General features: G+C 52.7%; 118 protein-coding genes and 1 tRNA gene (1 of these 119 running past the window's edge). 69 read left to right on the top strand and 50 right to left on the bottom strand.

Annotated elements, in window-relative coordinates; all coding sequences use genetic code 11:
• Window positions 1-714: the 5' portion of a metal-dependent transcriptional regulator gene (locus CVV30_00600; protein ID PKL69907.1), read on the bottom strand. It extends 6 nt beyond the left edge of the window; the window shows 714 of its 720 coding nt (coding positions 1-714); the start codon lies at window positions 712-714; the stop codon falls past the left edge of the window.
• A gap of 692 nt (window positions 715-1406) precedes the next feature.
• Between CVV30_00600 and CVV30_00595 the strand changes: the two genes are divergently transcribed.
• Complete coding sequence (locus tag CVV30_00595) at window positions 1407-1706, top strand: hypothetical protein (GenBank protein PKL70916.1); 300 nt, start codon at window positions 1407-1409, stop codon at window positions 1704-1706.
• A 217-nt stretch (window positions 1707-1923) separates the two neighbouring features.
• On the opposite strand, the gene CVV30_00590 is transcribed toward CVV30_00595, so the two are convergent.
• The 3 genes from CVV30_00590 to CVV30_00580 form a co-directional block, all read right to left on the bottom strand.
• Entirely contained in the window at window positions 1924-2259 is a 336-nt protein-coding gene (locus CVV30_00590) for a hypothetical protein (GenBank protein ID PKL69906.1), read from the bottom strand.
• A gap of 180 nt (window positions 2260-2439) precedes the next feature.
• Entirely contained in the window at window positions 2440-2757 is a 318-nt protein-coding gene (locus CVV30_00585) for a hypothetical protein (protein ID PKL69905.1), read from the bottom strand.
• Between the two features lie 113 nt (window positions 2758-2870).
• Window positions 2871-4118: a glutamate dehydrogenase gene (locus CVV30_00580; protein ID PKL69904.1), complete on the bottom strand. Its 1248-nt coding sequence runs from the start codon at window positions 4116-4118 to the stop codon at window positions 2871-2873.
• 172 nt (window positions 4119-4290) lie between these two features.
• Between CVV30_00580 and CVV30_00575 the strand changes: the two genes are divergently transcribed.
• Entirely contained in the window at window positions 4291-5730 is a 1440-nt protein-coding gene (locus CVV30_00575; GenBank protein PKL69903.1) for a dihydrolipoyl dehydrogenase, read from the top strand.
• 62 nt (window positions 5731-5792) lie between these two features.
• On the opposite strand, the gene CVV30_00570 is transcribed toward CVV30_00575, so the two are convergent.
• The 4 genes from CVV30_00570 to CVV30_00555 form a co-directional block, all read right to left on the bottom strand.
• Window positions 5793-6572: a hypothetical protein gene (locus tag CVV30_00570; protein PKL69902.1), complete on the bottom strand. Its 780-nt coding sequence runs from the start codon at window positions 6570-6572 to the stop codon at window positions 5793-5795.
• 3 nt (window positions 6573-6575) lie between these two features.
• Window positions 6576-7169 carry a hypothetical protein gene (locus tag CVV30_00565; GenBank protein PKL69901.1) on the bottom strand — a complete coding sequence of 198 codons (594 nt, stop codon included), beginning with the start codon at window positions 7167-7169 and terminating at the stop codon, window positions 6576-6578.
• A gap of 98 nt (window positions 7170-7267) precedes the next feature.
• Complete coding sequence (locus CVV30_00560; protein ID PKL69900.1) at window positions 7268-8071, bottom strand: hypothetical protein; 804 nt, start codon at window positions 8069-8071, stop codon at window positions 7268-7270.
• Between the two features lie 228 nt (window positions 8072-8299).
• Window positions 8300-8815 (bottom strand): hypothetical protein, encoded by a 516-nt coding sequence (locus CVV30_00555; protein PKL69899.1) that lies wholly within the window; start codon window positions 8813-8815, stop codon window positions 8300-8302.
• A gap of 96 nt (window positions 8816-8911) precedes the next feature.
• Between CVV30_00555 and CVV30_00550 the strand changes: the two genes are divergently transcribed.
• Together CVV30_00550 and CVV30_00545 are read left to right on the top strand one after the other, a co-directional pair.
• Window positions 8912-9133 (top strand): hypothetical protein, encoded by a 222-nt coding sequence (locus CVV30_00550; GenBank protein ID PKL69898.1) that lies wholly within the window; start codon window positions 8912-8914, stop codon window positions 9131-9133.
• Entirely contained in the window at window positions 9090-9923 is an 834-nt protein-coding gene (locus CVV30_00545; protein PKL69897.1) for a flavodoxin, read from the top strand. The genes CVV30_00550 and CVV30_00545 overlap by 44 nt, the downstream gene beginning before the upstream one ends.
• A 432-nt stretch (window positions 9924-10355) precedes the next feature.
• Here CVV30_00545 and CVV30_00540 read toward each other — a convergent pair whose 3' ends face one another.
• On the bottom strand, window positions 10356-10613 hold the full coding sequence (locus CVV30_00540) for a hypothetical protein (GenBank protein PKL70915.1): 258 nt from the start codon (window positions 10611-10613) through the stop codon (window positions 10356-10358).
• A 286-nt stretch (window positions 10614-10899) separates the two neighbouring features.
• Here CVV30_00540 and CVV30_00535 point away from each other — a divergent pair, with 286 nt between their 5' ends.
• Window positions 10900-11649 (top strand): ArsR family transcriptional regulator, encoded by a 750-nt coding sequence (locus tag CVV30_00535; protein ID PKL69896.1) that lies wholly within the window; start codon window positions 10900-10902, stop codon window positions 11647-11649.
• A gap of 108 nt (window positions 11650-11757) precedes the next feature.
• On the opposite strand, the gene CVV30_00530 is transcribed toward CVV30_00535, so the two are convergent.
• The 4 genes from CVV30_00530 to CVV30_00515 are packed head-to-tail and all read right to left on the bottom strand — an operon-like array spanning window position 11758 to window position 14321.
• On the bottom strand, window positions 11758-11994 hold the full coding sequence (locus CVV30_00530; protein ID PKL69895.1) for a hypothetical protein: 237 nt from the start codon (window positions 11992-11994) through the stop codon (window positions 11758-11760).
• Between the two features lie 3 nt (window positions 11995-11997).
• On the bottom strand, window positions 11998-12276 hold the full coding sequence (locus CVV30_00525) for an aldolase (GenBank protein PKL69894.1): 279 nt from the start codon (window positions 12274-12276) through the stop codon (window positions 11998-12000).
• A 4-nt stretch (window positions 12277-12280) separates the two neighbouring features.
• The gene (locus CVV30_00520) at window positions 12281-12646 is read right to left on the bottom strand and encodes a cupin domain-containing protein (protein PKL69893.1); all 366 of its coding nucleotides are present in this window, start codon (window positions 12644-12646) and stop codon (window positions 12281-12283) included.
• Between the two features lie 58 nt (window positions 12647-12704).
• Window positions 12705-14321, bottom strand: a complete 1617-nt coding sequence (locus CVV30_00515; GenBank protein PKL69892.1) for a hydroxylamine reductase — start codon at window positions 14319-14321, stop codon at window positions 12705-12707.
• A gap of 85 nt (window positions 14322-14406) precedes the next feature.
• On the opposite strand from CVV30_00515, the gene CVV30_00510 reads away from it, so the two are divergent.
• From CVV30_00510 to CVV30_00490, 5 genes are all read left to right on the top strand, one after another.
• On the top strand, window positions 14407-14766 hold the full coding sequence (locus CVV30_00510) for a transcriptional regulator (protein PKL69891.1): 360 nt from the start codon (window positions 14407-14409) through the stop codon (window positions 14764-14766).
• Between the two features lie 32 nt (window positions 14767-14798).
• The gene (locus CVV30_00505; GenBank protein ID PKL69890.1) at window positions 14799-15137 is read left to right on the top strand and encodes a cupin domain-containing protein; all 339 of its coding nucleotides are present in this window, start codon (window positions 14799-14801) and stop codon (window positions 15135-15137) included.
• A gap of 227 nt (window positions 15138-15364) precedes the next feature.
• Entirely contained in the window at window positions 15365-16075 is a 711-nt protein-coding gene (locus CVV30_00500; GenBank protein ID PKL69889.1) for a hypothetical protein, read from the top strand.
• Window positions 16076-16275: 200 nt separating this feature from the next.
• Entirely contained in the window at window positions 16276-18084 is a 1809-nt protein-coding gene (locus tag CVV30_00495) for a potassium transporter Kup (protein ID PKL69888.1), read from the top strand.
• Window positions 18085-18869: 785 nt separating this feature from the next.
• Entirely contained in the window at window positions 18870-19082 is a 213-nt protein-coding gene (locus tag CVV30_00490) for a type II toxin-antitoxin system RelE/ParE family toxin (GenBank protein ID PKL69887.1), read from the top strand.
• Window positions 19083-19581: 499 nt separating this feature from the next.
• Here CVV30_00490 and CVV30_00485 read toward each other — a convergent pair whose 3' ends face one another.
• The gene (locus CVV30_00485; protein ID PKL69886.1) at window positions 19582-20070 is read right to left on the bottom strand and encodes a DUF2124 domain-containing protein; all 489 of its coding nucleotides are present in this window, start codon (window positions 20068-20070) and stop codon (window positions 19582-19584) included.
• Window positions 20071-20451: 381 nt separating this feature from the next.
• Here CVV30_00485 and CVV30_00480 point away from each other — a divergent pair, with 381 nt between their 5' ends.
• Window positions 20452-21780: a type I glutamate--ammonia ligase gene (locus CVV30_00480; GenBank protein PKL69885.1), complete on the top strand. Its 1329-nt coding sequence runs from the start codon at window positions 20452-20454 to the stop codon at window positions 21778-21780.
• A gap of 72 nt (window positions 21781-21852) precedes the next feature.
• Window positions 21853-22092: a hypothetical protein gene (locus tag CVV30_00475; GenBank protein PKL69884.1), complete on the top strand. Its 240-nt coding sequence runs from the start codon at window positions 21853-21855 to the stop codon at window positions 22090-22092.
• Window positions 22093-22151: 59 nt separating this feature from the next.
• Here CVV30_00475 and CVV30_00470 read toward each other — a convergent pair whose 3' ends face one another.
• The 9 genes from CVV30_00470 to CVV30_00430 all read right to left on the bottom strand — a co-directional run bounded on the left by CVV30_00470 (window position 22152) and on the right by CVV30_00430 (window position 35812).
• Window positions 22152-25052 (bottom strand): type III restriction endonuclease subunit R, encoded by a 2901-nt coding sequence (locus CVV30_00470; GenBank protein PKL69883.1) that lies wholly within the window; start codon window positions 25050-25052, stop codon window positions 22152-22154.
• Between the two features lie 3 nt (window positions 25053-25055).
• A complete protein-coding gene (locus CVV30_00465) occupies window positions 25056-26192 on the bottom strand; it encodes a DUF1016 domain-containing protein (protein PKL69882.1) in 1137 nt (378 codons plus the stop codon).
• Window positions 26193-26205: 13 nt separating this feature from the next.
• Complete coding sequence (locus CVV30_00460) at window positions 26206-28122, bottom strand: site-specific DNA-methyltransferase (protein PKL69881.1); 1917 nt, start codon at window positions 28120-28122, stop codon at window positions 26206-26208.
• A 224-nt stretch (window positions 28123-28346) separates the two neighbouring features.
• A complete protein-coding gene (locus tag CVV30_00455) occupies window positions 28347-29999 on the bottom strand; it encodes a thermosome subunit (GenBank protein PKL69880.1) in 1653 nt (550 codons plus the stop codon).
• Window positions 30000-30482: 483 nt separating this feature from the next.
• Window positions 30483-31955: an Asp-tRNA(Asn)/Glu-tRNA(Gln) amidotransferase GatCAB subunit B gene (locus tag CVV30_00450; protein ID PKL69879.1), complete on the bottom strand. Its 1473-nt coding sequence runs from the start codon at window positions 31953-31955 to the stop codon at window positions 30483-30485.
• Window positions 31956-33257, bottom strand: coding sequence for an Asp-tRNA(Asn)/Glu-tRNA(Gln) amidotransferase GatCAB subunit A (gene gatA / locus CVV30_00445; GenBank protein ID PKL69878.1), 1302 nt, complete (start codon window positions 33255-33257; stop codon window positions 31956-31958).
• Window positions 33257-33526, bottom strand: a complete 270-nt coding sequence (locus tag CVV30_00440; protein PKL69877.1) for an Asp-tRNA(Asn)/Glu-tRNA(Gln) amidotransferase subunit GatC — start codon at window positions 33524-33526, stop codon at window positions 33257-33259. Before CVV30_00440 ends, gatA begins: the two co-directional genes overlap by 1 nt.
• 146 nt (window positions 33527-33672) lie before the next feature.
• Window positions 33673-34944 (bottom strand): peptide chain release factor 1, encoded by a 1272-nt coding sequence (gene prf1 / locus CVV30_00435; protein ID PKL69876.1) that lies wholly within the window; start codon window positions 34942-34944, stop codon window positions 33673-33675.
• 442 nt (window positions 34945-35386) lie between these two features.
• Entirely contained in the window at window positions 35387-35812 is a 426-nt protein-coding gene (locus tag CVV30_00430) for a universal stress protein (GenBank protein ID PKL69875.1), read from the bottom strand.
• A gap of 352 nt (window positions 35813-36164) precedes the next feature.
• On the opposite strand from CVV30_00430, the gene CVV30_00425 reads away from it, so the two are divergent.
• Window positions 36165-37601 (top strand): sodium-independent anion transporter, encoded by a 1437-nt coding sequence (locus tag CVV30_00425; protein ID PKL69874.1) that lies wholly within the window; start codon window positions 36165-36167, stop codon window positions 37599-37601.
• A gap of 580 nt (window positions 37602-38181) precedes the next feature.
• Window positions 38182-39519, top strand: coding sequence for a ribonuclease J (locus tag CVV30_00420; protein ID PKL70914.1), 1338 nt, complete (start codon window positions 38182-38184; stop codon window positions 39517-39519).
• 571 nt (window positions 39520-40090) lie between these two features.
• Here the strand turns inward: CVV30_00420 and CVV30_00415 are convergent.
• Window positions 40091-40276 (bottom strand): hypothetical protein, encoded by a 186-nt coding sequence (locus CVV30_00415; protein PKL69873.1) that lies wholly within the window; start codon window positions 40274-40276, stop codon window positions 40091-40093.
• Between the two features lie 135 nt (window positions 40277-40411).
• Between CVV30_00415 and CVV30_00410 the strand changes: the two genes are divergently transcribed.
• The 9 genes from CVV30_00410 to CVV30_00370 all read left to right on the top strand — a co-directional run bounded on the left by CVV30_00410 (window position 40412) and on the right by CVV30_00370 (window position 46556).
• Window positions 40412-40666, top strand: coding sequence for a hypothetical protein (locus CVV30_00410; GenBank protein ID PKL69872.1), 255 nt, complete (start codon window positions 40412-40414; stop codon window positions 40664-40666).
• A gap of 341 nt (window positions 40667-41007) precedes the next feature.
• Window positions 41008-41472: a hypothetical protein gene (locus tag CVV30_00405; GenBank protein ID PKL69871.1), complete on the top strand. Its 465-nt coding sequence runs from the start codon at window positions 41008-41010 to the stop codon at window positions 41470-41472.
• Window positions 41469-41834, top strand: a complete 366-nt coding sequence (locus CVV30_00400) for a hypothetical protein (protein PKL69870.1) — start codon at window positions 41469-41471, stop codon at window positions 41832-41834. The genes CVV30_00405 and CVV30_00400 overlap by 4 nt, the downstream gene beginning before the upstream one ends.
• Before the next feature lie 105 nt (window positions 41835-41939).
• Window positions 41940-42527 (top strand): hypothetical protein, encoded by a 588-nt coding sequence (locus tag CVV30_00395; protein PKL69869.1) that lies wholly within the window; start codon window positions 41940-41942, stop codon window positions 42525-42527.
• 697 nt (window positions 42528-43224) lie between these two features.
• On the top strand, window positions 43225-43728 hold the full coding sequence (locus tag CVV30_00390) for a hypothetical protein (protein PKL69868.1): 504 nt from the start codon (window positions 43225-43227) through the stop codon (window positions 43726-43728).
• 242 nt (window positions 43729-43970) lie between these two features.
• A complete protein-coding gene (locus CVV30_00385) occupies window positions 43971-44468 on the top strand; it encodes a hypothetical protein (GenBank protein ID PKL69867.1) in 498 nt (165 codons plus the stop codon).
• Window positions 44461-45018, top strand: coding sequence for a hypothetical protein (locus CVV30_00380; GenBank protein PKL69866.1), 558 nt, complete (start codon window positions 44461-44463; stop codon window positions 45016-45018). Before CVV30_00385 ends, CVV30_00380 begins: the two co-directional genes overlap by 8 nt.
• 117 nt (window positions 45019-45135) lie before the next feature.
• Window positions 45136-46251, top strand: a complete 1116-nt coding sequence (locus CVV30_00375; protein ID PKL69865.1) for a hypothetical protein — start codon at window positions 45136-45138, stop codon at window positions 46249-46251.
• 14 nt (window positions 46252-46265) lie between these two features.
• Window positions 46266-46556: a hypothetical protein gene (locus tag CVV30_00370; GenBank protein ID PKL69864.1), complete on the top strand. Its 291-nt coding sequence runs from the start codon at window positions 46266-46268 to the stop codon at window positions 46554-46556.
• A 1-nt stretch (window position 46557) separates the two neighbouring features.
• Here CVV30_00370 and CVV30_00365 read toward each other — a convergent pair whose 3' ends face one another.
• The 6 genes from CVV30_00365 to CVV30_00340 form a co-directional block, all read right to left on the bottom strand.
• Window positions 46558-46938: a hypothetical protein gene (locus CVV30_00365; GenBank protein ID PKL69863.1), complete on the bottom strand. Its 381-nt coding sequence runs from the start codon at window positions 46936-46938 to the stop codon at window positions 46558-46560.
• Between the two features lie 521 nt (window positions 46939-47459).
• Window positions 47460-48101, bottom strand: a complete 642-nt coding sequence (locus tag CVV30_00360) for an SAM-dependent methyltransferase (GenBank protein ID PKL70913.1) — start codon at window positions 48099-48101, stop codon at window positions 47460-47462.
• Between the two features lie 31 nt (window positions 48102-48132).
• Window positions 48133-49224, bottom strand: coding sequence for an iron ABC transporter substrate-binding protein (locus CVV30_00355; protein ID PKL69862.1), 1092 nt, complete (start codon window positions 49222-49224; stop codon window positions 48133-48135).
• A gap of 217 nt (window positions 49225-49441) precedes the next feature.
• On the bottom strand, window positions 49442-50299 hold the full coding sequence (locus tag CVV30_00350) for an iron ABC transporter ATP-binding protein (GenBank protein PKL69861.1): 858 nt from the start codon (window positions 50297-50299) through the stop codon (window positions 49442-49444).
• Entirely contained in the window at window positions 50290-51393 is a 1104-nt protein-coding gene (locus tag CVV30_00345; protein ID PKL69860.1) for an ABC transporter permease, read from the bottom strand. Before CVV30_00345 ends, CVV30_00350 begins: the two co-directional genes overlap by 10 nt.
• A gap of 118 nt (window positions 51394-51511) precedes the next feature.
• On the bottom strand, window positions 51512-51904 hold the full coding sequence (locus CVV30_00340) for a hypothetical protein (GenBank protein PKL69859.1): 393 nt from the start codon (window positions 51902-51904) through the stop codon (window positions 51512-51514).
• 161 nt (window positions 51905-52065) lie between these two features.
• On the opposite strand from CVV30_00340, the gene CVV30_00335 reads away from it, so the two are divergent.
• Genes CVV30_00335 through CVV30_00325 form a run of 3 tightly spaced genes read left to right on the top strand, consistent with a single transcriptional unit; the run spans window position 52066 to window position 53823 of the window.
• Window positions 52066-52953, top strand: a complete 888-nt coding sequence (locus CVV30_00335; GenBank protein ID PKL69858.1) for a methyltransferase type 12 — start codon at window positions 52066-52068, stop codon at window positions 52951-52953.
• A gap of 11 nt (window positions 52954-52964) precedes the next feature.
• Window positions 52965-53525 carry a formylmethanofuran dehydrogenase gene (locus CVV30_00330; protein PKL69857.1) on the top strand — a complete coding sequence of 187 codons (561 nt, stop codon included), beginning with the start codon at window positions 52965-52967 and terminating at the stop codon, window positions 53523-53525.
• Between the two features lie 13 nt (window positions 53526-53538).
• Window positions 53539-53823, top strand: coding sequence for a hypothetical protein (locus tag CVV30_00325; GenBank protein PKL70912.1), 285 nt, complete (start codon window positions 53539-53541; stop codon window positions 53821-53823).
• Window positions 53824-53857: 34 nt separating this feature from the next.
• Here CVV30_00325 and CVV30_00320 read toward each other — a convergent pair whose 3' ends face one another.
• Complete coding sequence (locus CVV30_00320; protein PKL69856.1) at window positions 53858-54076, bottom strand: transporter; 219 nt, start codon at window positions 54074-54076, stop codon at window positions 53858-53860.
• A gap of 175 nt (window positions 54077-54251) precedes the next feature.
• Here CVV30_00320 and modA (CVV30_00315) point away from each other — a divergent pair, with 175 nt between their 5' ends.
• Genes modA (CVV30_00315) through CVV30_00300 form a run of 4 tightly spaced genes read left to right on the top strand, consistent with a single transcriptional unit; the run spans window position 54252 to window position 57490 of the window.
• Window positions 54252-55094, top strand: a complete 843-nt coding sequence (gene modA, locus CVV30_00315) for a molybdate ABC transporter substrate-binding protein (GenBank protein PKL70911.1) — start codon at window positions 54252-54254, stop codon at window positions 55092-55094.
• Between the two features lie 25 nt (window positions 55095-55119).
• The gene (gene tsaA, locus CVV30_00310; GenBank protein PKL69855.1) at window positions 55120-55623 is read left to right on the top strand and encodes a tRNA (N6-threonylcarbamoyladenosine(37)-N6)-methyltransferase TrmO; all 504 of its coding nucleotides are present in this window, start codon (window positions 55120-55122) and stop codon (window positions 55621-55623) included.
• A gap of 17 nt (window positions 55624-55640) precedes the next feature.
• Window positions 55641-56414 (top strand): molybdate ABC transporter permease subunit, encoded by a 774-nt coding sequence (gene modB / locus CVV30_00305; GenBank protein PKL69854.1) that lies wholly within the window; start codon window positions 55641-55643, stop codon window positions 56412-56414.
• 14 nt (window positions 56415-56428) lie between these two features.
• On the top strand, window positions 56429-57490 hold the full coding sequence (locus CVV30_00300) for an ABC transporter (GenBank protein PKL69853.1): 1062 nt from the start codon (window positions 56429-56431) through the stop codon (window positions 57488-57490).
• A gap of 405 nt (window positions 57491-57895) precedes the next feature.
• Here CVV30_00300 and tsaA (CVV30_00295) read toward each other — a convergent pair whose 3' ends face one another.
• On the bottom strand, window positions 57896-58405 hold the full coding sequence (gene tsaA, locus CVV30_00295; protein PKL69852.1) for a tRNA (N6-threonylcarbamoyladenosine(37)-N6)-methyltransferase TrmO: 510 nt from the start codon (window positions 58403-58405) through the stop codon (window positions 57896-57898).
• A gap of 72 nt (window positions 58406-58477) precedes the next feature.
• Complete coding sequence (locus tag CVV30_00290; protein ID PKL69851.1) at window positions 58478-59299, bottom strand: hypothetical protein; 822 nt, start codon at window positions 59297-59299, stop codon at window positions 58478-58480.
• A gap of 245 nt (window positions 59300-59544) precedes the next feature.
• Here CVV30_00290 and CVV30_00285 point away from each other — a divergent pair, with 245 nt between their 5' ends.
• From CVV30_00285 to CVV30_00270, 4 genes are all read left to right on the top strand, one after another.
• Entirely contained in the window at window positions 59545-59751 is a 207-nt protein-coding gene (locus tag CVV30_00285; protein PKL69850.1) for a hypothetical protein, read from the top strand.
• A 63-nt stretch (window positions 59752-59814) separates the two neighbouring features.
• Window positions 59815-60780 (top strand): molybdate ABC transporter substrate-binding protein, encoded by a 966-nt coding sequence (modA, locus tag CVV30_00280; GenBank protein ID PKL69849.1) that lies wholly within the window; start codon window positions 59815-59817, stop codon window positions 60778-60780.
• A gap of 62 nt (window positions 60781-60842) precedes the next feature.
• Window positions 60843-61661, top strand: a complete 819-nt coding sequence (gene modB, locus CVV30_00275; protein PKL69848.1) for a molybdate ABC transporter permease subunit — start codon at window positions 60843-60845, stop codon at window positions 61659-61661.
• Entirely contained in the window at window positions 61654-62349 is a 696-nt protein-coding gene (locus CVV30_00270) for an ABC transporter (GenBank protein ID PKL69847.1), read from the top strand. The genes modB (CVV30_00275) and CVV30_00270 overlap by 8 nt, the downstream gene beginning before the upstream one ends.
• A gap of 36 nt (window positions 62350-62385) precedes the next feature.
• Here the strand turns inward: CVV30_00270 and CVV30_00265 are convergent, their stop codons facing one another.
• Together CVV30_00265 and CVV30_00260 are read right to left on the bottom strand one after the other, a co-directional pair.
• Window positions 62386-63633: a sulfur oxidase gene (locus CVV30_00265; protein PKL69846.1), complete on the bottom strand. Its 1248-nt coding sequence runs from the start codon at window positions 63631-63633 to the stop codon at window positions 62386-62388.
• 33 nt (window positions 63634-63666) lie between these two features.
• Window positions 63667-63894 (bottom strand): sulfurtransferase TusA family protein, encoded by a 228-nt coding sequence (locus tag CVV30_00260; protein ID PKL70910.1) that lies wholly within the window; start codon window positions 63892-63894, stop codon window positions 63667-63669.
• Window positions 63895-64283: 389 nt separating this feature from the next.
• Between CVV30_00260 and CVV30_00255 the strand changes: the two genes are divergently transcribed.
• From CVV30_00255 to CVV30_00215, 9 genes are all read left to right on the top strand, one after another.
• Complete coding sequence (locus CVV30_00255) at window positions 64284-65492, top strand: molybdopterin molybdenumtransferase MoeA (GenBank protein ID PKL69845.1); 1209 nt, start codon at window positions 64284-64286, stop codon at window positions 65490-65492.
• Window positions 65486-67339, top strand: a complete 1854-nt coding sequence (locus tag CVV30_00250) for a molybdopterin biosynthesis protein (protein ID PKL69844.1) — start codon at window positions 65486-65488, stop codon at window positions 67337-67339. The genes CVV30_00255 and CVV30_00250 overlap by 7 nt, the downstream gene beginning before the upstream one ends.
• A gap of 398 nt (window positions 67340-67737) precedes the next feature.
• Window positions 67738-68001 carry a ferredoxin gene (locus tag CVV30_00245; GenBank protein PKL69843.1) on the top strand — a complete coding sequence of 88 codons (264 nt, stop codon included), beginning with the start codon at window positions 67738-67740 and terminating at the stop codon, window positions 67999-68001.
• Between the two features lie 13 nt (window positions 68002-68014).
• Window positions 68015-68422 carry a molybdopterin dinucleotide-binding protein gene (locus CVV30_00240; GenBank protein ID PKL69842.1) on the top strand — a complete coding sequence of 136 codons (408 nt, stop codon included), beginning with the start codon at window positions 68015-68017 and terminating at the stop codon, window positions 68420-68422.
• Window positions 68419-69735 (top strand): formylmethanofuran dehydrogenase subunit B, encoded by a 1317-nt coding sequence (locus CVV30_00235; protein ID PKL69841.1) that lies wholly within the window; start codon window positions 68419-68421, stop codon window positions 69733-69735. The genes CVV30_00240 and CVV30_00235 overlap by 4 nt, the downstream gene beginning before the upstream one ends.
• Before the next feature lie 2 nt (window positions 69736-69737).
• Window positions 69738-71450, top strand: a complete 1713-nt coding sequence (locus CVV30_00230) for a formylmethanofuran dehydrogenase subunit A (protein ID PKL69840.1) — start codon at window positions 69738-69740, stop codon at window positions 71448-71450.
• 11 nt (window positions 71451-71461) lie between these two features.
• On the top strand, window positions 71462-72262 hold the full coding sequence (locus tag CVV30_00225; protein PKL69839.1) for a formylmethanofuran dehydrogenase subunit C: 801 nt from the start codon (window positions 71462-71464) through the stop codon (window positions 72260-72262).
• Between the two features lie 346 nt (window positions 72263-72608).
• Complete coding sequence (locus CVV30_00220) at window positions 72609-74669, top strand: formate dehydrogenase subunit alpha (protein ID PKL69838.1); 2061 nt, start codon at window positions 72609-72611, stop codon at window positions 74667-74669.
• A 2-nt stretch (window positions 74670-74671) separates the two neighbouring features.
• Entirely contained in the window at window positions 74672-75922 is a 1251-nt protein-coding gene (locus CVV30_00215; protein PKL69837.1) for a formate dehydrogenase, read from the top strand.
• 250 nt (window positions 75923-76172) lie between these two features.
• On the opposite strand, the gene CVV30_00210 is transcribed toward CVV30_00215, so the two are convergent.
• Complete coding sequence (locus tag CVV30_00210; protein PKL69836.1) at window positions 76173-76355, bottom strand: hypothetical protein; 183 nt, start codon at window positions 76353-76355, stop codon at window positions 76173-76175.
• Between the two features lie 655 nt (window positions 76356-77010).
• Here CVV30_00210 and CVV30_00205 point away from each other — a divergent pair.
• The 6 genes from CVV30_00205 (at window position 77011) to CVV30_00180 (ending at window position 81882) form a co-directional block, all read left to right on the top strand.
• Window positions 77011-77739: an ABC transporter permease gene (locus CVV30_00205; GenBank protein ID PKL69835.1), complete on the top strand. Its 729-nt coding sequence runs from the start codon at window positions 77011-77013 to the stop codon at window positions 77737-77739.
• Window positions 77736-78818: an ABC transporter ATP-binding protein gene (locus CVV30_00200; protein PKL69834.1), complete on the top strand. Its 1083-nt coding sequence runs from the start codon at window positions 77736-77738 to the stop codon at window positions 78816-78818. Before CVV30_00205 ends, CVV30_00200 begins: the two co-directional genes overlap by 4 nt.
• A gap of 54 nt (window positions 78819-78872) precedes the next feature.
• Window positions 78873-79061 (top strand): hypothetical protein, encoded by a 189-nt coding sequence (locus CVV30_00195; protein PKL69833.1) that lies wholly within the window; start codon window positions 78873-78875, stop codon window positions 79059-79061.
• Window positions 79062-79074: 13 nt separating this feature from the next.
• The gene (locus CVV30_00190) at window positions 79075-79266 is read left to right on the top strand and encodes a hypothetical protein (GenBank protein PKL69832.1); all 192 of its coding nucleotides are present in this window, start codon (window positions 79075-79077) and stop codon (window positions 79264-79266) included.
• A gap of 82 nt (window positions 79267-79348) precedes the next feature.
• Complete coding sequence (locus CVV30_00185; protein PKL69831.1) at window positions 79349-80137, top strand: MBL fold metallo-hydrolase; 789 nt, start codon at window positions 79349-79351, stop codon at window positions 80135-80137.
• A gap of 53 nt (window positions 80138-80190) precedes the next feature.
• Entirely contained in the window at window positions 80191-81882 is a 1692-nt protein-coding gene (locus CVV30_00180; GenBank protein PKL69830.1) for a DNA ligase, read from the top strand.
• On the opposite strand, the gene CVV30_00175 is transcribed toward CVV30_00180, so the two are convergent.
• The 5 genes from CVV30_00175 to CVV30_00155 form a co-directional block, all read right to left on the bottom strand.
• Window positions 81879-83015 (bottom strand): hypothetical protein, encoded by a 1137-nt coding sequence (locus CVV30_00175; protein ID PKL70909.1) that lies wholly within the window; start codon window positions 83013-83015, stop codon window positions 81879-81881. The two genes, CVV30_00180 and CVV30_00175, sit on opposite strands and share 4 nt — an antisense overlap.
• 67 nt (window positions 83016-83082) lie before the next feature.
• Window positions 83083-83352, bottom strand: a complete 270-nt coding sequence (locus CVV30_00170) for a hypothetical protein (GenBank protein PKL69829.1) — start codon at window positions 83350-83352, stop codon at window positions 83083-83085.
• Window positions 83353-83365: 13 nt separating this feature from the next.
• Window positions 83366-84496 carry a glycosyl transferase family 28 gene (locus tag CVV30_00165; protein PKL69828.1) on the bottom strand — a complete coding sequence of 377 codons (1131 nt, stop codon included), beginning with the start codon at window positions 84494-84496 and terminating at the stop codon, window positions 83366-83368.
• Between the two features lie 56 nt (window positions 84497-84552).
• Window positions 84553-84765, bottom strand: a complete 213-nt coding sequence (locus tag CVV30_00160) for a PspC domain-containing protein (GenBank protein ID PKL69827.1) — start codon at window positions 84763-84765, stop codon at window positions 84553-84555.
• A 219-nt stretch (window positions 84766-84984) separates the two neighbouring features.
• A tRNA-Val gene (locus CVV30_00155) sits at window positions 84985-85058 on the bottom strand.
• A gap of 134 nt (window positions 85059-85192) precedes the next feature.
• Here CVV30_00155 and CVV30_00150 point away from each other — a divergent pair.
• Together CVV30_00150 and CVV30_00145 are read left to right on the top strand one after the other, a co-directional pair.
• Complete coding sequence (locus CVV30_00150; GenBank protein PKL69826.1) at window positions 85193-85501, top strand: DUF4389 domain-containing protein; 309 nt, start codon at window positions 85193-85195, stop codon at window positions 85499-85501.
• Between the two features lie 230 nt (window positions 85502-85731).
• The gene (locus CVV30_00145; GenBank protein PKL70908.1) at window positions 85732-85953 is read left to right on the top strand and encodes a hypothetical protein; all 222 of its coding nucleotides are present in this window, start codon (window positions 85732-85734) and stop codon (window positions 85951-85953) included.
• 33 nt (window positions 85954-85986) lie between these two features.
• Here the strand turns inward: CVV30_00145 and CVV30_00140 are convergent, their stop codons facing one another.
• Window positions 85987-86616, bottom strand: coding sequence for a flagellin (locus CVV30_00140; protein PKL69825.1), 630 nt, complete (start codon window positions 86614-86616; stop codon window positions 85987-85989).
• A 428-nt stretch (window positions 86617-87044) separates the two neighbouring features.
• On the opposite strand from CVV30_00140, the gene CVV30_00135 reads away from it, so the two are divergent.
• From CVV30_00135 to CVV30_00125, 3 genes are all read left to right on the top strand, one after another.
• Window positions 87045-88037, top strand: coding sequence for a hypothetical protein (locus tag CVV30_00135; protein ID PKL69824.1), 993 nt, complete (start codon window positions 87045-87047; stop codon window positions 88035-88037).
• A gap of 1088 nt (window positions 88038-89125) precedes the next feature.
• Entirely contained in the window at window positions 89126-89383 is a 258-nt protein-coding gene (locus CVV30_00130; GenBank protein ID PKL69823.1) for a hypothetical protein, read from the top strand.
• Between the two features lie 4 nt (window positions 89384-89387).
• Window positions 89388-90299, top strand: coding sequence for a serine protease (locus CVV30_00125; GenBank protein ID PKL69822.1), 912 nt, complete (start codon window positions 89388-89390; stop codon window positions 90297-90299).
• A gap of 58 nt (window positions 90300-90357) precedes the next feature.
• Here CVV30_00125 and CVV30_00120 read toward each other — a convergent pair whose 3' ends face one another.
• Window positions 90358-91962, bottom strand: coding sequence for a phosphoglycerate dehydrogenase (locus tag CVV30_00120; GenBank protein ID PKL69821.1), 1605 nt, complete (start codon window positions 91960-91962; stop codon window positions 90358-90360).
• A gap of 358 nt (window positions 91963-92320) precedes the next feature.
• Between CVV30_00120 and CVV30_00115 the strand changes: the two genes are divergently transcribed.
• Genes CVV30_00115 through CVV30_00085 form a run of 7 tightly spaced genes read left to right on the top strand, consistent with a single transcriptional unit; the run spans window position 92321 to window position 99209 of the window.
• On the top strand, window positions 92321-94612 hold the full coding sequence (locus CVV30_00115) for a phosphoenolpyruvate synthase (protein PKL70907.1): 2292 nt from the start codon (window positions 92321-92323) through the stop codon (window positions 94610-94612).
• Window positions 94602-95708: a tyrosine decarboxylase MfnA gene (locus tag CVV30_00110; protein ID PKL69820.1), complete on the top strand. Its 1107-nt coding sequence runs from the start codon at window positions 94602-94604 to the stop codon at window positions 95706-95708. The genes CVV30_00115 and CVV30_00110 overlap by 11 nt, the downstream gene beginning before the upstream one ends.
• On the top strand, window positions 95701-96249 hold the full coding sequence (locus tag CVV30_00105; protein PKL69819.1) for an adenine phosphoribosyltransferase: 549 nt from the start codon (window positions 95701-95703) through the stop codon (window positions 96247-96249). Before CVV30_00110 ends, CVV30_00105 begins: the two co-directional genes overlap by 8 nt.
• Window positions 96233-97174, top strand: coding sequence for a diphthamide biosynthesis enzyme Dph2 (gene dph2 / locus CVV30_00100; GenBank protein ID PKL69818.1), 942 nt, complete (start codon window positions 96233-96235; stop codon window positions 97172-97174). Before CVV30_00105 ends, dph2 begins: the two co-directional genes overlap by 17 nt.
• Window positions 97171-97785 (top strand): methyltransferase, encoded by a 615-nt coding sequence (locus CVV30_00095; GenBank protein ID PKL69817.1) that lies wholly within the window; start codon window positions 97171-97173, stop codon window positions 97783-97785. Before dph2 ends, CVV30_00095 begins: the two co-directional genes overlap by 4 nt.
• A 50-nt stretch (window positions 97786-97835) precedes the next feature.
• On the top strand, window positions 97836-98975 hold the full coding sequence (locus tag CVV30_00090; protein ID PKL69816.1) for an MFS transporter: 1140 nt from the start codon (window positions 97836-97838) through the stop codon (window positions 98973-98975).
• Window positions 98976-99029: 54 nt separating this feature from the next.
• Window positions 99030-99209, top strand: coding sequence for a hypothetical protein (locus CVV30_00085; GenBank protein ID PKL69815.1), 180 nt, complete (start codon window positions 99030-99032; stop codon window positions 99207-99209).
• 50 nt (window positions 99210-99259) lie between these two features.
• Here the strand turns inward: CVV30_00085 and CVV30_00080 are convergent, their stop codons facing one another.
• From CVV30_00080 to CVV30_00055, 6 genes are all read right to left on the bottom strand, one after another.
• Window positions 99260-100003 carry a macrocin-O-methyltransferase gene (locus tag CVV30_00080; GenBank protein PKL69814.1) on the bottom strand — a complete coding sequence of 248 codons (744 nt, stop codon included), beginning with the start codon at window positions 100001-100003 and terminating at the stop codon, window positions 99260-99262.
• A 162-nt stretch (window positions 100004-100165) separates the two neighbouring features.
• Window positions 100166-100594 (bottom strand): hypothetical protein, encoded by a 429-nt coding sequence (locus CVV30_00075; GenBank protein PKL69813.1) that lies wholly within the window; start codon window positions 100592-100594, stop codon window positions 100166-100168.
• Between the two features lie 125 nt (window positions 100595-100719).
• A complete protein-coding gene (locus tag CVV30_00070; protein PKL69812.1) occupies window positions 100720-100923 on the bottom strand; it encodes a hypothetical protein in 204 nt (67 codons plus the stop codon).
• 65 nt (window positions 100924-100988) lie between these two features.
• Window positions 100989-101834 (bottom strand): hypothetical protein, encoded by an 846-nt coding sequence (locus CVV30_00065; protein ID PKL69811.1) that lies wholly within the window; start codon window positions 101832-101834, stop codon window positions 100989-100991.
• Window positions 101835-101922: 88 nt separating this feature from the next.
• On the bottom strand, window positions 101923-102552 hold the full coding sequence (locus tag CVV30_00060) for a hypothetical protein (GenBank protein PKL69810.1): 630 nt from the start codon (window positions 102550-102552) through the stop codon (window positions 101923-101925).
• Window positions 102553-102612: 60 nt separating this feature from the next.
• A complete protein-coding gene (locus CVV30_00055) occupies window positions 102613-103506 on the bottom strand; it encodes an alpha/beta hydrolase (protein ID PKL69809.1) in 894 nt (297 codons plus the stop codon).
• A 103-nt stretch (window positions 103507-103609) separates the two neighbouring features.
• Between CVV30_00055 and CVV30_00050 the strand changes: the two genes are divergently transcribed.
• The gene (locus CVV30_00050) at window positions 103610-104182 is read left to right on the top strand and encodes a flavoredoxin (GenBank protein PKL69808.1); all 573 of its coding nucleotides are present in this window, start codon (window positions 103610-103612) and stop codon (window positions 104180-104182) included.
• 49 nt (window positions 104183-104231) lie between these two features.
• On the opposite strand, the gene CVV30_00045 is transcribed toward CVV30_00050, so the two are convergent.
• Complete coding sequence (locus CVV30_00045) at window positions 104232-105203, bottom strand: hypothetical protein (GenBank protein ID PKL69807.1); 972 nt, start codon at window positions 105201-105203, stop codon at window positions 104232-104234.
• A gap of 248 nt (window positions 105204-105451) precedes the next feature.
• Between CVV30_00045 and CVV30_00040 the strand changes: the two genes are divergently transcribed.
• The 7 genes from CVV30_00040 to CVV30_00010 all read left to right on the top strand — a co-directional run bounded on the left by CVV30_00040 (window position 105452) and on the right by CVV30_00010 (window position 115086).
• Entirely contained in the window at window positions 105452-106591 is a 1140-nt protein-coding gene (locus CVV30_00040) for a hypothetical protein (GenBank protein PKL69806.1), read from the top strand.
• Window positions 106588-110619, top strand: a complete 4032-nt coding sequence (locus tag CVV30_00035; GenBank protein ID PKL69805.1) for a hypothetical protein — start codon at window positions 106588-106590, stop codon at window positions 110617-110619. Before CVV30_00040 ends, CVV30_00035 begins: the two co-directional genes overlap by 4 nt.
• Before the next feature lie 39 nt (window positions 110620-110658).
• Window positions 110659-111024: a response regulator gene (locus CVV30_00030; GenBank protein ID PKL69804.1), complete on the top strand. Its 366-nt coding sequence runs from the start codon at window positions 110659-110661 to the stop codon at window positions 111022-111024.
• Window positions 111025-111139: 115 nt separating this feature from the next.
• Window positions 111140-112249, top strand: coding sequence for a hypothetical protein (locus CVV30_00025; GenBank protein ID PKL69803.1), 1110 nt, complete (start codon window positions 111140-111142; stop codon window positions 112247-112249).
• Window positions 112250-112381: 132 nt separating this feature from the next.
• On the top strand, window positions 112382-112831 hold the full coding sequence (locus CVV30_00020; protein ID PKL69802.1) for a hypothetical protein: 450 nt from the start codon (window positions 112382-112384) through the stop codon (window positions 112829-112831).
• Complete coding sequence (locus CVV30_00015) at window positions 112828-113946, top strand: hypothetical protein (protein PKL69801.1); 1119 nt, start codon at window positions 112828-112830, stop codon at window positions 113944-113946. The genes CVV30_00020 and CVV30_00015 overlap by 4 nt, the downstream gene beginning before the upstream one ends.
• Before the next feature lie 99 nt (window positions 113947-114045).
• Window positions 114046-115086 (top strand): hypothetical protein, encoded by a 1041-nt coding sequence (locus CVV30_00010; protein PKL69800.1) that lies wholly within the window; start codon window positions 114046-114048, stop codon window positions 115084-115086.
• Window positions 115087-115343 lie beyond the last annotated feature (257 nt).

The raw sequence follows: 115343 nt of genomic DNA, 5'->3' as shown, positions 1-115343 counted from the left end.
TTCGCCTGCATCGGGTAATTCTATGAAGATATTTCCGGCAATTGCATGATCGACAGCAAGTTTCGTCCTTCTCACCGAGATCTCCACGGGTCCGTCCATGGGTGTCTTTTTCAGGATGGCAACCCGGGTCCCCAGGGTAAGTCCGAGGTCGGAGAGACGCTGGACAACTTTGCAGTCACCACGGATGAATGCGATCCGGCCTTCCTGATCAGGATTGAGATCGGTGATCGGAATGATCTTTTTATTCCGGCTTGCAATGATAGCATCGGTTTTTCCTGCACCGTCGCACTCAGCACAGCTCCCCACACATTTGTTGCAGGGACTGATCGGGCTGCCATGCGGGCAGTGAGACGGTGCGTCCAGCATCCGGCAGAGCCCGTTCTCCGTTTCCTCGGAGATGGTATGTTCCATCCTGCACGCCTCATCGTGGACTTTTTCCCGGTTAAGGTGGAGAACATTGGTTAAAAAAACTTCAAGGAGCCGGTGTTTCCGTTTGATCGTATCTGCGATCTTTTTTCCCTCTTCTGTCAGTGTTGCTCCCTTATAAGGCTCGTATGAGACCAGTCCCTTGTCCGAAAGACTGCGGAGCACTTCGGTTACGCTCGCCGGGGCAACTTTGAGACATTTTGCTATTGCGGTGGTTTTTGCCGAACCATCCCGCGATTCAAGATCGTAGATTGTTTCGAGGTATTCCTCGATTTGCTCCTGTGCCATTGTAATGAGTATTTAGGTTGCCCTAAATATTAAATGTTTAGGTTGACCTAAACCGCATAGCGTTGCTACCCGGGAGTCCGATCCCTGCCTCCATTCAGGGGTTGAACCAAAACAAGCCCCATACGGGCTCCGTTTCCTAAAACCTGTTCTGGAAAACCCCGTAAAAGCGCCGGATTCCGGGCCCGTTGAAAATAAGCCCGATATTCGATCCGATTGCCAAAATACGAGCGGAAACTCCCTCACCTAAAGGCCGCCAAGGGGCTTTAAACCGAGGCTGTTTTCGCTGCTTAATTTACTCCATCCGGGCTAACTGGATGCAATCAGAATATGCATAGGATGGATATTTTTTTCCGGGGAGGCGATAGAAAAGAGGGGTTTCGTTTTAAAAAGGGAGAGATTTACAGTCCTGCCCGGTCAACAATGACATCGGCAACAGCCTTTGCACTCTTGAACGGGAAGTCCGACGCCTTGAGCAGTTTTCCTGCCTCGCCGGCCGTCATCTTAATGTCCCCGACTTGGCAGAGTCTGATACAGGCCCCTGCTTTATCCGTGCAAACCTCACGTTATTCTGGTTCATTTTTTATCATTCAATGACGTTGTATAATCCATACCTATATATACCTTTGACTCAAGGTTCAGGATGGTGAAATCAAATGAGCCTTTTTGGAAAACACGATGCAATGCCTGAAGACATGTACGTCAAGATGCAGAAACAGATGATGGCAATGCCCAAGGATCAGATGATGACTAAAATGATGGAGATGGGCAAGATGTGCACCTGTCCGTCATGCCCATCGTACAACGACTGTGCCAAAACTGCCATGGAAACTATGTTCTGCGGAAAGGGCATGAGCTTCCACTGCATCAGGGAGATCAAGGGATGCATCTGCCCGACATGTCCGGTAGCAAAGCAGATGGGACTCACTCACCAGGCATTCTGTGCCATGGGAAACGAGAAAACCCAGAGATTTGGCGACATGCTGAAAGTGTGAGAGTACATTTCCCTTTTTTTATGGCAGGGAGGGGGAACTCCTCTTCTTGACCCTGTTGAATCAAATCAATGACTTCTTTCATAGCGAGGCTGTCTGCTGCTTTTAAAAAAAGAGAATCTTGACAACCTTGTCGCAAGTTCACTCCAGCTGGCAGTCCGGCTGAAACATTCCCAAAAATAAACCGGGTTGGGGGTGCGGCCGATGGCAATAGCTTTTTTTACCCCTGGAGATTGAATTCTGCTGCCTCTTTTGAGAGGAAATAACCCAGGATCGTCCGTATCACGACAACGACAGCAAGGTTGATCAGCTCTTCCTGCGTCGGGGTGGTGATCGTTGTCAGGATGTCGGCAGCGATCAGGAATTCCAGACCGAACACGATCTTGTCGGTCAGTTCCCTGCGAATCTGGTTGTACGTAGAGGATCCCTTTCGGATTTCCAGCAGCAGGACTTTGACGATTGCCTTCAGTCCGCCATAGATGATGAGGACTGCCCCGGCAATTCCCAGGATAAGGGCAAAAAAATAGATGATGTTAAAAAGACCTGGTAGTTCCATACACACTGAAAAGTGCAGCCGACCTGATGAATTTTTGGTTGCGGTTCAATCCGTCTGTTAAAAATCTGACAGGACCACCAAAGTCATGACAAAGAAACTAGTCGGGAATTGCAGCAGGGTCATTATCAGAGATTCGGCATTCTGAAAACGGGTTTTTTCCCTAAAAAAAAGAAGAAATGATCAGAGCACCTTTGTTCCCCAGAGCGCACCCTCGTAGCGCTGGGCTTTCTCGGATCCCTTGGTACAGAAAAATTTGTGTTTGAGCCCCATGTCCATCGCGACCGGGCAGGTCGGGCAGATACAGCTTTTCTCTTCAGAGATGCACATGAAGCTCTTACCGGTATTGCAGAACAGCAACTCTTTTGCATTCTTTGCGCAGGAATTGTAGGTCGGGCAGCTCGGGCAGGTGCACATACCCATTTTCATCTGCATGGCTTTCATCTTCTCATCCATAGGCATCTTTGCCATCATCTGGGCCATCTGTTCGAACTTGTCCATTGTGGTTTTCACCGGGCAGAAATATTGTATACAACCTTATATAGCTACGTTCCGGAACAATCTGGTTTTTCCCTCCCGTACACCGGGCAGGGCAACAACAAAGAGAGGTAATCCTACACCCACCCCCTGACCTTCATTGCTTCCACAACGTGATCCACGGCGAGACTGTACGCGGCCCTTCTCAAAGAAATTTTGTTATTGACCGCTGAGTCATGGACTTCCCGGTACGTTTCGGTCATCGTTTTTTTAAGACGGGTATCTACTACCTTCCGGTCCCAATGATCCAGGTTCAGGTTCTGGACCATCTCAAAATACGAGACAATAACACCGCCTGCATTGCAGAGAAAATCAGGAATAACCGGTACGCCCCGTGCATGGAGATGATCGCCTGCTTCAGCAGTGATGGGGCCGTTCCCGAACTCGGCGATTATCTTCGCTTTGATGCCATCCATATTGTCGTGGGTAATGGCATTTTCCAAGGCTGCCGGAATGAGGATATCCACATCCAGCCCGAGGAGCTGGTTGTTGGTGATATCCTCGCCCAGGCCGGAGTTCCTGACCGACCCTGTTTTCTTTTTATGGTCTTTCAGTTTCAGAATATCAAGGCCATCCCGGTTCAGTACCCCGCCACTGCTGTCGCTTACGGCGATTATCCTGCAACCGCATAAGGGATTCGCAAGTACAGCCGCATTTTCGCCAACATTCCCAAATCCCTGGATTGCAACGGTGGCGTTCCTGAGGTCTGTTCCGAGATCTTTTGCAGCCTCTTCGATGATGTACCAGCCCCCCCGTGCGGTCGAGTCATCGCGCCCTTCCGATCCGCCGATACTCATCGGTTTTCCGGTAACAACCCCGAACGTTGTTTTACCCACAGAATGGGAATATTCGTCCATCATCCACGCCATGGTCTGTGAATTTGTACCAACATCCGGCGCGGCAATATCACGATCCGGACCGATAAAGCGGGCGATCTCCCGGATGTAAGCCCTGCTCAGGCGTTCCAGTTCCCCTGCTGATAACTCCTTGGGGTTACAGATCACCCCTCCTTTTGCCCCGCCCAGCGGGAGGCGGTACAGGGCACATTTCCACGTCATCAGCGCTGCAAGAGCCCGGACTTCGTCAATGGTCACATCGGGATGAAACCGGATCCCCCCTTTCGTCGGGCCCCGGGCATCGTTATACTGGACCCGGTATCCCTGGAATGCCTTCACGGTCCCGTCATCCATACGGACAGGAATTGACACGTGATATTCCCGGATGGGCGTTTTTAAGAGCGCTTCCATATTTGACGAGAGTTTCAGGTCGAGAGCACAGGCACACACATGCTTTTTTACCGTTTCAAAAAGATCGACATCAGCCATATTTGTCCAGTCCCTTTCATGGCTGTATGGTACGAAAACGGGTAAAAGGGTATCGATTGAGAATATTCAGGTTCCTTTTCTGCCATGAGAAGGGAATCGTTTGGAGGCGGCAGGATTTTCCGGCACAATGCATATAAGCCCCGGTCTCCGATGAAAGGTGAAGAGGTTCCCCATGAAGGAATATGATTATATCGCGGTGGGATCGGGTTCGGCGCTGCCCGTTGTAACCGCAATCCGCCAGAGCCACCCGAACGCAAGAATTGCGGTTATTGACAAGGATGATCCCGGCGGTATCTGTCTCAACCGCGGGTGCATCCCGTCAAAACTCCTCCTGTACCCTGCTGAACTGGTAAGAACCGTACAGCGGGCCGGGGAATTCGGGATCCAGAGCTCGATTACCAGCATCGATTTCCCTGCAGTCATGCAGCGAATGCGGACCATTATCAAAAATGATAGTGACGCAATACAGGCAGAACTGTCGAACATGCCGCATCTCGATTATTACCACGCAGTTGCGGAATTTGTTGCACCCTACACCCTCAAGGTCGCCGACCAGACCCTTAAATCAAAAAGAATCTTTCTCTGCACTGGGTCAAAACCAACGCTTCCTCCCGTTAAAAACCTCGACAAAGTACCTTACCTTACGAGCGATACGATCCTTAATCTCGATCATTTGCCGGAAAGCGTTGCGATCATTGGTGGCGGATATATCGCCGCAGAATACGGTCATTTCCTCTCATCCATGGGTTCCCGGGTCACGATCCTCGGCCGCAACCCCCGGTTTATTCCGGAAGAAGAACCGGAGATTTCAGCACTTGCCCTGCGGGATCTCGGAAAACATCTCACCATTCTCACCAACCATGATGTCCAGCAGGCAGAGACGGGACCGGACAAAAAAATCAGGATACATGCGCTGAACCGGACTACGAAGAAAGAAGTGACCGTGACCGCAGATGCCGTGCTTGTCGCTTCGGGAAGGGGGCCGAATACGGATATCCTGCATCCGGAACTTTCCGGGATCAAGACCGATAAAAACGGGTGGATCATCACCAACGAGTACCTCGAAACCAGCCAGCCCGGTATCTGGGCATTCGGGGATGCGAACGGAAAATTCATGTTCAAACACGTTGCAAATTTTGAAGCGAAAATCGTGTACGCGAACGCGGTCCTGAAACAAAAAATGCCGGTCGATTACCGGGTGATACCGCATGCTGTCTTTTCCGATCCCGAAATTGCCAGTGTCGGTCTTTTGGAAGAGGAAGCGAAACAAAAATTCGGTGCAGAAAACCTCCTAATCGGTTTTGCCCGGTACGAAGACACCGCAAAGGGCGTTGCGATGGGTGTAAAAGATTATTTTGTCAAGGTCATTGTCGAGGAAAAGACGATGAACCTCCTTGGTGTGCATATCATCGGTCCTTATGCATCCGTTCTCATCCAGGAATTCGTGACCGTTCTTTCATCAGCAGAGCCAACAGTTACAACAATTACCGGTACAATGCATATCCACCCGGCCCTCACCGAAGTTGTCCAGCAGGCATGCGGCAACCTTATGACGCCGGAAGAATATCACCGTCTGATCGCAGAGCAACACGGGGAGAATCAAAGAAATTAACCGGACCTGATTGCCGGTGGTTCCTGTTCACTTTTTTAAGAGAGGGGAATTCCTTCACACCCTCATAGTGGCATTGATCTGATTATGATAGCTGAATGATCGTTTTCCGGGATTTTTTCCGAATACGATAAGATTCTCGATGATTTTTGCCGGTAAGAATTCTCATAGGAATGCTCCGGGAAAAAAAGCAGCACAAGGTACCAGAGTGCGATCACCAGCATGAGCAAACCGGAGATGACCCGGATTATCCGGCGGTTCCGGCTTAAGAATCCCATGACCTGCCGGTTCCGGACCTGCGAAAGGCCGGCGATGAGGAGGAGGGGGATGGTCATCCCGAGGGCAAAACAGAAGAACGATCCAAGGCCTTCGCCGAATCCTGGCGCGGATGCAGCCAGCGCGAGAAGAATGGCGATCGATGCCGCATTGCAGGGCAGGATGATAATCCCGAATACCATGCCGAGAAGAAATGCAGCCGTCAGGGGGTTTTCGGGCCGGGGGACCGGGACCGTTTTTATATAACGCCCGTAATCGATATCGAGGATCAGGAAGAGGGAGAGGATGAGGAGAAGGACGAATAAGGCTGCGGTGATGACAATGCGTGCTTCTCCGCCGACAATATGCAGGATTCCGGCGAACAGGAGACCCCCGATGAGCAGGGAAATGATGACGCCGGCTGCAACTGTTGTTCCGAGGATAAGCGGAGAAGACCCTCCCTGCTGATCTCCGTTTCTGCCGGCAAGGAACGAGATGTAGCCCGGGTACAGGACAAGGACACAGGGCGAACCCACCGGGGCATAAATCCCCGCGAGGAACGAGAGCCAGAGGAGGGTGGCGGTATCCATGGCTCAGCACTCTTTTGCCAGTGTCGCATTGAGCATCTCTGCGGTCTTGACACCGGTTGAAAGGAGGAGGTCACGACCGTCCGGGCACACAAGGATCACAGGAACCGTGGCCGGGTCTACGGCAAACGGGCCAAAGGTATGGAAGAGATTCAGGGAGAGATCGTTTGGCGACCGTGCGGAATATCCGGTGAAATTGAACTGGTCGTGGTAGGATGCGATGAAGCCGGCATCTCCCTCCGGATCAAGGTCAAGAGAAATAACAATGATCCTGCCCTCCCTCACGCCCGGGAGCCGGTCGATCTCGGCCAGCTGCCGGTTCAGCTGGATTATGCAGGGCGGGCAGGAGACTGATTGCACCGTCACAAGCACGGGTTTTCCGGCAAACTGGTTTACGCTGAAATTTTCTTTTCCCTGCAAGTCGGTGAGGGAATAATCCTTCCAGGATATGCGGTCGGGAGAACCGGGTACTGATGAGGAAGGGGCTGAACCCGACGGGGAAGGTGCATAATCCGTACAGCCCGCAGAAAGTATGGAAATGACAAGGAATAATGCTGCGATGGTAAAGATTCCCGGACCGTGCCAGCGCGAGCAGCTCATACCTACACTATACCAGTACCCGATTTAATACCTTACCGGCTCAATGACGGACAAACTCCAATGTTACGAAAAAACAGCGGAGATTGTGGAAAATCCCCTTACACCCCAAAAAACGACTGCAGGTATATCAAAACGCCCACGAATACCAGCAGGATTCCGACATAGATCCGTATTCCCCTCTCCGACAATTTCTTTGTCACGGACGGGCCGATCTGCCCGCCGATTATTACCGCGGGTGCGACCCAGAGCATGATGGAAAAAATCAGGTCCTTTTGCTCGGCAAGGGTTGAAATAAAACCAGGAGTCAGGCGGAAAAGCACGGCAAACAGGTTAACTACGAAGATGATCACAACGGTCGAACCCACGGCCTCGGCAGGAGTTCTGATTTTGCAGTGTTTGAGGACACAGGGCATGATAATTTTTCCTGTGCCCGTAGCTATCAGGCCTTTTAAGAAACCTGCCAATGCAGCACGGGCCCAATAGATTGTTTCTCCGGTCTCCGGGATTTCAAGCGCATTTTCCCGGGGAAACAACCCGAAGCGTCCGATCAGGAAAGCCCCGTAGATCATAACGAAGCTTCCGAACAGCACCAGAAGCAATTCCGCCGGTGCAAAAGGAACGAGCAGGGATCCGGCAATCGCAAACGGTACGGCAATTTTCAGGTATTGCCTGACGACAGGCCAGTTGACTGTTTTATTTTTCAGGTTCCTGGCAATCCCGGAACCGAACCCGAAGAGCATGGTTAAGAGGGCGAGCCAGAACGATGTTTTTGGATCAATGCCCAGCCAGATAACATAGACCGGTATCCAGAAATTTGAGCCCGAAATTCCGGCCGAGATCGCCAGCAGGGCAATGATAATTCCGAGAGGGAAGAGATAGAAATAGGTGAGGAGATCGGACATAAGGATTCACGTTATCCTTCGGGAGCTGATTATCGGATTACCGGTACTATCAGTTTCACCTGCGGGTGTTGATTAAGGATTTGTTTAATGTGATTGAAGAATGAGCCTGTCCACTCTCGGATTAATCGTCAGACTACTGTCATGTCGCTTCACCTTTGGAGATTTTGAAATCACTGTTAGAAAAAGATCCTGGGAGGTTGACGATGGAAATGGGAAAAAATTATGCATCTATCCGGTCGTAACAGGATACCCGGCCGCAACCCATCCTTCATAGTTGCCGGAGAGGCGGTATACGCGGGGAAATCCAGCCTGCACCAGTTTTTGTGCGCCGGCAATGCTCGTTGTATCACTGTGGCAATACACGAGATATGGTTTTGTTTTGTCCAGTGATGGGATCTTTGCATCCAGTTGGTCAACGGGGATATTGATCGCGCCTTCAAGGTGCCCGAGTGCATATATCGGAGAAACATCGATGATGACAAGATCTTTTTCTGCTGCGATCAAATCCCGGGCCTCGGCCGGGGGGACATCACGATAACCGGAAGCCGGTACCGGGGTTCCTGGTGCCGGGGACACATTCTGCGTGCAGCCGGCACAGACGATCAAAACAGCAAGCAGAGCGAATACCAGACAATATTTCAGTTCCATGACAATCACAACGGGATATTTGGTTATGATATCTTCTGGTGATGATGGAATATGAAGTTCCCGGTACTGGCATAACCGTTTCGGAGCTCCATTCACTTCGTTTGCAGTATTACCAGCCGATCACCGGAAGCCCGGTCCCATTTAAGTATCTTGAAGGTCAATGCCCAGTAAAAAGATCAGGAGATAGGGATAATGATGGACAAGAAACAAGGAACAGGACTCTGCATCTGTAAAATGTGCCCGAGTTTTTTAGAGTGTAATGAAGAGATTGCATTTTGTCTTGCGGCCAGCGGAAAGAGTGCCTGTATAAAAGAGGAAAACGGATGTCTCTGTCCGGGATGTCCGGTTCTTGATGAGGAGGGCTTCCAGCATGCCTACTATTGCACCCGGGGAAGTGAAACCGACCAGCACTGATGCCGGCAAATCCTGGCAATGCAATGTCTGCGGATTTATCTGGAAGGGAGATGATCCCCCGAAAGAATGCCCGCAATGTTCCAGTACGGAACGGGAGTTCTCAGATTTGGCTGAGAAGAAGAAGCTCCGGTATGATGGTGAAAAGTTCGATGTCCTGCTGATCAATGGCAGCAACCACCGGTCGAATAACACGGGATACATGGTTGAGCTGGTAGAGGAGGTGCTCAAAGAACGGGGTGTGAGTTACCGGCGGTATAACCTGAACGAATTTCACATCAATCACTGCTGGTGCTGCTACAGCATGCGGGACAATGCCTGCAAACTCCCATGCCGCGATCAGGTTGATGACATGGCCGCATTCCATGAGATGGTTATCAGTTCAAAAGCAATCATCGTTGCTTCACCGATCAACTGGAACAATATGTCTGCCCGGCTCAAGGATTTCCTCGACCGGCTGAACTGCATCCAGAATCTCTACCTGCTGAAAAAGCCGGGACTGACGGAAGGCAAGATTGTCGGGATCACCGTCTCGGGCCATGAGGATGGTGCGACGAAAGCGGCGATGGACATTTACCTGTACTTCCAGCAGATGGGGTACCTCCTTGCTCCATTCGGGATTTCCTACCGGACGCACGGTGCGCAGTTCAATACGAATACGGATACGGATTATCTCAGGAATGATCCGCTGGTAAAGATCAAGGTCAAAGGGATGGCAAACAACGTCGTGGAGATGCTGAATCTGGATCTTGAATCGAAGCTGAAGGGAAAACTGGTGCCCGTTGCGGAGTGAGTGAGAGCTTTGGACGGGGTGGGGACCCGCCGATGGTGGAGCAGCGGGGGTTGGGATAATACGGATTTACTCTTCTCCTATTTTATCCTCCATAAGAGAGGCCGGGAATCATGGGATCCAGACCCTGAACCCAAATAACCGCTCTATGGGCTTCTTTTCTCCCTCTTGTGCCCGGGCCGATACCGGAAAAACCCGATAATTCCCTCTTTTCAGTTCCTGTGGAAAATACGCCTTTAAATCGCTCTGTTAGCCAAAATACGGCAGAAATGCACCACTCCCAAAGCCCGTCAAAGGCCCTAGAATCGAGGAAATTTTCACTACCTATTTTAGCCCATCCGGACCCGGAAAACCCAACCGGGATGCCAATATGAAGGCCGGTTTTTCCGGGGAGGGGATTAAAAACTGGGGAAACGTGCAAAAAAAGAGGGAAATTTACAGTCCTGCCCGGTCAACAATGACATCGGCAACAGCCTTAGCACTCTTGAACGGGAAGTCTGTAGCCTTGAGCAGTTTTCCGGCTTCCCCGGCAGTCACCTTCAGGTCCCCGACCTGGCAGGTTGTGTCGGCACCGTTCGGGAACGCTGCGATAAGATCCTTCGGAGTCTTGACCGGGAATTTCGCTCCCTTCAGGGCACCGGTTATCTGTCCGTGGATCTGGTCCCTTACGGAAAGAGTCTCACAGCCCAGCATCTCGGAAATTGCCCCGGCTGCACCAGCGATCGGGCAGTCAGCGTTGTGGGTTCCGCACCCGAAACACGCACCCTTGATCGACTTCAAGGATTCTTCTGCCTGTGCTTTCGTTACTTCTTTGTCCGTGTACTTCCATGTCGGCATTTCTTTCACCATACACTCTATGGCAATGTTAAAAATATATACTTGAGCGTCATTAAAATATACAAAGCCCCGCGATACAGAAAAATGACCCGCCGGGTAATGAACATGTATTGCGAATGATCGTATCAGGAATAGGAGAATTATGGGAGCAGCATCAGGAACACTCACAGAAATGCGTGAACTCAAGACGGAGGTTACCGGGCTCCGGACCGAACTAAAACGGTTCATCGAGCGGGCGAACCAGCAGCACGTTGAAGGTGTGCTGGGAGATCTAAAAAAAAATTATTCTGAACTCTTCACGAACCACCAGGTCGAGAATGCAAAAGCGGATCTCTCCGCCCACATGGTTAAGGATTGCAGGATGCGGGACAAATGTTACGAAGTATTCATGGATTTTTTGCAGAATACTTCGCGGCACATCAAGGAGGGGCAGGTCTCGGATGAGATCATCCAGTCGTACCGCGAGCAGATGAAGACGATGCGGAGCAAGGGACCATACGACCGGTGTGACACCTGTTTTTCCGAGGTCCACCGGCTCTTCGAGAAACAGATCGACCTGATGCAGTCGCTGGGGATCTATGCAAAGACCCGTGAGGCAGGAGAGACCAATCTGGAAATTCCCGATGAAGCCGTTGTCAAGGATCTGCTTGAGCCGGTCGCGAACATCCAGCGTTTCCAGATCCTCAAGTCACTCGCTATCCAGACCCGGACCTTCTCCGATATCTCGCAGCTGACCGGGCTGCGGGGAGGCAACCTCCTCTTCCACATCCGGAAACTTGCGGACTCCGGCATGATCCTCCAGCGCCACGAGCGGGGGGATTACGTCATCACCGATAAGGGCTACAAGACCATGACGGCAATTTCTCAGCTCTATCAACTTCTCAATCCGTGAACCCGCTCCATTTTTCAATTTGCTTATAGAACATGAAAACGCTCGCGGTGCAACGCGGGCGGCCATTAAAAACAGCGTATTGTCAGGGAACGCACAACATACGTCCCATCATCCCTCTTTCATCGCCATGAGTTTCCGGTACGTCTCCTCACCGACACACTCCTTTGCATACTTGCACCACTGGACACACGACAGAATATCGTTATAGATAACGAAACCACAGTTGTCACACGCCACTTTCACATCATTAGAGAAGATCTCGACCTCATTGCCACACTGGGGGCATTTTTTTATGGAGATGGTGGGGGTCCTGAGGTTCGCAGCACCCGGACAATGGTCAAGCACCGGTTACACCCCTGGATTTTTGTATTCCTTCAGCAACGCCTCGCCGTATTCCTTTGCCTTTTTTGTAGGAACATAGTTGAGCGCCTTGGTTCGTTTTAGCAGTTCCTCCATGATGACGGTGTCATCAGAAAGGTTCAGTTTCCGTACCTCCGCGAGGATCCAGTCGAGCTTATCAATACCGGTCGCTTTGCCGTCAACAAGAATCTGCCTGATGGTTATCTTGTCGGGAGGGATACCTCCGCAGATGGTACAATAATATCCGTCCTGATCATTCCCGCCCATGCATTTACCCCCGGATCATGGTCAGCGTCATCTTGAATTTCGTAATGGCACTGAGTGCATGGGGAGCGTTTGCCGGAAAGATAATCGTCTGGCCCTCTTTCATCGGGAGAGTTTTGCCCGAGACCCATACTTCACACTCCCCATCAAGGATGGTAACCACGGCGTCATACGGAGCGGTATGCTCTGACAGCCCTTCGTTCTCGTCAAAAGAAAAGACGGTGATACTCCCGGCTTTATTGTTGACGATCATCCGGCTCGCGACCGTCCCGTCCTGATAGGAGACAAGATCATTGAGATCGAGGACATTTGCTAGCAGTTCTTCCCTTTTTTTGTCGTGCTTATCCGGATTTTCTAATTTAAATTCCACCATACGATTACTCCCTGTACATACCTTGTGCCGGGTGATTATGACTATGGATTTTTTTAGTTTACTTCGGTACCATCCGTGCAATGTCGGCCTCGACCGTGGTATTGGGTTTGAGGTCGAACTGCTTTATCAGCACATCTAGTACTGCTGGTGAGACAAAGCCCGGCAGTTTCGGCCCGAGCGTGATGTCTTTTACCCCAAGCGAGAGCAGGGAGAGGAGGACGAGTACCGCTTTCTGCTCATACCACGCGATGTTGTAGGAGATCGGCAGTTCGTTGATGCCGACACCAAAAGCCTTTGCAAGTGCCTGGGCGATGACAACGAGCGAGTAGCAGTCATTGCACTGGCCGGCATCGAGCACCCGGGGGATGCCACCAATAGTGCCGAGCCCGAGGCTGTTGTACCGGTACTTGGCACAGCCTGCGGTGAGGATGACGGTGTCCTTGGGGAGCGCCTTTGCAAACTCCGTGTAGTACTCCCGCTCTTTCTGCCGGCCATCGCAGCCTGCCATGACGATGAACCGTTTGATGTCGCCGCTTTTCACCGCTGCAACCACCGTGTCCGCAAGGGCGAGTACCGCATCGTGTGCGCAGCCGGTAATGAGGTCGCTGCCGCTGCCCGGGAGGGCACTGGGCGGAGGGCAGGTCTTTGCGAGGGCAATGATCTTCGAGAAGTCCTTCTTCCCGTCAGGGCCCGCTTCGATCTGCGGGACGCCCGGGTAGCCGGTCAGGCCGGTCGTGAACAGGCGGCCCTTGTACGAATCCTTCGGCGGGACAAGGCAGTTGGTGGTAAACAGCACCGGCCCACAGAACTGCTCGAACTCTTCCTTCTGGTGCCACCACGAGCTCCCGTAGTTGCCGACAAGGTGAGGATATTTTTTGAATGCCGGGTAGGCATGGGCCGGCAGCATCTCGCCGTGAGTATACACGTCCACACCGGCGTCCCTGGACTGCTCCAGCAGCATCTCAAGATCCTTCAAGTCATGGCCCGTGATGAGGATGGCCGGCCGTGTTCCGACCATGGTCTTCACGCTGGTAATCTGCGGTTTGCCATAGGCCGACGTGTTTGCCTCATCCAGCAGGGCAAGGACCTTTACCCCATACTCCCCGCACTCCATCACGAGTGCTATCATATCAGGTACCGGCAGGTTCTGAATTGTTGAGGCCAGACCTTTCTGGAGGAATGTGGTTATTGCCGCATCGGTCTTCCCGAGTACAGCCGCATGGGTATAGTACGCCGAGATACCCTTGAGCCCGAAGAGGAGGGTAGACCGGAGCGAGCGGACATCTTCGTTTTCCGTCGCGAGAATGCCGACAAATTTTGCCTTTTTTAGGATGTCACTCTCACCGTTCGGCTTCCAGGTGCAGGCATCCGGCTCCGTGCTGCCGCTCGCGGGCAGCGTGCCCCGGATCGCGACAGCCCTGTTGATCAGGGCCGTGAACCGGGCCTTGTCGAAATTGACATTCGTCAGCGTTGCAAAGAGCGCCTCTGCAATAAAAAGCCCTGCATCAGGATTGCCGTTCCCGTTCTTCATTGCCGCAAGGTTCCGGATCGCGATTCCCTTGCAGAGGTACACGAGCACATCCTGGTAGGCAGCGATCTCGTCCTCTTTTCCGCAGACACCCTTGATCGTGCAGCCGGTGCCTTTCACGGTCTCTTCACACTGGTAACAGAACATTGTTTGACTCCTTTGATTTCTTTTTGATACAAGATATCAATATCATACCAGATTATAAATAATCAGGAGTATCCAAATACATACCATGCAGGATGCATGCACGGTCAGCCAGACCGTCCGGTACCTTTCCAAGCGGTGGACGCTCCTGATCATCCTCGAACTTTACAAGGGCGGAGGATATACACGGCGGTTCTCGGAGCTCCGGGACACCCTTGCCGGCATCACGCCGAAAGTACTCTCGGAGCGGCTGAAGGAGCTCGAAAATGAGGGTATCATTACCCGGCACGTCTACGCGACCACATTCCCGGTCAGGACCGAATACACGCTGACCGAGAGCGGGATTGAGATTGTGGACGTGATCCGGACAATAAAAAGCTGGGCACTGAAATGGAAGATCGACAACATCCCCTGCGGCGAGCAGGATTGCAGTGTCTGCGTACTGTAAACTGAATATTCAAAGATAGAGGTGATAAAAAAATGAAGATTACCGAAGTTGCAGAGGTTGTTTCGGGACAAAACCCGCATCACGTGGACGCCCGGAAGATCTATGATACGAAGAACGCCATTGCTGTCGTGATTACACTCCAGCCCGGTGAATCGCTGAAAAAACATATGACTCCGGTCGACGTTTTCTTCTACGTGCTGGAAGGGATTGGGATCGTCGAGATTGGTGATGAACAGGCACGTTGTACGAAAGATATGCTCATTGAGAGCCCGGCAAGGATCCCGCACCGCTGGATAAACGAGAGCAACGCGGTCTTCCGGGTTCTTGTCGTGAAAGTGCCGAAACCGACCGAAGAGACGAAGCTTCTTTGAACAGATAAAACCCTTTTTAAGCCGGTCGCGGAGCGGGGTTTACATGGAGATGATGTGCGGTGCGGGCGACGATACCCTGCTGCTCGGTTGGTAGGCAGACGCTTTCGTCCTGTTCGTTTCCACGAGCTTTTCGCCCGTTCCGCTCACATCACGTCACTACCATTTGAGATTTGTCCCGGTTCCACGAGCCCAAGTGTTTATATTCAATAAGAGAGGACACTCGCAATATGAGCAATGCAGATAGCGTGACAGGAGGGATTCGAACGCGGGAGAACACCCTCCGGATCCCGGTCCTGATCCTTGTCTTTCTGATGATTATCTTCATCACTGACATCAGCACACCGCTTGGCTTTTCGGCATGGATCCTGTATTTTATCCCGCTCTTCCTGACCCTTTACCTGGAGATGCGAAACGGGCAGTTTATCGTCACCGGTATCATCATTGTCCTGCTTGCGGTGAGTTTCTTCCTCTCACCTCAGGACATGTCCCCGCTCTATGCATTTCTGAACCGGCTGTTTTTCAGTTGCATGCTTATTGCGTCGGCCTCTCTCATATGGAATTATAAAATTAGCGGGGAGAACCTGATAAAAAGCGAGAAAAATTACCGCATTCTTACGGAATGGTCGCCGGATGCGGTGCTCGTGTACCGGGACGGGATTATTCAATATGGGAACCGGGCCTTTCTCCGGTTGTTTGACGGAGATCCGGTGGGTTCACCGGTTGGCAGGGACATTCTCGATCTGGTTCAGCCTGAACGTAAGGAGCTGGTAAGGGAGCGGATCCGGCAGGCAACACTTGGTGCACACGGTGAGGTTTCCGATGTCCGTCTCCTGCGGCCCGGCAGCAGAGATGTTCGGCTGGACATGGAATTCCGGGAAGTCTGCTGGGATGGCAGCTTCGGCGTCCTCATTCTCTCAAAAATCAGCGGCTCAGGATAACCGGTATCCTGTAATTGCGTCTGCTCTCGTACGGTGGCGGGTATACCAGAAAGTCGGTCGGGATAGTATTAACCCATGCGTGGTTTTATGAGCATTTAATCCGTGACCTGTTTTCCTTTGCTGATAGCAGGCTCTTGTTGGGATCCCATCCGATTTTAAAAAACAAAGCATTTAATGTGATCCGGAAATAGCAGTACAGAATGGCACACACCTCTCTGAATGGTGTCGTCAAGTCCATGGGACTTGTGTTTGGCGATATCGGTACCAGTCCTATCTATGCGCTTACTGCGATTTTTTTCCTGATCCCGCCGACGCCGGAGAATATCATGGGCATGCTCTCGCTGATCATCTGGACCATGACCACGCTCGTCACCGTCCAGTATACCTGGCTCGCCATGCACCTCGGTAAGAAGGGTGAAGGCGGGACCATCGTGCTCAAGGAGATCCTGCTCCCGATGTTAAAATCCGGCAACCAGATCGCCTTTGTCTCTCTTCTCGCCATTGCCGGCATTGCCCTTTTCATCGGCGATGGTGTGATCACGCCGGCGATCAGTATGCTCTCTGCCGTGGAGGGCATAACTCTCATCCCCGGGTTCGAGACCACTCCCGAGATGACGCTTATGATCATCGCAGGCATCATCGCGATCGGTCTTTTTGCTATCCAGGCACGGGGAAGTGAACGGGTGGCATGGGCATTCGGGCCGGTCATGGTCATATGGTTCACTGCACTTGCGGGAGCGGGTCTGTATGCGATCTGGTTCGCACCGCAGGTCCTGCTTGCAATCAACCCGATATATGGAATCCACTACTTAACCTCGCACGGACCTGAAGGATTCTTGATCCTGTCCACCGTCATCCTCGTTGCAACGGGAGGCGAAGCCCTGTACGCGGATATGGGGCATTTGGGCAGGGAGCCGATTGTCAAAGCATGGTACATTGTCTTTGTCGCCCTTTCCGTGAACTATCTCGGGCAGGGGGCATTTCTCATGACGCATCCCGGGGCGCATAACATACTCTTCGAGATGATCTTCACACAGTTTCAGATCCTGTACATTCCGTTCCTGCTCCTGAGCATCGCTGCAACGATTATTGCATCGCAGGCCATGATCTCCGGGATCTTTTCCATCGTGTACCAGGGTATCACCACCCACATCCTCCCCCGGTTGCGGATCGAATATACGTCCCCGCTCCTCCGCTCCCAGATCTATATCGATGTCGTGAACTGGGGTTTGCTCTTTGCGGTTCTGTTTGTCATCATGATCTTCAAATCTTCGGGTAACCTCACGCATGCCTATGGCCTTGCAGTGTGCGGCACGATGGTAATTACCGGCATCTTTATGGTGTGGATCCTCCTCCTTCGCGGGCAGATCACGAAATCCCTGATAGCGGTCTCTCTTCTTGGAATCACGTTTGTGTTCCTGCTTGCCAACTTCAACAAGATCCCCTCTGGCGGTTACTGGTCGCTCGTCATCGCAGCCATCCCGTTCTGTATCATCATGATCTTTGTAACCGGCCAGAAGAAACTCGCCGCTGCATTACGTCCGATTCCTCTCGATGATTTTTTAGTAACCTTCAATGAAGCCTATCATTCAGCGAACCGGATTGCCGGCACTGCGTTATTCTTTGCCCAGGATTTCCGGAACCTGCCGCAGTATATCACCCGGATCATGTTCAACAACAAGATTGTCTATGACGACAACATCATCGTCTCGATTATACGGACGGAACAGCCGTTCGGGGTAACGTGGGGGATCACCCGCGAGATCACCAAAGGCTTCTCGATCTTTGAGATCTATCTCGGGTATATGGAGATTGTCGATATCGGGAGGATATTAAAAGAGGCGGAGATCGATGAGCTGACGATCTTTTATGGTATGGAGGATATCGTCACAACCCATGTGGTGTGGCGCATCTTTGCGGCGATCAAGCGTCTTTCCCCCTCGCTCGTGCAGTTCTACAAGTTACCGTCCGAAAAGATTCATGGAGTCGTGACGCGGGTGGACATGTAACTTTTTGGCACGATAACCATCCACGTTTCGGAACTCTTTTTGATAAGCAGACAAAACCCCGGTGGAAGCGTTACATTGAAATTTTTTTGAACGCATTCACATCAGTGGAATCGGTGTTTTGGTTCTTATTGTATATATTGGGTTTACAAAGGGAGTCAGGTGCGGTGAAGCGGGCGGAGGGCAGGTGCTCCCCTGCTATTGGACAGGTAGACCGCAGATGCTTTCGTCCTGTTCGTCTCCACGGGCTTTTCGCCCGTTCCGCTCACATCACCTCCCTTTCTTTTCCCGGAGTTTCCTGTTGGCAGGATGACGCCCCAGGCTCATCGCTCCGCTCCATCGCCAGCGGCTGCACCGGTCCGCTCCTCGCATACAGCTCCCGCGAAATGTTCGTCGCTGTTGATCGGGCTCATGACTAACGCTCAGTGACACGTTCACCCCGACCTCGCGCTGATGCACTCGCCCGGTGCAAACAAAGGGCCGCTGCGGCCTGACAGTCTCCCCACCGTCTCCGTAAAATGAGACAAAATTATTCAATTGAGTAAAAGTTTTTTTTGAACTATACTAAATTTGATAATCTCGCAGGATAATGATATGATATGCCCGAGTTTATCAAGCGGAAATGCCGTAACCCGGATGCATCCCTGGACGAACAGGATTTAAAAGACATAGCCGAGGCCGAAGAGGATATTTTTGAAGGGGCGTGTCTATACAACCAAAGAGTTGCGGGCCAAACTTGGGATCCAATGAGTTAATCTTTTCTCTGGACAGACCGGACCCGTAAATATTTGGAAAAATTATCCTCGCACATTTCAAAACGAATTGTTGATAAAATTGAATCGTTATCTGAAGATCCGCACCGCACGGCTAAACGATGCGAAGGGTATCCGTATTACCATCAGCGTGTCGGAACCAAACGCGCTATCCTTAAAATCGATGATTCCGCATTGCTGATCTCCGTTGTCAAAATTGGCCCGAGAAAGAAAGTATATGATCGGTGATCTGTTCTCTCATTACCCTTCGTCGGAGATGTCTGGAATCAGGAGGTCTGAACCCTGAGGGAAAATAAGCCCAATTCAGGCTCCGATTGCCATGCCCCTATCCGGAAAACCTCGTAAAACAGTCCGTTTCGGCACCTGTGGAAACGGGGGGCATATATCGCTCTGTTTGCCAAAATACGGCAGGAATCACCCCCTCCTAAAGCCCACCAAAGGCCATTAAATCGATGCGATTTTCGCCACTTAATTTACCCCATCCGGACCCTGAAAAGGCTGCCGGAATGCGAATATGAAGGTCGTTTTTTCCGACATGCCGGTTTTTCCCGGAAAATAAGGCAGGGAAGAATAGAATTCTTCTATGAAGATTTAAAAAAAGGATGGAGATGAAACCAATACGGGGGAATATCAGAATTGTCGTGATTATAACGTGAATTGCGGTGTGAGTGAGGGGGGGGATCAGACGCTTTCGCTTCTGCGTTTTTCTGACAGGTCTTTCCGGGGATCAGGATTTCGTTGTAACCTCAACCGGATCGATCATTGCATCGATCAGGCAGTCAAACGAGATCTCAGTGAGCCACCCGGCTTTTTCAAACATATGCATGAAACAGAACCCCATGACCAATGCCCCGGGATGTTTGTCAATAACCGCTTTCACCTTCTCCACTTTTACAGGCACATCAGGCATGGAGAGTCCCCCCAGGATGACAATTGCCTTTGGTTTCAGACCTACCGATGAAACGCGGGCCTGCATCCCGATTTCGCGAACCGACTGCAACCTGTATGCTTTGCTCTCGTTCATCATCGGTACAAAGACCTGTTCAAGTTCAAGGGAGTTGATGGCAAATCCAAGCATCTCGACAAACGGCGTACACGTGCCGGGAACTCCGTAATAAACTACCTGGTCGCCCTTCTTTAATCCCTTTGTCACGAGAAAATCCTTAAACGGATCCAGGATCCCCTCGACACCATGAAATAGTTCTTTCCGGGTCATGATAGTTCAACAGTTCTGCGGTGAGATGATAAAATGTTCCCACGCAATGGAAAGAAAAGAAAGAACCCGGCTTCTTTCCTCTGGTTGATAACGCCTGAACATTCGGCAGATCGTCAGATTCAAATTATAGGAAAAGCGTCACAACCTGTTTTGACGACGAATAATACAGGTCGTAACCTTCAATTATTATTCCACACCAATCTATCATACCGGCGATGAAGTCCGCCTAAAACCGCCATATCCGGCTGATGACTTCTGCTACAACCTAAAGCACAACCGAGGAGGAAAGGTCAGAAGGTCATGGTGCCGGATGTTCAGACCGGCTTCTTTGCTTTTTTCGCACCGTTCCTGTGAAACTATCCTAATGAGGAGAAGTGTATCATGACAACCGCTGAAGTCACCCGAATGCTTGACAGAATTAAAAAAGACGATATAAAATTCATCCGACTCCAGTTCACGGACGTACTGGGCATACCCAAGAATGTGGAAATACCGGTAGCTCAGGTGGAGAAATCCCTGACAGAGGGGACATGGTTTGACGGATCATCCATCGAGGGATTTACCCGCATCGAAGAATCCGATATGCTGCTGAAGGCAGATCCTGCATCCTATGCAGTGTTACCCTGGAAAATTGTTGAAGGCAAGATTGCCCGGTTTGTCTGCGATATTTACACGTATGGGAACAAGCCCTTCGAGGGTGATCCCCGGTATGTCCTGAAGAGAGCGATGGCAGAATCTGCAAAGATGGGATACAGTTTCAATACCGGCCCGGAACTAGAATTTTTCCTGTTTAACCTTGTCGATGGGAGGCCGACAACACAATTCTCCGATCTGGGCTGTTATTTTGATCTTGCCCCCAATGACCGGGCCGAGGATGTGAGACGGGATATTGTGCTCTCGCTGACCGAGATGGGCTTTGAGATTGAGATGTCCCACCACGAAGTCGCGGCAAGTCAGCACGAGATCAATTTCAAATATACTGATGCCGTTACGACGGCCGACCGCGTGGTGACCCAGAAGTATGCATCAAAGACCATCGCGCTCAGGCACGGGCTCCATGCATCGTTCATGGCAAAACCCATTGCCGGTATCAACGGGAGCGGCATGCACACCCACGGCTCGCTTTCAAAAGATGGGAAGAATGCATTCTTCGATGCCGATGCACCCAAGGGACTCAGCGACACTGCTCTCTATTACATCGGCGGCATCTTAAAGCATGCAAAAGCTATCACCCGTGTTGCAAACCCGACGATCAATTCGTACAAGCGGCTTGTCCCCGGTTATGAAGCGCCGTGTTATATCTCATGGAGCGACGCGAACCGTTCGGCACTGGTACGCGTACCTGCCGCCCGGGGCAACGGTACCCGTGCAGAATTCCGGAGCCCGGACCCGATGTGCAACCCGTATCTCACGTTCGCCTGCATGCTCGCAGCCGGGCTTGACGGTGTGAAGAACAAGATCATGCCCCCGGAGAGTACTGATGTCAATATCTATCACCTGAGTGAGAAAGAGCGCAAGAAGATGAAGATCGAGATGCTGCCCGGAAGTCTCGCGGAGTCCCAGGCATACCTGATGAAGGATAAGGTGATTTGCGATGCACTCGGCAGCCATATGGTTGAGAACCTCGCCCGAATCGCCGAGGCAGAGATCGATGCGTTCCGTCTCGCGGTCCACCCGTGGGAACTCAACCGGTATCTTGCCACGTACTAACCTCATTTTTTATCCGATCGAATCGGATTGATAAAAAAATTCATATTTTCCTTAGAGGTACTTAGCGGTTTGATGTGCCCTTTTGCCATATTGCCCATTGAACACCTCCCGCTGATCCACACGGGGAACGATCTTCCGGCATTCACTTCGGACCGGATAGCACTCAATCTCTCGCTGGATCTTCCGGTCGTGATCACGGTGGTGGACACCGAAGAGAAGATCATGGCGATTGTCCCGGAAGTCGAGGCGATGGTGGAGCACGGGCTTATCACTGTCCAGAAAGTGCAGATGGGACGGAAAGCGAAGAAATAGAGGACTAATCTGATCTGGCGGGAGAGGGCACGATTCAAAATAGTTGATGGAGTTTTATCTCACAATCCCGCATCGTTAATACTTGTCGCTATCTTGTAATCGATGCCAATCGCTTCAAAGTGTTTTTCACCACATGCGATCTTCTCACTCTCCCCAAGTCTCAATCCAAGGGCATCTTTCGTGCCCTTCGTCTCCCGAATCATGTAAACGATCTTTCCGTTCTGCTTTAAGATCGCCCAATCCGGATTATACTGCCCGACCGGTGTCGGAATCTTGAACCATGCGGGCAGTTTGATGAAATATTTGATATCTTTTAAGGATTCAAGACCCTCGGCAAATTTCTTCTCGGTGATTGAGTCATAAGTGATGTAATCATAAAGTGATTTTTTGGTCGGGACAATACGATCGTTGATGAACTCTTTTTCGTGCTCATCGGTTCTGAACCGGCTCATTTCATAGGCGATCTCATTCAGCCGTTCGTATTGTATCCCCTCAATGATTATCCGGTGCAGTTCATCCTGGATGCACTTTACCGATGCATCCATGAACTGCTGGGGATTTTTGATAAGATCACCGAGACGCCCGGACTTTTTGAGGATTTCAAAAATCGTATGCCGGGTCAGTTCAACCCTGCTCTGGATATAGGAAAGAATATCCGGGATATGGGTCCTTTGCGTGAGATACTCGTGATCAGGGGTTCTGACTTCCTGGGCTTCGATACCGCTTGTTTTGAATAAGACATCAGCGACCGTGGTGGTAATTTTCAGCGGTTCGATCTTTTCCATCTTTTTTATTGCAGCAGCGGTTCGTTTTATAAGGTCGCCGGTGTCGTAATTGACGGAATAAATGGTCTTCTGACTGATAGCATTCCAGAACTTTTCGAATTCCGGATCGAGCAGCACATCTTCCCTGACTTTGCTTTTTATGGGACGGTACCGGGTGACGTGATTTTCGATCTTATGCCGGTCAATGATCTCGATAATCTCCCGGGTTGCGGGCCTGAATTTTTCCGGGACAACAAAGGTATGGTTTTCTACGGCCTGACCGAATGTATCGTTAATCTTCCCGTCATCATCAATCCATCCGTTGTCCTGTATGTGTGTCCGGAGTTCTTCGGTTTCTTCTGGTGTGAGGGGCCGTTCCTCACCGGCTTTTCCGATACGGAGGCCCTGGAATGCTTCCACCGGAAGGCGCCCGAAGACGATGCCCTCTTCTTCAAACTCGTGCTGAAGAGCAGCAACAAAGTCCGTGTAACTCTCGTTGGCCACCACCACGAGGTTGTTTATCTCGGTACTGAAGACCCGGTCACCGTCTTTGTTTACCGGCAGCCTCAGCCCCCGGCCGATCTCCTGCCGCTTTTTGAGCGTGGATACGGTTTCGTTGAGTGTACAGATCTGGAAGACATTGGGATTGTCCCAACCTTCGCGAAGAGCGGAGTGCGAGAAGATGAATTTCAAGGGATTTTGTGGATCGAGCAGTCGCTCCTTGTCTTTCATGATGAGGCTGTAAGTGTCCTCATCAAGTCGTGAGCGTCCTTCCGTATCCTTGAAGTGTCCTTTGTTGTCCTTTGAAAAATAACCGTTGTGGACTTCTTCTGCGGGCAGGATCGTGAGACCGGCCTGCTTGTACTCTTCGGCGAGTTCGCGGTATGCCTCTTCAAACCATTCGGCATAGATCCCTTTTGTCACGCCGGTATCGGAATATTTCCGGTAATTATCTACCCGGTCGATAAAGAAGAGCGAGAGGACTTTGATGCCCTTGTCTTTCAACTGCCATTCTTTTTCAAAGTGGGCGTGGATGGTCTCTTTGATCTGTTTTTTTACGATATCCTGCCGGGCTCCGCCTTGTTCCTGCCCGGGCCGCATCCTTACACCGTTTGAAAATTTGACAAATTCCCTGCCCGGCTGGGCATTGATCTCGGTGACGATGAACCCGTTTTCATAGATGGGATTCTTTGCCGATTTTACATAGAGGTCCTCATCTTTTTTGAGGATTGCTGACATGAGTTTCGGGCCGGCGGTTCCCATTTTATACAACCGGATCTTGGCTTTGAGGGGCGGTTTGTCGAGATGGATCTCTTCGATTTTGATATAGGATTGCGTGGGATCGTTCTCGGCAAGGACCGACGCAACCGAGATCTTTTTGACGAGGTTCATCTGGAATGCCTGGACCGGGCCGAGATGGTAGACGGGATTATAGAGATCGCGGTGAGTTGCTGAATACCGGAGTGTACACAGCGGGTTTAAGGATGCGATGGCGTCCTTTGCTTTATCGCTCTCCATATTCTGGGGTTCATCGAGAATGACGACCGGATTTGTAGTCTGAATGAATTCGATGGGTTTCCTGCCGCCCATCTGATCGCGGGTGTCGTGGATGATGTTATTCTCTTTTTTGTTGAAGGCGTCGATGTTGATGATCATGATTTGCAGGTCATTGCCCGCTGCGTAACTCCTGAGCTGGCTGACTCTCTTGGAGTCATAGACAAAATAGGTGAAGGGGACGTTATTGTACAGATCCCTGAAGTGTTCGAGAGTGATCTCGATGGATTTGAGTACCCCTTCGCGGATGGCTATCGACGGGACGACGATGATGAACTTTCTGAACCCGTATTTTTTGTTGAGTTCGAAGACGGTCCGGAGATAGACGTAGGTCTTACCGGTGCCGGTCTCCATCTCTATGGTGAAGTTTTTCTCCTTGGTGGCGATGTCGTCATTCGAGTAAATGTCGTTTTTCTTCTGGATGGTTTTGAGATTTTTATTGATGGTTACATCATCGATCACGAGCCGGTTACCGTATCCGAGTTCGTTCTGGATGAGTGCCTGTCCTCTCGATTCGAGGAGGGGGTTGAGCGAGACTTCGTAATCGCCGGCGTTCAGGGTCTGGCTATCGAAGAGCCCGACCACGGCATCGATCGCATCCCGCTGGTACTGCTGGTTCGCATCGAACCGGAACTTCATCATGAGTTATGTGGCCTCCGGCATGTCGGATGCAGTTTCTGACCATTCGATCAGTTTCTTCTTCAGTTCCTCTTTTGAGGGAAGGTAGAGCTGGTACTGGGATGCGTAGATGTTCGCATTCTCCGGCAGGGTAAGGTTGACGAGGGCATCGTTCTTTGTCTTGCAGAGGATCATGCCAATGGTTGGGTTCTCATCGGTAAGTTTCACTTCGCGGTTGTAATAATTGACGTACATCTGCATCTGGCCGAGGTTCTCGTGCGTGAGTTTTCCGATCTTGAGGTCAATCAAAACATAGCACCGGAGGATGCGGTTGTAGAAGACGAGGTCCACATAGAAATGGTCGGCATCGAAAGTGAACCGCTTCTGCCGGGATTCGAAGAGAAATCCTTTGCCAAGTTCCAGGAGAAATATTTCCAGTTTATCGATGATAGCGGATTCGAGATCGCTCTCGGAGTAGTGTGAATTCTCATCGAGCCCGAGGAATTCGAGAACATAGGGATCTTTGAGCATGTCCTGCGGATTGCCGATGATCTGTCCTTTATCTGCAAGGGCTTTTACTCCTTTTTTGTCCCGGCTGAGTGCGAGTCGTTCGTAGATGCCGGAGTTGAACTGCCGTTTGAGTTCGGAAAGCGACCATTGGTTTTGCCGGGATTCTATCTCGTAAAACCGGCGCTCGTCCCGGTTTTCGATAGTCATGAGGACGATATAGTGCGACCAGCTGAGGGTGAAGGTGGGTGTGAATTGGGCAGACAGTGTTTGCCTAATTGGAGTTTCCGTCGTTGTTTTTGCCGGCAATTGCCCAGACACTGTTTGGGCAATTGGGGGTACGGCCTCATAATATTCGAGGTAAAACCGGCGCATGTACTCTAAATTACTCTTAGAAAATCCGCGCCCGAGCTCTGCGGTCAGCCTCTGTGAAAGTTCTCGTACTATTCGTTCCCCATATTCCGCTCGTCTGTTCCCCTGTTGTTCAAACTCCACGATCCGCCGGCCAATCTCAAAGTTGGTGACGACCTGCAGGGTGTTGACGTTCTGTGCCGCTGCCCTCCGTGCGCTCTGCACCAGGTCACGGATCTCCTGAACGAGCGGGAGGATGGGTTCAGCGGGTGACGGACTTTTCGATTTTACGGGTTTTCCTGTCATGAAGACTCTCCTTTCACACGGTTCTGAAATCAGTAACGCCATGCGACTTCATGATCTCCAGTGCGTTGGTCCTGAGCTGGTCATTGCCTTTGAATCCTGCGTCAAGGCAGATGGCCCGCGCCGGTTTGATCTCTGCCATCTTCACGATGAGATCTTTGGTGAGATTGTGCTCAAGGCAGATGAGGAGCGTATCGCTATCGATGGAGTACACTTTTTTGCCAGCGATCTTCTTTTCCGTTACCGGTATGGTGAGGGCAAACCCGGATTTGAGGAGGAGTTCGTAGAGGATCTCTTCATCGGTGCCATCGTTGTGGAGGTTCTCGATGAAGTCTTCCAGTTGTTTTTCGACTTTGCCGTCTGCCGGAACTTGTCCGTTCCATACTTTGAAGTTGGATTTGCTCAGTTTGAAGACGCGGAAGCCGAGATCCTGCGGAGTTTCGGGATCATCTGCGAGTTTCTTTTGTTTTGCAGATTCTTTTTGTTCTTGTTTGATTTTGTCGATGACACGGCGAATCCGTTCTTTTCCAACCTCAGCTAGTGTAGGCATCCCTAATTCAATTGCATTTTTCCCTGTAGATGTTGTATCGTTTACGGATTCCGGCAATTGAATACAGATAAATTTCCGGTTAGTATCTCCCTCTCGATTCAACTTAATTAACGCATGAGAAGTTGTACATGATCCTGCGAAAAAATCTAGAATAATATCGTCTTCCTCATTCGAACCGATTGATAATAGGTTAGTCAATAAGGAAACCGGTTTGGGGAAATCATAGACTTTTTTACCATCAAATATTTTCTTTAATTCCTTTGATCCATCTGCTGTAGTACCAATATCAGTTAGCCAGGTTCGATATGGTTTAAAGCGAGGGTCTGTTGATCTAATTTTCTCATATGCAATGTATGTCCCATCGGGTCGTTTTTCAAATTCAACATCACCCTTTTCGACAAGTGCTAACAAATTTTTCTTTTTCAATCTCCAACGCCCTTCACTACCATCATTTCGTATTGGAAAGACCTCTCCATCAGGACCAGGAATCGGATACCACATCGTAGGTCGATCCGAACGGCTTGAGCCTGCCCCCCATTTATTTAGTTCTCTGCCTTTTCGAAATGCGCCGATTTCATCCTGTTCATCTAGTTCTTCAGATTCAATTTCAATTCTTGAGAGGGCATTTTCAGTTTCAGATTTCCTATAGCAAATAACGTATTCTTGATCATTCACAACACCGCCTTTATCACTTCCCCCTCCTTTCTTCGATTGCCAGACAAATTCTCCGATGAAATTTTCCTCCCCGTAAATCTCGTTCATCATCTCGCGGAGGTTGTGCACCTCGTGATCATCAATCGAGATGAATATGACACCGTCATCCCGCAATAAATTCCGGGCAAGGAAGAGCCGGGGGTACATCATGTCCAGCCATTTCGAATGATATCGTCCACCCGTTTCTGAGTTTGTTGAGAATTTCCTGCCTTCAGCATCCGCCTGACCACTATACGAAAGATACGTGTCAAGAGTTTCGGAAAATTTATCCGGGTAGATGAACTCGTTGCCCGTGTTGTACGGCGGATCGATGTAGATCATCTTGACCTTGCCGTAGTAGGATTTCTGGAGCAGTTTTAAGGTTTCGAGGTTGTCGCCTTCGATGAAGAGATTCTCTGTTGAGTCCCAGTCAACAGATTCTCCCTTTGCCGGTTTGAGCGTCCCTATCGAGGGCTCCTGGATGATCCGGAAACATTCTGCCTTGCCGCTCCATGTCAGCCCGAATCGTTCTTTCACGGTCTCCGCGTCAGCGCCGAGCGTGAGTTTGAGTTTTTCAAAATCGATTGTATCTTCCGAGAACACTTCCGGGAAGAGTTGTCGCAGTTTTTCCTTCTGCTCTTTTGTTATGGATTGGGATTTGAGATCGACTTTCGGGATTGACACGGGCATGGGACACCTTTCTTAATGTTAAGTGGTGCGGTGTAATTGCTTAAATGATCGGGTTTTATTTGGGGAGAGGAAAGTACCAAAACAGGAGACCTCGTGAAAAATTTCCCGGTTACATGAGCGTTATTGCTCACGATGAGTATTGAAAAACACCCCTGGAATACCCGTCCTGAATACACCCCAATTAACGGTGCGGAAAAAATATTGAAAAAAGGGGAAAAATTATTTTAATAATCTCCCATCCCGGGCGGCATTCCCCCCATGCCACCCATTCCACCCGGAGGCATCCCGCCTCCCGGTGCAGCGGACCTGGATGAGGAAATGATATCGTCGATGCGGAGGATCATGACAGCGGCCTCTGTCGCACTTGAAATTGCCTGCGTCTTCACCCGCAGCGGTTCGACAACGCCAGCCTTGAGCATGTCTGCCGGTTTACCGGCCTCCACATCGAGACCGAAGTTCTTCTTCCCAGCCCCGTGTGCAGCCCGGATCGCGACAAGCATATCGATCGCATCCAGCCCGGCATTCTCGGCAAGGGTCCGGGGAATGATCTCCAGCGCTGAAGCGAATGCCTCGATTGCAAGTTGTCCGCGTCCGCCGACACTTGCGGCATACTCACGGAGACGGAGCGAGAGTTCGGTCTCGGGTGCCCCGCCGCCGGCCACGATCTTCCTGCCCTCCACTACAACACCGACAACCATGAGGGCATCGTGAATGGCGCGTTCGAGTTCATCGACCACGTGCACGGTACCGCCCCGGACAATGATAGAGACCGCCTTGGGGTTTTTGCACTTCGAGACATAGATCATCTGGTCACCCGAAACGGTTTTTTCTTCGACAAGCCCGGCAGTGCCGAGATCCTTTGCGGTGACTGCATCGATACTGCTGATGAGGTTTGCACCCGTTGCCCGGGCAAGGTTCTCGATATCGCTCTTCTTGACCCTGCGGACCGCAAGGATGCCGGCCTTTGCCAGATAGTGCTGGGCAATGTCGTCGATGCCTTTCTGGCAGAAGAGGACGGTTGCCTTACTCTTTATGACCTTGTCCACCATCGCGTGGACCATCCGTTCCTCTTCGTCAAGGAATGCCTGTAACTGTTCCGGTGTGGAGAGATTGATCGTTGCATCCACTTCGGTCTTTTTGAATTCGAGCGCGGCGTTGAGGAGGAGGATCTTTGCATCCTTCACGGACCTGGGCATGCCCGGGTGTGCACGTTCCTTGTCGATGACCATGCCTTCGATGAGGACCGAGTCGTCCACTGCGCCGCCGACCTTCTTCTCCACATTGATGTGAGCGATATCCACGGTCCCGTCAGGGTCGGTAACAAACGTGACTGCCTTGACGAGAATATCGCAGAGGCGGTCTTTCGATGCTTCCGCGTTCTTGCCGGTGAGTGCAGTCTCTGCGATCTTCTTGAGCATCGCAGTATCGGTGGGCTTCACGGTGATAGCAAAGCCGTCAAGCAGCACGAGCGCTTTTGTCGCTGCCATCCGGTAGCCCTCGGCAATAACCGTCGGGTGGACGCTCTGGGCAAGAAGCCCCTCTGCATTCTTCAACAGTTCGCCGGCAATCACAACTGCGGTTGTGGTCCCGTCGCCCACTTCAGCGTCCTGCGTCTTTGCAATCTCGACCATCATCTTTGCGGCCGGGTGCTCGATGTCCATCTCCTTGAGGATGGTAACGCCATCGTTGGTGATGGTGATATCGCCCATACTGTCGATGAGCATCTTATCCATTCCCTTGGGGCCAAGGGTTGACCGGACAGCGCTTGCCACTGCCCTCGCAGCGGCAAAATTATTGTTCTGGGCCTCCTGCCCCCGGTTCCTTGTTGCTCCTTCCCTGAGAATTATTATGGGTTGTCCCCCGAGTTGTTGTGACATAGTATACCTCGATAGAATTTTTTATATATCATTTATCCGCCGGGTACGGTCGTATTTTTCCTGCATGCGGTATCGGAAAATCCCCGCCCGGAGCAGCAGGCGGTTATCAGTAATCGGGATTAGCAGATGCCATCGGCTGGTTATGGCCGGCAATTGCGGATATCATCGCAGGTAAAACAAAAAGTCATCATCACCGCAGCGCGGTTCGAGGCGGACTTAAAGCACCTGATGATGATGCAGAATAGTCTGTTGTGCACCAAATAGTTTTCTTTCCGGGTCATGATAGTTCTACAATCCCATAGAGAACTGATAAGATTAAGACGTGCAAATCCTGAAACGGATATCCCGGACTTCCGCGATTTTCTGAAGGATACCGTGAGTGAATCCACGTTCTGTGAGCAGACTTCCCCGCCAGTGGGATTTTTTCATATCATCTGGTCCTGCCTAAGGATTTATACAATGCGACGTGCGGGAATCTTCTTTTCAGCAACTATCAGGTGCACGACAGTCCCCCTCAATTTTCCTGAGCGTTTCGACCAGCATCCGGTTCAATTCGCCCGGGTCGGCTTTGCCCCGTGTCTTTTTCATGACCTGCCCGACAAGGAAGTTGAGCGCCCCACCTTTTCCTGCCCGGTAATCTTCAAGTGCCCGGGGATTTTCTGTAATTGCTTCTTCAATTGCAGTGATGATCGCACTGTTGTCACCGGTGGTTTTTGCCAGGTTCAGGCGCGAGACGATTGCAGCGGGAGATTCACCTGGTTCGTCCTTCATACGCTGGTCGAGCATGACCCGGAGCACCTCGATACCACTCTTGTCGGTTATAGTACCATTTTTCAGAGTGCCGACAAGTTCATTAAATCCTGCTGCATCCACACGATCAAGGCACATGCTGCGGTAATTCAGTTCGCCGATCAGGGTATCGGCAATCCAGGTGGCGGCCAGGGTCGAGAGTCCTTTGGGATCTGCTGCAACGACTTTTTCAAAGAAGTTTGCCAGTTTGAGTTCCCCGGTCAAGGTGCGGGCGTGGTTTAAGGAACAGCCGTACTGCGCCATGAACCGCTCCCGGCGTGCATCGGGAAGTTCCGGCAGTACAATATCTGCCACCCATGATTGCACATGCATAGGGCGAAGGTCCGGTTCGGGGAAGTAGCGATAGTCGTGCTCCTGCTCTTTTGAACGGGAGGACTGGGTGATCCCCGTTGATTCGATGAAGTGCCGGGTCTCGCGTTCGATCCGCTGACCCCGCCGGATCAGGTTCTTCTGACGGGTGACTTCATAAGTAAGGGCCTTTTCCACCCCTTTGTAGGAAGTGATATTCTTGACTTCCACCCGTTCGTTGCCCTTGATCGAGATGTTTGCATCCACCCGCAGCGATCCCTCTTTGTCGCTGTCAAAGACGCTGAGGTACTCGAGTGTGGCGCGAAGTTTGTTGAGGAATTTCCGTGCCTCCTTGGGGGAACGCATGTCCGGCTCGGACACGATCTCAATTAACGGGATGCCGGCCCGGTTATAGTCAACAAGCGAATACTTGCCCCGCTCGGCATTGCCCATGTGAACAAGCCTGCCCGGGTCCTCTTCAACATGGATGCGGGTGAGCTGGATGCGCCGTTCCCCACCCTCGTCACTCTCGATCTCAAGATAGCCGCCTTCGGCGAGCGGCTTGTCGTACTGGGTAATCTGGTATGCTTTGTCGAGATCCGGGTAAAAATAGTTCTTCCGGGAAAACTCGGATTCGTGGAGAACGGTACAGTTCAGTGCCTTTGCCACTTTCATTGCATACTCGATCGAACGCTTGTTGATTGAAGGCATTGCGCCGGGAAGTCCAAGGCAAATAGGGCAGACGTGCGTGTTTGGCCCGTCATCCCGGTAATCAGTGGAGCACCCGCAGAAGAGCTTGCTCTTTGTATCCAGCTGGCAGTGCACTTCAAGTCCTACGATGACCTGATCTTCTGCCATTTAGTTCACCGCCTGTTCGTAGGCATAGGCAGCATCGATTACGCGCTCATCTTCAAAGGGCCGTCCCATGATCTGGAGTCCGACGGGCATACCGTCAACCTTTCCGCAGGGTACTGAAATGGCCGGGATACTGGCAAGGTTTGCCGGGACGGTCAGGATATCGGCAAGGTACATGGAGAGTGGATCGCTTTTCTCACCGAATTTGAAGGCGATCGTGGGCATGGTGGGCCCGGCAATCAGATCGACTTCCGAGAATATCCGGGCGAAATCGGCTTTCACATTTTCACGGGCAACCTGTGCCTTGGCATAGTATTTTCCGTAATATCCTGAAGAGAGGGCAAAGGTACCCAGCATGATCCTGCGGCGTACTTCAGTACCGAACCCGGCACTGCGGACTTCCTTGTAGGCCTCGTGCCATGACTTCTTCGAATCGGCACCCGGGCCATACCGCACACCATCAAACCGGGCAAGATTGGAACTGGCCTCGCAGGTACAGGTGACATAGTACGAAGCAAGCGAGAACTTCATCGAGGGAATGCAGCACGGGACCGTGGTGGCGCCGAGTTCTTCGAGCCTGCCGATTGCAGTTCTGACAACTCCTGCAACGTTCGGGTCTACGCCTTCGCCAAAATATTCATCGGGGATACCTATCTTGAGTCCTTTTACATCTGCAACGGGCGTGTGGGCGTATGGCCGGTCATAGATGGTAGAGTCGTGGCGATCCTTTCCGGCAATTACCTGCAAAAGGGTAGAGACATCACTAACCGTTCGCCCCATCGGGCCGATCTGCTCCAGTGAATTTGCGTATGCGATCAATCCGTAACGCGATACCCTGCCATACGTCGGTTTTAGTCCGACAATGCCGCAGAATGCCGCAGGGCACCGGACGGAACCGCCGGTATCTGTTCCGAGAGCCATCGGCACCAAATTGCCGGCAATCGCAGCTGCACTTCCTCCAGAAGATCCTCCGGGAACCCGGCTGGGATCGCAGGGATTGAGGGTGGGGCCGAATGCAGAGTTTTCGGTCGTTGTGCCCATACCGAACTCGTCCATATTCGTCTTGCCGACGATGGCTGCGCCTGCTTGCCGAAGCAGATCAACTGCGTGGGCATCATACGGGGGAATGTAGCCTTTGAGAATCTTTGATGCACAGGTGGTCTCGATGCCCCGGGTGGAGATATTATCTTTCACCGCTACGGCAATTCCGGACAGTTTTCCCTTACCATAGGGAGCCTTTTTGCAGACCGTAAGAAATGCATGGTACCGGTCATCGGGTTTAAAAGTGAGTTCATGCGTTTCCACTACATCACCCGTGGTGCTTTGATAAATCCGTCTTCCTGTGCTGCTGCGTTTTTCAATACCTCATCCCGGAACAGGGAAGGTTCGACTATATCTTCCCGCATGATATTGGTGAGATCACGGGTGACGGTGATATCTCCTTTGACCTGGTCTAGCACATCAAAATAGTCAAGAATTGCATTGAACTGGTGAGTAAATGTTCCCAGTTCAGCGGTATTGATGCCGATATCGGCGAGTTCCGCAATATGTTCCACGTCTTTTTCAGTAACCATGTTCCACCCTGTTTCTGTGGTCTGTGTAATCTTGTATGGATGTTTTAAACCCGATAAACCGTATAGCACCCGGGATTCTGCGATTTTCTGGCAGGTCTTTCCGACAAAGGACGAATACGGGAGAGATAGTAGATGCTGAACATATGTCAGTATCCCGTCCTGTAACGGAGGATAGCCGCAATTCCGCCGAATGCGTTAAAGAGAATTGAGCCCTCCTCAAAGTCATCTGAAATGAGTTCTACTTTCGAACTGCTCTGGTCGGCAAATTTTGTCAATTCGTCGACGATATCGATCTCCTCTTCAAGCACGAGCGGTGCCGTGCATTTCGGACAGTTCCCGGACGCGATGTCGGCAACGGTCTTTCCGGCTTCGATATTTACCGTTTTTTCCATGGTATAATCACAGCTCTGGCACTTGATCTTCAGCCGGGATTTGCGGAGGGTTGCTGAGAGGAGGAGCAGATCAACAGCCCCGATCTCAAGGTTGTGCCGGATACTATCTTCCCCATATGCGGCAACCCCGTTGTCCTTGACCAGTTCTTTTAAGAACCGGTCCATGAGGGCTTTCTCCTTGATGACAGTCATTCCCTTGAGGGCATCCTTCGCCGCATCAACAAGTTCAGAGAGCCCGTCCTCATTGGTGTACGCAACATCGAAAAGCCCGATGATCCGTTTCTGGACCTCATGGTGGAGGTAATCCCCTTTTTCGAACTCCTCTTTTGTCGGGCTCGGCCCTCCAATCAGGACACCTTTGAACCGCTCGAAATAATCTTTTTCGGCAATGAAGATTGCGCTTGCGTGTTCACCGATTTTCTTATAGAACTCGTCAATAGCAATCTCCCGCAGCCGCCCGAACCGGGCCGCCGACTGGCCGCCCTTTCTCATTTTCCCCGGTACTGTTGAGTGCGTTCCACCGATCGGTTCGATCCGGTTGCCGCGTAAAAATCCCCAGTATGCCTCCCGCTTGTCGAGAACGAGCAGGCCGTACACGTACTTTTCCTCAAGCATCTGCCTGAGGGGTTCGAGCTCGAAGTTCGAGCTGCACCGGTACATGTAGAGATTGAGAGGCTCCGGGGGTTCGAAGATCGTACACTGGAGATCGGTGCGGTCCCCAAAGGTTTTAACGGTACCACAGAAGACTGCAAGGCCCTTTTCCGGCGGGCGCTTGTAATATTTGAGACGCGAGAGGATGGAAGAGATGGCACTCTGAACGTTGACCTTTGTCTGCTTGCTCTTGATATTGGCGCACTGCCCGAACTCATCCTTGAGCTGGTTGGTCACATCAAAGATCTGCTTGTCGGGCGGGATGTAGAGGGTAATTAATTCTGTACCATCCCCCTGCAGGGACTGGAGATTCTCCAGGACTTTTTTGAACTCATACCGCTTCCGGGCGTCGTTCATCGTTGCTTCTTCTGCCATTGTTGGATTCAAACCTTCCTTCGTAAATTCATCTTCATCGCTGTTTTCAACCCTGCAATACATTCTCAAGCAAAAATCGTTGGATGTTGAAAATCAATACATCCTGATCATACTGATGACGATCGGGGAGAATTTTCCGGAATGGTTTTGTTGCAGACATTTGATAGGGGAGTGTCTGGAACTGAAAAAGCCCCGGCTGCCATCAGGACGTTGCCGGTTTATGAGAAAAGACCTGAACTAACAGGGAAGAGAAGAGGTAGTACCGGTATAATTTTTCTTAGCGGGTATAGATAATATCTGATAGTTCATAGATTACTGTTTTCCTCATTATTATAAAACATTTCCGAACTTATCCCCGTGGTTCAACATCGGAACGTATGATGATAAACGGGTCTTGATTTTACCGGGAGGTCATTCATCCGGGTGAACCTGCTGGTTCCTCTCACTTCACAATCAAGACCGGGCACGGAGCAAGGTGAGCGATCTTCTGGCTGACGCTGCCGATCAGTACTCCTTTGAGCGTACCTAACCCCCGGCTCCCGATCACCACCAGATCGATCTGCTCTTTTGCGACATGGGCAAGGATCTCCTGCGCCGGATCGCCGATGGCCACTTTCAGCGTATAGGTAATGCCTGCTGCGTCACACCTGGCGAGGGTTCCGCTGAGGCTTTTATGCGATTCCTCTACGAGCAGCGAGTGAACATCGAATTTCGCCTGCACCATGCGGGACTCAGACGGAGGTGAGGTTACGATATGGGCGATGGTGATGGACGGGAGAGAGAGTCCCTGTGCAAGACTGATCGCCGCGTCGGCTGCACGGTTGGCGTTCTCGGATCCATCGGTTGCAAGTAAAATTTTCTTAAACATCATAATCCTTCACTACTCTTTACCCAATAGCACAATTAATTGTCTGCTCCTTGTTTAGATACATCATTAAAATAACCTGCTCATTTGGTTTACGAATTCAATGAGACTACTGTCCGGTACGGGATGGTGAATGACCGTCACTTATCCCCCTAAAAGACAACTCATGCCGGTCGAACCTGCACCCGGTATGAATTCGTGAACCGCCGGTTCTGGCCTGATGCGGCCGGAGAACCTGCCGAACGTTAATAAGGTCGTACGTTCATAATATAGAAAAAATTCTGCGAATTTTGTTAGCAGCATACATTTTTTTATCATTAAAAAATACTATCACGCAGAAACTTTGAGGTTTTTTGTGAATCTGCACGCACTCAAACAAGAATGGCTATCCAATATCCGGGGAGACTCCCTTGCGGGCATGACCGTAGCCCTGGCCCTGATCCCCGAAGCGATTGCGTTTTCGATCATCGCTGGTGTCAGCCCCATGGTCGGACTGTACGCATCCATCTGCATTGCTGTCATAATTGCGTTTGTTGGCGGCAGGCCGGGCATGATCTCTGCGGCCACCGGGTCGATGGCGCTCATCATGATCGTGCTCGTGCGGGATTACGGGCTTGAGTACCTGCTCGCCGCGACTATTCTCACCGGGATTCTCCAACTCATTTTAGGGTGGCTGAAGGTCGGGCGGTTCATCACGTTCGTTCCCTATCCGGTTGTGCTCGGGTTCGTCAACGCCCTTGCTATCCTGATCTTCCTTGCCCAGCTGCCGTTCTTCATCGGTGCCTCATGGATGATGTACGCAATGGTCGCCGGCACGCTGGCCATTGTCTATATCCTTCCCCGGTTCACCAAAGCCATCCCCTCGTCCCTTGCCGCCATTGTCGTCATGACGGCGATTGCCATCGGTACCGGTATTTCGGTGCTGACGGTCGGGGATATCGGCACCATCACCCGTTCCCTGCCATTATTCCACCTGCCTGTTGTGCCGATCTCGGTCGAGACCCTGTTGATCATCCTGCCGTATTCCGTTACGCTGGTGATTGTCGGGCTGCTCGAATCGCTCCTGACCGCTTCGATTGTCGATGAGATGACCGATACGAAGAGCGACCGGAACCGCGAGGTTAAGGGACAGGGGTACGCCAACACCATCACCGGGTTCTTCGGGGGTATGGCCGGGTGCGCCATGATCGGCCAGTCGGTCATTAATATCAAGTCCGGGGCAACCGGACGACTCTCATCGCTGGTAGCCGGCCTGTTTCTCCTGTTCCTCATCATTGCGCTTGGTGACGTGCTGGCCCGGATCCCGATGGCAGCACTCGTGGGCGTCATGATCATGGTCGCCCTCAGCACCTTTGACTGGAAATCGGTCCGCGAACTGCCAAAAGTCCCGGTCAGCGATGCGGCAATCATGGTCATAACGATCGCCATCGTTGTGTTCACCCACGATCTGGCAAAAGGTGTTATTGCGGGCGTCGTTCTCGCAGCCCTGGTCTTCGGGTGGCGGATCTCGGCCATCCATGCAACGAGCACGGTCCGGAGCGACGGGGTCAAGATCTATACGGTAAAAGGGCAGGTCTTCTTCGGGACCATGGAGGCGTTCATCGATCTGTTCGATTATGCCAATGATCCGGAGCGGGTGGAGATCGACTTAACACACTCGCACATCTGGGACCAGTCAGCAGTAGCAGCGATTGCAAAAGTGGTGGACAAGTACCAGCAGCGGGGAAAATCGGTGTACGTAACCGGGCTGAATGCCGAGAGCCAGGAAACGCTCGATAAAGGATTTTCTTAAAAGCGGGCTGATGAGGGACCAGACCGGGTTCCAGTGAAGGGATTTCCAAGGGAACCCGGCGGTTTTTTTTGAATAATATATGTTTTGGTGCACGGGGTTGACACGAGAAAAAGGATTTACCGGCACAATACCTGCCAGAAACCATAGGTTGATGAGCTTGCCCCGCAATGTAGTTTAGACACAATTCCGGGTATTATCTCATAACCCGGAATGGCCTGTGCGGGAATGAAGTGCAGGAATCATGCGGACGATGGTAACAATACCATCGAAGAAACTGCATCGGGAGAAGACACCGATGCCAGTGCAGGATCCCGATGATCCACGCTCTCGTGGTGACGGCCCCTGAGGCCCTTTACCGGAACGGGTAAGTATCCGTACGGTTCGTTAAGGGAATTTCGCCGATATGTTAAAAGCGGGCTCAAGAACGGATAGGTATCCCGGTTTACTCCGGGGATATGGCCGATAATTGATCCGGCTGATTCGCATGGAATCGCACGATACATGTGATGTCATAAAAAAACCGGGAAACAATTCCCGCAGATTATACAACCAGACAAAAATTCAGGAGATACAACACAGAATGGAAATAGAAATTATAGCCGTGGGCGGATACGACGAAGTCGGGCGGAACATGACCGCTGTCCGCTGCGGAAAGGAAATTGTCATTTTTGACATGGGGCTCCGCCTCGACCAGCTGATGATCCACGAGGACGTGGAAGTTGACGAGATGCATTCCCTTGACCTGATCAAGATCAAGGCGATCCCGGACGATACCGTGCTGCAAAAGGTCGAAGGCACCGTGAAGGCGATTGTCTGTTCACACGGGCACCTGGACCATATCGGGGCCATCCCGAAGCTTGCACACCGGTACAATGCGCCCATCATTGCAACTCCCTATGCAACGGAATTAATCCGCCAGCAGATTGCAGGTGAAAAGAAATTTGATGCGAAGAACAAGCTCTTCGCACTCCCGGCCGGGCAGCGGTATACAATTTCCCCGCACCTCATTCTGGAATTTGTGCGCACGCAGCACTCGATCATCGATACCGTAACACCGGTGCTTCACACCCCTCACGGTGCGATCGTCTATGCCTGTGACTTCAAGTTCGACCGGACGCCAATATTAGGCCATCCCCCGGATTTTGCCCGCTTCCGGCAGCTCGGGAAGGAAGGGGTGCTTGCCCTCATCGTGGAAAGCACCTACATCCATCGCCCGGGCCGGTGCCCCAGCGAGCGGATCGCCCGGGATCTTGTACGGGAGGTCATTACCAGTTTCGAAGATGACAAGAATGCGATCATCGTATCGACGTTCTCGTCACATATCTCCCGGGTGAAATCCATTGCGGAATGTGCCCATGAGATCGGCCGTAAGCCGGTCTTTCTCGGGCGCTCAATGGAGAAATATTCCGTTACCGCAGAACAGATGAAACTGGTCTCATTCCCGGAGACGGCAAGTGTGTACGGGAACCGGAGGACCGTTGATCGGATGATGCGGCGAATGATGAAAGAGGGAAAGGAGCAGTTCCTGCCGATTGTCACTGGTCACCAGGGCGAGCCCGGATCGATCCTGACCCGGCTTGCGGCGGGTGATACCCCGTATCAATTGGCCAAGGGGGACAAGGTACTCTTCTCGGCAAATGTCATCCCGAACCCGATGAATGTAGGGAACCGGTACGTTATCGAGCAGCAACTTAAAATGGCCGGTGCACGGATTTTTACTGACCTGCACGTGAGCGGCCACGCGTACCGGGAAGACCACTACGAGTTTCTCGATATGCTCAAGCCCCAGCACATCATCCCTGCTCATGCCGACATGAAGATGACGGCAGGCTACGCCGACTTTGCCAGCGATCTCGGGTATACGCTGGATAACGATGTCCACCTGATGAGGAACGGGCAGCGGCTCAGGATAAAATAAGGAATTGTGTGATTGGATCCTGGACCTTATTTTATTTTATTTTTCGGGTATGATCCCCGAGATCCGGTACTCTGCAATCGCGTCCTTCATGTCGTCACAGAGCCACACCATCCAGTCAAGGAACCAGAGTTTCCCGCAATAGGCAAGCACCATGCCAAAACACTATCGGCAGGGGATCAAATACGAACACTCCCCATAGAACAAACAACATCCCGATACCGGATATCGCAGAGAGAATATTTGGTGCTGTCCGGGAGTGAACCGGTCCTTTTTGTCAAGCACCTCACCGTTACATCTTATGTTCAGATCGAAAATAAGCCCTATACGGGTTCATTTTCTTGCTCCTATCTCCGGGCCACTACCGGAAAAGCCCGGATTATCCCCTTTTTTAGTACCTGTGGAAGATAGGCCCGATTATTGTCCCGAATGCGCGAATACGGGCGGAAACGCCATCGCCCACTGCCTGCCACGGGCCTTTAAACCGAGGCTTTTTCGCCACCTAATTTACCCAATCCGGGCTCCAGAAACCCTGCTGAAATGCCAATAAGAGAATCATTTTTCTGACATGGGTTTAAAAATGGATATACCGGGAAAATAAGAAACGAAAACATTCCCTGGTCATACCCGGAAGAATCTCCCTATTTTTTGAGAAGTGGGCTGATTGCGTGCCATGCGGCAGGTGCCCCGTTTTTTTGTATTTTTTCCCGGAAATCTTCCGGAAAAGTCCGCGTTTCTTACCATGATAGCAGCGGTTCAATAATAGTACTTCCGGGTTATACGAATCCGGCCCCAATTAAAGCCCCGATTCCAGCATACAAGCCAGAATAACTACGAAAATTCCCGCAGCCACCAACTAGTATATATTCGATTATACCAACGGTGTATTATTGCAATGCTCGCAAAATTTCTCCAGTGGATCATGACGAAGAAACCCCGGCCCGGGTACGTGAAGGCACGTGCACGATGCGTGGCAGGATTCTTAGTGACCATGATGGTCGTTGTCACTTCACTGATGGGGATGCTACGGGTTGTGCAAAACAGGAAATGGGACCGTAACTCCGGCTGCAGTACGGGAAATTTCGGGCCTGCACTGGCCGGTCACAACTACGTTTCTTTTGGTATACATCGGCAGGCGCCGGTCTTTTAAATAAATTCGAGCGCACTTTCACGACAGCACCCCAACAGGGAACCTGCTGTTGCGGGAGTCCGGGGAAATACCTACTCCACGAGCCCGGGCTCTGCCTGCCAGGGAAAAAGACCGGCGTTAAATCGGAACATGAGAGCAACCAGGTGAAAGGTTCGCGCTTCTACGGGGCAATACGGGGGAATACCAAAACAAAGATCGGTGAACATTATGCAGAACGTTTCTCCAGGAATGGAGAATGAAGGAACAGGCCGGGACGTGACAGGATACAACCACGTCACCGTACCAGGAATCGTCAACGTTGAACAGAAGATATCCTCACTTAAGGATCTCTCAGGTACCGGATGCAATGGGTCGGTCGGGACCGGGCAGACCAGATACCCGCAAGCAAACAGGGGTGCCACATCATGACCAGCCGCCGCTGCACGGTGCTGGAACAGGGAGCCTGCGAACAGCTCAGGCTGAACGGGTATGAGGTCCGCATCGTCCCCAACGGGCAGGGGGACAAGCGGCTGCCCCCGGCCTATCTCGTTGCCGGCAGGAAATCCGGCGAGATGCGCTATATCCGGATCTATAAGTTGTCGCACCGTCCGGCCACGATCGATACGGTGGAACAATACTTTACCCGGGCCGTCCTGCGGTATCGCACCGAGATGGCTCGACGCCCGGATTCCCCGATCCGGTACGAGATCTGGCTCTACAGGGTAAACCACGGGTATCACTGTTTTGCAATCCTGCCGGACCGGATCCAGGAAATTCCCCCGGAAGGAAAATTACCCGTGCGTCTTCTTGTGGAGGAAGCACCATGAAGAATACAACAAGGCTCTCACCCATCGAGCGTGCGGCAACATCGCTGCTGGAAGAGAAGGGATTTTCAGTCGTGCCGATGCTGCCCTGCTTTCCCACTCACCATAAGCCGGCCCATCTCATGGCTCTGCGGATTACCACCGAGCTGCTCTACCTCAAGCTCAAACAGACAACCCGGCCCCTCCCAGGCATCCCCGCAACCGAAGAATTCTGCCACAAGGATGCAGAGATCCTCCGGAAGCTCTTTCCTCTCCGGACCGCGACTGCTGCTCCCCACCGGGAGATCTGGATCCAGAACAGTACCGGACGCTTCACCTGTCTCGAAGTACTGGACGATGGCCTCATGGAGGTCTCCCATGTCTGAATGCTGGAACCGGCACGGACAGATGCGCAAACCGCGTAAGAAATTCCTCCCGGTCGCTTCAAAGGGAATCTGGATCGAGCACAAGGGAAAGTGCAAGGTGAACCTATGCAGCTGACAGCGGCAATGCAGAGGAGTGATCCTGTTCACGGACTCGTTTTGTCAATTGCTCAGCCGGTCCTTTCGTCACCCTCCGTCCGGGAGATCACGACCGCTAAGAAGCTCCCGGTAAAAGCCGGCCGTATCAACGCTCCCCCGGCCGCATCCATACAGGATTCGATCCCGGTCTCTCCCGTGACTCTACCCGTACTACCGGATTCACCACCCGCGTACGGACCAGCCCCCACGATAAAAAGGCCGGTCGCACCCCCGAAAATCATCCGCCCCGGTTCCGCAAAGATCTCCCGGAGACTTTCCAAGAACTCCCCCTTCGTTGAACAGGATATCCCCCTCTATCTCGTACCGGCCATCATTGCCCGGGCCATCTGGCAGCGGGGAGAACTGATGTTCCGGATTTCCGTAATCCGGACGAAACAGCATTACTACACGATCCGCCTTAGGACTGCACGACCGGGAACCGGGGCAGGAAACAAATCCTGCGGAAAAAGCCGGAGTGGGACGAGGGCACCGAAAAATCCGGGAAAAAACTCAACCCCACAGCCCTTATCGAAACCGGCAGAGATGCCGGGTCCCTGACCGGGCTCATTCTTTTTCAACTGTACAGGAAGCTCCTGGCAACACTTTCCTTTTTTCGGCACCGGAGAAATCTTTTTTTTCCTGCGATTCGGTTATTTTCTTCCGCAATTATGAGCATGACCCCCTCTCTCCCCCAGAGGGGGAAGCATCCCAAGGGGAGCACCCCCTTGACCCCCGTTTCGCAAGTCCAACCTCCTGAGGGCAATCGCTACATCGGGGGATGCCCGTGCGGCGGGGGAGGAGGCACCAGGTGCCGCAGCCCCCAAGAGCGCCCTGAAAGAAAACCAATGAGTTTTCCCGATTCTTTTCTCAAATAATCACGGGTAATCATCAGCAAGATTTGCAATTCCTCCCCGATAGTATTGGTCTATCGGTGGGATCTCTGGACCGGAAACAAAGGGGTATATAAAACAAAATCCGGCAATTCACGCAAACCATGCATAACGCAGGAATTTGAGAACATAGAGCCCCGGGCAACCGGTTCCCATAGTTACATTTTGGCAAACGACAACGGGCGGCCAACCAGGCCCGGTTCGCGCAGTCCTCCACAGAACAAGTCCTTTTTTCTGAAAAAATGCGGGATTCAGTCACGCCGATACCCGATTAAAACCTATACTGGTATGTCAAAGGGCCCCGCGACAAAACGGGAGATTTCAGAACCTCCCGACAGAGCACAACAAAAACAGAGGAAACCAACATGGCAGATTTCGTACAGAGCACCGTAACCAAGAGTGCGGTTCGCAACCTTGCAGAACCGATAGCAGACGTAGCGACCTTCAACTCGATTGTCCAGTCGGTCATCACCGACAACCCGTTTGCATGTGTAGCCTACATGACCGCCGGGGAAACCCACGACCCGGTAGAAAAGACCCGCGAAGGGTACACCGTGAAGATCGTGTACCAGGACGCTGAAGCAAACACGGTCGGCACCCTGTCGGACCGGTTCATCACCATTGCCGGATTCAATGCCGGAGCAGCAGCAATCCTCGCCAACACGGCCCTTGCTACATCCCACGGGGGCACCCCGTACCGCGATACCGACAACGAACTCTACAGTGCAACGGTCCGGTGCCACGACCCGAACGGTGAGATCTACCAGGTCAACTTCTCCCGGCAGAAGATCAGCATCACCTCGTACTCGGACGATGGCATCCGGACAAAGGTCGAGACCTGGGCAGACACTGTCCCGGCACTTGCCTGATCAGAGTCAGACGAACCGGCCCGGAGGGGAGGAGACCCCCGGTCCCTCATTTTTTCCGGTCCGCTCGTCTTTTTGTCGGAGGGCCATTATGGAAACCGAAATACTGGCGATTATCCTGGGAGCCGTGCTCCCGATCTATCCCCTGCTGTTTGCCATCTACCAGAAGATCGGCAAATATGACGAAGTCGTCGAGGAGTTCAGAAAACTCCGGAACGAGTACGAACACCACAAGGAGGACTATCATGGAATCTGATAACGCGATACCTGATACGAGAATGCAGCCGGTCGCAACCGTGGTCGGGTTGTACCGGGGCACCCTCAGCGGCCTCGAACCGCTCACCCGGGATACCCCGCTCACGGTCGACGAAGTCCGGCGCAACCCGATCTTCTACGAGCTGGACTTAAACCCGGACCTGGAGGATGTAGATCTCATCATCGATCTGTGCTACGACAACCTGACACCGATGTGGCTGCAGGACCTGGAACGCGGAACGGATCTTCCGCGTGGTATCCGCTTCTGGCCACACTGGTTCGAGATCCCGGACTTCCGAGAGATGCGTGACTTTGACGGCCGGAGGGTCTATCCCCGGTCGCCGGGCACTCACACGGTCCGGATCTGTACCGCACGGCGGAAGATCGGGCAGCGGGGAAGGATCCGGGACTTCAGCCCGGCAAACCACGGGTACACGAGCCCCGTCTTCGAGATCACGATCGTGCCGGGAGGCGGGAAGGATGTTTGAGAACGAGATGCAGACCCGGGCCGCGATTTGCGGTGCCGGCATCCTGCTGGGGGCCGTCATGGTCCTGGCCCACCTCCCCCTTCTCCTCCTCATTGTGCCGATCGCGATCCTCTTCCTCGGGCTCGTTGCGGACCCGGAGGAGTCGCACGCTGCCTGGTACGGAATGCTGCACACGCTCGGCATCTTCGACCTGTCTGCGCTGACGGAGGCGGAGCAATCGAACTACGCGGAGAAGCGGCATTACTTCTGGTTCGGCGAGGTCGGGATGGCAGCGCTGCTGGCGGGAATATTTGCGCTTCCACTGGGAATCTTCCTGGCGGGCCGGGCGGAGATCACGCTCGCGTTCACCGGGGCTGCGGTCCTATTTTTGCCGCTGTTTGTGTTCCTGCCGAAGCTGATCCAGCGGGCGATGAAGGCGGATGTTGATGTGGTGATTGAGGCGTTCGGGAAGAATGAGCAGGTCCGGAAGGTGTTCTGGACGTTGTTCGTGGCGATGGCGGGGGTGGTGCTGGCGCAGGTGGTGGGGATGATTGCGGGGGTCAGGGGATGAAATGATCGGTTCTATTTTTTTTACATAGATTGTTCTGAAATCAAAATTGATAATACGAAAAAACAAATCGGGTGATTTTCAATACTTTAATATGCTTAAAAAGGTTAGCGTTACACTATGACGTATGAGAACCGGGTCACCCTCTACAACAAAATCGAAGAAGTACGCGGGCGGCCGCTCATCACCTACATCACAAGCTCCCGGGTGAATGCAGCGGGAATTATGGCCGCCGACGTCATCCCGGAATTCTGCAAACAGATCAATAAAATCCCCAAAGAAAAAACAGATGTCGATCTCTTACTTGTCAGCAACGGGGGTGATCCCGTGGTATCTTGGCGGATTATCAGCTTGCTCCGGGAACGATTTAAAAAAGTCGGCGTCTTACTCCCGTACCAGGCATACAGCGCTGCAACACTTGTCGCTCTCGGAGCTGACGATATCGTAATGCACCCATTTTCAAACCTTGGTCCCGTGGACCCGCAACTTTCCGGCCAGAGAAACGTACCGGGAAAACCTGGAGTGCAGGAACAGATCAATTTCGGAGCCGAGGACCTGTCGCATTTCATAGATTTTGTTTGCAATGACGTAGGGATTTCAGACCAGGAACAAAAAGAGCGGGCATTCGAGCTGGTTTGCAAGGAAGTCGGGGCTATCCCTATCGGAATAGCGAAAAGGAGCTCTAACCTTGCATCGTCACTCGGCCAGAAATTACTGAGCCTGCATATGAGCGATCAAAACAAGGTTAAGGCAATCTCCGATTCGCTCAACAAATCCTTCTACCATCACGGGTATCCCGTGGGAAGAAGCGAGGCAAAAAACATTGGACTCAATATCATTGAGGCCCCAGATAACCTTGAAGAAGTCATCTGGCACGTTTGGGAGGATATGCAGCACGATATGAAATGCGATGCTCCATTCAATCCTCTGGAAATTCTAATGACCGACCCGGTCATAGGCCCACAGATCTGTGCCATTCCTAGTATTGACATGCCGGGAAATCTTCCCCCGGAAATGGCCAACCAGGTATTCCAACAAATCATGCAACAGCATGTAAAAGTCACCAAGGTTAACCCGATTGAATATGAACTGTATCAGGCAGCAGTTGAGAGCAGCCGGATTAGAAGTGAATTCAAGACAAAACTTAAAATATCTGCAATGAGGATGCCAGATATGAACATTAATATCAATGTAGCACCTATTTCAAGTAGCTGGAAAACCATCAATCAAGCATAAAGGAGGGTTATAAAATGCAGTACTCGAGATTTGATACCACCGATAACGAACAGGAGATGTTAAAGTCGGTAGGTCCTTACCGGCAGCAGGTATCAGGGAGTTTAATCTGTGAAGCGCCAGCTCTTCCCCATTTCACATGGGGAAAATCCACCCTTGTTGGCGTGAGCGAAATTTATTCCGTCCCAAAGCAATGCGTGATGAACCCTGATACTATTGGGGGGGCACTCTCGCCCGTTGAGTTACATGCTCTCGATGAATCAATGAGCAGGTACAGTCTGGCTCTTGACATACTGAGCCGGCACTAATTCACAAAATTATTTTTTTTCTTATCCATTGTTCGACTTCTTCGAGCGAACTTTCATACTGTCCCACTTTTTCAACAAACATGGCTATTTCCTCGTTGGAACAGTTTATCTGATATGCCATTGGATCTAATTTCAAAATAAGAAGTGCCGTTAGTAGAGCGGTCCGTTTATTACCCTGAAAAAATGGGTGTTCCGTAGTAATTTTGAACAAAAACCACGCAGCTTTACGAACAGTATCGGTTTTCCGTTTTCCCCCATTGACAATAAAGTCAAGAGTACCGTGATCCCGGATCACTCCCTCAAATCCAAAATCTTCAGGGCTGGTGCTCTTCCTGATAGCTCTGACCTGAATTTCGATAAGCTTTTCAACGGTGATATCCATTTCGCGATCTCGTTATCAATTTATACCCGGCACAATGTTCTGAATTTACTATTACACCGTGAGTATCTTAAACGTCCCCGTTTTGCCTATCACCAAGAATACTTCCCAGGATCATAGGTCATTCATATCGCCTAACTCAAGTCTTTCACGGAAAAAGGTCTATGCACTGAGGGCAAATAAGCCCAATAAGGGCTCCGTTTCCCATTTCCACCCACTCTACTCTTATCAAAAACCCCGCAAAAAGCTCCTTTCCAACCCTTGCAAAAAATAAGTCATATAATCACCCCGATTGCCAAAATACGAGCGGAAACACCCTCGCCCGGTGGCTGCCAATGGCCCGGAAATCGAGGCAAAAACCAGCCCCCAAGTTTACCCCATCCAGCCCCCGGAAACCCTGCCAGAATGCAGATATGGTCAAAAATTTTTCCGGCGTGCCGGTTTTTCCTCGATAATGAAGTACAAGAAGAGAGAATTCTTAAAAAGGTGAATTTTTTTGAATGAGAAAAATTGCCGGATTCCTTTTATCCCCCTTTCCTGAAGCAGACCCAGTATCCCGATTCATCCTCGATGAGATCGTACTCGCAGATCCCGGCAGCCGCAAGCGCTGACCGGACAATATGAGGATTGCAGTTCGCATACCAGCCCCGTCGTTTCTCTTCCCACGCCGGGTCCCGTTCACGCATCCGGCTGATAATCTCTTCGCGGAGGCGTGTGTTGCCAAACCCGCCCCCGATATATGCCATCCCCCCGGGCCTGAGCACCCGCCGGCATTCAGAAAATCCCCGGGTCAGGTTCTCCCAGAAGAAAAACGATCCCCGGCTTACTACCAGTTCCATAGAGGCATCGCCAAACGGGATGGCATTCACATCGCCAAAGACCGGCCTGACGCGCCGCTCCAGCCGGTACTTGGCCACATTGGCCCCGGCAATCCGGCACATCGGCTGGGCATTGTCCAGGGCAAAAACCGTGAGGTCGGAAAGAGTTGCAAGCGCGATGGCAAGATGCCCCGGCCCGCTGCCCACATCAAGACACGAGCCGGTATCGATGTCCGCCCGTTTCAGGATCTGGTGGGCGATGACCGGGTAGATGGGGAAAAAAATGTTCTGGGCGATCTCGTTGAACTCCGCAGCGGTCTTTTCCGTATAGTCCCGGTTTTTTATCATGCAGGTTTCCATAGATTCACCCGTTTTTTGGTTACCGGAGCGAGGGATCCAGCAGGCTGTTCACTTCGCTGTCCGAGAGATCGTAGTGATAGAACTTGGCATAGAACTCTTTTGTGAGAGCCGGCAGGTTCATATCACTGAATTTTTCCGGGTACAGGACTTTTGCAATCCACGGGATACCGATGATCCGGTTGACACCGGGCGGGCGGTCGAACCAGGTGAATGGTGACTGCGGGACAAGATAGATACGGTGGTTTTTCACCGCAGGAATAGGTCCCCAGAGAGTGTCGTTGTAAATTGAGTTATAGAACCCCGGGTCGCCCACGATAATCACATCGGGGTTCCACTTCGTCACCTGTTCCATGGAGACCGGCGTCATGCCCATGCCGGGCATAATCTGGCAGTCAGCAACATTGACCCCTCCGGCCAGTTCGATCAGTTCCGAGTGCATGGAGCCGGACGGATCCGTCTGGAGTCCCTTGGGGCCTTCAGCATAATAGACCCGAATCCGCTCACTCACCGGGATATCAGAAACCCGGGACGTAACTTGTGTTAAAACCCGGTTATAGAATTCTGACAACGAGGCTGCCTGCTCGTCAGCGCCGAGCAGCGTGCCGAGGAAACGGATCGATTCATCGTACCGCGTGGCATTCCGGGCATCCAGTACGCCGACATTGGGGATGGTGCCGAACTTCTGCTGGCGTTCTTCCAGGGTGGCCTTGAAATTGCCCACGCCCACATCACCATCAAGGATAACATCGGGATTCATGGCAATGAATGTCTCAAAATTCCCGGTCTGCTTCCCGAACCAGCCCCCGACATTGGGCAGGGCACGGTATTTTCCCGGCATATAGACATTCCCGTTTTGTTTGTTGGGCTCAAAGTTGACACCGATGAGTTTGTCCGGTGCGAGAACGTACACCGCGATCGTTGTCGGCGGTGCGGTACTGAGCACCCGGTTGATTGCCGGGGGCACCTCAAGGGTCCTTCCCGTCATGTCCGTGATGACATGCGTGGTTTTCAGAGTCTGGGATGCGGGCAAAGTGCAGCCGGCATAGAGAACAGCCATGCAGAGCAGTACGAGACTGAATGCTGTAATCAGGTTCAGGTTTTTCTTGTTCATGGGTCACCTGCAGTATCGCTCGCTGACGAACCGGGATGGCTCTCACGGTGCTTGCACCGGGCTGCCGGTCCGGCATTGAATGTAACCAAGCGTTGCAGTATTCGGTTCTGCCTGCCCTAAAATAAACATTTTCATTTAATTTTTAAAAAAGTAAATAATTTATTGTTAACAAGTCGAAGCAAGCGGGTTTCGGACCCCGGATGTGTACAGCGATACATCAGCGCATGGCCGGCAACGGTATGCCGGATTTGATCAGGCATTCCGGCTTCAGCACATCCCTGCACCGGCACTGCCCGGACTTGTGGGGGATGCAGACATGGCGTGCAACATCGTAACTGTACGTGATCGAGACATCCACGCCATATGTCTGCTTCAGGTTCTCTTCGGTTATGACCTCTTCGGCCAGCCCGTAGGCCATGAACGAACCGTGCTGCATGATCGCCACATTATTGGATGAAAGAAACGCGTGGTCCGGGAAATGCGAGCTCATGATCACCGACAGGCCCTCACGGGCCAGCCGGTCGATGATCTCCAGTACCCGTATCTGGTTGCCGAAATCAAGATGCGAGGTCGGTTCGTCCAGTAAAAGAACCTCCGGCTCCTGCGCCAGTGCCCGGGCAATCATGGCGAGCTGGTACTCCCCGCCGCTGATCTGGTTTACCGGCTTATCAGCGAGCCGTGAGATGCCGGCAAGATCCATCGCCGCATCGACCTTGTTATGGTCATCCTTGTTCGGCGATGAGAATAACGCGAGGTGAGGTGCCCTCCCCATTAAAACAAACTCGCGGACCGTAAAGGGAAACACGATCTCATGGGCCTGGGGCACATAACCGATAATTCTTGCAACATCGGTGTGACTTAGTGACCGGATGTCCTTGTCATGCAGCCGGATCGAACCGGCACAGAGCGGGTTTAAATTTGCAAGACAGCGGATCAACGTGGATTTTCCGATACCGTTCGGGCCCAGGATGCAGAGCACTTCCTGCTCAGCAAGAGAGAATGAGATATCCGAAAAGATCATCCGCTGGGAATTGTAGCAAAAGCCGGCCTGCCGCACGTCAAGGATCATATCCATCCCACCGACCTCCTGCTGAGCAGGTACGCAAAGAACGGCGCCCCGATGATGGCCGTCAGGATCCCGAGCGGGATCTCGGCACTCGTAAGCATCCGGGCGAGATCATCGATGATGAGCATGTAGCAGGCCCCCAGGAGCAGGCAGACCGGCAGGAGTTTTGTATAATCCGGGCCAACCAGCATACGCCCGAGATGCGGCACCACGAGACCGACCCAGCCGATGATCCCGGCGATACAGACCGCCGAAGCGGTGATCAGGGTCGAACAGAGAATGATCACCTGCGCCATTCGTTTCGTGTCAATGCCCAGCGCCCGGGCCTCATCATCGCCAACAGCCAGAAGATTGATCCGCCAGCGGATGAGGAGCAGGATAGTTGTTGCAACAACAAAAAGCGGGACCACCATCACGATATCCGAGTACCGGACCGATGAAAGGCTGCCCATCAGCCAGAACGTGATGGCCGGGAGTTTCTCGTAAGGGTCCGCCACGTACTTGGTGAGCGAGATGAGGGCGGTGAAAAAGGCAGCAACGATGATACCGGACAGGACGAGGATCAGGGTCGGGGTCGTGCGGTAAAACCGGCTGAGCAGGTAGGTGATGGTAACTGCGAGGATCCCAAAACCGAAAGCCGACAGTTGGATCATGAGAAGATTCCACGATAAAAGGATGGCAAGCGCTGCCCCAAACCCGGCGCCCGATGCGACACCAAGGATATCCGGTGAGACCAGCGGGTTTTTGAAAAGTCCCTGGTATGCCGCGCCGGCCATGGAGAGCCCGGCACCGACAATCACGGCCGCGATGACCCGGGGCAGCCGGATCTGGTAGATGATGCTCTCTTCTGTTGCCGTCCAGCCCGGTTCGATATGGATGATCTCTACCGGAAACTGGTTAACAACCGGGGATGCGAGCAGCTGGAGCACATGCAGCGGGGCAACGTCATACCGACCGATGAAGAGCGAGACGAAAAAGAGCACCGGCAGGAGACCGTAGATCAGTAGGGTACCCACAACCGGTATGGCGATCAGCCCGCGGAAGCGTGTGGCGGTTCCCGAGATGCAGGTGATCGCGCCGGGTATCCCTGCTTTCGTTGTCATTCAAATCTCCTCATCCCGGTATGCTGGGAAGTGTATCCCGATTGCAGGGAGGGAAAAAATAAAACGCAGTCAGGCATTTGCCCGGACCACGCCGTTTCCTTTCCAATACCGGTCGCTATTACGTGATTGCGCATTCTTCAGGAGGATAACGGACTGCGTTCTTTTTCTTGGTCAGCCAGACCAGTTCACCGTCTGCAAATGCAAACGCATTCATCGGCAGTATCCTGATGGGGGATGGGATACCGGAGGTATCGGTTGCCTGGGGAGTGAGAAGGTATTTTTTTGTCCGGGATCCCTGGCCATGGGTAAGCGCATCAAGGGCGCTGACTGATTCCTGCCGGGGCACAGGATCAAAGGAGACCGCGATGAATGCAATTTCTTCTCCACCCCATTTACCCCGGGAAACCCGGTAAAAACGCCCGGCAGACCGGGATCCGCTTACTGGTTCGACCTTCCATCCATTATACCCGGAAAATAACCAGCGAATGTCCCTCTCTGCGAAAAGTTCCATCACGTCTCTTGCTGAGCCCATAAGTATCACCATCCGGTACGTTCTTGGATTATTTCAAGTTATGTAAATTTGTTTAATTTAAAAACAAATAAACATAAATTAATTAACAAAAGGAACAATTGAGGTACTACCCGGAAGAGACAAGGATCGTGATCAAATCAATGACTACAGCAATCCCCGTATCATGGCGGGAACAATGGAGACAGCTCAAGCTGGCGCATTGTGCTATCCCGAACTATGGCACTTCAAAAGAGTTCTGGAGCAGTAAAAAAAATGTCCAGACCGTGTATATGAAAGGAAAAGAGAAACACCAGCACCAGACGGACGCCCGGCTGGCGGCCATGGCGGTTCCGGCAGGATCCCGGGTACTGGACATCGGTGCAGGGCCCGGAACATATGCAGTACCGCTGGCAGTGAAGGGATGCCACGTTACCGTTGTGGAGCCGTCACCGGTCATGCGGGAAGTGCTGGAGGACCGGATACGGGAAGAAAATATTTCCGGTATCACCATCGTTCCCCAGCGGTGGGAGGATGTTATGCCGGACGATCTCGGGGAGCCATATGATGTCGTCCTCGCTTCATACTCCCTCACGATGATGGATATCGCCGATGCCGTGGCAAAGATGCGGGACTGTTGCCGGGGAACGGTTCACCTCTTCTGGTTCCTGACCCCGCCCCCGTGGGTGAAGGTGAACCGGGACCTCTGGCCCCTCCTTCATGGGGGAGAATTTCCCGGAGAACCCATGGCCGACTGGCTCTGGCAGGTGCTCATCGAGATGGGAATTTACGCAAACCTTGCCGTGGAGTCTAAATTCCCGCCGTCCACATTCGCGAACGTGGAGGATGCCACCCGGGATTTTCTCGGCCGGCTGAACTGCACGACTCCTGCACAGGAAGAGATTGTGAAGAATTATTTTCATGCCGTGCTCCGGCACAATGGAACGGAATATGTGCTCGGCGATGAGACCCTTGGGGCTCATATCTGGTGGAAGGTGACCCCCGGGACCGGGGCTGGTACCATGTACGAAAGAAAAACAAGGGAACAATAACGGGTGAGAAAATGAGCGACTACGACATATTATTCAAAAAGGCACGGGAATTCCACGGGCACGTCTGTCCGGGAATTGTTCTCGGGACGCGGCTGACCATTGCCGGGCTCCGGGAACTGGGCATGAATCCTCATGAACCGAACAAGGACCTTATCGTTTTCATGGAGATCGACCGGTGTGGCACCGATGCGGTCCAGGCAATTACCGGCTGCTCGCTGGGTCATCGCAGCCTTAAGTTCCGGGATTACGGGAAATTCGCGGCAACGTTTGTGGACATCGGGACAGGAAATGCCGTGCGGGTGGCAGTGAACGAAAAGAACCGCTCAAAGCACGACCAGCTGGAGCGCAGTGAAGTCCTCCGGGTTCTTGCAGAAATTCCGGAAGAGGAGATCCTCACCATCAGGCCGGTCATCGTGCAGCTCAGGAAAGAAGATGTCCCGGGAATCCCGAGCTACAAAACAACCTGCACGCGGTGCGGGGAGCAGATCATGGATCACCGGGAAGTGGTGGTTGACGGGAAAGAAGTGTGCCGGAGCTGTGCAGAGGGATCGTATTATCAGATTGCTCCGTAAAAACTCTATGACCATGGTATCCGGATTCCAAAATCCCGTCCCTCCCTTTCCCGGATGGGTGCGACACGAGTACCGCGTATCCCGCCCGGTAACAAAAGATGATGTTGCCGCGTTTTTGGGAAACGAGGAACTTTATATAAGAGAGACACCTGAAGGCCCGGTGAATATCATTCACAAATACGGGCTTCTCGAACTTCACTGCATCCTTGGAGAACCGAAGATAGAGATCTGGTTCGATCCGGAGAACGGAGCCTATCCCTCGGAATATCTCGATGCCCTGCTTGCGACCCGGTTTTAACCCGGAACGGGTGTCTTAAAAAAAACGAAAAAGATTAATCGATCCCAACTATCACTTCGGTGGCCTTGACGATCGCATAGACCTTCGATCCCTCGTGCAGTTTTAAGGATTCTGCAGACTGGGTGGTGATGGATGAGACCATCTCGCTGCCGCCGGCAATAGTGATCACGACTTCTGTGCTTACCGGTCCTTTCCTGATCGACTTCACGGTGCCGGGTATCTGGTTTCGTGCGCTGATTTTCTTGGTTTTCACTACGCCTAAATTGGGGTTGGTTGTATTTTAAGATTTCATCAGAGGATAAAAATGAAAACATTCATCAAATTTTTTTCGGGCAGCAGAATCACCCGGTATCTGTCCCGTGGATAGCAGACCCTGCAACCCGGTTAATTTCACAACACTTTTATTTTACTTTTGCTAATTGTTAAATATGAAAGGTAAACTTATTGGATTCGTGGTTATGCTGCTCGTTGCAGGAGCGCTCCTTTTCGCAGGCTGCACGTCCACCCAGACGGGCAGCATGCCTGCCGGTACCGTTGCGATAACCAGTACACCCGGATCTTCACCAGAAAGTATCCTCGTGTTTGCCGGTGCGGGGCTCAAAGCCCCCCTTGAGGAGATCGGACCGCTCTTCACCAAGAAATCCGGCATTACCGTACAGTACAATTATGGCGGTGCAGGAACGCTCGTCTCCCAGATGAACTTAACAAAAAAAGGGGACGTCTTCATCCCGGGCTCAACGGTTGAGTTCCAGACTGCAAAAGACCAGGGACTGGTAACCACAAATCAGCTCATTGCTTACCACGTACCGGTAATTGCCGTCCAGAAGGGCAACCCGAAAAAGATCGCTTCACTCAGGGACTTTACCCAGCCCGGCCTGAAAGTCGCTCTTGGGGATACAAATGCTACGGCCATTGGCAAAGCCGGAACAAAAATGTTCAAGAAGCTCAACATCACCGCCGCAGTCGAGAAGAATGTGGTCACCCGCACACCAACCATCAATGAACTCACGACGATCATGAACCTGGGGCAGGCAGATGCAGCGATCCTGACACTGGACCAGATCGATCCGGAGAAGGTGGATGCCATTCCCATCCCGCTCAGTGACAACACGGTCCTGATCACCCCCGTCGGGGCGACCAAATTTACCAAAAACTTGGACGCAGCAAATCAATTCGTCAGTTTCGTTGCATCCGATGAGGGAAAAGCAATCTTTGTAAAGCACGGGTTCCCCGCCTACCCGGACCCGGCATACGCCGGTGTCAAACCGTAAGGGAAAATTCCAATACAGAGGTTCCATGATGGATTTCAAACCAATCGGCATTGCTCATTCCCCGTTCAGTACCCCGGGGGCACCCCCGTTCCAGAGTACCTTCTCACAGGCAGAAGGAAAGATCGAGGTCTTCCCGGAATACCAAGAAGGGCTCGGGAGTATCGAGGGATTCTCCCATCTCATCCTTCTCTCCCATTTTGACCGGGCAGAGCGGCGTGCATTGACCGAGCAGCCATTATCTGATGGGGAGATGCACCACGGGATTTTTTCCACCCGCCACTTTAACCGCCCCAACCCGATCGGAATCTCCTATGTCGCCCTCACCAGGGTCGAGGGTGGGATACTCCATGTAACCGGCCTGGATCTTCTGAATGGAACGCCCATTCTGGATATCAAACCCTATGTGCCGGCCTTTGACAGTATCCCCCATGCGGTTACCGGCTGGGTATCTGACCAGCATATCGAACGGATACGCGAGACGAGTGTTCGCGCCCAGCAGGAGCTCGTAAAAAACCAGCAGCACCGGTAATTGCAGGAAGATGACTGATGAAAAGAATCTTCCTCTCCCTCACCTACCTGGTTTTTCTGGGCATCGGCTCAGTTCTTCTCGGCCTGATTTTGTATTCCCCTTTACCGGCTCTTGCTGCAAATCTGGCAAGTCCGGAGATCCAGTTTGCGATCCTGCTCAGTCTCGTAACAAGCGTGATATCAACCATCATCTGCATAGCAATCGCAATCCCGGTTGCCTATGCCCTTGCCCGGTACCAGTTTTTCGGAAAACGGATTGCTACCCTTATCCTGACTATTCCCCTCGCGCTCCCGCCACTGGTTGCGGGCATTGCACTCCTCCTCATCTTTGGCACAACCCCGTGGGGCAAGGCGCTGGACCAGGCCGGCTTTGCGATAATTTTTACCCCGCTGGGGATTATCGTTGCCGAGGTTTTTGTGAATATTCCCTACATGATCCGGATTTTGCGATCTGCCTTCTCCACGATTAATCCCCGTTATGAATATGTGGCAAAGACGCTCGGGTGCACGGACACCGGCGCATTTTGGCAGGTTACCCTGCCGATGGCGCGTCACGGCCTCCTTGCCGGTGCGGTCATTACCTGGTCAAAGGCCATGGGGGAGTTCGGGGCAGTGCTGATGCTTGCCGGAGCAACGACCATGAGGACCGAGACACTGCCAATTGCACTCTATCTCAATATCTCGACAGGCGACCTGGACCTCGCGGTTGCAGCCGCAACCATCCTGATCCTGATCTCGCTCATTACCCTGTGTGCGGTGGAATACTTTGACCGGGATGTACATGTTTTTTAAGGAAGTGACAACCCGTGCTGCGCATTGAATCCCTTTCCACCAGCCTGGGTGAATTCTCGGTACGGGACGTGTCGCTTGAGATACAGCACGGGGAATATTTCATCATTCTCGGTCCGACCGGTGCGGGAAAAACAGTTCTTCTGGAGACTATTGCCGGCATCCATACGCCGGATTCCGGCAGGATATTTCTTGGCGACCGGGAGATCACCTTAACAGAACCGCGCTCGCGGAATATCGGGATGGTGTACCAGGACTACATGCTCTTTCCCCATCTCACGGTCGAGGACAATATCGCGTTTGGATTGCGCCAGAAAAAAATTCCCCTGGACGAGCAGCATGCTATCGTAAAAGATATGTGCACCCTGTTAGAGATCGGGCACCTGACCGTAAGGTACCCGGGAACACTCAGCGGGGGTGAGCAGCAGCGGGTTGCTCTTGCCCGGGCACTTGTTCTGAAGCCCGAGATCCTGCTGCTCGATGAACCGATGAGCGCACTCGATGGGCAAACAAGGGAGAGGATGCGCAGGGAACTTTCCCGGCTTCGGAAGCTAACCGGGACTACTATCATCCAGATCACCCATCATTTCGATGATGTCTTTGCGCTTGCCGACCGGATCGCGATTATGCGGGAGGGGCGGATCGTCCAGGCAGGAGAGACTTCGGAGATCTTCTTACATCCTGCCGATGCCTTTGTTGCAGAGTTCCTGGGTATCGGCAACATTATTCGGGGGAATTCGTCCCAATACGGGAATATTGTCCGGATCACTTCCGGCAATGGCCCCGTATTCTATGCAGCCTCCGGCATTTCTGGAGATGTGGTTGCCACCCTGCATGCGGAGGATGTGATCCTCTCGCAGGAACCATTTGATTCCAGTGCCCGCAACTGCCTCCAGGGAATTGTTTCAGAGATTATCCCCTTTGGGAGTACGGTCCGGGTTATCCTTGATGCCGGGTTCCCGCTCACGGCACTTCTCACCCGGGAGAGCTGCCGCGAATTGCATCTTGAATCCGGAAGCAGGGTTTATGCAACGTTCAAGGCATCGGCCGTGCATGTGATCCCGGTTACTCCCCGCTGATTTTACCTGCGGGAAATTCTGGAGCCCGTATTTCCTTACCGGATATTCATTTTTTAGATTTTCTTCCTCCTTATACAACAGCGGAAAACAGTGGGTCAGGACATAGGGAAAAATAAGCCATTTGCGGGCCCCGTTTTCCCAAAACCGGTTCCGGAAAAGCCCGTAAAACGCTCCTTTTTAACCCATTCAAAAAATAAGCCCGAATGTCGCCCCGATAACCAAAATACGAGCGGAAACGCCCTCACTGGATGGCTGCCAAGGGCCCGGAAATTGAGGCAAAAGCGGCAATCTATGTTACCTAATCCGGGCCTCTTGGATGCCCCCGGAACAGGCATAGGATGGATATTTTTTTTAACGACGATAATTAAAAAAATGGAAACCGGGAAAGGGAATGATTCCCGGCCTTCACTCACCCTTCCCACAGAACCGCTCGTCCGCTTTCATGCCGGCAACAGCATCCCGGCAACCGGTAAACCACCCGGATCTCTCATCAGGAAAGCAATCGAACTCCGGCACATAAGGTTTGATGTCAAGGAGCGGAGTGCCGTCAACCACATCGACACCCTCGATGACCAGCTCGCAGCCGTTCACCGCAATGAGCCGTACGATCGAGAGGCCGATCGCATTCGGGCGCCGGGGGGCCCGGGTAGCAAAAACGCCGTGCGGGACCGTATCCAGGAACGGGATGACATCGAGCGAGTAGCCCTGCGAACGGTGGAGGTGGTAGATCAGGATGATCCGGGAAAAACCGTCAAGGTCGCGCAGGCCTTCACGGAATTGTTCATGGATCCGGACTGTGCCCCGCACCCCGGCCGCACCCGCGGGCTGGATCGGCATACCGGCAGGTTCAGCAAACGGGGAGTGGATGGTCCCGATGGGAGTAAAAGAAACAACAGGTTCGGCGCATGGATTCATTACAGGTCACCTTTCACCGGGTATCCGGAAGAGTACGATAATCGGATAACTCCAGAGTAGTATCAAATGTCATCATTCGTTTTTGGTAAAATAGTACACACCCATCAGGAGTCCCGAAGACGCATGGTCGGGATTTCCCAGGACCGTGAATGAATCCGAAAGTACCGGAATACGTATTCCTGTTGCACCGTATTCTGCCGGTTCACCAGTGATGTTGATATCCGAAGACCAGACCATCATTCCCAGGCACGAGCCCAGCGCAAAGATGCAGACTGGTATTGAAGTGATACCCTGCCAGTTGCCAAGGAACTGGAATCCTACGATAATACCTGCAACCGAGCAATGATAGAAATGGAACTGTGCGATCCTTCGATCCGAAGTATCGCAGGGCCGGATCGAACCGGAAACTTTTGTTGTGCTGAACGGGAAGAGGGGTGTGATCCCCTTCCGCGTACACATGTCTTCAAGAAGATGGAGGATCAGGCCAAACATCACACCGCAGAGAAATGCAGCGGCAAGATACCGGGTGGCGCTGCCCATAAGGGTGAATACGGGAACGAGCAGGACAACAGCCAGGACCAGCCAGAGAAGCAGGATGCCGGGGACAGAGTGAGTCAGCCGCTTGTCCCCGTCATGAAATGAGCGTCCGGATAAGGCATGGTACAGCCAGCAGATCACCGGTGTGCAGAGGATACTGCTGAACCGGGTAACCATCCATCCAACCGTCATGATCTGGACGCCATGCGGTTTTTTCATCTGGATATCCGGCAGTATGGCACCTGTGCAGGCACCAAGGCAGATGACCAGGATGAGAAAAGGAGCAGAAGGCACCAGCGCACCGCAGAGTATCAATGTGCAAAAGATAACCAGTGCGACATGGTGCCGGGTGATCATGAAGGTATTCTCCGGTAAATTTTTCCGGGGATGTGGTTAAGATCCCCGCTCGTTCATAGCGTGTGTTTTGTGTGCATGTGTCCACGGTATGTGCAGTTCTGTGTGGACAATGAACAGGTTTGGTGCAGGTTATTATAATGCTTTGCTTTTAACTTAATGAAGTTGTTAACATAAATTAATGTACACGCCAGCCCCGGATATTGGACCCCGGGATTTTACCATCCGAAAACAGCGGTGTGACAGAAATGAGGTACAGGAAACGCTTACCGGAAAAGACTAGGGAAATTGCGTTCTTTGTCACACACAAAAAGCCTTTTTTATTGCACCGGGTTCATGCCGGTTTTCAGAGCGTCACTTCTCTGTTTGGGACGAATAACATACCTGCAGGAAAGGGAATTATCCTGAAAAAAGGGAACTTGTGGCGATGTAAATTAAAAATGGTTAATTTTTAGATAAAATAACGAAAGATATTTTATATATTTCCAATAACGTTGTATGCAATGGAACGATCCACCATGAAAAAATCATTTAAAACAAGCCAGATTATCACAATAGGTATCGTATGCGGACTGCTGTTGCTCGCGACACTCTTTGCCGGGTGCACTTCATCTGCACCTGCGCAGCCGGTAACCCACGCAGAATCAACAACAGCGGTACCTGCAACAACCGTACCGGGTCTCCAATCGACCCCGCAGGCCATCAGCACGACTGCGGCACCGGGGGTCCTTGCAACAACCAGCACACCTGAGCCGGTGTACACGTACTCTGAAGGCAATGTCATTGCCTACACCGCAGCATCCTTAAAAGGCGTATCTTCGAAACTGGCGGAGGGCTTTTCAAAGATGTATCCCGGCCACAAGATCACCTTCAACCTTGACGGGACGCAGGCGCTGACAACCCAGATCGAGAACGGCGCGTATGCAGATGTCTTCATCTCGGCAAGTCCCAAGTACACCACCGAACTGACCAAAGGAGGCTATTTTCAGGCTGGCACGGTCAGTACTCTCACAACCAACTATGTTATCGTCATCCTGCCGGCCGACAACCCGGCAAATATCCGAACACTTGCCGATCTGGCAAAGCCGGGTGTAAAGATCGCCCGCGCAGCAAAGACTGTCCCGGTCGGGATAGCAACGGATGCGGCACTGGCAAACCTTGCCAAATCCACCTACGGCCAGGCCTGGAACAACTCCGTGAACACAAACACGGTTACGTACGAGACATCTGAACCCGCTGTTGCTACCAAGGTAGCGCTCGGCGAGGTCGATGCAGGGTTCGTGTATGAGTCAACTGCAACCGCTGCAAAGCCCGGTACCTACGTATCCGTCACCATCCCGAAAAATGACAACTACCTCCAGGTCTATTCGATCGCGGTTCTCAAGGAGTCAACCAGTAAAGGAGCAGCAGCGGATTTCGAGAACTTCATGCTCTCAGGCGCAGGCCAGCAGATCCTGAAGGACTACGGGTTCCGGTCAGCCTGAACCATCCTTTATTTTCCGTCCCCATTCTTTGTAGAATAAAAACCGGCACTACCGGACAGGATATGACTGCTTCTCCCGCAAAAAAAAGGATCATGAGGGTACTTGCCTCCACAGGTGCCGGCATACTTATCGCTGCCGTCACGCTCTACCTGCTCCTGCCCATCATCGCTCTCTTCTTCCGGACAACGCCCGATCTCTTCGTAGCATCGCTTGCAGATCCCGAGGTTATCAGTGCACTTACCCTGAGCCTTACAACATCGATCATCTCCCTTGCGATCGTGATCCTTGTCGGCACTCCCTTTGCCTACATCCACTCCCGGCACCAGTACCCGGGTAAGATGATTGTCGATACAATCATCGATCTCCCGCTCGTTCTCCCCCCGGCAGTCGCCGGCCTGGCGCTGCTCGTATTATACGGTAGGGCAGGCCTTGTCGGGAAATATGCAGCCCTTCTCGGCTTTCCCATCGCGTTTACGACTCTAGCCGTAATCATGGCCCAGATCTTTGTTGCCTCGCCCTTCTACCTCCGGCAGGCCAAATCCCTCTTCGACCAGCTCGACCCGGCGTACGAGCTGACCGCCCGTACGCTCGGGGCTTCACCGGCCCGGGTCTTCATGCAGGTGGTCATCCCTCTCACGGCCGGAGGTCTTGTCTCGGGTGCCGTGATGACCTTTGGCCGGGCGCTGGGCGAGTTTGGGGCAACGATCATGTTTGCCGGGAACCTGCCCGGCGTCACCCAGACCATGCCGCTTGCCGTGTACGTGAACATGGCAGGAGATTTCAATGCCGGGCTTACGATCTCCATCCTGCTCGTCCTGATCTCGTTTGCGATCATGATCGCCGTCCGGCTCCTCGCCCGCCACGAGGTGTCCCATGCTTGATGCAAAGATGAACAAAAAACTGCGGGATTTCTCTCTCGATCTCTCCATCCAGGCCAGGCCGGGGGAGATCGTTGTACTCATGGGGGAGAACGGTGCCGGGAAGTCTACCGCGCTTAATATTATTTCCGGGCTTATAACCCCGGATACTGGATCGATCCGGCTGGATGGCACCGTGCTCTTTGATTCGGGAACCAAAGCGGATGTTCCGGCTGAAAACCGCCGCATCGGGTACGTATTCCAGAAATCAGCAGTCTTTCCCCACATTTCGGTCAGGGAGAATATTGCATTTGGCCTTCGCGCACAGCATAAATCCCCGGTCTTTACCAAGGAACAGGTCAGGCACTGGTTAACGGTGATGAGCCTTGAAGATCTTGCTGATGTGAAAGCAGGAAACCTGTCGGGTGGACAGAAACAGCGCGTTGCCCTTGCCCGGGCCCTTGCCACCGGGCCGGCACTTCTCATGCTCGATGAGCCGTTCACGGCACTGGATGCGGAAAATATCCGGTTAGTGAAAGAGCTGACCCGCACATTTGTAACCGAGATGGCCATTCCCTGTCTTGTCGTGACCCACCGGATTTCCGATTGCCGGGATGTCGGCGATAAGGTCTGCATGATCGGACAGGGAAAAATGGTAAAAGAAGGAAAACCGGAAGATTTGCTCGCATGCACGTGTAATAGCGAAGACTAAAATAGCAACCGGTCTCCCCCACGCAAAGCCTTTTTTTTAAAACACCAGCAACCGCTGGTGCCCGGCCCGGACATTGCCGGGCGGATAGAAAAATATCTTCCCGAGGCCCGGGTACCCGATGTCAAGAACTGCATTGAGAGATTTGTCCTTGGTAATCCCCCGCTTCTGGAACGAGGGGGTGAACGCGAAGAAGTGGAGATTATTGCTCCCGGCAACCGCGTTGATCACATCCTGCAGGTTAAAGACCTCCGAATTTGCGGGAACCCGGTGCGTACCGGTAAGGGCATACACACCATCTTCCATAAAGACCACCCGGGTCAGGATGCCGGCATGGGCGCACGCGGATGCAAACGCAACTGCACCGGATGCCAGTTCCGTACTGTACGGGCTTTGGGTAACAAGAATAGTTACCGGAGGCGCAGTATTGTTCTTCTCTGTTCGGTCAAAAGACAGGGGGGCGTTCTGTTTCCTGAAATGGAACGACCCGGCATCAGAAGAGAGGATGGTGTGGGTCTGCCTGAACCGTTCGATCATCAGGTCAAGTTCCCGGATCTTAAACGGCTTGATGGTGCAGGTCGAGATCACCGAACCCTGACCGTCATCCCACGTGCTGTATCCCCGGGCCGTGGCGCAGCGGCTGCTGGCGATTGCCAGGAATCCGAGGCCGGCCGCCACAGCCTTTTCACTTAAGTCAGTAAGACCTTTACCAATATTCTCCGCATCGGTCGGGCGCTGACCATGATGCCCGAGATGGATGCCATCGAGATAGGCGTAGAGTTCAGCGGAAAGCCGCTCACCGACCGCTGAAGAGAGGAAACTGAGTCCGTGCCATGCGGAGCGGTGCATGTACGGTGAACCGGTCTGGAACCAGCCGATAGTGCCGGGCAGGGGCGGCTTATTCTGACGGGCTGCCATAGCAAGATCCTTCCAGAACGAAGGCTTCCCATCAGCACCGGGGCTGTTGGTGTCGATCACCTGGTCCGGAAATTTCATCCGGAGCGGTCCAATCCCGATTCCCCGCAGGTCCAGTTCCTGCCGGTCGCATACGATACGGACCGGGGAAAACGAGAGGATGATGTTCCAGACCTGCAGGGTCTCGGGATCCCCGAGGCTGTAAAGAGCATCCCCGGTCAGGAAGAAGGAAAAGACAGGGCTCTCGGTCGTTTTCCGGTGCATAAGGGTATCCGGGTACAGCTGGACAAAGAAGAACTTGAGACATTCCTCTATCCACGAGAGGCGCTCAACGGGCACGCGACCTGAAAGAAAGAAAAAATGTGCATTCATGAGTCTTTGTCCTGCCTTTACAGCCTGCAGTATTTATTTTCTTGAGAGGGTGATCTCCCAAAGGTCGGGAGAGAGCCGGTGCGAGTCCACGGTCATACCTTCATCGCGGGCGATTTGGGGAATAATCGTGGTAGCAGCGGGAATATTATCGCAGGTAATGATCAATTCATCAGAAAGTCCTAAAACCTTTGCTTTTTTCCTGAGCACCAGCAGGCAGTACGGGCTGACGGGGCCGGTAAGGTCAAGTCGTTTTCGGGCCATTGCCTGCACGCTCCTGATGACACAGAGTTCCCGGGTCTTGTGTACCCGGTCACCGTTACTGGATTTTGGTGACCGGGTAAGAAAAACCCTTGGCCGATCCGGCATGGCAGGTAACTGCCGGATACCGTAATGGATAGAGTCCTGCCGAAAGAACCGGGGCATACATGTTCCACAACAGGTATACCCAATAACGAAGTAAACAGAATATGGATTACCATGACTGACGAGAAGATACAGAAGGAATTACAGGAAGCAGGAATTGCAGACATGATCACCTGCCCACAGGCATTTGACATTGCCGAGAAAGCAAAGGTCTCCCGGAGTGCGGTCGGTGAATACTGCACGAAAAACCGGATAAAGATCCGTTCCTGCCAGCTGGGCTGCTTCAAATGAGCAGGTTCTTAAACGTAGTCCCGGTTGCAGAAGCTGTCGCCACCGTTGTCCGGATATCACCGGAACCATTGACTGAGACAGTGCCGGTTGAATCCGCGGCCGGCCGGATTCTTTCCACGATCATTACAGCCGATACCGATATCCCCGGGTTTGACCGCTCCGTAGTAGACGGGTACGCGGTCCGGGCTGCAGATACCGCAGGAGCCGGCGAAGCAATTCCCGCCCTCCTTCACTGTACCGGGCGGATCGCCATGGGCCGGCTGGATACCGAGGTCATCATCGGGCCAGGCACGTGCTCGTATATCCCTACGGGGGGGGTCCTGCCGGCCGGAGCCGATGCTGTCGTAATGGTAGAGTATACCGAAGAGGCTGCTGACACGGTGCTCGTGAAAAAAACGGTCTCTCATGGGGAGAATGTCCTCCTCCGCGATGAGGATTTTAAGAAAGGTGAAACCGTTTTTTCAAGCGGGCGGCGGATCTCATCACAGGACGCCGGGGTCCTGGCCGCATGCGGTTGTGCAACAGTCAGGGTGGCAAAAAAACCGGTGGTTGGTATCATCTCGACCGGCAATGAACTGGTACCGGTCACCACGATTCCCGGGCCGGGGCAGGTGCGGGACGCAAACGCGTCGATGCTCGCTGCATACCTCACGGAATACGGATGCATTCCGAGACTTTATGGCATAACCCCTGATGAACGACAGGCATTTGAGGAAGTACTGAACCGGGCAGTACCGGAATGCGATGTTGTCCTCCTCTCGGGCGGAAGTTCCAAGGATGACCGGGACATGACTGCGGCAGTTATTGCGACCATGGGCGAGGTGCTCGTCCATGGGATCGCAATTGCCCCGGGCAAACCGACCATCATTGGCAGGATTGCAAATAAACCGGTCTTTGGCCTCCCGGGTCACCCGGCTTCTGCGTTTGTCGTGCTTATCGCGATCGTCCGCCCGCTCATCGACAAGATGCTCGGCGTCCAGCAGAATCTTCAGCGAACAGAAAACGCAACTCTTGCCATCAATATCCCTTCCCAGCGGGGGAGGGAAGAATATGTCCGGGTAACAGTGAAAAACCATGTTGCCACACCGCTTTTCGGCAAGTCCGGGCTCCTCAATACCCTTATCCGGAGCGATGGCCTCATCCGTATCCCGGCAGGGTCAGAGGGAATCGAACAGGGCAGCGAGGTTGAGGTGATCCTGTGGTAAAGCGTTACCTCTCCGTAATTCCGCTGGACGATGCCCTTTCCCTCCTTGCCCGCGAGTTCTCCTGCATACCCTCAACCGTGCAGGTCCCGCTGGAAGAAGCAGCCGGCAGGATCACGACCGACCCCATTTTCGCACGGTACTCGGTACCGGAGATCCATCTTGCAGCAATGGATGGCATCGCTGTCAGGAGCGGGGATACGAAAGGAGCCTTCGAGCAGCACCCCGTCACCGTTCAGGCAGCCCGGGTAAATACCGGCAACGTGGTACCTCCCGAGTATGACGCGGTCATCATGATCGAAGACGTCTGGGAAGCCGATGGCGCTTATACGATCCGAAAGGCTGCCGCACCCTGGCAGCATGTCCGCCCGGCAGGAGAAGACCTTGCCGAGTCCGAGATGGTGATGCCCTCTGCCCACCGGATCCGGGCCCACGAACTCGGGGCGCTTGCCACCTACGGTATCAACAGCCCTGAAGTGATCGCAGTGCGGATCGGGCTCGTTCCTACGGGAAGCGAACTTGTTCCTGCCGGTACCCGTCCGGCACCCGGCCAGGTGGTAGAGAGCAATACCGTGATGGCAAAAGCCATGCTCGAAGAGGCCGGGGCCACGTGCACCCGGTACTCATTTGTCGAGGACAAACCGGAGAAAATCCGGGACGCATTAGTAACCGCCTGCAAGGAAAATGATATCGTCATCGTCTCTGCCGGCTCTTCAGCGGGAACAAAGGACTTTACCGCGGATGTGATCGCGGAACTGGGCGAAGTTCTCGTCCACGGGGTTGCCATAAAACCCGGAAAACCCGTGATCATCGGCAGGATCGATAAAAAGCCGGTTATCGGCCTCCCCGGCTACCCGCTCTCGGCCCTCACGGTAATCCGGGAGATCGTTCTCCCGTTCCTCAGGAACTACGGGCTTACCGTGCCGGAACCCGATAAAATCCAGGCACAGGTGACCGCAACGATTGCCAAGGAGATCGGCTCGGACGAGTTCGTGCTCTGCACGCTCGGGCGGGTGGGCAGCCGCTGGGTAGTCTCACCGCAGTCCAAGGGAGCCGGTGTCCAGATGAGCGGAGTGCGGGCCAATGCGTACATCCGGGTTCCCCGGGAATCAGAAGGATTCGATGCGGGCGGGGAAGTGGATGCCCGGCTGATGGTACCGGCCCCTGAAGCGTCAAACGCGCTTCTCATCACCGGCAGTCATGATCCGGTCATCGATTATCTCGCTGACCTGATCCGCCCACAGGGAATTTCCCTCCTCTCCACACACGCGGGGAGCATGGGAGGGATCCTTGCCCTCAAAAAAGATGAGTGCCACGCGGCACCGACCCACCTGCTCGCAGATGACGGCACGTACAATACTAGCTACCTGCAGAAGTTCCTGCCCGGGACTGAAATCGATCTCATCTGCGTCGCGGGAAGGCAGCAGGGGATCGTCTCCCGGGAAGGGCTCGCATTTGCCGACCTGCCGGGCCACCAGTTTATCAACCGGCAGAGAGGCTCGGGCACCCGGATGCTCCTCGATTACGAGCTGAAGAAGGCGGGGATCGACCCTGCTGCTATACCGGGATACGAGCGGGAGGTGACCACCCATATTGCTGTCGCCCTTGCTGTGAAGAGCGGGGAGGCAGACGCGGGCATGTGTGTCTACAGCGCAGCAAAAGCCCTCGGTCTTCCCTTCGTACCGGTGGCCCAGGAACGGTACGAGCTCGCTATCCGCAGGGAACATGCAAACGACCCGCGTATCACCGCGCTTATCACCGCGATCCGTTCACCCGCATTCCGGGACATTCTCACCCGGCTCGGAGGATACGATACATCGGAGACCGGGCGCCAGCGGCCGGACCGGTAAGACCGGGCGGACGGTAATTGCCGGGACCGGGACGCCGGTGAACGGGTGCCGGGAGCCACCAGATTATGTATCAAAAACAGAGGGGGTGATACGCTGTATATAGGACATGTACAATACAATAGAGAACAAAACAATACTTCATCTGATTTTTATTTTTAAAATTAATATAAGTAAACATTTCAGAGAAAATAATCCCAACAGCTTGAAGGGAGATCTCCTTTTTTTTCATGCAGCGTTTCCCTTTTTACGCCGTGAAATGCGAGTGGGTTAACCACACGTACATCAGATTATTTTTTAGTTAACCCAAACATGAAAAATTAACTATTTGTTCATTTAGATATCTTTAACTAATTTGCCGGGCAACAATTGGAATTACGACGACAAGTGTTGTGATACGCATGGCGTTTTCTGTACATATTAACATGGAGCAATGCACCGGTTGTGGCAACTGCGTCATTGCATGTCCGGTTGATGCTCTCGAGCTACATACCGTTGACCCGGCTACTAAGGAGAAAATCTACGCGGTCAGGAACGGCAAGTCTGTTCACCTTGATGTCAAGGCTGAACTCTGTGCCGGCTGCGGGGTCTGTGTCAATGCCTGCCCCTACGATGTGATCCGCCTCTCGGGAAAAGGAGAGACAGACAATCTGGTCAAGGCCTGATGTGAGGAGTACCATGACAAAGAATATTACCCTGAACCTGATCTCCGGAAGGACCATCCAGCAGGGCGTTGCAATCGAGGGTGGCAAAGAGAAGCCCTCGTACCGCACCGCCTGCGGAATCATCGAGATGGACAACGAGGACTTAAAGAAACTCGGTGCATGGAAGAACACCAACGTCAAGGTCACGAGCCCCCACGGCAGTGTCATTGTCAAGGCGATCGAAGCCACGCAGGGCCCTCACCCGGGCGTGGGTTTTATCCCCATGGGACCATGGGCAAACTCAATCATCGACCCTAACACCTACTCAACCGGCATGCCCACCTTCAAGGGAACACCGGTAACCGTGGAAGTGGCTATCAACGAGCCTATTCTTCTCGGCATCGAACTGGTGCAGAAACAATGCGGGGTGATTGTAGGATGACCAAGACAATCCCCGATGTAATCTGTCCGTTCTGCGGAACCCTCTGCGATGATCTTGAAGTTGTTGTATCCGATGACGGCAAACAGCTCCTTGAAGTCTACAATGCCTGTGTGATCGGGACTGAAAAGTTCCTGCACTCCCAGTCAAAGGACCGTGTGACCCGCCCCCGGCTTCGCCAGGCAGACGGCTCATGGAAAGAGATCAGCTACGATGAAGCGGCAGATTACACAGCCAACATGCTTGCAAAGGCAAAAAAGCCCCTCATGTACGGATGGAGTTCCACCAACTGCGAAGCGCAGAGTGTGGGTAACGAGATCGCTGAAATGAGCAGGGCCTGCTGTGACAATACCGCAGCAGTCTGCCACGGCACGACCCTCATCGCCGTGCAGGATATCGGAATTCCGTCCTGTACACTCGGCGAAGTCAAGAACCGTGCGGACAGGGTTATCTTCTGGGGATGCAACCCGGCACACGCCCACCCCCGGCACATGTCCCGGTACTCCATCTTCCCCCGCGGGTTCTTTACCGGCAAGGGACAGATGAGCCGCAAGATGATCGTCATCGACCCCCGTATCACTGACACGGCAAAGATGGCAGACGTTCACCTCCAGATCGAGCAGGGCAAGGACTACGAACTCTTAAACGCACTCCGTGTTGCATTCAAGGGCGAGTGGCTCCCCGATGTTGTCGCAGGCATCCCCAAAGAGAAGATAAGAGAAGCTGCTGACATGATGAAGAGCGGCCGTTTCGGCATCATCTTCTTCGGTATGGGCGTCACCCAGTCACTGGGCAAGAACCACAACATCGATGAGGCGATCGCTGTAACCAAGGACTTAAACGAGTACACAAAATTCTCGATCATGCCGATGCGGGGCCACTACAATGTGACCGGCTCCGGAGAAGTTTTCGCATGGCAGTTCGGGTACCCCTACTCAGTCGATTTAACGAGAGGTTTTGCACGCTACAACCCCGGTGACACCAGCACGATTGACCTGCTGAACCGCGGCGAGGTGGATGCAATGTTCACCATTGGCAGCGACCCGGGAGCACATTTCCCCATCAGCGCTGTCAAGCAAATTGCCAACCTCCCTTCGGTCTGCATTGACCCGCACCTCACCCCGACAAGCGGTGTCTCAAAACTGCATGTCCCGGTCGCATTCAACGGTGTCGAGACCGGTGGGAACTGCTATCGTATGGACAACGTACCAATCGACTGCCGCAAGGTTGTTGAACCACCAGAGGGCATGCTCACCGATGAACAGTTCCTCATCATGGTCCGTGACCGGGTAAGGAAGCTCAAGGGGGCTGCATAATCATGTCAGAATATATTATCAAGAACGGAAACGTCTTTGACCCGGTACAGGGTATCAAAGGCGACAAGAAAGATATTGCAATAAAAGACGGCAAGATCGCTGACAAGGTGTCCTCTTCAGCAAAGGTCATCGATGCAAAGGGTATGACCGTGATGGCGGGCGCAGTGGAGATCCACGCCCACATTGCAGGTCCGAAAGTAAACCTTGGCAGGATCTACCGGCCTGAAGACAAACTCTTCAGCTGCACGCCCACAAGGGGCATGGAGCGGATGGGCAGCGGGGCATCAATCCCCACGACCTTCAAGACCGGTTACGAATATGCCAAGATGGGATACACCACAGCCATGGAAGCAGCAATGCCCCCCATGTTCTCCCGGCACGTGCACGAGGAGATCCGCGACACCCCCATCATCGACGAGGGCGCATTCCCGGTCTTCGGCAACAACTGGTTTGTCTTAGAGTATCTCAAGAACCATGAAATCGAGAACACTGCCGCATATATTGCCTGGCTGCTCCGCGTTACCAAAGGCTACGCAATCAAGGTCGTCAACCCGGGCGGCACGGAAGCATGGGCATGGGGACTGAACTGTCTCTCGGTCAATGATCCGGTCCCGTACTTCGATATCACCCCTGCAGAGATTGTCAAGGGACTTATCGAGGCAAACGAGTACCTCGGTCTTCCGCACTCAGTGCACATCCACCCCAACAACCTCGGAAACCCCGGTTGTTACCAGACCACGCTCGACACGCTCGCACTTGCACACGGCATGAAGGCCAACAACAAGTTCGGCCGTGAAACCGTCCTGCACCTCACCCACTCCCAGTTCCACTCCTACAAGGGAACCAACTGGGGAGACTTCGAGTCCGGTGCCAAGGAGATCACTGACTACGTCAACAAGAACAAGAACATCACCATCGATACCGGTAACGTCACCCTTGACGAGACCACCACGATGACCGCCGACGGTCCGTTCGAGCACCACTTAACCGGGCTCAACAACTTAAAGTGGGCAAACTGTGATGTGGAACTTGAGACCTGCGCCGGTGTCGTGCCGTATATCTACAGCCCGAACATCTCGGTCTGTGCCATCCAGTGGGCAATCGGTCTTGAGATCCCCTTAATGATGAAAGACCCGATGCGCTGCTACATCACCACCGACCACCCGAATGCAGGGCCGTTCACCCGGTACCCCCGCGTTATCAAGTGGCTCATGAGCAAGAAGGCCCGGGACAACCAGGTAAACGCATTCAAGCACAAGGACAAGGTCCTTTCCCAGACCAGCATTGGCAGCCTCGACAAGGAGATCTCGCTCTACGAGCTCGCCCAGATGACCCGTGCAGGCCCGGCAAAAACGCTCGGACTTGGTCACATGTGCGGCGGCTTAAAGCCCGGTATGGATGCAGATGTTGCAGTCTACAACTTCAACCCGGACACACCGGTTGCAGATCCTGAGAATATCGAAAAGGCATTCTCACGCTGTGCCCATGTCTTCAAGCTCGGTGTCGAAGTCGTCAAGAACGGCGAGATCGTTGGCACTGTAAACAAGAGGACCCTCTGGGTCAATGCCAAGGTGAACGACAACCCGCAGGTCAAGCGTGATATCAACGAGAAGTTCCTCAAGTATTACAGCATGACCCAGGCGAACTACGAAGCGCTCGGACACCACTTTGTCCCGAACCCACTGGCCTTAGAGGTTGATGCAACACACGTGTAGGTGAGGAAAGAATGGAAACTGTAACCATAACCATGAAGAACCCGCCCGCACTGTATCTCGAGGCGGACAACGTAACCCCCGATGCATTCGCAGGAAAGACCGCAGCCCAGATTGCCGAACTCAGTGTACATGAAGGAAACACCACTTCAACACTGGACAAGTATTTCGAAGTCAGCGGCAATGCCGGTGCAACCGCAGCGGACACCAAGGTCGTTGTCAAAGGCGATGTCAAGAAGGTCAAGTACCTCGGCATGAAGATGAGCGCCGGCGAGATGGTCATCGAAGGCAGCACCGACCTGTATGTCGGGGCCTGGATGACCGGTGGCAAGCTGCTCGTCAAGGGCAATGTCGAAGGATTTGCAGCAACCGCCATGAAAGGCGGCGAGCTCGTTATTGAAGGCAATGCCGGCAACTACCTCGGTGCAGCATACCGGGGCGACTGGCGCGGCATGTCCGGCGGCAAGATTCTCGTCAAGGGAAATGCCGGCAGTGATATCGGCATGTACATGACCGGTGGCGAGATGGTTATCAACGGTAATGTTGATGTCCACGTCATGACCCATGCAGAAGGTGGCAAGACCATCATCAAGGGCAATGCCAAGAGCAAGGTCGGCGGCCAGATGGTTGGCGGCACGATCGTTATCTTTGGCTCTATCGACACCATGATGCCCGGCTTCAAGCCCAATGGTGAAGTCGAGCTCGAAGTTGAAGGCGCCAAAGCTACCTTTTCCCACTATATCGGAGACATGGGCGAGCGCCACAAGAAGAGGAAAGGCGAAGTCATCTACGCTAACCTCTATAAAAAGATCTAATCACTTTTTTTTTAGCTAATTCTTTCATACTCATTACTCCCCGGAGGGTAATGGGATAATCCGGATATAAAAAATCCCCGTACTTTCAGCTCTGGAATAGTTTTGGCAGGTGCCCTGAGGACCAGGATTCCGTATTTCCATTGAAACGCAATTGTGCGCGGATGAACGGCCCTTTTTATTTTTATAAACAATAGGGAGTTAATTAATTTCAAAGGTTAACAGATCCTATGCAGCCGAATCATTCCCCACAGAGGATAACCCCCTTTTAATAATCACTTTTCCAGATTTTTTCATTATGTTTAAATATCGAAAATTAAGATTTTTACAGGTTAATAGGTGTGAATACATGGAGTTCAAATACGTACCAACTACGTGTCCGTACTGCGGAACCGGGTGCGGCTTCAACCTTGTTGTTGTGGACAAGAAGGTTGTCGGCGTCCAGCCCTGGCAGCGCAATCCGGTCAATGAAGGAAAGCTCTGCCCTAAGGGGAACTATGCATGGGAATTCATCAATTCTCCTGACCGGCTGACCAAGCCGCTCATCAAGAAGGATGGCAAATTTGAGGAAGCCAGCTGGGACGAAGCGTACAAGCTGATTGCATCCAAGTTCAAGTCCTACAAGCCTGAAGAGATGGCATGCCTTGCATCTGCCCGTGTCTCCAATGAAGAGAACTACCTGATGCAGAAGTTTGCCCGTGCGGTCATGAAGACCCCCAACATCGACCACTGCGCCCGGCTCTGCCACGCTTCAACGGTCGTAGGGCTTGCCGGTGCATTCGGCTCCGGTGCAATGACCCAGTCGATTGCAGATATTGCCGAATCGAAGTGCCTCCTTGTTATCGGAACCAACACGTTCGAGCAGCACCCGCTGATCGGGCGCCGTATTATGCAGGCAAAGGCGAATGGCGCAAAGATCATCTACGCCGACCCGCGGCTCACGCCGACAGGAAAGATTGCCGACCTGCACCTGCAGTTCTACTCCGGTACCGATGTTGCATTACTGAACTGCATGATGCAGCTGATCCTCAAGAACGGCTGGGAGAACAAGGACTTCATCAAGAACCGGACCAAGGATTTCGAGAAGGTCAAAGAAGTCGTAATGAAGGATGCCTACTCCCCCGAGAACGTCTCGAAGATCACCGGTGTTCCCGCAGCAGACATCATCACTGCAGCAGAATGGTTCGGCAAATCCGGCCAGTCCGCGATCCTCTACTCGATGGGTATCACCCAGCACACGACCGGTGTCGACAACGTCAAATCGGTCGCAAACATCCAGATGCTGACCGGCAACCTCGGAAGGCCCGGCACGGGTATCTGCGCACTGCGTGGCCAGAACAACGTGCAGGGCGCCTGCGACATGGGGGCCCTTGCAAACGTGTACTCCGGCTACCAGTCGGTGCTTGTCCCCGAGATGAAGAAGAAGATGGAAGACGCATGGGGCTGCGAGATTGCCGAGGGCAAAGTCGGCCTGACAGTTACCACGCTCGTCAATACCCTTGCCGATGAACCCGGCAAGGTCAAGTGCGTCTATATCATGGGTGAGAACCCGATGCTCTCCGACCCCGATCTCCACCACGTGGAAAAGGGCCTGAAGAATGCCGAGTTCATTGTCGTGCAGGATATCTTCTTAACCGAGACCGCCCAGTTCGCCAATGTAGTCCTGCCGGCAGCCTGTTTTGCCGAGAAGGACGGCACCCAGACATCAACCGAACGCCGCGTCCAGAAATGGAGAAAGGCACAGGATCCACCCGGCGAGGCAAAGGCAGACTGGCAGATCTTCTGCGAGCTTGCAAAGGTCATGGGATACGAAAAGCAGTTCCCGTACAAGAGTGCCGAAGAGGTCTTTACCGAGATTGCAAAGGTCACCCCATCCTATGGCGGCATGGATTATGCACGGCTGGAAAAGCCCGAAGCACTCCACTGGCCCTGCCCCACCAAGGAGCACCCGGGAACCCCGATCCTGCACAAGGAAAAATTCACCCACCCCGACGGTCTCGGTATCTTTACCCCGATCGAGTGGAAGGCCCCGGCAGAAGTTCCGGACAAGGACTACCCCTTGCTCCTGACCACCGGCCGCTGTATCTGGCACTGGCATACCGGTACCATGACCCGCCGCTCCCCGGACCTTGAGCGTGAGGAACCCACGGGCTGGGTTGAGATCAATCCAGAAGACGCAAAGGCGCTGGGTATCAAGGACAAAGAGATGGTCAAGGCCAGCTCCCGCAGGGGAGAGATTACGATTGGCGCACGTGTAACAAATACCATCAAGAAGGGCGTCGTCTTCATGCCGTTCCACTATGTGGAATGTGCTGCAAACCTGCTCACCAACAATGCACTCGACCCCGTAGCAAAGATCCCCGAGTTCAAGGCCTGTGCCTGTAAATTAGAGAAGATTGAGGAGGCGTGAACATGGCAAAGAAAGGCGATATGCTCTACGCATGGACCAATGACGCAGCGATCAAGGAGAAAGCAGAGCTCGGTGGCGCAGTCACCGCACTCTGGAAATACGCGCTCGAGTCAAAAGCAGTCGATGCAGTCCTTGTTATCACCAAGGGAACTGACCTCTATGATGCAGTTCCGGTCCTGATCAAGGACCCCAAGGACCTGGTCAAGACTGCCGGTTCACTCCACTGCGGTACGCTCCTGCTGCCCAAACTCGTCAAGAAATACCTCGAAGGCGCCGAGACCATGAAGCTCGGTGTGACCGTCAAGGGCTGCGATGCGATGGCGTTCTACGAACTTGCCAAGCGCAAGCAGATCAACCTTGACAACGTCGTCATGATCGGTGTCAACTGTGGTGGCTCGGTCAGCCCGGTGCTCGCCCGCAAGATGATTGCTGAGAAGTACGGCGTAGACCCCAACATCGTCCACAAGGAAGAGATCGACAAAGGCCAGTTCATCATCGAGTACGAAGGCGGACACAAGGGTATCTCCGTTGACGAACTCGAAGAAGCAGGCTATGGCCGGCGCAGCAACTGCCGCCGCTGCAAGATGAAGATCCCCCGCCAGGCAGATCTTGCCTGCGGAAACTGGGGAGTCATCGGCGACAAGGCCGGAAAAGCAACCTTTGTTGAGGTCTGCTCCGAGAAGGGTGCAAACCTCGTCAGCGGTGCCGTCAAGAACGGTATCCTCGCCACCGAAGCAGCAAACCCCAAGGGCCTTGAAATCCGTGGGAAAGTCGAAGGTGCAATGCTCAAGCTTGGCGACAAGTGGCGCAAGCACGACTTCGAAGCACTCGGAGAAGGCAAGGACCGCTTGAAGAAGATCATGTCCGAGACATCACGCTGTATCAAGTGCTACTCGTGTATCTCGGCCTGCCCGATCTGCTACTGTGTAGACTGCACCACCAAGAACCCGGCCTATGTAAAACCCGGTGAACTTCCCCCGAACTTCATGTTCCACCTCATCCGGTTCGCCCACATTGCAGACTCCTGTGTGAACTGCGGCCAGTGCCAGGAACTCTGCCCGGCAGAGATCCCGAACGCATTATTCATGCACGCACAGCAGCAGGAACTCGAGAAGATGTTCGGCCATGTCCCGGGTGTCAGCATGGAACTCCCTCTCCTGGCGTTTGCTGAAGAGAAGACCGAGCGCGGCCGTCTCCACAACACCGGCAGCGACATGATCTACGAGAACGTCTTCAAACCCTTTACCAAATAAACCAATCAATCTTTTTTTGCCGCTTGACCGACTGACATCCCCCTCGGGAGTGGATATGCTACAACGATAGTGGCAGAGGTTTTCCCGTGGAACGATTGCAGGATAGTTTCTGTTGCAGTATCGCTCACGGAATACGGATCACGTAACCGGTGCAGGGCCGGAATAGAATTATTCAGGAAAATAGTGATGACGGGGCCGGCACATCTGCAGCCCCGGGGGAAGCTGGATCTGTCATCGTTTTAAGGTACGACTAGTGTGCGGCTGTATTGAATCGTTCGAAGTAACATTCGCCATACACCTGCTTTTCGCCGGGCTTGAGTGCGAGAAGGAGATTGTCGGCATGGTCCAGGCAGACGTAGGCAACACAGCACCCGAATGACTGGATCCCGATTGCATCCTTCTCACAGTGCTCGCACTTTTGTTTTTCCGTCATCAGCTGTACCGTTCGAGAACGCAAACGCCGTAAACTTTTTTCTCACCGGGTTTGAGGGCAAGAAGGAGACTGTCAGCATGATCCTTGCAGACATAGGCAAAAGCGCCCTCTAATGACTGTAATCCGATCGCATCCTTGCCACAGTATTCGCACTTCTGTTTTTCCGCCATGATCATTTACTTTCCGTCTTTTCATTAATACAGCTTTTTAATTATGCAGATAATGTCACTCTTTGCGGAAGGATCCCTTTCTGGAAAAAAGATCTATGTATTCGCGTTTCAGCAGGTTTTCCGGAGCTCGGATTGAGTAAACTACGTTGCGAAAAAAGCCTCGATTTAAGGGGCTTTGGCGGCCACCAGGTGAGGGCGTTTCCGCCCGTATTTTGGTAATCGGGGCAAATATCTGGCTTGTTTTTCGCAGGGGTTGAAAAGGAGCATTTTACGGGCTTTTCCGGAACGGGTTTTTAGAAACGGTGCCCGCGAAAGCCTTGATTTAGGGTATCCCGGATCCCTCCGGCATTGTCCTTTTCAATTCATTACCCTGAGCGACCCGTGCACACGCCAGAAATAAATAAGAAACGGTTAACCACAGCACTTTTTTTAGAACGACTTATTACTGCTCCTCGCCCACTATTTTCTAAAAAACGGTGATACGGATGAACGATATCGTTTCAGGAATCATGCAGGCATTCAATCTGATTATCACGCTTAATCCGGATGTCCTGCAGATCGCAGCCCTCTCCGTGTACATTTCCCTTGCAGCAACAATCCTTGCCGCATGTATATCCATACCCCTCGGGGGACTGATCCATTTCCGTGAATTCCGTGGCAAACGAACGCTCAAAGTAATTATCCAGACACTCTATTCAGTCCCGACCGTAGTTGTCGGCCTTCTCTTGTATCTCCTGCTCTCGAAAAGCGGCCCGCTCGGGTTTTTCAGCCTGCTGTTTACCCCGGAAGGAATGATCCTCGGGCAGATGGTACTGATCATCCCCATCACCACCGGCCTGGTGATCTCTGCCCTCAGCGGGGTTGACCAGAACATCAGCGACACGCTGATATCCCTTGGCGCAACCGAGTTCCAGAGCATTATCCAGATCGTAAAGGAAGCCCGGCTGGCAATCCTCAGCGCGGTGATCCTTGCATTCGGGAGAGCGATCTCGGAAGTCGGGGTTGCGATGATGATTGGGGGAAACATTGCCGGTCACACCCGGGTACTGACAACCGCAATCGCCCTCCAGACGGGCATGGGAGACTTTGGGTTCTCTATCGCACTCGGCATTATCCTCCTTATTATTGCACTCGTCATTGTCGTTGCCATGAATATCATCACCACCGGCCTGTCATCTGAACAGATAATAGTGCAGGGAGGCCCCCCCACATGATCAGGATATCCGGTCTTTCCCGGCAGGCTGGCGGCAGGAAAATTCTTGACGATATCAACCTGGAGATCCGGCGCGGTGAGATCTTTACGCTCATCGGTCCCTCCGGCAGCGGCAAGACAACCCTGCTGCGGCTGATCGACCTGCTTGACCGGCCGACCACCGGGAAGATCTTTTTTGACGGGCAGGATACTGACGGCCCCGAGCCGGTCCGGCTCGCCCTCCGGCGACGCATGGGCATGGTCTTCCAGAAATCCGCAGCACTCAACACCACGGTTGCAGAAAATGTGGCATTCGGCCTCAAGTTCCGCGGCACGGATACGGCGCAGATCGCACAACGGGTGAGATCGGCACTTGAACTCGTCGGGCTCCCGGGCTTTGAAGAGCGCAGGGCAGTCACCCTTTCCGGTGGCGAGATGCAGCGCGTGGCGATAGCCCGGGCAATGGTCACCGAGCCGGAAGTGCTGCTGCTGGATGAGCCCACCGCAAACCTCGACCCGGTCTCAACAGAGTTGATCGAGGATTTGCTGGTAAAAATCAACAGCCGGATGCACACGACCATCCTCTTTTCCACGCATGACATGATCCAGGGCCAGCGCCTTGCCCACCGCATGGGAGTGATCATGAACGGGTGCCTTGCCCAGGTTGGCTCGCTCCATGAGATCTTCTACCAGCCGGAGGGAAAGGAGGTTGCCCGGTTTGTCGGTATCGATACCATCTTAAAAGGAGTGGTGCAGACCAATGAAAATGGGCATGCCACCGTAATGCTCGATCATGCCAGCTTCGAAGCGATCACCCCCTGCCCACCGGGAAAACGGGTTGCACTCTACATCAGGCCCGAGGAAGTGACTATCTCGATACCTGACGGAATTCAAAAAACCAGCGTCCGCAACCGTCTTATCGGGACAATAACAAAACTGGTATCCCTCGGGCCATTCATCCGGGTAACCGTAGAATGCGGAACGCCCATCACAGCCCTTATCACTACGCGGTCCTGCGGAGAACTCGGACTTAAAGCAGGCATGACCGTTGTGGCAAGCGTCAAAGCAACTGCAATCCACGTGCGATCGGATTCAACCTGAGATCTATTCAATAAATTTATCTGTTTGTCACCGTAACAGTCAATAGGATGCGCTATGGCTGACCTGTTCACAGATCTTCTCATTTACATAGGTATCGGGATTCTCACATTTGCCATCGGCATGATCCTCGGATACCAGTTACTGATAATGCACTATACGAAACGGTTTATGGTGATCGCTACAGAATGTTCCGATGCGGACTCCCTGATCCCCATGGTAGAAGAACTCGCGAGGGAAGCATAACCGGAGGGGGAAAATGGTTGACCTTGTAAGTTATTCCTTAATCAGCATCACCTGCTTCTGTTTCGGCCTCATTGTCAGTTTCCAGATTGCGCATATTCACTACAGCCGCAAGCTCACCACCATGCTGCGCCGCTCCATTTCCACAAAAACCATTGCGCCGGTGCTGGCCGAGTACGAGATGCTCAAAGCCAAGAATAAAAAATAAAGATTTCCTTCTTTTCTCCTTTTTAATTCCTTTATTTACCCCATCAGAGCAGGTTAATACGAGAGTAACCAATAATTATGAGATGCGCTGCACGACGCTTGCCAGCGGGAGCAAAGGCAACTGCTTTTTTATTGAGGGGGAAAGCGGCGCCCTGCTGATCGATGCAGGACTGAGCGCCAAAGAGATACTGGGGAGGATTTCTGCTGCAGGGCTCGATGCCGGGCGGATTAACGCGGTCCTGGTCACCCATGAGCATGGTGATCATTTGCGCGGGGTGGATGTGCTCATCCGGAAACTGGATATTCCGGCCTATGCAACGGAAGGCACGCTCCATGATTTCCTGCACAACCGGCGTACATCGGATAAGCCGGTTGACTGCCGGGTATGCAGATATGACGATGAGTTTGCAATCGGGGATTTTTCAGTTGAACCGTTTGCCACCTCGCATGATGCAGCCGAGCCCTGCGGGTTTGTGATCCGGGAAAACGGGTTTAGGATCGGGTACTGTACCGATACGGGGATCCTGACCCCGCCCATGCTGGAACGGCTCAGGCACTGCGACGGGGTTGTGCTCGAGAGCAACCACTGCCCGGATATGCTCGCCAACGGGCCCTATCCTGAATCCTTAAAGAGGAGGATCCGCTCGAAGCGGGGACACCTGTCGAACCCGGCAGCTGCAGCCGGTCTGCAGGCACTGGGAAAAGATGTTCCGCAGGTGATCCTCGCACACCTGAGCGAAACCAACAATACGCCCGATCGGGTGACTGCCAGTGCACGGGAGGGTCTCGGGCTCTTCTATGATGAGATGCACGTGATTGTCGCAAGCCAGTGCGGTACAACGGGAACATGCCCGCAGTGTATCAGGCTCTAAAAAAAACACAATCTTAATCCTTTGCCCAGCCAAACATCAGGACGAGAACCCCCATGCTCTTTATGGATTTTTCAAAGACCTGCGAGAAACTCGAAGGTATCTCCGGCCGGCTGGAGATGATCGATCTCATCAGCACGATCCTGCCGACATTATCTCCTGAAGAGCTGCCGGTCTTTGTGCGGTTTGTCATGGGGAGGATCTTTCCTGACTGGAGTGCACAGAAACTCGGGATCGGGCCGAACCTCCTGTACGAAGCCGTCGGCTATGTAGTTGGCATTAAAAAAGAGCAGGTGATTGAGAGGATCAACCAGACCGGCGATGTCGGGCAGGCAGTTGAGGAACTCCTCTCAGAAAAATCACAGATAAACCAGAGGATGTTGTTTTTTCATGAGGACCTGGACCTCATTTCCGTGTACAGGGAATTGATCAATATCTCTGAACAAGGGAGCAAAAAGTCACAACAGGCAGTACAGCGTGAGAAACCACAACAGGAGAAACTACGTGCTGTACGCAAACTTATTTCCAGTGCCCAACCGCTCGAAGGCAGGTACCTTGCCCGGATCATGCTCGAAGAGCTCCGCATCGGCGTTGGGGAAGGGAGCGTGCGGGACGCGATCGCAAAAGCGTTTGCCGTTGATTCAGCCCTCGTCGAGCACGCAATGCAGGCCCTGAACGATTCGGGGGAGGTGGCACGGCTGGCAAAGATCGGGCCGGACGCACTCAGGGAGGTCAATATTACCCCGTTCCACCCGGTTCGGATGATGCTCGCCCAGCAGGGTTCCATCGCCGATATGATTACCGGGCACGGGCTGATTGCCGCGGAATACAAGTACGATGGCTCACGGTTCCAGTTCCACAAGAAAGGCAACTGGGCGCGGATGTACTCGCGGCGGCTCGAGGATGTGACAGCGGCATTGCCGGACGTGATACAGCAGCTGCTCGGGGCAACCGACCATGACGTGATCATCGACGGGGAAGTCATCGCAATAAAAGACGGAAAGCCCATGCCCTTTCAATCCGTGCTCCGCCGCTTCCGACGCCGCCATGATGTGGCAGAGGCAACCGAGGCTGTCGAGCTGGTGCCCAATGTCTTTGATATCCTCTGGCTCGATGGCGAGACCTTAATCGATCTCCCGCTTACCGAGCGAAGGAAGAAACTCGAAAGCGTGATAAAAATGTTCATCGCCCCGCAGGTGGTGAGCGATGACGCGGCCGTGATCGAGAAGACCTATACCGATGCTCTCGCTGCCGGGCACGAAGGGATCATGATCAAGGTGCCTGCTTCCCCGTATTCACCGGGCCAGCGGGGGAAGAACTGGATCAAGATCAAGCCTGAGGTGGACACGCTCGATCTCGCGGTGATCGGCGCCGAGTGGGGCGAAGGGAAACGGGCACATGCATTCGGTTCGTTCCTGGTCGCCTGCCAGGACGAGGGGAAACTTGTTCCCTTAAGCAGGGTTGCCACCGGCTTTTCCGATGAACAGTTAGCCGAGGTCTACGCTCTGCTCAAGGACACCGTCATAGCAAAGAGCGGCAAGGAAGTGACGTTTGAGCCAACGCTCGTCTTTGAAGTCGGGTACGCTGAACTGCAGGCCAGTGTTAATTATGAGGGCGGGTTTGCCCTGCGGTTCCCCCGCTTTATCCGGCTCCGCGATGACAAGGATATCACCGATATCGAAACACTTGACAGCATCCGGGACCGGTACAACCGGCAGGCAAATTCCGCACAGGCCTACAAGGCCTAGAAAAGCGTTCTCTGGGTTCTGAGTTCCGGAATAAGCGTGCTGTGCCGGAGCCATGCACCGGATCCGAGCCGGGCGGAAATCTCGGCGGCAGCCACATCGAGCGACGGACAGGCCACGGAGGGAGTCTGCATCGCTTTCCGGGTTGCCTCCCGGATCACCCAGGTCCCGAGCGGCGCCCAGTACTCGCTGGATATGTTGCGGACAATAATCACCCGGGCACAGCGCCGGATGCTTTTGAGATATTCACAGGCAGCAAGCCGTGCAGAATAGTACGCCCCGGATATGGGCGAGTAGCCTTTCTTGGTCATGCCCTCCCGGTCCTGCACGATCACTGCTTCGTCTCCTGCCCAGAGGGTCTGCTTTCCCCAGATCTCGATCATCTCGTACTTCCAGTCACCCGGGATAAGGATACAGAGGATCCGGTTGCCGTAGATCTCGCCATCGAACAGCCGGATCTCATCTATCGGGGGATAGCGGGCAATCTCTTTTTTCATCTGTATGGACAGGGTATCGTCAACTGCGGTTATCGCCCAGCGGGTGGGGACAAACTTCCGCCGCTTGCCGAGCAACCCTGCCGTCATCAGCTTGGTGATCTGGTACACATCGATCTCAGAGTCCATCAGGGCCACGCAGGCATCGGTAGCCGTAACATCGGTATCGGACGTTACCCGGTCAACAGCCCGCTCCACCCGGGCACTGCCAATCACATCCATATGTTTCACCGGCCCGGTAAGCCCGACCGGGGCAACCGTGCCATCGAAGTTCAGGCTGAAGGCAACCGGTTTGGTGAACAACACATCAACATCGAGCGGGATGGTGGAGAGCGCAATCTCCTGCAGGTTGCCGGCAACCGTGTGCAGTCCCGAATTGCCCCGGATCGTGCGGGCACGGATCCCCACGATATCCTCCATGCCAAGATTCTGCCGGAGCCATTCCGGGGGATTATCGGAATCATTAATCAGCAGGGGTCCGCCCTGCACATCGGGATAGCCGTAACTGCCGATGAAAACCGAGGGGGAACTGCCCTGGTAACTCGTCGAAGGTTTTACGGATACCTGGGCATGGAACCGGCTCATGATCGGGCAGCGGGGCAGGCCGCACATCCCTTTTCCCTTGCACTCGGCACACCGCATCATGCCGGCACCGGATTCTTGTCAGGGCGGCTCGTCACCCTCCTAGATTTACTGAGGGTATGTTTACTCATGGGGTGTGCTGCTGGAGTTCTATGGTTTTGATAACCCGGTCCTCGGTATCGGTAAAGGAAACACGCCATCCCACGTCATACCGTGCCCCGCATTCCGGGCAGATAAGAATTACCCGGTACACCTCCCGGGTATCTTTTACGGGACGCACCTTGCCGGCATTGGCAGAAATAAATGACGTGTGAAACCCGTAGGTATAGCCGCAGTCCGGGCATATCCGGATTTCATCAGAATGTTTCAGTGTAGTAATCTCCCCGGGTTCTGGCATAACAATCCCCTGATCAGCTTGTTTTTGCAGGTGTTCCTGATGAAGGTTTCCTGCGGTTCACCGTATCGCAGATGATCCCTGCAGCATTTTTCCTGCCATTGATAGTGGCATGAACCTCGCGGAAGGGGTGGGGAGTGAGGGCAACGGTCTCTCGAATTTTCTGCACCAGGGTTTCCTGGGTAACGAGCCGCCCATCGATGGTGATGCCTGCACCGATATCTTCGATCTTTTTGGCATTGTTCTGCTGTTCGGGATGGCTCGGATCCATGATGATCAGCACGGGTTTTTCAAAGAGCAGGGCCTCGTGCAGCGTGGTAAGACCACCGTGCACAATCGCAATCCGTGCCCGGGCAAGATGCTCATAGATATTGGGAACATAGCCATGCGACAGGAAATTGTCAGACGATTCCGGCAGGTTCGCACCCGTGTAAAATACATCGAAAAGCAGGTCTTTTCGTTTATCGGCAATGGTCTTTAACATCAGGTACATCGGGAGTTTGTACGGTTCTCCGCCGAAACTGGCAAAGATCGTTGATTTCTCATAGCGGTACCGGGAGGGATCGAATTCGTAAAACGGCCCGGTGAAAGTATACCGTCCTTCTTCGCCTTCCGGGACAACAATATTGTATTCGCTCACGGTATCGGGTGCAGGATAATCCGGGATAAGCACGTGATCGGCAAGACGGATGTACCGCTGTATCGAGAAATTGAGGATCCTCCAGACAATATTTGTCGACAGGTTGGGCCCGTTGAAATGGTTCTGGTTGGTGATGAAGACCACAGGGACATTCTGCAATCGTGCGGCAATGACCCCCCCGTACATTGTGTCGCAGACAACGCAGTCAAACCGGTGTTGCCGTATGAGACTCCGTACGCTGAGTGCGGACCGGATCATATCGAGCACGATCCATTTAGAACACCAGAGCGTCTTTTTGAGACTGAAAAAACCGTTCTCCCCCTCAAGGCAGACTTCACGGGGAGTATAATGGACGTGGGAGCAGCGGTGCTGCTTCATGAAATCATAGGATTTCCCGTAACCGGCAAAGTGGATCTCATGTCCCTGCTGCAGCATGTAATGCCCGAGGTGGAGACTGCGGGATGCATGCCCGAGTCCTTCACCACAGACGACAAAGAGGATCTTCATGAAACCATCCGGTTTTTTTTCAGGCAGGAAATGATTACCGGCTCCTTATATCACGGTTACTGATTGAATGTATCCTCATGAGGTGTTTCTTCTTCCGGCACAAGGATCCAGGCGATAATATAGGCAAGGAGACAGATTCCCCAGGTAACCAGGGTCAGTACTGCCCATACCAGCCGTATGATTGTAGGATCAATCTCCAGATAATCGCCAATCCCCCCGCATACGCCGCCAAGCACGCGCCGGGTTTTCGAGCGATACAGCCGTTTCATGGAAATAGGTTTGGAAGTCTGCTCATTAAAATTGATTGCCCTGAAACAGCAGCTGCTCAATAACCAGACCCGTGAGGATGAATTCCCCCGTGGGATACAGGAATTAACAAATCCATTTATCCCTGCATGCGGACACCGGGGGTTCATGTGACGGATGCAGGTATCATCGCGATGCTCATCGCTGTATGCTGGGAATACAGGAAAAATAAAACAAAAAGATGGGCCCGCTGAGATTCGAACTCAGGACCTCCGCCATGTCAAGGCGACGTCATAGCCAACTAGACCACGAGCCCTCGTAAATCTGATGCTCTATAACATCTGTGCTAGTATTATTAAAAATTAGTGTACGGAATCGTCAAAAACGGACCAGGTACGGGTATCGTGAACTTTATTACGCACCCCCGCACACGCTCAAACAGGTGATTGAATGTCTGACAATACTGGCACCCAACAACTCTTCGTGTTTGAGAAAGATGCAAGCCGTTTTGAGCTGCTCATCCGCATCCTCTACTGGATCCTGATCGGTATCGTACTCTGGATCTATGGCATGATCACGTTCATCTGCCTGTTCATCCAGTGGTTCCATATCCTGATCCTGGGCAATAGGAACGAGTGGCTCTCAGACTTTGCCAAAGGGTATCTCGAATACCTGGTAAACGTGATGAGTTATACGTATATCATGACCGACAAGCGTCCGGAGATCTTCCCGGTTGCCGTGAAGATTTACCGGGAGTGAAACGAATCCTGACCGGAATAGGTCAGCTCTTTTTTAATTTTGTAATTCCCGGATCAACTTTCGTGGTGTCCGGTAACGGTATTGTGCTGTCAGTTTATCTCACAAATTCACGGGCCATGGTTGGGAAATCCACGCTCCCGGATTATTTCCGGGTTCAATGTTTTTAACCCGGTAAATGCAATAACAGGTTTGTGGGAATACTCGACTCAGTTGTTTCATTCATCTCAACATTGTTCGGAAAGAAAAAACCACCCGTCCATGAGGACTGTGCCTTCTGCGGCGAGCGGGTGTACCTTCCGTTTCATTGTGAGTACTGTAACCAATATTTCTGTGGCAAACACCGCCTTCCCTTTGAACATGACTGCAAAAATATCGGAAAATGGAAGAAAACTGCACCTGCCGGGGGGACGATCATGGAAAGCAAGGGCGGAAACCTGTTTGTGAAGAAATGATCCCTTTTAAAACCGGCAGAACTAAAAAAATGACTAATATAATATCTGCACCGGAGTAATTGTTGCGGGAACGGTCCGTTTAAGAGGAAGCACTGCCCCACCAACGGGCTGGAAATTAAGCGTGAACTTCGTTTTCGCAGTTGCACTTGCCGGCACACCAACGGAAAGTATCATCTGGGCATTCGGTTCAAGCATGGCGCCAGCGGTTTCATTATTGATTTTTTCTGATATACACCACCTTCCATCGCCGCCGGCAGTACCTCCGACAATACTGGCACAGGGGGTACCTCCATCCTGCGCCACACCCATATAGGTCAGGCTTGAATTGTAGCCCCCGTTATTATCATTATAGGATACGATAATCTGGGATAAGTCCATAGATGTGCCTCCTGCCGTAAGTGCTACCGACACGTTAACATACGAAAGGTAAGGATTCTGATCTACCCTAATCCCGTACACGTTCCCGTCCAGCAGCATACTTGAACTTGCCACCTTTACGCCAGACTGGACGGTGGCCTGAGCCGTTTGCGAGGTAAAGAACCCTGCCCCTAGTATCACGTACGAGAACACCGCTGCTACGACAACGAATGCAATCAGCACGATCGCTGCCTCAAGGCCGGTAAATGCCTTTTCACAACTCCGTCGTATATCAAACCGACCCATATTTTCCAACACCGCACAGGTATTTCGAGATGAAACTCAAATACTGAAATAATAACGTTAAATATATTCATAAATATTTCGATAATACACTTGGAATGTGATCGGGATCGCAGTTGCATTATATCCCTTATCATTCAATGGGATAATCAGAAACACGGATTACAATTAAAAAATATTATATAATAGTTATTGATAATGTAATAAAACCGGTGTTTTTTCACCTTTGAACCCGGATACAATCCTTTTTGCCTTTTCTCAAGTGGGTTTTCCGTCAATCGCAGGGTTCCCCGACGCGTTGGGGGTTACCTCACGAGTTGTATGCTGCATGCACACCACGTCAGGAATTTTGGAGGCATGAAGCGGATCGCAATTAATATACCCGGGCATCCCAGTATTTTTGAAAGAACGTGAAACGCAATTTCGGGCCCATGAATCTGAAGCAGGCACCCGTGCAGGCGGAAAATCCGCTCCTCCGGGAAACGGGGAGTTGCATTTGGGCCCTTCTCTTAATTGCGTTTGCAATCGTCCTGATCGCGGCCCCCGTTTCTGCCGGGGCAGTTTCAAATGTATCAGAACAACCTGCAGTAACTACTCCTGATATCGTGCAGATCGGCATCTATGTTGTTGACTTCAGCCGGGTGGATATTGGAACCGGGACGGTCGGGGTAGATTTTTACCTGAACCTCAAATCCGATAAACCCGTGTCGATTAATGATCTCGAGCTGATGAACGGAGTGATCACCTCTGTCACGACCGTCACCGATGCACCCCATGAAAAGGTGTACCGGATCATTGCTGTCCTGACTGCCGAACCTGACCTCAGCCGCTATCCCTTTGACCGGCATGTGCTCCCCATCAGGATAGAGCCCAAAATCAAGAACGAACGGGAGATGATTCTCGTGATCGACCCGGAAAACAGCGGTCTCGATCCCGGAGCAAACATTCCGGGATGGACGCTTACCGGTTCCGGCTCTCGTATCACGAACAAATCTTATGTAACAGATGAGGTTCCTTTTTCCCGGGCTGTCTTTACCTATGGCGTTGTAAGAGACGCAACATCAACGATCCTGAAATTTTTCCTGCCGGTAATGCTCATCATCATCGTCTCCCTCGCTTCCCTGATGATGAGAATCTCGTCACGGCTGGGTATCAATGCCTCGATGTTCCTTGCCGCAGTACTCATCCACTGGCGTGTTGCCGATGCAATCCCGCTCGTTGCCTATGCTACATTCCTTGACCTGTTCATGATCATTACGTATGCAACGCTCGTCATGGTGCTCATTTCCGGTATCCTTGTGTTGAAATTTACCGAGGCCAAGGATACGGCACGGGTTGAGCAGGTCAACTACTGGTCGATCCGGATTATCCCAGTGGTCTCGATTATCGCTTATTTCCTTCTGTTCCTTACGCTCATGGGGTAAGAGAACACAACCGACCACTTTTTCATCAATGCGATGCGGTTAATGCTCCGGTCCCGGAAAAATGGCCGGCACTGCGTCCGGTAACCGCATGGAATCCACATGCATTACCGCACACCGGTTTTATGATTATTATGCGGTGGGCAGGTTCGTGCAAATGGGGGGGTACCCTGTCTTTCCCTAGAGTGGGGGGAGGGGGTCCCCTCCTCTTATTTTGGAGAGGGGGTAGGGCAGGCAGGTATCCCCCCCTCTTATTTTAGACAGGGGGGTGGGTTACCCCCACTCATTTTTTGGAGAGGGGGAGGGGGTGGTACCCTGTCCGGGCAAAGAGAGGGGGTATCCCCCCCTCCGGACTGCGACTCCCCAAACCACACCCCGCCGTCTGAACCTCCACGCGAACCACTGCCCGGGTCCCTGCGGCAAAGGGGGGGTGGGAGCCTGTCTTACGCAGGACAGGGGGGGAAGGGGTCCCCCCCTCTTATTTTGGAGAGGGGGGTAGGGTACCCCCACTCATTTTTTAGAGAGGGGGTGGGTATACCCACCTCCCTTTTTGGACAGGCTCCCACCCCCCCCTTCTCATTCGCGTGATGAAATGGAGTTTCAGTCGTGACTCCACTGGAAGCCGTGGGCTAGGGCATGCAACCGGAGGGGGGTGGGTGCCTGTCTTTCGTACGACAGGGGGGGAGGGGGTCCCCCCCTCTTGGTTTGGAGTGGGGGGTGGGGTACCCCCTCTCAAAGTTTAGACAGGGTACCTCCCCCCAATTTTTTAGCTGAAGGTTTTCCAGATAGGCATTTGAAAAAACGAGTGAGCCCACCCCCTCCGGGGGTTGCTCGGCCGCCTCAGCGGGGCCTCGCTGGGCACAGGTCGGTTTAAAGGGATTCCGGCCCCTGATCCGCCGCGGGGGCGCCCCTTCGGGGGCGGCGGCGTTCATCATAATATCGGATAATGCGATCCCGCAAACCGATTTTCGTTAATATTATGCGGGGCAATTTCGTGAAATGCAACGGGCGGCATGCTAAGCGAAATGGACAGGTTTGGGATTATGTTAGTTAAGGAAATGGAAGGGGTGTGAAATGTGAGCGTTTATGTCATGAGTACTGATTGGAAAAACCTATTTAGATGGGGTTCATTTTCAGAGCATTATTTAATAAAGTTAATTAATGGATACACACAAAAGGGTCATCACATGACATTAAATTCTGATGACATTGATGAGGGGTTTAAGGTTTTAGGATTGCTTGAAATATCAGAGCGTGAAAAAATTCTTTGTCAGATTGCCAGTTATCAAACAGCAAATTCCCAACAACCCTATAAAATTGAAGAAAGAACTTCCTCATCTGACTGGTGATTAAATGCCAGATTGGAATTCACTTTTAAACGAATTAAATACACTAAGTTCAGCAGGCCCTTTTGATATATTAAGAAGAAAATACCTCAAACAATTATCTGATATTACCGGTCGAAATGTAATTATCTATTATTCAGGTTGGTTACAGAAACCCGGTATCCCAGATGAAGCAATAAATGATAACGATAAAAATGGATTTATGACAACAATCCACAGTTTAGACCGTTCAAAAGGATTGGATCTAATTTTGCATACACCCGGAGGGGATTTAGCTGCAACAGAGTCGATAGTTGATTATCTTCGGCAGATGTTCGGTAACAATGTCAGAGCGATAATACCTCAACTCTCAATGTCAGCTGGAACGATGATAGCATGTTCATGCAAAAGTATCGTTATGGGAAAACAATCAAATTTAGGTCCCATTGATCCTCAATTTGGAAATTTGCCTGCTCATGGAGTAATTGAAGAATTTCAAAAAGCTGTCGATGAATGTAAAAAAGATCCTTCACGAGTACCACTTTGGCAACCGATTATTGCAAAATACAATCCAACATTGCTTGGAGAATGCCAGAAATCAATCGCATGGTCGCAAGATATTGTCACAGATTGGTTACGTACTGGAATGTTGAAAGATGACCCTAAGAAAGATGAAAAAATTTTATCAATTATCCGAGAATTAGGAGACCATGCTTTAACGAAATCACATTCTCGCCATATTTCAAGCGCAAAGTGCAAAGAAATTGGATTAAATATTGAAGATATGGAAACAGATCAGGTTTTGCAAGATGCTATACTTTCTGTACATCATGCATGCATTCACACTTTAACAAGTACTCCTGCCTTTAAAATCATTGAAAATCAGAATGGTCAAGCTTTCATTCGTATTGCACAATTAGCTGTTCCTCAAAACAAATAATGACCACATTTTTTTATTTTTTCTACAGTCAACACTGCTTCATTTAAAAAAGAGTATCCTAAATCTTCTCGCTCGATATCTTGGCAAACGTAGCGGTGAAGATCCCGGGCATCCCGCGTATCTCTTCCATCACGCTGTCGGGAACTTCGCTGTCCACGTTCAGCACCATGATGGCCTTGTCGCCGGGATTGATCCGGCCGACCTGCATGCCGGCAATGTTGATGTTGACCTTCCCGAGGATGGTGGAGGCACGCCCGATGACTCCGGGCTTGTCCAGGTGACGTGACACGATCACGTAGCCTTCGGGGATCATGTCCATGGTGTAGCCGCCGACTGCGACAATGCGGCTGCGGCCCTTGAAGAACACCGTGCCGCTGACCGTCTCTTCGCCCTTGTCGGTCTTGATCCGGATGGTGATGAGGTTCTTGAATCCGCTGGCTTCCTGCGTAACGGTCTCGCTGACCGAGATGCCGCGTTCCTTTGCAATGAAATCCGCGTTCACGATATTGACCGGTGCCTGGAGCACCGGGTCAAGGAGTCCCTTGAGGGCAAGGCGGGTCACGTACTTCATGCTGCCGGCATAGGCGGATAGTTCGCCACCGTATATGAGCTCAACGGACGAGAGCCTGCCGCCCGCGATCTGCGTGACGAAGCGTCCCATCTTCTCGGCCAGCTGGGCAAAGGGTGCGAGCACATCGGCAAGTTCGGCCGGGACCATAGGGGCATTGACCACGTATTTCGCAGACCCGCCCTTGAGAACTTCAATGCACTGCTTTGCAACAGAGACTGCCACATTGACCTGCGCCTCGACCGTGCTTGCCCCGAGATGCGGGGTCACGATGATCTGGTCGAGGGTGAGGAGCGGGGACTCGGTCGGAGGCTCGGTCTCGAAGACATCGAGAGCTGCCCCGGCAACCTTGCCGCTCTTGACTGCATCGTAGAGCGCTTTCTCATCGATGATGCCGCCCCGGGCACAGTTGATGATCCGGACGCCGTCTTTCATCGTCGCGATGCTCTTTTCGTTGATGACATGCTTGGTCTCGGCGATCAGGGGGGTGTGGACGGTGATCACATCGGCGACCTTGAAGAGGTCCGCCATGGACATCATCTCGACGCCGAGCTGGGCTGCCCGTTCCTGGGTGATGAAGGGATCATAGGCAACGCATTTCATGTCCATTGCGTTAGCCCGCTTTGCCACTTCACGTCCGATACGCCCGAACCCGACGATACCAAGAGTCTTCTCGTTGAGTTCAACGCCCATGAACTTCGAGCGCTTCCATTCCTTCTTTTTGAGGCTCGCGTTTGCCTGCGGGATGTTGCGGGCAAGAGACTGCATCATGGCCATCGTGTGCTCGGTTGCGGCAAGGGTATTTCCCTCAGGAGCATTGGCAACGATGATACCTTTCCTCGTTGCCGCGTCCATATCGATATTGTCCACACCGACACCGGCACGACCGATGAACTTCAGCTTTTTACCTGCCTCGATCACCTTTGCATTGACATCCGTGCTGCTCCGCACGAGCAGGGCATCGTAGTCCCCGATGATCTTCAGGAGCTCTTCTTCCTTGAGCTCAGTCTTGACATCTACGTCGACTGCCGCCCGAAGGATAACAAGCCCTTCTTCCGCCAGCGGATCGCTGACGAGCACCTTTGCGTTTGCCATAAAAACCCATAGAATATCGCCGCCATACTTAATCAGGGTTATTCTTTGCGGGCCGGCAGATGATCCGGCAGATGACGCAGGAAAAGTATGCAGCAAAAGACCTGGATTTTCTTTGTTTTTCAAGTATTACCGAGGGGGTCAAGGGGGACTTTCCATGGACGGCCTCCTCCACCGGGGGAGATAGGGGGTCATGCTCATAATCTTAAAAGATTGGCCATTTGTCATAACTTTCAATCTGTGTGCGACTTTTTTTAAAAACAGCGGAAAAAAGGACAATTCCGGCAAAAATCCGCCCGAATTTGTAACGGGCGATGATAATTATTATACGAGTGAAGTCGACATCATAAGTGGTGCGAACATGAAAAATGTCCCTAATATTCTCTGGTTAGAGGAAATCAGGAAGGAAGATATCATATCTGTCGGGGGTAAGGGAGCTTCTCTTGGGGAGATGGCCTCTATCGGCCTTCCCGTGCCGAGGGCATTCGTGGTCACTGCCCAGGCATTCCGCAGATTTTTGGTTGAGACCAATCTTGAAGATAAGATTTTTTCATCATTCGATAATCTCGATGTGGAGGACAATGCGGCGCTCGAAAAAGCTGCCGACCATGCAAAAGAACTGGTGATGAAGGCAAAGATGCCGGCAATCATCAGCGATGAGATCAAGAAGGCGTACAAGAAGATGTCTGCCGAGAATCTCATCGTGGCCGTGCGCTCAAGTGCAACTGCCGAGGATCTCCCGGACGCCAGCTTTGCCGGCCAGCAGGAGACATTTCTCAATATCAAGGGGGAGGCAAACCTCCTTGACTCCATCCAGAAGTGCTGGGCATCGCTCTACGGGGCACGGGCAATCTACTACCGGGCAAAACAGGGATTCGATGACCACTCGGTCAATATCGCCGTTGTTATCCAGCAGCTCGTCCACTCTGAAAAAGCCGGCGTCATGTTCACCTCCCACCCGATCACAGGCGAGCCCAATACCATCATCGAAGGCTCGTGGGGACTCGGCGAGGCAGTAGTATCAGGATCGGTCTCTCCCGACAAATACGTCTTTGACCAGCGGACCGAAAAGGTCATTGACACGCTCATCTCGAACAAGAAGATAGAGATCATCGCCGATGGCGATCACGGGACAAAACTCGTGGATGTTTCCCCGGCCCGGCAGGACGCACAGGTGCTCTCGGACGCAGAAGTGGCCAAGCTGGGCATGTACGGCAAGATCGCCGAGAACCATTACGGCATACCGCAGGATGTTGAATGGGGCATTGTGAAAGGGACAATCTACATCCTCCAGTCCCGGCCGATCACCACCATAGGACAGAAAAAGGAGAATAAGCATATGTCCGGACAGAAGTCGGAAGCAAAGATCCTCTTAAAGGGTCAGGGTGCAGCACCCGGTATCGCTTCAGGAAAAGTCGTCGTTATCCGGGATGTCAAGGACACAGGATCAGTCCGTGAAGGCGACATTCTGGTCACGAAGATGACCAACCCGGACATGGTGCCGGCCATGCGCAAGGTAGCTGCGATCATCACTGATGAAGGCGGCATGACCTGCCATGCAGCGATCGTGAGCCGGGAACTCGGCACACCGGCGATCGTAGGCACCAAGACGGCCACCAAAATACTCACGAACGGCCAGCTGATCACGGTCGATGGCGAGATGGGACTCATCTACGAGGGGTTACTCCCGCAGGCAGCAGCCCCGGTACAGGGAGCAGCTCCCCAGCGGCTGGTTGCCCCGGCCTCTTCGGTCATCACCGCAACCAGCGTAAAGGTAAATGTCTCCATTCCCGAAGCAGCAGCACGAGCAGCAGCAACCGGCGCAGATGGTGTCGGCCTGCTCCGGATCGAGCACCTGATCCTCGGCCTGAACAAGACACCGGGCTGGTTCATTGCCAACAACAAGGAAGACGAGTTTGTCAAAGAACTTCACGATGGCATCAAGATTGTGCTCGACGCCTTCCCGGGAAAAACCGTCTGGGTCCGGACACTCGATGCACCAACCGACGAGTTCCGGAACATGCAGGGCGGGGAGAGCGAGCCCCACGAGCACAACCCGATGCTCGGCTGGAGAGGCATCCGACGCGATCTCCAGAGCCCGGACCAGTTCCGGCTCCAGGTGGAAGCGTTCAAGCGACTCTGGAAAGAGGGATACGAACACCTCGGCATCATGTTCCCGATGGTCTCCCACCCCAACCAGTTCCTTGCCGCAAAGGAGATGATGCGGGCAAACGGCGTGGACGTTGAGAAGGTCTCCCTCGGCATCATGATCGAGATCCCGTCGAGCGCAATCATGATCGAGGAGTTCTGCAAGGCAGGTATCAAATTTGCCTCATTCGGAACCAATGACCTGGTCCAGTACACGCTCGCCATCGACCGCAACAATGAGAATGTGGCGGACATGTACCAGCCGCAGCACCCGGCCGTCCTGCACCTGATCCACAACGCAATCCAGGTGTGCAGGGCCTACGACATCGAATGCTCGATCTGCGGCCAGGCCGGTTCTGACCCGAAGATGGCCACATGGTTAGTCGAGCATGGCATTACGAGCATCTCGGCAAACATCGACGCCATCGCAAAGATCCGCGAGGCGGTTGCCCGGACCGAAAAGCGCATTATCCTCGAAGCCGCGAGATCAAAAGATGCTGAATAAGGGTTGTCCTGAAGAAGAACTCTTCTCTTTTTTCTCCCAAAAGAAACGGGAGGATATTGACCATAATTACATTTTAAGCTCCATGTGCACGCTCCCTCACCCGGTTGCGGTGCGGGCCCACTGCATGTTCATGGAGACCAACCTCGGCGATCCGGGCCTCTTTCCCGGCACGGCATCCCTTGAACAGCTCTTAATCAAACGGTTCGGGAACCTCTATCACTGCCCGGACGCCGGAGGATATGCCACCAGCGGGGGCACCGAGTCAAATCTCCAGGCACTCCGACTTGCAAAGGTGCAGCGAAACGAGATCACCTACCCGAACGCAGTGATCCCGGAATCAGCGCATTTCTCCTTCAAGAAATCCTGCGACATTCTCGGCATCGAGATGCGGGGCGTACCGCTCTCCGGGGATCTGCGGATGGATGCCGATGCCGCTGCAGAACAGATCGACAGCAACACGATAGCCCTGGTCGGCATTGCCGGTACCACCGAATATGGTATGGTCGACCCCATCGCCGCCCTTGCAAAGATCGCACACCAGCACAATGTGTTCTTCCATGTGGACGCGGCCTTTGGCGGCATGGTGATCCCGTTTATGGACAAACAGATACCGTTCGACTTCTCCCTGCCTGGCGTCACCACGATCGCCGTTGATCCGCACAAGATGGGCATGAGCACGATTCCGTGCGGCTGCCTGCTCACCCGGGAGCCGGATATGCTCAATTCCCTTAACATCGATACCCCGTACCTCACGGTAAAACAGGAGTTCACTCTTGCCGGCACCCGACCGGGGGCACCCGTTGTCGGGGCCCTTGCGGTCATGGACTATCTCGGGATTGAGGGCATGCGGGCGATCGTGAAGGGGTGCATGAAAAATACCCATCGCCTTATTGCCGGCATGGAAACCTTTGGTTTTGAGCGGGCAGTAACACCCGACGTGAACGTAGCGACATTTATCGCAAAGAAAGAAGATATCCCAAAGCCGTGGAAAGTCTCGTGGACGAGACCCGGGCACCTGCGGATCGTCTGTATGCCCCACGTGCACAGCGAACGCATTGAGGCTTTTTTAACCGATATTGGTGAATTACATGCTTGACCGACTGGTAGAATCCTTAGAAACCTGCCCCATGGTAAAGAGGGGAGAATACAACTATTTCATCCACCCGATCACCGATGGCGTACCAATCGTTGAACCCGCACTGCTCCGCGATGTCTGCACCGCGATGATCAAGGTGATGGACCTGAATAACGTGGACAAGATCGTGGTGGTGGAAGCCATGGGCATCCACATCGGCTCGGTGCTCTCCACGATGACCGACATACCGATGGTCGTTATGCGCAAGCGGGAGTACCAGCTGCCGCATGAGATCCCGGTCCACCAGACCACCGGCTACTCCAAGGGCGAACTCTACTTAAACGGCGTGTACAAAGGCGATCGCGTCGTGATCATCGATGATGTGGTCAGCACGGGCGGCACCATGAAAGCGCTCTTAAAGGCACTCGAAATTGCCGGGGCTGAAATTGTCGATGTCTGCATTGCAATCCAGCGGGGCGATCCGGATATCGGGCGCCCGTACAAGTCACTCGTAAAGATCGTGGTTGACGAAAAGGTGCACGTGGTTGAACGATATCTCTGATCTGGTCAATCGTTTGAAGCAGCGGGGGGCACGTACCGTTGCCCTCCAGTTTCCTGCCGGGCTCAAGCGGCGGGCAGCGGAGTATACCGCAGGCCTGAAGGAGGCCGGTTTTGCGGTCATCATCAGCGGCGATCCCTGTTATGGCGCCTGCGATCTCGCCCTCGATACTCTTGATTATGCAGACGTGCTCGTGCATATCGGTCACACGCCGGTCGATGAACGGGAGAACGTGATCTTCGAGCCCTACCCGGTCGATTTTGATGTCGCTGTGCTGGCAGAAGCCCTCCCGTTCCTGAAAGAAAAGACCGTGGGGCTCGTTACCACCGTGCAGCACATCCACCTTATCCCCGCCATGGAAGCATTCCTGCAGGAAAAGAGGATAGACGTGCGGGTAGCCGATGGGGGAACACGGGCACCCAACCGGGGGCAGGTACTCGGGTGCAGCTTTGCGGCAGCCCGGGCCACGAAGGCTCCGGAAATACTCTTTGTCGGCACCGGTGTCTTCCACCCGATCGGCATTGCCCTGTCCACGGGAGCACGGGTAATCGCGCTCGATCCCCTGACCGGTATTGCGCAGGAAGTCAGTGGCGATACTCTCCTGCGCCGGCGGTTCGCGGTGATTGAAAAGGCCCGGGGTGCAGAAACGATCGGCATTATCGTGAGCTCCAAGTGCGGGCAGGCGCGGATGGCACTCGCAGAGCGTTTATCCGTGCTCTCACCCAAAGCAGTGATCGTTACCATGCGGGAAGTGAGCCCGGATGAACTGCTCAACCTCGGGTTTGCCTGCTATGTCAACACGGCCTGCCCCCGGCTTGCCTACGATGACCAGGTACGCTTCCCCGCACCCGTCCTCTCCCCGCAGGAGTTCGAAATCCTCTGCGGGGTCCGGACATGGGACGACTATGCCATTGACGAGATTGTATGAAATTAAAACAACTTGAGATGACACTCCAGAAGGCGAAAGGGTATGAAAAGCCCCGGCCTTCGCTCGAACAATACATGACCCCCGCCCCGCTTGCCGCCCGCATGCTCTATCATGCGCTGATGAAGGGTGACATCGAGGGTAAACGCGTCTGCGATCTTGGGAGTGGTACGGGAGTACTGGCAATCGGCGCTGCACTCCTTGGCGCCGGGTCGGTAAAAGGAGTGGAGAAAGATCCCAATGCCGTTGCCGTGGCGCAGGAGAACGCGGCGCTTTTCGATGCTGACGTGGAGTTCATCACCGCAGATATCCAGGATCCAACGCTACCGGAGAAGATCGGCGCCTGCGACACCGTGGTCATGAACCCACCGTTCGGGGCACAGAAGATACATGCAGATCGCCCGTTCGTCGATCTTGCCATCACCGTTGCACCGGTGGTGTACAGTATATTTAATGCGGGTTCCACCCCATTTGTAAAAGCCTTCATCCGTAAACGGGCGGAAGTTGCCGAACAGGTCGGCAGTGCCTTTGCCATCAAACGCACCTTTGCCTTCCACACCCGGGACGTGCTGGAGTTCGAGGTCGAGATCCTACGACTGGTACGGAAACCATAACCCCGCCCCGCAGCGCAACAAAGACCATCACCGGCCTTGCCGCTGCCCACATGGTCACCGACATCTACATGCCGGTGCTGCCTGCGATACTGCCGCTTCTGATCCTCAATAACGGGTACTCGTATTTTACCGCGGGTCTCTTAATCACGGCCTACAATGTCACCTCGTCGTTCACCCAGCCGGTATTCGGCTGGCTCTCCGACACAAAAGGACTGACTATCAATATCAGCGTCAGCCTGCTCATATCGGCGGTATTTGTCGGCCTGATGGGCATTGCCCATAACTATTATCTCATCATGCTCTTTGCCATACTCGCCGCACTCGGTCATGCCTGTTTCCACCCGGCAGCGCTGAGCATGGTGAGCCGCCTGTGCAGCAGCGAGAACCGGGGCAGGCTCACGTCATACTTCGTTGTTGGCGGTAATTTCGGGTACGCAATCGGCCCGGTACTGGCCGGGGCCCTTGCCATGTGGCTGGGACTGCCCGGGCTCCTCCTGCTCATTATTCCAGCAGTCATCATGGCCTTTGCCTTAAAGTATATCCTGCCCGGGGGCATCACGAGAGCCTGCCCCCCATTAGCGACACCGGGGGATACACCCCCTGTAGTCACGTCAAAAAAACCGTTCATCATCCTGATGATTGCCTCCATCCTCAGGGCCTGGGCAATTTTTGCCGCAGTCACGTTCCTGCCTACCTATCTCGTCTCGCAGGGCTATGACCTGGTGATGGCGAGCGTGATAGTCACCCTGATGCTGCTGGCCGGCGTTGCCGGGCAGATTGCAGGAGGACATTTCTCGGACCGGTACGGCAGGAAAGAGTTCATGATCTTTGGCCTCGTGCTCTGTATCCCCCCGTTTGGCATCTTCATGCTTACAGGCGGGATCCTGTCGATCATCGGCCTGATCCTCTTCGGGTTCTTCCTCTGGTCCACCTTTGCCGTGGCCGTTGCCATGTCCCACGAGCTCCTGCCCGGGAACGTAGGGCTCGCCTCGGGCATCATGCTCGGGCTTGCGATCGGGTTCGGGGGTCTCGGCGTGGCAGTCAACGGCATCATCGCCGACCATTACTCACTTGCCGCAGCGCTCGGTACGATTCCGATCCCGATTGCTTTTGCCATTATCCTGATGATCATCCTCCCCTACCCGTGGAAGACGCTCCGGCAGAAACACATTACCGTACCCCCCCGGTAAAACCCGGTATCATTATATGGTCGGATTCAGAAATGAGATCTGTGAGGATTGATTATGGATAAGACAGGTATTATTGCATTAATCATCGGCATTGTATTGTGTGCACTGGGATGCTATGGCATCTGGGCGTTTCTGCCCCAGGTCATTATCGCTGTTGAAGGAATGATTGGGATCGTAGTCCTCTGCATCGGACTCATGCTGGTCCTCTTTGGCATCCTGATTGTCAAGGACTAGATAATCCCTCACGGGTTTAAAAAAAGAACAAAAAATATCTCTATTTTTTTTCAGACCTTGACAACAAGGCATTGGGAGCCTGCGGTTTCGAGCACCGGCTCTCTCTTGTCTGCAAAAAAGTCATCGAATGCTTTCTTCACGCCGGGTGCTGTCACATAGTCGTGGGAGAGGATGATGCCTCCCGGGGTCATCCGGGAGTAGAAGAACTCAAGGCAGAGCTTGGAACTCTCGTAGGTATCAACGTCGAGATTCACCATCGAGAAGTTCTTATCTACAACAGGTCCTGAGGTATCGGGAAAGAATCCCTTGTAGAAGAACACGTTGCTGTTGCCTTTGAGGTATTCCTGGACCGATTCGAACGATGCGGCAAATTTGCCTTCGTAAAACGGCCAGACCATATCGATATCTTCAACCTTGGGCAATCCTTCGAACGTATCAAAGAGGTGAAGGGATTTATCACCCTTTGCCGAGCAGATAATCTTTGCCGAACCGCCTTTGTACACACCAACTTCCGCAATATCGCCCGGCACCTTCTGCGTCCGTTTCACGGCCATGTAGATGTGATAGGCCTCAATGTCTTCGAGCAGCAGTTCGGTTTCTGACCGTATTTTCTTTAAGATCCGTGCAAACTCCTTGCGTTCCAGACAACCGTAGTGGGAGAACCTGCCCCGGTTTGCGATATCATTGCCAATAAAGGGTTCAAAAAAAACGAACTTGCGGAATTTTAATAAAAGCCTGCTTGGCAGGACGGAATCCACTGCACTGAACAGTTTTTTCTTATGAAACAGGCTCATGTCGTAATGAATAGGTTTTTCTGAAATTTATAGTGTTTTATACCAGAATTCCGGGTGTATCCTGGCATTTTTTTCATAAAAGGGATGAGTGTCCGGTGAGTGTTTTTCCCGGCAGCGGTCTTTCAGGATGCTGCCGATGACAGTGGCAGGAAATCGTCCCGATCAGTTCGGGGGCTGCCCTTCCACATCCATTTCATCCAGGAACGGCATCAGCCCGGCCACGTACGGCATACTCTTCCCCTCTTTTGAACAGGTCTCTCCTACCGTGACAATTTCGATCATCAGGGGAAATTCGCGCATGGTCTGCTCAAACGAGGGATCGTTCTCCCGGGTAAACTTCAGAAAACTTCCTACCGCAACATACGGTCGTTCAAATTCCGGGACATGGGCAAATTCCTGCTGGACGGACTCCAGCGTGCGGGTGCGGGCCAGGTCTTCTTCGAAAAAAAGGGTAACCGTGACCCCATACGTGCGGGCAATCTCATCAAGAAAACGGACATCGAGAGTCCGGCCTTCAAAAATACCAAGGGCACCCAGTTTTTCTGCAGGCGTCGTGCCGCCAAGGGCAGACCAGGCTTTCATTTTTTCCATAAAAAAGGTGGGTGGGCGACAGGTGTAAAGCTATGGATTGTGGCCATTCAACCCCCTCCGATCCGGATAATTTCATGGACGCAGGCGCAGGAAAACGAATGGGCTGTTTTTACCGGAAAAAGGAATTACTCCCTGCCAAATTTGTTGAGCAGGGAAAAACCGACACCAAAGAACAGGACTGCCGCAACCGGCCAGACCGACCAGGTGATTCTCCCATTACTGTAGATATCAATGCCGACAAAAAAGACACAGATCATGATCATTACGGCGATCTGGTACCACCATTTCTTCTCGCCTTTTCCCTGCATGGCTTCTTTCATCATACTCATAATATCAGATGATGTTGTGCCTGATGAATAAAAAAAGATTGTAAACGGGGACCGTAAATCCCGGTTCAGATATTTCCCTGGGTTGATCCCAGTTTTGGCATGAATGCATTCTCGATAAGATCCTTGTTAAACGACGTGGGGACCGTGCCTGTCCGGGCATAGGTATAGAGCGCGGTAACAAAGATGCCCTGCATGGCCGATGCCACAACTGCGAGAATGGCAACTACGATTATCAGCAGCGCGATAGCGAGCAGGAAACTCTGGCTGACCATCCAGATCCCAAAGATCGCGATAGCTGCGATGATCCCGATTACGAGAAATACGAGGAAGATCGAGCCGCCGCCCACAATACTCTCGCCCCAGGTCTTTTTGATCAGGGATACGGAGTCTTTCACCGAGTCGACAACGCCTTTGTCCTCAAGAACGAGGATTGGGACGACAAAGAAGGTGACAAGGCCCCAGGCCCCGCCAATCAGGGCTGCTGCGATCTGCCCGATAAAGCCAACATTGTCCTCAAGCACCTGGAGAATGATGCCAACAGTTGCAGAGACCAGTGACCAGGCAAGGATCGAGCCGATGTGTTTTGTGGCATTCGAGAGGCCATCGTTGATCGTTGCTTCCTTCCCGTTCAGCCGTGCATTGACGCAGGTGATCAATGCTGTGTTAAAGAAGATCACCACGAAGTAGCTGGCCGCATAGAAGACAAACAGGAGCCCGTAGAACATAACCGGGCCAAAACCGGTATTGTTCATGAAACTGCCGGTAAGAATCAGCGGAAGGGCAAAGGTGAGCAGGACAATGAGCGACACAATACCCGAGAGTAACGGAAACACGAGAAGTTTTTTGTCGTCCATGAGAATGTTCCAGCTCGTTTTTACGAGCGCGAAACTTCTGCCAATACTTTCAAACATAGGATCGAATGATGGGATGTTTCATATGATGAAGGTTATGAGCCCGGGCAAAAGGAAAGGAAATTATTGGGCTGTTAAGCCAGTCCGGTTACTCATCGCGCCTTACTATGACAAGCAATGCAAGACCGGAGGCAATGATTCCCGCAGTCAGGGTAAAACCTGCTGATTTTGTTGGATTCGGCGGGATGGGCGGGGGTGTGAGCGTAGGAAGCACGGTCGGGACCGAAGTCCCTGGCTCTCCTGCAACCGGCTGGCTGAGGGTGATAACACTACCCGGAACCACGTTGCCGGCAGTATCCAGCTCTTCTACCTGCAGCACCATCACCTGCCCGGCCTGCGCCTGCGGGACGACCCCGTCAATGGTGATGGAAAGGGAGATATCATTGTTGTTGGGGTAGGAGAGGATCTCCCCGTTGACAAACGCGGTCGAACCCGAGGCGCTCTGCTGGGCGGCATTCCGGCCATTCTGGATTACCTGGATGTCCCACCGGGCATTCAAAAGTTCGGTCTGCATCTGGAGCTCATGCCCCTTGATAAATGTCGTGGAACCTGAGGGACCGATGTAATACATTGCAGTCACGTGCTGCTGCCCGCCGGTAACAAGCGGCGGGTTGGGGGTATAGGACACATCGGTGAGTGCCATAGTCGCTGCAACCGGGGATACCAGGAGCAGGAGGAGAACGATAACAAAAGAAACAGGTACGATTCTGTGGGTCATAAGGTTCAGCAAAGGGATGTCAGCAGGAAAAACAATAGATGTATCGCTCTGCCCTGCCGGTTACCGGGCCAGGGTGTCCTGCACGAATGACCCGATGTGCTCAATCGCTCTTTTGGCTTCCGGCACATCACGGGAAAAGACCTGCCAGCAATGGAACATCCCTTCCCAGAGTTCCAGCTGAACGGGTGATCCCGCCCAGCGCGCTTTCTGGACAAAGGCTGCCACATCCGAAAGCAGGAGCTCGTGCGTCCCGACCTGGATATAGAGCCGGGGGAGCCCGTGCAGCTGGGCATGCACCGGTGATGCGAGTGGATCTTTGGGATCCTTTCCTCCCAGGTATACCGTGCGGATCGCATGGAGCCGGGCCGGGGTGATCCAGTCGAGTTCCGCATTTCTTTCAACGGATTCTCCGGGAAACTGCATATCGGTCAATGGTGACAGGCAGACTGCTGCAAGGGGAAGAGGCAGTTTCCGATCCCTTGCAGAGATCAAAAGATCGATCACCAGCGTTCCCCCTGCCGAGATGCCAATCGGGACAATGTGATGGGGGGGAGTCCCGTGAGCGATAAGGTACTGGTAGGCGCAGAGAGCATCTTCCGCTGCTGCAGGAAAGACATGCTCGGGGGCGAGCCGGTAGTCCACCGAGAACACCCTGGAGCGGCAGGCCCGGGCTAGGTTTGTGCAGATACCGATATGATCCCGGGTCGAGCCCACGGTAAATCCCCCGCCATGGAGGAAAAGGACCGTGCGTTCCGGCAGGGACTCGGGAACGGTGATCCAGAACCCGTCCAGCCCGTCGCGGATCACCACCTGTTCCAGCTTCGGCTGCTCAATCTCCTGGAACTCCGCATACAATTTGGAAAACTCTTCGCGGGCCCGGGCAGGCAGTTTATTGGAGTCCGGGATTCCTGATTTGAGCGCGGAGAGGAGATCCCCGATTGGATCAATGATCATTATCTCTGGATTTGGTGAGACAGGGAAATAAAGTAAGGGGGTGCACCGGGCTGGAGAATGCAGGCCAAAAACCTAATAACAGTCCACGGGCAACGGAATCGTAATGAAGCGATCCTTTGGTCCACGCACGGTTGCCTACCCGCTCCCGGTATTTCTTGTCGGGACGTACAACGAAGCCGGGAAACCCGATGCCATGGTTGCTGCATGGGGAGGCATCTGTTCTTCCGATCCCCCCAGCATCGCGGTATCGGTCCGCCCCTCCCGCCAGACCTACCGGAACCTGATGGCAAAAAAAGAATTTACCGTCAGCATCCCCTCGGCTGGTCAGGTGAGCCGGGCGGATGTATTCGGGATCGCATCGGGGGCAGATACCGATAAATTCCTCCGGGCCGGGTTAACACCGGTAAAAGCGGAAAAAGTCGATGCCCCGTATGTGGGAGAATGCCCGGTTGTGCTGGAATGCCGGGTCTCACAGACGGTTGTAATCGGTTCCCACACGCAGTTTATCGGCGAAATCCTTGATGTGAAGATCGATGAGAAGGTGCTGGACGCAGGGGGAAAACCCGATCTTGCAAAGATCAATCCCATGGGGTTCGATGTGACCCGATCCGAATACTTCCGGTGCGGGGCCGTTGTGGGAAAGGCGTTCAGCGCGGGAAAAAAGCATCTTTCCTGAAACATTCCTATTTATCCAATTGTTCGGGCAGACAGGAACAAAAAAAAGATTATTTCCGGATTCTTGCAAACATCCCGACACATACTCCTCCCATGATGAGCGCGATTAAGGCGACTGATGGGGATAACGGAGCTTTTGTGGTGGGAACGGGAGTCATTGTTTCCGGCTCCGCATTCAGGGTTGCATACAGGTCAACGGTCTGTCCTTTTGCCGGGTATAGTTCAATGGAGCCGGTATAGGGGATATATCCGGATTTATAGACGGTAAATGCCCGGTAGGGAGTGCCGGTAACAAACACCTTGACACTGAGCGTTCCCTTGGCAATAGTACCCTTGACATCGTTGTCGAAGGAGACTGTGGCCCCGTCAACATTAGAGTGAACATTGTACCACCCGATATCTCCCCCGATACTCGTGGGTGTTGCCGTAGGAGTGGGAACCGGGTTGATTGTTGCATAGAGATCAACGCTCTCCCCTTTCATCGGCATACGGTCGATATTCCCCTTATAGGAAGTGTAGCCATCCTTCTTTACGGTAAAGGTATGGTACACGCTAGCGGTTGAATAGACCGGGACGTAGACCACGCCCTGTGAGACCACGCCTTTGTTCGTCTCATCGAGCAACACCGTTGCGCCGTCGACATTGCTATGGATAATATACCATCCTACGTCCCCGCCAACGGCAGCTGCGGTGGTCGTGGGCAACTCGTTTAAGGTTGCGTAGAGATCAACGCTCTCGCCCTTGACAGGAACTTTAGTTATGGAATCGACAAAAGTCGCGTATCCAGTTTTCTGGACGCGGAGCGTTGTATAGGGTGTGCCGGTTATGGGCACTGCTACCGTCAGGGCGCCCTGCGGCGCAGTCCCGACAAATTTGTCATCGAGATAGATATTCGCCCCGTACACATTGCAGTGGATTGCGTACCATCCCTGGTCGCCGCCGATTTCGTCAGCGGATACCGGCGAGAGACAGGCGATTGCCGCTATTCCCAGAATAACGAGCATCAGATACTGTTGTTTCATGTAAGACCTCCAGAATGATTACTTCACCTTTGTAAAAACGGATATTAAAAATTCTCCCTAATGATGGGAATCATGCCGGGTAAAAAATGACCGGATAACCGGTTCCGGGGATTACCGGGTATGAATCCTGATCGGACGTGGAAAAGCCCTCAGGGTAACTGTTTTTTAAAAAGAAACGCCCGTCTTCAGGATTATTATGCATGGCAGGAGGTTTATTATGCTACTTTAGATATTAGTCTGTAACCACTATGTCTCCCAGTTTCTGTTTTTCAGCGGATTCAGCAAGTGAAATTTCCGAACGGATCAGAAACTTTTCGGATTTTCGCCCAACGCTCGGGATCATCTTCAGCTCCGTAGCCCTCGGTATTCCGGATCTTGCATCTGAAATCTCCCGTGCAGGATTCCCCGTGTTCGGCTGCTCAACTTCAGGAGAGATCCTGGCCGGGGAAGAGGAAAACCCGGTACTCGAGCAGTCTGCCGTGTGCTGCCTGTTCGATATCGATCCCACTGTTTTTTCTGTGGCCCTATTTGAGAAAAACGATATATCATCCTTTGACTTCGGGAGCCGGATTGGTTCCTGGGGGAAGGAAAAGTTTTCCCGTCCAGCCTATATCGTCACCATGTCAGGTCTCAAGAATGACGGGGAGGCATTGGTCCGGGGTATTGAATCGGTAAATCCTCCCGGAACCCGGATCTTCGGGGGAATTGCCGGAGATGACGGGAAATTTTTGGAAACCTATGTTTTTTCCCATACGGGATATTCAGCAGATGGTGCTGCCGTGATCGTGTTTGACCAGTCCCGGGTGGAAGTCAATGGCATTGCCACCAGCGGGTGGACGGGTGTGGGAGGAGAGATGGTGATCACCTCCTCGGAAGGAAATATTGTACGGTCCATCAACAACCGCTCTCCCGTTGAGATTTTCAAGGAATACCTTCAGGTCAGAGACGAGGACCTCCAGGATATGGCGGTATCTTTCCCTCTGCTGGTAAAGAGGCCGGATGGATCCGAGATTCTCAGGACATTCCTTTCCATCAATTTCGAGACCGGTTCTCTGGCGTTTGCCGGGACCATGCCCCAGGGGACCAGGGTGCGGTTCTCCAGTTCATTCGGGCACGAGATTATTGAAAAATCAGTCCAGGACCTCACGACATGGCACCGGCAGCACCCCCGTGCAGATCTCATCTTGCTCTTCTCCTGCATGGCACGGCATCATGTTTTCGGACCTATGGTAACCGAAGAGATATCTGCGGCATCGGATCTCTGGAACGCCCCGCTGATCGGCCTTTTCACCTATGGCGAGATTGGCCACAACTTTGCCGGGATCTGTGATTTCTACAACGAGACACTCAGCCTTGTCTCTATCGAGATCCTCCGTGATCCACGATGAAACCGCTTGACTTGTTCTGGACCGAATTGCAGCCGCATCTTAAGCGCCTGCCAGCGGAAGAACAGGAAAAACTGAATGCAGCATTTGGTCGTGCGGGAAAAGAACATTCTCTTCTCGAATCAAAATATCACCGTGCAATCCGTGACCGGGCCGCAGTCCATTCCCTGCTCAAGAAGTCCTCAGAAGATCTCATCCAGAGATACCAGACAATTTTCGAGAACTCCGGAACAGCGATGGCAGTCATTGAACATGACGGCACGATATCACTGGTCAATACCTTATTCTTACATCTCCTTGGTTACCGGCGTGAAGATGTAGAAAACCGGATGAATGCCTTTGCCCTTTTCGAAAAAAGCTTCCAGGATCTTGTCCGGGACTATCACCAGCGCAGGAGGACCGGCGATACAACGGTGCCGCACCGGTACGAGGCACGGGTCGTAAACAGCGAGGGAAAAACCATGGAAGTCATCATCATGATCGGGCTCTTCCCCGGGACCAGCCAGAGTGTGGCATCGATCATTGATATTTCGGACCGGAAGCGGATGGAAGATGAACTCGGGTTGTTCAAAGCTTCCGCCGACCATGCCTATGACGAGGTATTCTGGCTCGATTTTGATGGCAATATGCTCTACGTGAACGATGCGGCCACACGGAATACCGGGTACTCGCGGGAAGAACTTCTTGCCATGAAGATCTTCAAACTGGACCCGGATTTCGACCCGGCTGTCTGGCAGGGATTCGTATCCAATCTCAGGAAGGAAAAAACGCAACTTTTCACCACGCGTCACCGGTGCAAGAGCGGGGAAATCATGGACGTTGAAATCGTGGCAAACTATGTCACGAAAGATGGCAGCGAATACAGCTTCGCTTTTGTCCGCGACATCACAGAACGGAAGCGGATGACCGACGAACTCAGGTTGTTCAAGGCGTCTGTTGACCATGCCAATGATGAAATATTCTGGTTCAATTTCGAGGCCCAAATCCTTTACGTGAACGATGCAGCTTCACGGGTTACCGGGTACTCGCAGGAAGAACTTCTATCCATGAAGGTTTATGAACTGAACCCGGTCGTCAATCCTGATATGTGGGCGGAATTCATGGCAACCCTTCGGAAAGGCGAGTCCCTGCGGTTCGAGACCCGGCACCGTCGCAAAAACGGGGAGATCATGGATGTCGAAATCGTGGCAACATATGTCACGGAAGACACCAGCGAATACAGTATTGCCTTTGTCCGCGACATTACCGAACGCAAGCGTACGGAGGCGGAACTGGCAGCCAGCAAGGAATATCTTGCCCGGATCTTTTCGTCTATAAAATCAGGCATCCTGGTCATCGATGCAGAAACCCACACCATTGTGAGTGTGAATACTGCCGCAGCCGGAATGATTGGACTTGACGAAGAGGAGATAGTGGGGAAGGTCTGCCAGCAGTATATCTGCCCGACTCAGTGCGGGAAATGCCCGATCACGGATCTCCACCTGACCGTTGATAACGCGGAACGAATGCTAATTACGGCTGATGGCAGGCAGATCCCGATTATCAAGGATGTCATACCGGTCACCCTGAATGGTCGTTTATGCCTGGTGGAAACATTCATCGACAATACCGAACGCAAACGCGCGGAACAGGAAATTCTCCACAAAAATAACGAACTGACCACAACATACGAGCAACTCGCAGCAGTCGAAGAGGAACTCCGGGAACAGTTCGACAAACTTGCCGCAAGCCAGAAATTATTGCAGGAAAGTGAGGAAAAGTTCCATAGTGTCTTTAACAATGCAAATGATGCGATCTTTATGCATCTCATCGGGCCATATGGCCCGGGAATGTTCGTGGAAGTCAATGATTTCATGTGCAGGTCGCTGGGGTACACCCGGGAAGAACTTCTCACGATGACCGTAAAGGACGTCTTATCCGCAGCTAACCAGAAAAATGTCCCGGACATCGGCCAGGCTTTAAAGGAGCGGGGAGAGACTACTTTTTACACGGAAGTCAGACGAAAAGACGGAACGGTATTTCCCGCTGAAGTAAACTCGCGCACATATCATCTCGGGGGGAAAACGGTGATTTTGGCAGTAGCGAGGGATATCACTGAACGCACACGTGCGGAACAGGCACTTCTCCACAAAAATGATGAACTTGAAGCTGCGTACGAGCAGATGACTGCTGTCGAACAGGAGCTCAGGATCAATTTTGAGAACCTCACCGAAACCGAGAAAAAACTCCGGGAGAGCGAGGCATGGTCACGGGAATTTGCCGAACTTCTCCCCCAGTTCGTGTACGAGATAGACACGAGCGGCAGGCTTACCTTTGTAAACCAGTTCGCCACTGATGTTTTCGGGATCACCCGCCCGATGCTTGACGCCGGCCTGAACATGCGGGATATCATCATTCCGGAGGAATGGGACCAGGTACAGCGGAACCTGGGCCAGATCCTGGCAGGTAAGAAAACCACCCTCGACATATATCACCTCAGAAAGAAGGATGGGAGCCTGATGCCGACCAATATTTCCACAGCCCCGGTCTATCGTGACGGGGCGCTCAGGGGATTCCGGGGCATCGTTGTTGATATAACAGAATCACTCAACACGCAGGAGGCACTTTTAAAGAGCGAGAGCCGGTTCCGGGAACTCGCCGAGCTCCTGCCCCAGATTGTGTTTGAACTGGATGAAAACCTGAAGTTCACCTTTTTTAACTGGAATACCATTGAGATGACAGGATTTGCCTATGACGACCTGTCACAGAAAAAGACCGGCATAACGGATATTATCCTTGAGTCCGATCGCCAGTCGGCTCAATCTTTTTTTGCCCACATCCTCAAAGACAGTACCAGTGGACAGTTACCATGCAGTATCGTTTCCCTGGACGGAAAGGAAATTCCCGTTACGATTTATGCCACCCCGATTATCGGGGAAAACCGTGTTGCGGGAGTCCGGGGAGTTATCGTTGATATTGCAGAACAGAAAAACCTTGAACTTGCGCTCCGGGAGAGTGAACTACGGTTCCGGGAGCTTGCCGAGCTCATCCCGCAGTTGATTTTCGAGACAGACCGCAACTTCCGGTTCACGTATTTCAACCTGGCCGGTATGGCTCTCACCGGGTATTCTAACGAGGACTTATCTAAAGGACTTGATGTTTTTTCCCTTGTTGACATCGCTGAACGGGGTCCGTTCAGGGAATCGTGCGTAAAAATCCTTATGGGTGAAAATGTGCCCCCGATCCAGTTCTCCCTCGTGACAAGCGAGAAAGAAATGGTTCCGGTTATCATGTACGCGTCGCATATCTTCAGAGGGAACGAATATGCGGGAATTCGCGGAATTATCGTAGACATTGCCGACCAGAAACGGCTCGAAAAAGCACTTGCAACACTGAACCAGAAACTCAACATGATGAACAGCGTGACTCGCCACGATGTCTTAAACAATATCACCGGACTCCTCGGCCTTGTCGATATGCTGGGAGAGATCACGACAGACAGCAATGCACAGGTGCTGATATCAGAGGTCCGCAACCTGATCATGGCAATAAAGGACCAGATCATCTTTACCAAGGACTACCAGAGCCTGGGGGTGAAAGCCCCGCAGTGGCAGAGTCTCTGTCACGATATCAGGTACGCTGCAACAACCATCGGGCGAGAAAATGTTCAGGTGACGCTGCCGGAATCCGATGCCGAGATCTATGCAGATCCCTTTTTCGGCAGGGTATTTTACAACCTGATCGACAACAGTAACCGGCACGGGGGATCGGTCAGGTTCATCTCGATTGAGACTGAAATTATGCCTGACAAGAGTCTCATTATCCGGTACCGTGACGATGGTATTGGTGTCCCTCCCGATGAGAAGGACCTGATCTTTGAACAGGGTTATGGGAAAAATACCGGCTTTGGCCTTTTTATCATCCGGGAGATACTGGGAATTACCGGCCTGAGTATCCGGGAGACCGGGACATTCCGGAGCGGAGTCCTGTTCGAGATCACGGTCCCCAAAGAGTCATGGAGACCGGCAAAAGTAAACGAGTGCGGTGATTAATATCCAAAAAATTACGCGTATTGGCACGGTGAATGAACGATGACGAAGATCCTCTTGGTTGAAGATGATGATATTGTTGCACGGGTTACTATCTGGCGCCTGCAAAAAATTGGATACGAAGTCTGCGGGAGGGCGACGAACAGTGCCGATGCCCTTTCCCTGGCACAGGAACACCACCCCGATCTCATTCTTATGGACATCAATATTGACGGCCCCCATGACGGGATAGAGACCGCGAAGATGCTCAAAGATATTTCCGATGCACGGCTCGTGTATATTACGTCACAGACTGACGATGAGACCGTTGAACGTGCGGTCGATACTCACCCGGCCGGTTTCATAGCAAAACCCTTTGATACCAAGGATCTCAAGATCGCAATCGAGATCGCACTCCAGAAAAAATAACCGTTTCTAAAAAAAATCAGGGGTGCACCTGTGCTCATGCTTCCCGGGCAGCCGCAATCGAACGGATCCTGATTCACTTTCGGGAGACTTAATAGTGGTCGACGCTCATTTTTGTATGAGCATAATGCTTCCACTCCACGATATCACCAACCCCAAGTGTGCAGAATGCGATCTTCTTTTGAAGAGCAAGAGCCGGTTCCGGGACCTTGCCGACCTCCTCCCCCAGATCGTATTCGAACTCGATGAAAACCTGAATTTTACCTTTTTCAACTGGAATGCTATCGAAATAACCGGCTATGCGTACGACGAACAGTCACAGACCGCACACGGTATATTCAATATTATACGGGAATCTGATCGCGAGCAGGTAAAACATTTTTTTACCAGCCTTCAGCAGGATATTGCCAGCGGCCAGATCGAATGCGGAATTGTTACCCATGATGGCAGGGAAATTCCCGCTATCATCTATGCCTCCCCGATTATCGGCGAAAAATGCATTGCAGGAATCCATGGGGTCATCGTAGACATTTCAGAGAAGATACGGCTCGAAAAAGCGCTCGAGCTGACGAACCAGAAACTCAACATGATGAACAGCGTGACACGCCACGATGTCATGAACAATATTACCGGTGTTCTCGGTCTCTGCGATATGCTTGCTGCAACAACAACAGACGCCCATGCAAAGGGGCTCGCCACCGAGATCCGTGGCCAGGTTTTAAGGATAAAAGAGCAGATCCTCTTTACCAAAGATTACCAGAGTGTGGGGGTGAAAGCCCCGCAGTGGCAGAGTCTCTGTCACGATATCAGGCACGCTGCATCAACCATCGGAGGGGATACGGTGCAGGTGAAACTGCCGGAATCCGATGCCGAGATTTATGCAGATTCCTTCTTTGGCAGGGTTTTTTACAACCTGATCGATAACAGTCACCGACACGGGGGAGCGGTCCGGAACATCTCGGTTGAGACGGAGGTTATACCCAACGGGAATCTTGTTATCCGGTACCGTGACGATGGCACCGGCATCCCTTTGGATGAGAAACAGAAGATCTTTGAACAGGGATATGGCAAGAATACCGGCTTTGGCCTCTTTTTTATCCGGGAGGTGCTGGGGATAACCGGCTTAACCATCCGGGAGACCGGGATACCCGGGAGCGGGGTCCTGTTCGAGATTACCGTGCCGAAAGCAGCGTGGAGAGTGAAGGAGAGCTCTCTCATCGATCAATAATTGTAACCGCTTTCATTACGAGGTTATTTTACTTTCATTGTGACTCTGATAGGTCACTCCGTTCTATCATGCAGGCCGCGAACAAGATAGGTTAACACAAGTTTTATATTGTAAACATCAATACATTTACACATGTTCCTGCCAATGAACGATAAACAGTTCAAGTTCTGGAAGATGCGGCGCAGCGGGATGTCGAACATCTCAATTGCAAACCTCATCGGGATAACACGGCAGGGCGTCTCACAGGCGCTCCTCCTGATGGATGAAAAGATCGAAGCCTCTCTGCGGGAGATGGCCAGGGCAAACCGGATCCAGATTGAAAAGATCGATATAGAGCGGGGCATCCTGTTCGGGAAATCTATACCCTTCCAGACCAATGCCTATATTCTTGTCTCGGAGAAGCATGGTATGCAGGTCTGGTACGAGCATGATGGCGATTGCATTTCCTGCGACGAGTTCACAAAATGCATCGAGTTCATCTGGGACTTCGCAGCCGAGCTGGGGATAAAACTCGAAAAGACCCAGGACCCGACCAAGATGGCAGAGGAACTGCTCGCAAAGATACGGGAGGATCAGGGATGACCCGCATATCTGAAATTGCTGAACACTGGTGGCTCGGCCTGTGCCCGAAAGCACCAGTGGTCCGTGCCTCGCAGGCAGGTATTGGTGATCCGTTTGAACCAGCCCATGAGGGCAGACCGGATGGCGGTGCCGGTAGACCGGGAACAATCCGGCGGGGAATCGGGGCCGCCCTGTCTGGCACGAAGACGCTGGCGCAGAACCGGCAGCTCCTCTGGTTTACGCTTCTTGCCGGGCTTGTGCTGGGGGGAAACGCCATCGGCCAGGCGGCACTCCGCTACATCGGCAGGACCCTCCAACCGGATATAATCGTACATTATGCCCTGGACTTTTTACTCGGGTTCGCAACACTGTTCTGCCTCGTGTTCTTACTGGCGGGCCTTTTTTTGAGCATCTCGTTAAAAAAAGAAGGTTCAGCCTCATTCCTTGAGGGGCTTTACAGGGCAAAAAAATACCTTAAATCTATCTTTTTATGGTCCCTGGTTCTGGTACTCGCAGCCATGCTGCTCATCTATATCTGGAGTCATTTTTTCTACTGGTTGCCACCTGAACTCCGGTTCCTCAATATCTTAGGGCCTTTTCAGTTCATTGCCAGCACAATCACCCAGTTCCCCTTCAACTGGACTCTCGACTGGGACATGTTAACCGAGATTCCGGGCTATGGTGGACGATCGCTGCTGTTATGGATATATCCATTCGGGTTCATGGAGACCCTGCAATTTTCGGCGATCACCCTGCTCCTCTTTATCCTGACCCCGTTTGTCGTGCCCCTTGTCGTACTCGAGCAAAAAACTCTCTGGGAGGCAGTCATGGGATCGTTTGCCATGATGAAAAAGATCTGGGCCGAGGTAGCTGCGTGCGCCCTCTTCCTCGGGGTTATCGTATCCGCTGTGTTCCTTATGTACCTGCTCGTCCAGGCAGTATCAGGTATAGTATCACCTTACCAGACAATCACATTTCATCCCCCCGGCTCGTGGATTGTTCTTGCCCTCCTCTATAATCTCGCACTGTTAACCGTTGTATTTGTCGTAGCAACAATCGGAGGAATCGCAGCGCAGCATCTTTACACCTCGGCAAAGAACCGAAATATCACCGAATCTCCAGAACCACACTCATAACTTTTTTTTGGGTCCATCCCTGTTGGTAATTTTGGTAAAATGATGCTGCCAGAATACAAATAAGGTAGTTTTATATTGTAAATATCCATACATTTACATATGTCCAAACCAGCCAGCAACAACCTGTCCGGGCCCTGGAAGATGATCCTGCTGCTTCTCATAGCAGGTGCAGCAGTCCTGATGATATCTCCTGTATCTGCGGAGAAGCCGTACGTTACTATCGTCGCGCAAGGCGATCAGTCCTATTATATGGGAGAAAAAGTGATCTTCAGCGGGATGAATACAGATTCCGATTCCACGTACCTCTTCATAACCGGACCCAACATTCCCGAGAAGGGTGGAAAACTTTCTTCACCGCAGCAAAAACCGGTCAGTGGAGATCCCGGTTCATTTACCCTGGTGAAAACAAAACCGGATAAAACCTGGGAATATCCCTGGTATACGTCTGACCTTAAGCTGGATGCCGGCTCGTATACCCTTTATGCAGTGAGCAAGCCAGAAACAAAAGACCAGTTCAACGATGTAACAACCTATGGTACGGTCAGTATAATATACAAAAAACCCTTCATCATCGCTGAGATCTCCCCGGCAACAATTTCAAAAGGAATGCCCTTTACGATTTCCGGCGTTGCGGAAGGAATCCCCCCAGTGGTCCAGGTCTGGATACTCGGTAAGAACTACTACACCAAGTCAATTGTATCTGTCAACTCTGACGCCTCGTTCAGGTACGTAGTCCCCCAGGAGGTCACCAGTCAACTTGCAGGCGGCCAGAACTTCGTGATTGTCCAGCACCCGATGCGGAACAACGCGTTCGACATCGATGTCCGCGGGGATTATGTCAAACTGAACAACGGCATGAATGTCTTCAGGATCAATGGCCCGGGAAGCCTGCAGGGCAGTGATACGGCAGACGCACTCATCGCCGCAATCAGCGATCGGGAGGCACACGATAACACGTATACCAATGATACGTATACCATAATCCCATTCCAGGTCACTGATGCGGGAAGTTCGACACCCGGAGCAACAGCAGCTACTACCGCTCCGGTTCAAAGTCCAACCCAGTCTGCCCTGCTTCCATTTGCCCTGATCGGAGCAGTCGTTCTGGTTTTGGGAATTGTAATCTGGAAGGGGCATTAAGATCTTTTTTTTAACGGATGACCAGGTCATCCTTTTTTGTATATGTCACGCAGGCCGCGAACCCTCCGGTATCCGATGAAACGATACGATGACATAATGAGAGCATTCGCTCTCTAGTGAAACATTACAAGAACAGTTTCCTTGTGTAAGAAGGAGAAGTGATAGCAGCTTGGTATGGTTCCCGGGGACTCGCGTACCTCAGTACAGCATACTACGTGTCTCGGCTTAACTTCTGGGTTCGGAATGAGACCAGGTGT

The organism is Methanomicrobiales archaeon HGW-Methanomicrobiales-1, assembly GCA_002839675.1.
In the GTDB taxonomy this organism is placed as follows: Archaea; Halobacteriota; Methanomicrobia; order Methanomicrobiales; family Methanospirillaceae; genus Methanoregula.
Note: the sequence above shows the minus strand (reverse complement) of the source record. Positions and strands in the feature narration are given on the sequence as shown.

Excerpts from the sequence above, each read along its gene's own strand:
- CVV30_00135 (PKL69824.1), top strand. The coding sequence starts at position 87,045 with ATGAATCTGAAGCAGGCACCCGTGCAGGCGGAAAATCCGCTCCTCCGG.
- CVV30_00365 (PKL69863.1), bottom strand. The coding sequence starts at position 46,938 with ATGGATATCACCGTTGAAAAGCTTATCGAAATTCAGGTCAGAGCTATC.
- tsaA (PKL69855.1), top strand. The coding sequence starts at position 55,120 with ATGATGGATTTCAAACCAATCGGCATTGCTCATTCCCCGTTCAGTACC.
- CVV30_00180 (PKL69830.1), top strand. The coding sequence starts at position 80,191 with ATGCTCTTTATGGATTTTTCAAAGACCTGCGAGAAACTCGAAGGTATC.
- CVV30_00500 (PKL69889.1), top strand. The coding sequence starts at position 15,365 with ATGAGCAATGCAGATAGCGTGACAGGAGGGATTCGAACGCGGGAGAAC.
- CVV30_00170 (PKL69829.1), bottom strand. The coding sequence starts at position 83,352 with ATGCCAGAACCCGGGGAGATTACTACACTGAAACATTCTGATGAAATC.
- CVV30_00420 (PKL70914.1), top strand. The coding sequence starts at position 38,182 with ATGGAAATAGAAATTATAGCCGTGGGCGGATACGACGAAGTCGGGCGG.
- CVV30_00115 (PKL70907.1), top strand. The coding sequence starts at position 92,321 with ATGAAAAATGTCCCTAATATTCTCTGGTTAGAGGAAATCAGGAAGGAA.
- CVV30_00065 (PKL69811.1), bottom strand. The coding sequence starts at position 101,834 with ATGTTTGAAAGTATTGGCAGAAGTTTCGCGCTCGTAAAAACGAGCTGG.
- CVV30_00165 (PKL69828.1), bottom strand. The coding sequence starts at position 84,496 with ATGAAGATCCTCTTTGTCGTCTGTGGTGAAGGACTCGGGCATGCATCC.
- CVV30_00290 (PKL69851.1), bottom strand. The coding sequence starts at position 59,299 with ATGATCACCCGGCACCATGTCGCACTGGTTATCTTTTGCACATTGATA.
- CVV30_00475 (PKL69884.1), top strand. The coding sequence starts at position 21,853 with ATGTGCCCTTTTGCCATATTGCCCATTGAACACCTCCCGCTGATCCAC.
- CVV30_00335 (PKL69858.1), top strand. The coding sequence starts at position 52,066 with ATGACTACAGCAATCCCCGTATCATGGCGGGAACAATGGAGACAGCTC.
- CVV30_00205 (PKL69835.1), top strand. The coding sequence starts at position 77,011 with ATGAACGATATCGTTTCAGGAATCATGCAGGCATTCAATCTGATTATC.
- CVV30_00195 (PKL69833.1), top strand. The coding sequence starts at position 78,873 with ATGGCTGACCTGTTCACAGATCTTCTCATTTACATAGGTATCGGGATT.
- modA (PKL70911.1), top strand. The coding sequence starts at position 54,252 with ATGAAAGGTAAACTTATTGGATTCGTGGTTATGCTGCTCGTTGCAGGA.
- CVV30_00330 (PKL69857.1), top strand. The coding sequence starts at position 52,965 with ATGAGCGACTACGACATATTATTCAAAAAGGCACGGGAATTCCACGGG.
- CVV30_00515 (PKL69892.1), bottom strand. The coding sequence starts at position 14,321 with ATGTTCTGTTACCAGTGTGAAGAGACCGTGAAAGGCACCGGCTGCACG.
- CVV30_00185 (PKL69831.1), top strand. The coding sequence starts at position 79,349 with ATGCGCTGCACGACGCTTGCCAGCGGGAGCAAAGGCAACTGCTTTTTT.
- CVV30_00025 (PKL69803.1), top strand. The coding sequence starts at position 111,140 with ATGAGCATAATGCTTCCACTCCACGATATCACCAACCCCAAGTGTGCA.
- CVV30_00355 (PKL69862.1), bottom strand. The coding sequence starts at position 49,224 with ATGAACAAGAAAAACCTGAACCTGATTACAGCATTCAGTCTCGTACTG.
- CVV30_00450 (PKL69879.1), bottom strand. The coding sequence starts at position 31,955 with ATGGCAGAAGATCAGGTCATCGTAGGACTTGAAGTGCACTGCCAGCTG.
- CVV30_00370 (PKL69864.1), top strand. The coding sequence starts at position 46,266 with ATGCAGTACTCGAGATTTGATACCACCGATAACGAACAGGAGATGTTA.
- CVV30_00270 (PKL69847.1), top strand. The coding sequence starts at position 61,654 with ATGCTTGATGCAAAGATGAACAAAAAACTGCGGGATTTCTCTCTCGAT.
- CVV30_00240 (PKL69842.1), top strand. The coding sequence starts at position 68,015 with ATGACAAAGAATATTACCCTGAACCTGATCTCCGGAAGGACCATCCAG.
- modA (PKL69849.1), top strand. The coding sequence starts at position 59,815 with ATGAAAAAATCATTTAAAACAAGCCAGATTATCACAATAGGTATCGTA.
- CVV30_00505 (PKL69890.1), top strand. The coding sequence starts at position 14,799 with ATGAAGATTACCGAAGTTGCAGAGGTTGTTTCGGGACAAAACCCGCAT.
- CVV30_00495 (PKL69888.1), top strand. The coding sequence starts at position 16,276 with ATGGCACACACCTCTCTGAATGGTGTCGTCAAGTCCATGGGACTTGTG.
- modB (PKL69848.1), top strand. The coding sequence starts at position 60,843 with ATGACTGCTTCTCCCGCAAAAAAAAGGATCATGAGGGTACTTGCCTCC.
- CVV30_00160 (PKL69827.1), bottom strand. The coding sequence starts at position 84,765 with ATGAAACGGCTGTATCGCTCGAAAACCCGGCGCGTGCTTGGCGGCGTA.
- CVV30_00390 (PKL69868.1), top strand. The coding sequence starts at position 43,225 with ATGGCAGATTTCGTACAGAGCACCGTAACCAAGAGTGCGGTTCGCAAC.
- CVV30_00520 (PKL69893.1), bottom strand. The coding sequence starts at position 12,646 with ATGGTGGAATTTAAATTAGAAAATCCGGATAAGCACGACAAAAAAAGG.
- CVV30_00360 (PKL70913.1), bottom strand. The coding sequence starts at position 48,101 with ATGATAAAAAACCGGGACTATACGGAAAAGACCGCTGCGGAGTTCAAC.
- CVV30_00410 (PKL69872.1), top strand. The coding sequence starts at position 40,412 with ATGCTCGCAAAATTTCTCCAGTGGATCATGACGAAGAAACCCCGGCCC.
- CVV30_00225 (PKL69839.1), top strand. The coding sequence starts at position 71,462 with ATGGAAACTGTAACCATAACCATGAAGAACCCGCCCGCACTGTATCTC.
- CVV30_00565 (PKL69901.1), bottom strand. The coding sequence starts at position 7,169 with ATGAGCTGCTCGCGCTGGCACGGTCCGGGAATCTTTACCATCGCAGCA.
- CVV30_00480 (PKL69885.1), top strand. The coding sequence starts at position 20,452 with ATGACAACCGCTGAAGTCACCCGAATGCTTGACAGAATTAAAAAAGAC.
- CVV30_00595 (PKL70916.1), top strand. The coding sequence starts at position 1,407 with ATGTACGTCAAGATGCAGAAACAGATGATGGCAATGCCCAAGGATCAG.
- CVV30_00220 (PKL69838.1), top strand. The coding sequence starts at position 72,609 with ATGGAGTTCAAATACGTACCAACTACGTGTCCGTACTGCGGAACCGGG.
- CVV30_00460 (PKL69881.1), bottom strand. The coding sequence starts at position 28,122 with ATGCCCGTGTCAATCCCGAAAGTCGATCTCAAATCCCAATCCATAACA.
- CVV30_00550 (PKL69898.1), top strand. The coding sequence starts at position 8,912 with ATGATGGACAAGAAACAAGGAACAGGACTCTGCATCTGTAAAATGTGC.
- CVV30_00535 (PKL69896.1), top strand. The coding sequence starts at position 10,900 with ATGGGAGCAGCATCAGGAACACTCACAGAAATGCGTGAACTCAAGACG.
- CVV30_00405 (PKL69871.1), top strand. The coding sequence starts at position 41,008 with ATGCAATGGGTCGGTCGGGACCGGGCAGACCAGATACCCGCAAGCAAA.
- CVV30_00040 (PKL69806.1), top strand. The coding sequence starts at position 105,452 with ATGTCTCCCAGTTTCTGTTTTTCAGCGGATTCAGCAAGTGAAATTTCC.
- CVV30_00060 (PKL69810.1), bottom strand. The coding sequence starts at position 102,552 with ATGACCCACAGAATCGTACCTGTTTCTTTTGTTATCGTTCTCCTCCTG.
- CVV30_00325 (PKL70912.1), top strand. The coding sequence starts at position 53,539 with ATGGTATCCGGATTCCAAAATCCCGTCCCTCCCTTTCCCGGATGGGTG.
- CVV30_00340 (PKL69859.1), bottom strand. The coding sequence starts at position 51,904 with ATGGAACTTTTCGCAGAGAGGGACATTCGCTGGTTATTTTCCGGGTAT.
- CVV30_00400 (PKL69870.1), top strand. The coding sequence starts at position 41,469 with ATGAAGAATACAACAAGGCTCTCACCCATCGAGCGTGCGGCAACATCG.
- CVV30_00245 (PKL69843.1), top strand. The coding sequence starts at position 67,738 with ATGGCGTTTTCTGTACATATTAACATGGAGCAATGCACCGGTTGTGGC.
- CVV30_00015 (PKL69801.1), top strand. The coding sequence starts at position 112,828 with ATGACCCGCATATCTGAAATTGCTGAACACTGGTGGCTCGGCCTGTGC.
- CVV30_00580 (PKL69904.1), bottom strand. The coding sequence starts at position 4,118 with ATGGCTGATGTCGATCTTTTTGAAACGGTAAAAAAGCATGTGTGTGCC.
- CVV30_00085 (PKL69815.1), top strand. The coding sequence starts at position 99,030 with ATGGATAAGACAGGTATTATTGCATTAATCATCGGCATTGTATTGTGT.
- CVV30_00215 (PKL69837.1), top strand. The coding sequence starts at position 74,672 with ATGGCAAAGAAAGGCGATATGCTCTACGCATGGACCAATGACGCAGCG.
- CVV30_00080 (PKL69814.1), bottom strand. The coding sequence starts at position 100,003 with ATGAGCCTGTTTCATAAGAAAAAACTGTTCAGTGCAGTGGATTCCGTC.
- CVV30_00465 (PKL69882.1), bottom strand. The coding sequence starts at position 26,192 with ATGACAGGAAAACCCGTAAAATCGAAAAGTCCGTCACCCGCTGAACCC.
- CVV30_00070 (PKL69812.1), bottom strand. The coding sequence starts at position 100,923 with ATGAGTATGATGAAAGAAGCCATGCAGGGAAAAGGCGAGAAGAAATGG.
- CVV30_00560 (PKL69900.1), bottom strand. The coding sequence starts at position 8,071 with ATGTCCGATCTCCTCACCTATTTCTATCTCTTCCCTCTCGGAATTATC.
- prf1 (PKL69876.1), bottom strand. The coding sequence starts at position 34,944 with ATGGCAGAAGAAGCAACGATGAACGACGCCCGGAAGCGGTATGAGTTC.
- CVV30_00140 (PKL69825.1), bottom strand. The coding sequence starts at position 86,616 with ATGGGTCGGTTTGATATACGACGGAGTTGTGAAAAGGCATTTACCGGC.
- CVV30_00470 (PKL69883.1), bottom strand. The coding sequence starts at position 25,052 with ATGATGAAGTTCCGGTTCGATGCGAACCAGCAGTACCAGCGGGATGCG.
- CVV30_00230 (PKL69840.1), top strand. The coding sequence starts at position 69,738 with ATGTCAGAATATATTATCAAGAACGGAAACGTCTTTGACCCGGTACAG.
- CVV30_00105 (PKL69819.1), top strand. The coding sequence starts at position 95,701 with ATGCTTGACCGACTGGTAGAATCCTTAGAAACCTGCCCCATGGTAAAG.
- CVV30_00570 (PKL69902.1), bottom strand. The coding sequence starts at position 6,572 with ATGGATACCGCCACCCTCCTCTGGCTCTCGTTCCTCGCGGGGATTTAT.
- CVV30_00430 (PKL69875.1), bottom strand. The coding sequence starts at position 35,812 with ATGTTTAAGAAAATTTTACTTGCAACCGATGGATCCGAGAACGCCAAC.
- CVV30_00525 (PKL69894.1), bottom strand. The coding sequence starts at position 12,276 with ATGGGCGGGAATGATCAGGACGGATATTATTGTACCATCTGCGGAGGT.
- CVV30_00190 (PKL69832.1), top strand. The coding sequence starts at position 79,075 with ATGGTTGACCTTGTAAGTTATTCCTTAATCAGCATCACCTGCTTCTGT.
- CVV30_00485 (PKL69886.1), bottom strand. The coding sequence starts at position 20,070 with ATGACCCGGAAAGAACTATTTCATGGTGTCGAGGGGATCCTGGATCCG.
- CVV30_00345 (PKL69860.1), bottom strand. The coding sequence starts at position 51,393 with ATGACAACGAAAGCAGGGATACCCGGCGCGATCACCTGCATCTCGGGA.
- CVV30_00575 (PKL69903.1), top strand. The coding sequence starts at position 4,291 with ATGAAGGAATATGATTATATCGCGGTGGGATCGGGTTCGGCGCTGCCC.
- CVV30_00110 (PKL69820.1), top strand. The coding sequence starts at position 94,602 with ATGCTGAATAAGGGTTGTCCTGAAGAAGAACTCTTCTCTTTTTTCTCC.
- CVV30_00120 (PKL69821.1), bottom strand. The coding sequence starts at position 91,962 with ATGGCAAACGCAAAGGTGCTCGTCAGCGATCCGCTGGCGGAAGAAGGG.
- CVV30_00260 (PKL70910.1), bottom strand. The coding sequence starts at position 63,894 with ATGGCCCGAAAACGACTTGACCTTACCGGCCCCGTCAGCCCGTACTGC.
- CVV30_00035 (PKL69805.1), top strand. The coding sequence starts at position 106,588 with ATGAAACCGCTTGACTTGTTCTGGACCGAATTGCAGCCGCATCTTAAG.
- CVV30_00090 (PKL69816.1), top strand. The coding sequence starts at position 97,836 with ATGGTCACCGACATCTACATGCCGGTGCTGCCTGCGATACTGCCGCTT.
- CVV30_00235 (PKL69841.1), top strand. The coding sequence starts at position 68,419 with ATGACCAAGACAATCCCCGATGTAATCTGTCCGTTCTGCGGAACCCTC.
- CVV30_00020 (PKL69802.1), top strand. The coding sequence starts at position 112,382 with ATGTTCCTGCCAATGAACGATAAACAGTTCAAGTTCTGGAAGATGCGG.
- CVV30_00510 (PKL69891.1), top strand. The coding sequence starts at position 14,407 with ATGCAGGATGCATGCACGGTCAGCCAGACCGTCCGGTACCTTTCCAAG.
- CVV30_00385 (PKL69867.1), top strand. The coding sequence starts at position 43,971 with ATGGAATCTGATAACGCGATACCTGATACGAGAATGCAGCCGGTCGCA.
- CVV30_00395 (PKL69869.1), top strand. The coding sequence starts at position 41,940 with ATGCAGCTGACAGCGGCAATGCAGAGGAGTGATCCTGTTCACGGACTC.
- CVV30_00200 (PKL69834.1), top strand. The coding sequence starts at position 77,736 with ATGATCAGGATATCCGGTCTTTCCCGGCAGGCTGGCGGCAGGAAAATT.
- CVV30_00380 (PKL69866.1), top strand. The coding sequence starts at position 44,461 with ATGTTTGAGAACGAGATGCAGACCCGGGCCGCGATTTGCGGTGCCGGC.
- CVV30_00055 (PKL69809.1), bottom strand. The coding sequence starts at position 103,506 with ATGATCATTGATCCAATCGGGGATCTCCTCTCCGCGCTCAAATCAGGA.
- CVV30_00285 (PKL69850.1), top strand. The coding sequence starts at position 59,545 with ATGAGGTACAGGAAACGCTTACCGGAAAAGACTAGGGAAATTGCGTTC.
- CVV30_00590 (PKL69906.1), bottom strand. The coding sequence starts at position 2,259 with ATGGAACTACCAGGTCTTTTTAACATCATCTATTTTTTTGCCCTTATC.
- CVV30_00350 (PKL69861.1), bottom strand. The coding sequence starts at position 50,299 with ATGGATATGATCCTTGACGTGCGGCAGGCCGGCTTTTGCTACAATTCC.
- CVV30_00050 (PKL69808.1), top strand. The coding sequence starts at position 103,610 with ATGAAGCGATCCTTTGGTCCACGCACGGTTGCCTACCCGCTCCCGGTA.
- CVV30_00545 (PKL69897.1), top strand. The coding sequence starts at position 9,090 with ATGCCTACTATTGCACCCGGGGAAGTGAAACCGACCAGCACTGATGCC.
- modB (PKL69854.1), top strand. The coding sequence starts at position 55,641 with ATGAAAAGAATCTTCCTCTCCCTCACCTACCTGGTTTTTCTGGGCATC.
- CVV30_00455 (PKL69880.1), bottom strand. The coding sequence starts at position 29,999 with ATGTCACAACAACTCGGGGGACAACCCATAATAATTCTCAGGGAAGGA.
- CVV30_00585 (PKL69905.1), bottom strand. The coding sequence starts at position 2,757 with ATGGACAAGTTCGAACAGATGGCCCAGATGATGGCAAAGATGCCTATG.
- CVV30_00440 (PKL69877.1), bottom strand. The coding sequence starts at position 33,526 with ATGGTTACTGAAAAAGACGTGGAACATATTGCGGAACTCGCCGATATC.
- CVV30_00045 (PKL69807.1), bottom strand. The coding sequence starts at position 105,203 with ATGAAACAACAGTATCTGATGCTCGTTATTCTGGGAATAGCGGCAATC.
- CVV30_00075 (PKL69813.1), bottom strand. The coding sequence starts at position 100,594 with ATGGAAAAAATGAAAGCCTGGTCTGCCCTTGGCGGCACGACGCCTGCA.
- CVV30_00125 (PKL69822.1), top strand. The coding sequence starts at position 89,388 with ATGCCAGATTGGAATTCACTTTTAAACGAATTAAATACACTAAGTTCA.
- CVV30_00175 (PKL70909.1), bottom strand. The coding sequence starts at position 83,015 with ATGCGGTGTGCCGAGTGCAAGGGAAAAGGGATGTGCGGCCTGCCCCGC.
- CVV30_00265 (PKL69846.1), bottom strand. The coding sequence starts at position 63,633 with ATGAATGCACATTTTTTCTTTCTTTCAGGTCGCGTGCCCGTTGAGCGC.
- CVV30_00030 (PKL69804.1), top strand. The coding sequence starts at position 110,659 with ATGACGAAGATCCTCTTGGTTGAAGATGATGATATTGTTGCACGGGTT.
- CVV30_00130 (PKL69823.1), top strand. The coding sequence starts at position 89,126 with ATGAGTACTGATTGGAAAAACCTATTTAGATGGGGTTCATTTTCAGAG.
- CVV30_00255 (PKL69845.1), top strand. The coding sequence starts at position 64,284 with ATGAGCAGGTTCTTAAACGTAGTCCCGGTTGCAGAAGCTGTCGCCACC.
- CVV30_00210 (PKL69836.1), bottom strand. The coding sequence starts at position 76,355 with ATGACGGAAAAACAAAAGTGCGAGCACTGTGAGAAGGATGCAATCGGG.
- CVV30_00150 (PKL69826.1), top strand. The coding sequence starts at position 85,193 with ATGTCTGACAATACTGGCACCCAACAACTCTTCGTGTTTGAGAAAGAT.
- CVV30_00095 (PKL69817.1), top strand. The coding sequence starts at position 97,171 with ATGAAATTAAAACAACTTGAGATGACACTCCAGAAGGCGAAAGGGTAT.
- CVV30_00540 (PKL70915.1), bottom strand. The coding sequence starts at position 10,613 with ATGCTGGGCTGTGAGACTCTTTCCGTAAGGGACCAGATCCACGGACAG.
- CVV30_00375 (PKL69865.1), top strand. The coding sequence starts at position 45,136 with ATGACGTATGAGAACCGGGTCACCCTCTACAACAAAATCGAAGAAGTA.
- CVV30_00010 (PKL69800.1), top strand. The coding sequence starts at position 114,046 with ATGTCCAAACCAGCCAGCAACAACCTGTCCGGGCCCTGGAAGATGATC.
- tsaA (PKL69852.1), bottom strand. The coding sequence starts at position 58,405 with ATGAATCCATGCGCCGAACCTGTTGTTTCTTTTACTCCCATCGGGACC.